Source organism: Mesorhizobium sp. M0522, from assembly GCF_040321085.1.
Classification (GTDB): domain Bacteria; phylum Pseudomonadota; class Alphaproteobacteria; order Rhizobiales; family Rhizobiaceae; genus Mesorhizobium.
The window spans coordinates 1-88,572 of record NZ_JAMYQW010000029.1 but is presented as its reverse complement, the minus strand read 5'-3'; the positions used below and the strand labels follow the sequence as shown (position 1 = coordinate 88,572).

At 61.4% G+C, this 88,572-nt stretch carries 88 protein-coding genes, 1 tRNA gene and 2 pseudogenes; 52 read left to right on the top strand and 39 right to left on the bottom strand.

Annotated elements, in window-relative coordinates:
* The 3 genes from NKI58_RS25870 to NKI58_RS25860 all read left to right on the top strand — a co-directional run.
* A partial coding sequence (locus NKI58_RS25870) for a DMT family transporter (protein ID WP_352853896.1) occupies positions 1-808 on the top strand: 808 nt, incomplete at its 5' end.
* Positions 809-810: 2 nt separating this feature from the next.
* Positions 811-1,602 (top strand): ATP12 family chaperone protein, encoded by a 792-nt coding sequence (locus NKI58_RS25865; protein ID WP_352825464.1) that lies wholly within the window; start codon positions 811-813, stop codon positions 1,600-1,602.
* 187 nt (positions 1,603-1,789) lie between these two features.
* Positions 1,790-3,679 carry an MFS transporter gene (locus tag NKI58_RS25860; RefSeq protein ID WP_352593862.1) on the top strand — a complete coding sequence of 630 codons (1,890 nt, stop codon included), beginning with the start codon at positions 1,790-1,792 and terminating at the stop codon, positions 3,677-3,679.
* Between the two features lie 75 nt (positions 3,680-3,754).
* On the opposite strand, the gene NKI58_RS25855 is transcribed toward NKI58_RS25860, so the two are convergent.
* A complete protein-coding gene (locus NKI58_RS25855; protein ID WP_292660390.1) occupies positions 3,755-3,949 on the bottom strand; it encodes a DUF2735 domain-containing protein in 195 nt (64 codons plus the stop codon).
* A 319-nt stretch (positions 3,950-4,268) separates the two neighbouring features.
* On the opposite strand from NKI58_RS25855, the gene NKI58_RS25850 reads away from it, so the two are divergent.
* Positions 4,269-5,309, top strand: a complete 1,041-nt coding sequence (locus NKI58_RS25850; RefSeq protein ID WP_352784981.1) for a glutamine synthetase beta-grasp domain-containing protein — start codon at positions 4,269-4,271, stop codon at positions 5,307-5,309.
* 115 nt (positions 5,310-5,424) lie between these two features.
* Here NKI58_RS25850 and glnA read toward each other — a convergent pair whose 3' ends face one another.
* On the bottom strand, positions 5,425-6,834 hold the full coding sequence (glnA, locus tag NKI58_RS25845) for a type I glutamate--ammonia ligase (protein ID WP_352784983.1): 1,410 nt from the start codon (positions 6,832-6,834) through the stop codon (positions 5,425-5,427).
* Positions 6,835-6,888: 54 nt separating this feature from the next.
* Positions 6,889-7,227, bottom strand: coding sequence for a P-II family nitrogen regulator (locus tag NKI58_RS25840; protein WP_019857988.1), 339 nt, complete (start codon positions 7,225-7,227; stop codon positions 6,889-6,891).
* A 363-nt stretch (positions 7,228-7,590) separates the two neighbouring features.
* Here NKI58_RS25840 and NKI58_RS25835 point away from each other — a divergent pair, with 363 nt between their 5' ends.
* The gene (locus NKI58_RS25835) at positions 7,591-9,129 is read left to right on the top strand and encodes an NAD(P)H-hydrate dehydratase (RefSeq protein ID WP_352825462.1); all 1,539 of its coding nucleotides are present in this window, start codon (positions 7,591-7,593) and stop codon (positions 9,127-9,129) included.
* Positions 9,126-11,132, top strand: coding sequence for a hypothetical protein (locus NKI58_RS25830; RefSeq protein ID WP_352784988.1), 2,007 nt, complete (start codon positions 9,126-9,128; stop codon positions 11,130-11,132). Before NKI58_RS25835 ends, NKI58_RS25830 begins: the two co-directional genes overlap by 4 nt.
* A 44-nt stretch (positions 11,133-11,176) precedes the next feature.
* Here the strand turns inward: NKI58_RS25830 and NKI58_RS25825 are convergent, their stop codons facing one another.
* Genes NKI58_RS25825 through NKI58_RS25815 form a run of 3 tightly spaced genes read right to left on the bottom strand, consistent with a single transcriptional unit; the run spans position 11,177 to position 13,288 of the window.
* Positions 11,177-11,551, bottom strand: a complete 375-nt coding sequence (locus tag NKI58_RS25825) for a hypothetical protein (protein WP_156937295.1) — start codon at positions 11,549-11,551, stop codon at positions 11,177-11,179.
* Positions 11,542-11,748, bottom strand: coding sequence for a hypothetical protein (locus NKI58_RS25820; RefSeq protein ID WP_156937294.1), 207 nt, complete (start codon positions 11,746-11,748; stop codon positions 11,542-11,544). Before NKI58_RS25820 ends, NKI58_RS25825 begins: the two co-directional genes overlap by 10 nt.
* A gap of 7 nt (positions 11,749-11,755) precedes the next feature.
* Complete coding sequence (locus tag NKI58_RS25815) at positions 11,756-13,288, bottom strand: acyl-CoA carboxylase subunit beta (RefSeq protein WP_352853894.1); 1,533 nt, start codon at positions 13,286-13,288, stop codon at positions 11,756-11,758.
* 387 nt (positions 13,289-13,675) lie between these two features.
* Here NKI58_RS25815 and NKI58_RS25810 point away from each other — a divergent pair, with 387 nt between their 5' ends.
* Positions 13,676-15,094, top strand: coding sequence for a DEAD/DEAH box helicase (locus NKI58_RS25810; RefSeq protein WP_023675109.1), 1,419 nt, complete (start codon positions 13,676-13,678; stop codon positions 15,092-15,094).
* Positions 15,095-15,196: 102 nt separating this feature from the next.
* Here the strand turns inward: NKI58_RS25810 and NKI58_RS25805 are convergent.
* Both NKI58_RS25805 and NKI58_RS25800 read right to left on the bottom strand, forming a co-directional pair.
* Positions 15,197-15,352: pseudogene (locus NKI58_RS25805) on the bottom strand (alpha/beta hydrolase); the annotation flags it as partial.
* A gap of 25 nt (positions 15,353-15,377) precedes the next feature.
* Positions 15,378-16,199, bottom strand: coding sequence for an SDR family NAD(P)-dependent oxidoreductase (locus NKI58_RS25800; protein WP_352853892.1), 822 nt, complete (start codon positions 16,197-16,199; stop codon positions 15,378-15,380).
* 215 nt (positions 16,200-16,414) lie between these two features.
* Between NKI58_RS25800 and NKI58_RS25795 the strand changes: the two genes are divergently transcribed.
* From NKI58_RS25795 to NKI58_RS25770, 6 genes are all read left to right on the top strand, one after another.
* Positions 16,415-17,449 (top strand): cysteine synthase A, encoded by a 1,035-nt coding sequence (locus NKI58_RS25795; RefSeq protein ID WP_023675106.1) that lies wholly within the window; start codon positions 16,415-16,417, stop codon positions 17,447-17,449.
* Positions 17,449-18,192: an alanyl-tRNA editing protein gene (locus NKI58_RS25790; RefSeq protein ID WP_023675105.1), complete on the top strand. Its 744-nt coding sequence runs from the start codon at positions 17,449-17,451 to the stop codon at positions 18,190-18,192. Before NKI58_RS25795 ends, NKI58_RS25790 begins: the two co-directional genes overlap by 1 nt.
* A 35-nt stretch (positions 18,193-18,227) precedes the next feature.
* On the top strand, positions 18,228-19,079 hold the full coding sequence (sseA, locus tag NKI58_RS25785; RefSeq protein ID WP_352784995.1) for a 3-mercaptopyruvate sulfurtransferase: 852 nt from the start codon (positions 18,228-18,230) through the stop codon (positions 19,077-19,079).
* A gap of 5 nt (positions 19,080-19,084) precedes the next feature.
* The gene (locus NKI58_RS25780; RefSeq protein ID WP_023675103.1) at positions 19,085-19,648 is read left to right on the top strand and encodes a GNAT family N-acetyltransferase; all 564 of its coding nucleotides are present in this window, start codon (positions 19,085-19,087) and stop codon (positions 19,646-19,648) included.
* A gap of 150 nt (positions 19,649-19,798) precedes the next feature.
* Complete coding sequence (gene dapB, locus NKI58_RS25775) at positions 19,799-20,605, top strand: 4-hydroxy-tetrahydrodipicolinate reductase (RefSeq protein ID WP_023675102.1); 807 nt, start codon at positions 19,799-19,801, stop codon at positions 20,603-20,605.
* A 77-nt stretch (positions 20,606-20,682) separates the two neighbouring features.
* Positions 20,683-21,150 (top strand): DUF1203 domain-containing protein, encoded by a 468-nt coding sequence (locus NKI58_RS25770; protein WP_023675101.1) that lies wholly within the window; start codon positions 20,683-20,685, stop codon positions 21,148-21,150.
* 248 nt (positions 21,151-21,398) lie between these two features.
* Here NKI58_RS25770 and ald read toward each other — a convergent pair whose 3' ends face one another.
* Positions 21,399-22,514, bottom strand: coding sequence for an alanine dehydrogenase (gene ald / locus NKI58_RS25765; RefSeq protein WP_023675100.1), 1,116 nt, complete (start codon positions 22,512-22,514; stop codon positions 21,399-21,401).
* A 157-nt stretch (positions 22,515-22,671) separates the two neighbouring features.
* On the opposite strand from ald, the gene NKI58_RS25760 reads away from it, so the two are divergent.
* Positions 22,672-23,145: an Lrp/AsnC family transcriptional regulator gene (locus NKI58_RS25760; RefSeq protein WP_023675099.1), complete on the top strand. Its 474-nt coding sequence runs from the start codon at positions 22,672-22,674 to the stop codon at positions 23,143-23,145.
* Positions 23,146-23,158: 13 nt separating this feature from the next.
* Here the strand turns inward: NKI58_RS25760 and NKI58_RS25755 are convergent, their stop codons facing one another.
* Complete coding sequence (locus NKI58_RS25755; protein ID WP_352785005.1) at positions 23,159-23,815, bottom strand: 5-formyltetrahydrofolate cyclo-ligase; 657 nt, start codon at positions 23,813-23,815, stop codon at positions 23,159-23,161.
* A gap of 180 nt (positions 23,816-23,995) precedes the next feature.
* On the opposite strand from NKI58_RS25755, the gene NKI58_RS25750 reads away from it, so the two are divergent.
* The 7 genes from NKI58_RS25750 (at position 23,996) to NKI58_RS25720 (ending at position 30,580) form a co-directional block, all read left to right on the top strand.
* On the top strand, positions 23,996-25,261 hold the full coding sequence (locus tag NKI58_RS25750; protein WP_352785008.1) for an NAD(P)/FAD-dependent oxidoreductase: 1,266 nt from the start codon (positions 23,996-23,998) through the stop codon (positions 25,259-25,261).
* A gap of 130 nt (positions 25,262-25,391) precedes the next feature.
* A complete protein-coding gene (locus NKI58_RS25745; protein WP_352825456.1) occupies positions 25,392-27,371 on the top strand; it encodes a bifunctional 2',3'-cyclic-nucleotide 2'-phosphodiesterase/3'-nucleotidase in 1,980 nt (659 codons plus the stop codon).
* Between the two features lie 367 nt (positions 27,372-27,738).
* Complete coding sequence (locus tag NKI58_RS25740; RefSeq protein WP_023675095.1) at positions 27,739-27,873, top strand: hypothetical protein; 135 nt, start codon at positions 27,739-27,741, stop codon at positions 27,871-27,873.
* A 102-nt stretch (positions 27,874-27,975) separates the two neighbouring features.
* Positions 27,976-28,263, top strand: a complete 288-nt coding sequence (locus NKI58_RS25735; protein WP_352785014.1) for a Dabb family protein — start codon at positions 27,976-27,978, stop codon at positions 28,261-28,263.
* Positions 28,264-28,359: 96 nt separating this feature from the next.
* Positions 28,360-29,244, top strand: a complete 885-nt coding sequence (locus NKI58_RS25730; RefSeq protein ID WP_352785016.1) for a VOC family protein — start codon at positions 28,360-28,362, stop codon at positions 29,242-29,244.
* A complete protein-coding gene (kdsA, locus tag NKI58_RS25725) occupies positions 29,241-30,092 on the top strand; it encodes a 3-deoxy-8-phosphooctulonate synthase (RefSeq protein ID WP_352785019.1) in 852 nt (283 codons plus the stop codon). Before NKI58_RS25730 ends, kdsA begins: the two co-directional genes overlap by 4 nt.
* 122 nt (positions 30,093-30,214) lie before the next feature.
* Entirely contained in the window at positions 30,215-30,580 is a 366-nt protein-coding gene (locus tag NKI58_RS25720; protein WP_023675091.1) for a PRC-barrel domain-containing protein, read from the top strand.
* Positions 30,581-30,657: 77 nt separating this feature from the next.
* On the opposite strand, the gene NKI58_RS25715 is transcribed toward NKI58_RS25720, so the two are convergent.
* A complete protein-coding gene (locus tag NKI58_RS25715; protein WP_352785021.1) occupies positions 30,658-30,780 on the bottom strand; it encodes a hypothetical protein in 123 nt (40 codons plus the stop codon).
* 203 nt (positions 30,781-30,983) lie between these two features.
* On the opposite strand from NKI58_RS25715, the gene eno reads away from it, so the two are divergent.
* From eno to NKI58_RS25660, 11 genes are all read left to right on the top strand, one after another.
* Complete coding sequence (gene eno, locus NKI58_RS25710) at positions 30,984-32,258, top strand: phosphopyruvate hydratase (protein WP_023675089.1); 1,275 nt, start codon at positions 30,984-30,986, stop codon at positions 32,256-32,258.
* A 134-nt stretch (positions 32,259-32,392) separates the two neighbouring features.
* Positions 32,393-32,713: an FtsB family cell division protein gene (locus NKI58_RS25705; RefSeq protein WP_352785024.1), complete on the top strand. Its 321-nt coding sequence runs from the start codon at positions 32,393-32,395 to the stop codon at positions 32,711-32,713.
* Positions 32,714-32,935: 222 nt separating this feature from the next.
* Positions 32,936-33,925, top strand: a complete 990-nt coding sequence (pdhA, locus tag NKI58_RS25700; protein WP_352785352.1) for a pyruvate dehydrogenase (acetyl-transferring) E1 component subunit alpha — start codon at positions 32,936-32,938, stop codon at positions 33,923-33,925.
* A gap of 15 nt (positions 33,926-33,940) precedes the next feature.
* Positions 33,941-35,344 carry a pyruvate dehydrogenase complex E1 component subunit beta gene (locus tag NKI58_RS25695; RefSeq protein WP_023675086.1) on the top strand — a complete coding sequence of 468 codons (1,404 nt, stop codon included), beginning with the start codon at positions 33,941-33,943 and terminating at the stop codon, positions 35,342-35,344.
* Between the two features lie 18 nt (positions 35,345-35,362).
* Positions 35,363-36,739 (top strand): pyruvate dehydrogenase complex dihydrolipoamide acetyltransferase, encoded by a 1,377-nt coding sequence (locus NKI58_RS25690; protein ID WP_352785027.1) that lies wholly within the window; start codon positions 35,363-35,365, stop codon positions 36,737-36,739.
* 18 nt (positions 36,740-36,757) lie between these two features.
* Positions 36,758-37,177, top strand: coding sequence for a hypothetical protein (locus NKI58_RS25685; protein ID WP_023675084.1), 420 nt, complete (start codon positions 36,758-36,760; stop codon positions 37,175-37,177).
* Entirely contained in the window at positions 37,174-37,812 is a 639-nt protein-coding gene (locus tag NKI58_RS25680) for an SGNH/GDSL hydrolase family protein (protein ID WP_352785032.1), read from the top strand. The genes NKI58_RS25685 and NKI58_RS25680 overlap by 4 nt, the downstream gene beginning before the upstream one ends.
* Positions 37,813-37,823: 11 nt before the next feature.
* Positions 37,824-39,269, top strand: a complete 1,446-nt coding sequence (gene lpdA, locus NKI58_RS25675) for a dihydrolipoyl dehydrogenase (RefSeq protein WP_023675082.1) — start codon at positions 37,824-37,826, stop codon at positions 39,267-39,269.
* Positions 39,270-39,367: 98 nt separating this feature from the next.
* Complete coding sequence (locus tag NKI58_RS25670) at positions 39,368-39,625, top strand: GlsB/YeaQ/YmgE family stress response membrane protein (protein ID WP_023675081.1); 258 nt, start codon at positions 39,368-39,370, stop codon at positions 39,623-39,625.
* 137 nt (positions 39,626-39,762) lie between these two features.
* Positions 39,763-40,728, top strand: a complete 966-nt coding sequence (gene lipA, locus NKI58_RS25665; protein WP_352457494.1) for a lipoyl synthase — start codon at positions 39,763-39,765, stop codon at positions 40,726-40,728.
* Positions 40,729-40,740: 12 nt separating this feature from the next.
* The gene (locus NKI58_RS25660; protein WP_352457493.1) at positions 40,741-41,202 is read left to right on the top strand and encodes a type II toxin-antitoxin system RatA family toxin; all 462 of its coding nucleotides are present in this window, start codon (positions 40,741-40,743) and stop codon (positions 41,200-41,202) included.
* On the opposite strand, the gene NKI58_RS25655 is transcribed toward NKI58_RS25660, so the two are convergent.
* A complete protein-coding gene (locus NKI58_RS25655) occupies positions 41,178-41,687 on the bottom strand; it encodes a CinA family protein (RefSeq protein ID WP_352593871.1) in 510 nt (169 codons plus the stop codon). The two genes, NKI58_RS25660 and NKI58_RS25655, sit on opposite strands and share 25 nt — an antisense overlap.
* Entirely contained in the window at positions 41,684-42,904 is a 1,221-nt protein-coding gene (locus NKI58_RS25650) for a bifunctional 2-C-methyl-D-erythritol 4-phosphate cytidylyltransferase/2-C-methyl-D-erythritol 2,4-cyclodiphosphate synthase (RefSeq protein ID WP_352593872.1), read from the bottom strand. Before NKI58_RS25650 ends, NKI58_RS25655 begins: the two co-directional genes overlap by 4 nt.
* 181 nt (positions 42,905-43,085) lie before the next feature.
* Here NKI58_RS25650 and dusB point away from each other — a divergent pair, with 181 nt between their 5' ends.
* From dusB to hflX, 8 genes are all read left to right on the top strand, one after another.
* Positions 43,086-44,111 carry a tRNA dihydrouridine synthase DusB gene (gene dusB, locus NKI58_RS25645; RefSeq protein ID WP_352785036.1) on the top strand — a complete coding sequence of 342 codons (1,026 nt, stop codon included), beginning with the start codon at positions 43,086-43,088 and terminating at the stop codon, positions 44,109-44,111.
* A complete protein-coding gene (locus tag NKI58_RS25640) occupies positions 44,108-45,250 on the top strand; it encodes a two-component system sensor histidine kinase NtrB (protein WP_023675075.1) in 1,143 nt (380 codons plus the stop codon). The genes dusB and NKI58_RS25640 overlap by 4 nt, the downstream gene beginning before the upstream one ends.
* Complete coding sequence (gene ntrC, locus NKI58_RS25635) at positions 45,247-46,707, top strand: nitrogen regulation protein NR(I) (protein WP_023675074.1); 1,461 nt, start codon at positions 45,247-45,249, stop codon at positions 46,705-46,707. Before NKI58_RS25640 ends, ntrC begins: the two co-directional genes overlap by 4 nt.
* A 128-nt stretch (positions 46,708-46,835) precedes the next feature.
* Positions 46,836-49,121: a sensor histidine kinase NtrY-like gene (locus NKI58_RS25630; protein WP_352785039.1), complete on the top strand. Its 2,286-nt coding sequence runs from the start codon at positions 46,836-46,838 to the stop codon at positions 49,119-49,121.
* Positions 49,111-50,472: a nitrogen assimilation response regulator NtrX gene (gene ntrX, locus NKI58_RS25625; RefSeq protein WP_023675072.1), complete on the top strand. Its 1,362-nt coding sequence runs from the start codon at positions 49,111-49,113 to the stop codon at positions 50,470-50,472. Before NKI58_RS25630 ends, ntrX begins: the two co-directional genes overlap by 11 nt.
* A gap of 88 nt (positions 50,473-50,560) precedes the next feature.
* Positions 50,561-51,424, top strand: coding sequence for a D-amino-acid transaminase (locus tag NKI58_RS25620; protein ID WP_352457488.1), 864 nt, complete (start codon positions 50,561-50,563; stop codon positions 51,422-51,424).
* Positions 51,425-51,569: 145 nt separating this feature from the next.
* Positions 51,570-51,815 carry an RNA chaperone Hfq gene (gene hfq / locus NKI58_RS25615; RefSeq protein WP_006202172.1) on the top strand — a complete coding sequence of 82 codons (246 nt, stop codon included), beginning with the start codon at positions 51,570-51,572 and terminating at the stop codon, positions 51,813-51,815.
* Complete coding sequence (gene hflX, locus NKI58_RS25610; RefSeq protein ID WP_352785042.1) at positions 51,816-53,207, top strand: GTPase HflX; 1,392 nt, start codon at positions 51,816-51,818, stop codon at positions 53,205-53,207.
* 6 nt (positions 53,208-53,213) lie between these two features.
* Here the strand turns inward: hflX and mazG are convergent, their stop codons facing one another.
* Complete coding sequence (gene mazG, locus NKI58_RS25605; protein ID WP_352785044.1) at positions 53,214-54,038, bottom strand: nucleoside triphosphate pyrophosphohydrolase; 825 nt, start codon at positions 54,036-54,038, stop codon at positions 53,214-53,216.
* A gap of 139 nt (positions 54,039-54,177) precedes the next feature.
* Positions 54,178-55,362, bottom strand: coding sequence for an amino acid aminotransferase (locus NKI58_RS25600; RefSeq protein WP_352785047.1), 1,185 nt, complete (start codon positions 55,360-55,362; stop codon positions 54,178-54,180).
* Between the two features lie 218 nt (positions 55,363-55,580).
* Here NKI58_RS25600 and NKI58_RS25595 point away from each other — a divergent pair, with 218 nt between their 5' ends.
* The 4 genes from NKI58_RS25595 to NKI58_RS25580 are packed head-to-tail and all read left to right on the top strand — an operon-like array spanning position 55,581 to position 58,203.
* Entirely contained in the window at positions 55,581-56,114 is a 534-nt protein-coding gene (locus NKI58_RS25595; RefSeq protein ID WP_023675067.1) for a sigma-70 family RNA polymerase sigma factor, read from the top strand.
* Positions 56,111-56,884, top strand: coding sequence for an anti-sigma factor family protein (locus NKI58_RS25590; RefSeq protein ID WP_023675066.1), 774 nt, complete (start codon positions 56,111-56,113; stop codon positions 56,882-56,884). Before NKI58_RS25595 ends, NKI58_RS25590 begins: the two co-directional genes overlap by 4 nt.
* 24 nt (positions 56,885-56,908) lie before the next feature.
* The gene (locus tag NKI58_RS25585) at positions 56,909-57,616 is read left to right on the top strand and encodes a Bax inhibitor-1/YccA family protein (protein ID WP_023675065.1); all 708 of its coding nucleotides are present in this window, start codon (positions 56,909-56,911) and stop codon (positions 57,614-57,616) included.
* Positions 57,617-57,639: 23 nt separating this feature from the next.
* Positions 57,640-58,203 (top strand): DUF2076 domain-containing protein, encoded by a 564-nt coding sequence (locus tag NKI58_RS25580; RefSeq protein WP_245274627.1) that lies wholly within the window; start codon positions 57,640-57,642, stop codon positions 58,201-58,203.
* A gap of 157 nt (positions 58,204-58,360) precedes the next feature.
* On the opposite strand, the gene NKI58_RS25575 is transcribed toward NKI58_RS25580, so the two are convergent.
* From NKI58_RS25575 to NKI58_RS25550, 6 genes are all read right to left on the bottom strand, one after another.
* Entirely contained in the window at positions 58,361-58,951 is a 591-nt protein-coding gene (locus NKI58_RS25575; RefSeq protein ID WP_352593878.1) for a hypothetical protein, read from the bottom strand.
* A 645-nt stretch (positions 58,952-59,596) separates the two neighbouring features.
* Positions 59,597-60,514 (bottom strand): rolling circle replication-associated protein, encoded by a 918-nt coding sequence (locus NKI58_RS25570; protein WP_352853889.1) that lies wholly within the window; start codon positions 60,512-60,514, stop codon positions 59,597-59,599.
* 468 nt (positions 60,515-60,982) lie between these two features.
* Positions 60,983-61,609 carry a M15 family metallopeptidase gene (locus tag NKI58_RS25565; protein WP_352853888.1) on the bottom strand — a complete coding sequence of 209 codons (627 nt, stop codon included), beginning with the start codon at positions 61,607-61,609 and terminating at the stop codon, positions 60,983-60,985.
* Between the two features lie 20 nt (positions 61,610-61,629).
* Positions 61,630-62,304 carry a hypothetical protein gene (locus NKI58_RS25560; RefSeq protein ID WP_352853886.1) on the bottom strand — a complete coding sequence of 225 codons (675 nt, stop codon included), beginning with the start codon at positions 62,302-62,304 and terminating at the stop codon, positions 61,630-61,632.
* Between the two features lie 170 nt (positions 62,305-62,474).
* Complete coding sequence (locus tag NKI58_RS25555; RefSeq protein WP_352853885.1) at positions 62,475-64,178, bottom strand: hypothetical protein; 1,704 nt, start codon at positions 64,176-64,178, stop codon at positions 62,475-62,477.
* Between the two features lie 105 nt (positions 64,179-64,283).
* Positions 64,284-64,970 (bottom strand): hypothetical protein, encoded by a 687-nt coding sequence (locus tag NKI58_RS25550; RefSeq protein ID WP_352853883.1) that lies wholly within the window; start codon positions 64,968-64,970, stop codon positions 64,284-64,286.
* 43 nt (positions 64,971-65,013) lie between these two features.
* Between NKI58_RS25550 and NKI58_RS25545 the strand changes: the two genes are divergently transcribed.
* A complete protein-coding gene (locus NKI58_RS25545; RefSeq protein WP_352853882.1) occupies positions 65,014-65,217 on the top strand; it encodes a hypothetical protein in 204 nt (67 codons plus the stop codon).
* A 178-nt stretch (positions 65,218-65,395) separates the two neighbouring features.
* Here the strand turns inward: NKI58_RS25545 and NKI58_RS25540 are convergent, their stop codons facing one another.
* From NKI58_RS25540 to NKI58_RS25505, 8 genes are all read right to left on the bottom strand, one after another.
* Positions 65,396-66,214 carry an MBL fold metallo-hydrolase gene (locus NKI58_RS25540; protein WP_352636703.1) on the bottom strand — a complete coding sequence of 273 codons (819 nt, stop codon included), beginning with the start codon at positions 66,212-66,214 and terminating at the stop codon, positions 65,396-65,398.
* 3 nt (positions 66,215-66,217) lie between these two features.
* Positions 66,218-67,012 (bottom strand): TatD family hydrolase, encoded by a 795-nt coding sequence (locus NKI58_RS25535; protein WP_352593880.1) that lies wholly within the window; start codon positions 67,010-67,012, stop codon positions 66,218-66,220.
* Positions 67,012-68,562, bottom strand: coding sequence for a methionine--tRNA ligase (gene metG / locus NKI58_RS25530; protein ID WP_352785054.1), 1,551 nt, complete (start codon positions 68,560-68,562; stop codon positions 67,012-67,014). The genes NKI58_RS25535 and metG overlap by 1 nt, the downstream gene beginning before the upstream one ends.
* 153 nt (positions 68,563-68,715) lie before the next feature.
* Positions 68,716-69,771, bottom strand: coding sequence for a DNA polymerase III subunit delta' (locus tag NKI58_RS25525; RefSeq protein WP_352593881.1), 1,056 nt, complete (start codon positions 69,769-69,771; stop codon positions 68,716-68,718).
* On the bottom strand, positions 69,768-70,442 hold the full coding sequence (gene tmk, locus NKI58_RS25520; protein ID WP_352448921.1) for a dTMP kinase: 675 nt from the start codon (positions 70,440-70,442) through the stop codon (positions 69,768-69,770). Before tmk ends, NKI58_RS25525 begins: the two co-directional genes overlap by 4 nt.
* Before the next feature lie 64 nt (positions 70,443-70,506).
* A complete protein-coding gene (locus NKI58_RS25515; RefSeq protein WP_352593887.1) occupies positions 70,507-71,637 on the bottom strand; it encodes a D-alanyl-D-alanine carboxypeptidase family protein in 1,131 nt (376 codons plus the stop codon).
* A gap of 131 nt (positions 71,638-71,768) precedes the next feature.
* Entirely contained in the window at positions 71,769-72,992 is a 1,224-nt protein-coding gene (locus tag NKI58_RS25510; protein ID WP_352785057.1) for a septal ring lytic transglycosylase RlpA family protein, read from the bottom strand.
* Between the two features lie 273 nt (positions 72,993-73,265).
* Positions 73,266-74,150 (bottom strand): GNAT family N-acetyltransferase, encoded by an 885-nt coding sequence (locus NKI58_RS25505; protein ID WP_352593883.1) that lies wholly within the window; start codon positions 74,148-74,150, stop codon positions 73,266-73,268.
* A gap of 307 nt (positions 74,151-74,457) precedes the next feature.
* Between NKI58_RS25505 and NKI58_RS25500 the strand changes: the two genes are divergently transcribed.
* The 4 genes from NKI58_RS25500 to rimO all read left to right on the top strand — a co-directional run bounded on the left by NKI58_RS25500 (position 74,458) and on the right by rimO (position 77,534).
* A tRNA-Ser gene (locus NKI58_RS25500) sits at positions 74,458-74,547 on the top strand.
* Between the two features lie 282 nt (positions 74,548-74,829).
* On the top strand, positions 74,830-75,237 hold the full coding sequence (locus tag NKI58_RS25495) for a DUF930 domain-containing protein (protein ID WP_352456770.1): 408 nt from the start codon (positions 74,830-74,832) through the stop codon (positions 75,235-75,237).
* Positions 75,238-75,408: 171 nt separating this feature from the next.
* Positions 75,409-76,068 (top strand): TerC family protein, encoded by a 660-nt coding sequence (locus tag NKI58_RS25490; RefSeq protein WP_023675054.1) that lies wholly within the window; start codon positions 75,409-75,411, stop codon positions 76,066-76,068.
* A gap of 152 nt (positions 76,069-76,220) precedes the next feature.
* Positions 76,221-77,534: a 30S ribosomal protein S12 methylthiotransferase RimO gene (gene rimO / locus NKI58_RS25485; protein ID WP_352698865.1), complete on the top strand. Its 1,314-nt coding sequence runs from the start codon at positions 76,221-76,223 to the stop codon at positions 77,532-77,534.
* 63 nt (positions 77,535-77,597) lie between these two features.
* Here the strand turns inward: rimO and NKI58_RS25480 are convergent, their stop codons facing one another.
* From NKI58_RS25480 to NKI58_RS25440, 9 genes are all read right to left on the bottom strand, one after another.
* A complete protein-coding gene (locus tag NKI58_RS25480) occupies positions 77,598-78,665 on the bottom strand; it encodes a BMP family ABC transporter substrate-binding protein (RefSeq protein ID WP_352568622.1) in 1,068 nt (355 codons plus the stop codon).
* 47 nt (positions 78,666-78,712) lie between these two features.
* A complete protein-coding gene (locus NKI58_RS25475) occupies positions 78,713-79,687 on the bottom strand; it encodes an ABC transporter permease (protein ID WP_352448916.1) in 975 nt (324 codons plus the stop codon).
* The gene (locus NKI58_RS25470) at positions 79,687-80,799 is read right to left on the bottom strand and encodes an ABC transporter permease (RefSeq protein ID WP_352785062.1); all 1,113 of its coding nucleotides are present in this window, start codon (positions 80,797-80,799) and stop codon (positions 79,687-79,689) included. The genes NKI58_RS25475 and NKI58_RS25470 overlap by 1 nt, the downstream gene beginning before the upstream one ends.
* Positions 80,796-82,388 (bottom strand): ABC transporter ATP-binding protein, encoded by a 1,593-nt coding sequence (locus NKI58_RS25465; protein ID WP_502893792.1) that lies wholly within the window; start codon positions 82,386-82,388, stop codon positions 80,796-80,798. Before NKI58_RS25465 ends, NKI58_RS25470 begins: the two co-directional genes overlap by 4 nt.
* Before the next feature lie 152 nt (positions 82,389-82,540).
* Complete coding sequence (locus tag NKI58_RS25460; protein ID WP_352785065.1) at positions 82,541-83,518, bottom strand: quinone oxidoreductase family protein; 978 nt, start codon at positions 83,516-83,518, stop codon at positions 82,541-82,543.
* 18 nt (positions 83,519-83,536) lie between these two features.
* Positions 83,537-84,313: a phosphatidylcholine synthase gene (gene pcsA / locus NKI58_RS25455; RefSeq protein WP_502894454.1), complete on the bottom strand. Its 777-nt coding sequence runs from the start codon at positions 84,311-84,313 to the stop codon at positions 83,537-83,539.
* Between the two features lie 35 nt (positions 84,314-84,348).
* Entirely contained in the window at positions 84,349-84,963 is a 615-nt protein-coding gene (locus NKI58_RS25450; RefSeq protein ID WP_352785067.1) for a DUF1326 domain-containing protein, read from the bottom strand.
* A 13-nt stretch (positions 84,964-84,976) separates the two neighbouring features.
* Positions 84,977-85,180: a copper chaperone gene (locus NKI58_RS25445; RefSeq protein ID WP_352785068.1), complete on the bottom strand. Its 204-nt coding sequence runs from the start codon at positions 85,178-85,180 to the stop codon at positions 84,977-84,979.
* Positions 85,138-85,533: a hypothetical protein gene (locus NKI58_RS25440; protein ID WP_352785071.1), complete on the bottom strand. Its 396-nt coding sequence runs from the start codon at positions 85,531-85,533 to the stop codon at positions 85,138-85,140. Before NKI58_RS25440 ends, NKI58_RS25445 begins: the two co-directional genes overlap by 43 nt.
* Before the next feature lie 103 nt (positions 85,534-85,636).
* On the opposite strand from NKI58_RS25440, the gene NKI58_RS25435 reads away from it, so the two are divergent.
* Both NKI58_RS25435 and hspQ read left to right on the top strand, forming a co-directional pair.
* On the top strand, positions 85,637-86,845 hold the full coding sequence (locus NKI58_RS25435; protein ID WP_352785074.1) for a UbiH/UbiF family hydroxylase: 1,209 nt from the start codon (positions 85,637-85,639) through the stop codon (positions 86,843-86,845).
* A 221-nt stretch (positions 86,846-87,066) separates the two neighbouring features.
* The gene (hspQ, locus tag NKI58_RS25430) at positions 87,067-87,390 is read left to right on the top strand and encodes a heat shock protein HspQ (protein WP_023675043.1); all 324 of its coding nucleotides are present in this window, start codon (positions 87,067-87,069) and stop codon (positions 87,388-87,390) included.
* Between the two features lie 122 nt (positions 87,391-87,512).
* On the opposite strand, the gene NKI58_RS25425 is transcribed toward hspQ, so the two are convergent.
* On the bottom strand, positions 87,513-88,142 hold the full coding sequence (locus NKI58_RS25425; RefSeq protein WP_352785077.1) for an invasion associated locus B family protein: 630 nt from the start codon (positions 88,140-88,142) through the stop codon (positions 87,513-87,515).
* 231 nt (positions 88,143-88,373) lie between these two features.
* Here NKI58_RS25425 and NKI58_RS25420 point away from each other — a divergent pair.
* Positions 88,374-88,572 (top strand): annotated as a pseudogene (locus NKI58_RS25420) (ABC transporter substrate-binding protein); the annotation flags it as partial.

Sequence of the window (88,572 nt, the reverse complement as noted above, 5' to 3'; positions counted from 1 at the left end):
CTCGTATGCCGGCTACGACCCTGTTTTCCTGTCCATCGCCCGCTCGGCGATCGGCGGCCTGTGTGTTTTCGGCTGGTGCCGCTGGCGCAGCATTGCGCTGTTCACGCCCGACAAAACCCTCGTCGCTGGCATTCTGGCGGGTGCGCTTTTTGGTCTCGAGTTCCTGTTTCTCTACGTCGGACTCGAGCACACGACGGTTGTGCGCAATACCTTGCTGGTCAACACCATGCCGTTCTGGATGCTGGTCGGCGGTCATTTCCTGCTGGGCGAAAGCATCACGGCACGCAAGCTCGTTGGTCTTCTGCTCGCTTTCGCCGGACTGATCGCGGTGTTTTCCGATAAACTGAGCGCCAGTGGCGGCGCGACGCTGAGCGGCGATTTGCTCAGTCTCGGTGCCGGCATTCTGTGGGCCGTGACCAATATCGTCATCAAGCGGTCGAAGCTGGTGACGGCCAGCGCCGAAAAGCTGCTGCTCTATCAACTGGCCGGGGCCGCCGTCGTCGGCATTTTGGTGATGCCTTTTGCCGGGCCGCCCGTCCGCAACTTTACCGTCTTGCCAACCTTGGCTCTGCTGTTCCAGGCCGTCTACGTTGTCGCGTTCACCTATGTGCTGTGGTTCTGGCTGCTGCGGCGCTACCCTGCATCTGGACTGTCGAGCTTCACCTTCCTGTCGCCGGTGTTTGGTGTGCTGTGCGGCGCCGTGTTCTTGAACGAGCCGCTGACCGTTCGTATCTTCCTGGCACTCGGCCTCATTGCCGCCGGACTCATCATCGTCAACCGGCCGGCCCGAAAACAAAGTCCCGGATGAGCATGCGCGATATATTGAACGACCTCGAAGCTGGAAAGCAGCTCTCTGATCCGGACCCGGTGCGTCGCGCCCAGATCCAGATGAAGACGCCGCTGCCGAAGCGCTTCTACAAGACCGTCGCGGTAGCACCGGTCGAAGACGGTTTTGCCGTCCATCTCGATGGCAAGCCCGTCCGCACGCCGGCCAAGGCGCTGCTGGCGCTGCCGACCGAAAAGGCGGCTGCTCTCGTCGCCGAGGAATTCGCCGCACAGGCGGAGACCATCAACCTGGTGACGATGCCGGTGATGCGTCTGGTCAATACGGCAATCGATGGCGTCGCCAGTGATCCCCAGGCCGTGCTGGAGGACATCCTGCGCTTTGCCTCGTCCGATCTGCTCTGCTACCGCGCCGATACGCCCCAAGGACTCGTCGACCGGCAGAACGAGCATTGGGATCCGGTCATCGACTGGGTGCGCAGCGCGCTCGGCGCCCGGTTCCATCTTGCCGAAGGCGTGATCCATGTCGAACAGCCGCGCGAGAGTATCGCGCTGCTTGGCCAGCATCTTGCCCAACGTGCCGATCCGCTGCGCCTTGCCGCCATCCACGTCATGACGTCGCTGACCGGATCGGCGCTGCTGGCGCTGGCTGTCGATTTCGGCGAGCTCGACGGCGAGGCGGCCTGGGCTGCCGGTCATGTCGACGAGGACTGGCAGGCCGAGCAATGGGGCAATGATGCCGAGGCCGTCGCGCACCGCGCGGCCCGCAAGCGCGACATGATGGCGGCAGTCAGCCTGCTCGAAGCTCTCAAAGGCTGACCGCACCGTCGTTTCTATTTCGCACTGCACATTAGACCAAAGTCATAATCCCAAAGACGGTCTGCCTCTGGACGGCGCTTTCTGTCATTTTTTGCACCGGTGGCTGCACTGAGTCTGCGCTGCGAGGAAACGCGGACGATGACGCGCAGCATCGAGGACTGACGGAATCACACGGGAGGATACACTCATGGCAATGGCATCGACCGCCGGCAAAACAAGCCGCGGCATGACGCGCGAGGAGAAGAAGGTCATCTTCGCTTCCTCGCTCGGCACCGTTTTTGAATGGTACGATTTTTATCTCTACGGCTCGCTGGCAGTATTCATTGGTTCGACTTTTTTCAGTCCAACCATTCCGGAAGCGACGCGCAATATTTTCGCGCTGCTGGCGTTTGCCGCTGGCTTCCTCGTGCGCCCGTTCGGCGCATTGCTGTTCGGCCGCATCGGCGACCTTGTCGGCCGTAAATACACTTTCCTTGTCACCATGACGATCATGGGCCTGTCGACCTTCCTGGTCGGCTTGCTGCCTGGCTATGCGACTTTGGGCATCGCCGCTCCCGTGATCCTGATCATCTTGCGCATGTTGCAGGGCCTGGCGCTCGGCGGCGAGTATGGCGGTGCCGCCACCTATGTCGCCGAGCATGCACCCGACGATCGCCGCGGCTACTACACGTCGTGGATACAGACGACGGCAACGCTCGGCCTGTTCCTGTCGCTGATCGTCATCCTGATCGTCCAGGGGTCGATGACCAAGGAAACCTACGCCGCCTGGGGCTGGCGCATTCCGTTCATCGTTTCCTTCCTCCTCCTCGGCATTTCGATCTGGATCCGGCTGTCGCTTTCTGAATCGCCGACCTTCCAGCGCATGAAGGACGAAGGCAAAGGCTCCAAGGCGCCGCTGTCAGAAGCCTTCGGTCAGTGGAAGAACGCCAAGATCGCGCTGCTGGCGCTGCTCGGCCTCACAGCCGGTCAGGCCGTAGTTTGGTACAATGGCCAGTTCTACGCGCTGTTCTTCTTGCAGAACGTGCTCAAGGTCGATCCGCAATCGGTCAACATCATGATCGCGATTGCTCTGGCTGTTGGCTCGATCTTCTTCGTCGTGTTCGGCTGGCTCTCCGACAAGATCGGCCGCAAGCCGATTATCATGGCCGGCCTTGCACTGGCGATCGTCTGCACCTTCCCGTTGTTCAAGGCGCTGACCTGGGCAGCCAACCCGGCGCTCGCCACCGCGCAGCAGAACACCCGTGCGACGGTGACCGCGGCACCGGGAGACTGCAAGTTCCAGTTCAACCCGGTGGGCACGGCGAAGTTCACCACGTCCTGCGATATCGCCACCTCGTTTCTGACCAAGAACTCGGTGCCTTATGACGTAGTGGCCACGGCAGCGCCCGGCACTGCTGCGTCGGTCAAAATCGGCAACGAGACGGTTGAGTCGTATGACGCCACCGCAGCCGGCGATCAAGCCAAGGCCAAGGACGCTGTTTTCGCCAAGGCGGTAAACACGGCGCTTCAGGACGGCGGCTATCCGCTGAAACGGGCAGCGGCGAAGGTGCCGGATCAGAAGCTCGAAGCCTTCATCGCGGCCAATCCCGAACTGAAGCTCGATGCGGCCGCGATCCGCGCCGGCGAGAAGGCCATGGTTCCGGCCGACCAGGCGATCAAGGACAAGCTGCTGACTGCCGATGAGGCTGCGGGAGCTCCCGAGGTCACCGTCTACACCGTACCAGGCGGCGGTCCCTTTGCCATGTTCGCCGACCCGGCGGCGGTCAACTGGCCGATGACGATCGGCATCCTGCTCATCCTCGTGATCTTCGTCACGATGGTCTACGGGCCGATTGCCGCGATCCTGGTCGAGATGTTCCCGACCCGCATCCGCTACACCGGCATGTCGCTGCCCTACCATATCGGCAACGGCTGGTTCGGCGGGCTGCTGCCGGCGACGGTGTTCGCGCTCAGCGCCTACAAGGGCGATATCTACTACGGACTCTGGTACCCAGTGGTGATCGCGGCGATGTCGCTGATCATCGGCATGATCTTTGTCAGGGATACGCTCGGAACGGACCTGCACACCAAACAGTAGCCGGCCTGTCCGGTTCAAAGCAAAGCCCGGCGCGAGCGATCGCGCCGGGCTTTTTCAATTTATCGAGTGCAGGGCTTAGCTCTTCCGATCCTGTTTCGCTTCCTCGATCGCTGCCTCATGATACCAGGCACTTCCGAAATCCGTTCGGTTGCGTAAAGAAGCAAGTTCTGCCGCGAACTTAGCCTTTCCGCTTAAATTTGAGGCAGAAGCGCGCGCTGCCACCGGGAACATCAGGATTTTGGCCGACTGACGAGTGGAAGTGATTTCCATTGTCGGTTTCCTTTCTTCGACAGAACCTTGCCGATTCAACCTTTCCCCAACATAGGTTCAGCAACCGAAATAGGCAACATGATTACGAAAAGATCAGTACTTGCACATTATTTGTGCACAATGTGCTTGTGGATGATCCGAACGCAGCATGACGGCGGACCAGCGATTTTGGGCGGATACAACCTCACTTTTGCCGCATCCATCGCCGGCGAGAATGGCACACGAATTGCATTTTAGTAATCCGGCAGGTCGGCTGCTGGATAGGCCGGCTCGCCCCGGCGCCATCCAGGGTTCGGTGATCAAGCAACGAGAGGCTAGAATGACGAAATACAAGCTCGAGTACATTTGGCTCGATGGATACACCCCGGTTCCCAATCTTCGCGGAAAGACGCAGGTCAAGGACTATGCCGAGTTTCCGACGCTCGACCAGCTTCCGCTGTGGGGCTTCGACGGTTCTTCGACCATGCAGGCCGAGGGCCACAGCTCCGATTGCGTTCTGAAGCCGGTCGCCGTCTACCCGGATCCGGCCCGCACCAATGGCGCGCTCGTTATGTGCGAGGTCATGATGCCCGATGGCGTGACGCCGCATGCCTCCAATAAGCGCGCCACCATCCTCGACGACGAGGGCGCCTGGTTCGGCTTCGAGCAGGAGTATTTCTTCTACAAGGACGGCCGCCCGCTCGGCTTCCCCGAGAGCGGCTATCCGGCGCCGCAAGGCCCGTACTATACCGGCGTCGGCTACAGCAATGTCGGCTCAGTCGCCAGGGAGATCGTCGAGGAGCATCTCGACCTTTGCCTTGCCGCCGGCATCAACCATGAAGGCATCAACGCCGAAGTGGCCAAGGGCCAGTGGGAATTCCAGATCTTCGGCAAGGGCTCCAAGAAGGCCGCCGACCAGATGTGGATGGCACGCTATTTGATGCAGCGCCTGACCGAGAAATACGGCATCGACATCGAATATCACTGCAAGCCGCTCGGCGACACCGACTGGAACGGCTCCGGCATGCATGCCAACTTCTCGACAGCCTATATGCGCGAAGTCGGCGGCAAGGCGTATTTCGAAGCGCTGATGGCGGCCTTCGACAAAAACCTGATGGATCACATCGCCGTCTATGGGCCGGACAACGACAAGCGTTTGACCGGCAAGCACGAGACGGCGCCGTGGAACAGGTTCAGCTACGGCATCGCCGACCGCGGCGCCTCGATCCGCGTGCCGCATTCTTTTATCAATAACGGCTACAAGGGCTATCTCGAGGATCGCCGGCCGAACTCGCAGGGCGACCCCTACCAGATCGCCTCGCAGATATTGAAGACGATCGCCTCCGTCCCTACCAGCGCCGAAGTTTCGGCCGCGGCTTGAGCATTCGTCCCGGCGTAGACCTCAGGTCTGCGCCGTGACTTTCTCTCCGATCGCATCGCAATAAAAAACCCCGGCGTCTCCTCCGGGGTTTTTTTGTTGGCTGCAACGATCTGGATCAGACCGAATAGTACATATCGTATTCGACCGGATGCGGCGTCATTTCGAAGCGCATCACCTCGGCCATCTTAAGCTCGATGTAGCTGTCGATCTGGTCGTCGTCGAAGACGCCGCCGGCCTTAAGGAAGCCGCGGTCCTTGTCGAGGCTCTGCAAAGCCTCGCGCAGCGAGCCGCAGACGGTCGGGATTTTCTTCAATTCCTTCGGCGGCAGGTCGTAGAGATCCTTGTCCATCGGCTGTCCCGGGTGGATCTTGTTCTTGATGCCGTCGAGGCCGGCCATCAGCATGGCGGCGAAGGCGAGATAGGGGTTCGCGCCCGGATCGGGGAAGCGGACCTCGACGCGCTTGGCCTTCGGCGACGAGCCGAACGGAATGCGGCACGAGGCCGAGCGGTTGCGTGCCGAATAGGCGAGCAGCACCGGCGCTTCATAGCCCGGCACCAGGCGCTTGTAGGAATTGGTCAGCGGGTTGGTAAAGGCGTTGATCGCCTTGGCATGCTTGATGATACCACCGATGTAGAACAGGCAGCTCTCGGACAGGCCGGCATATTCGTTGCCGGCGAAGGTCGGCTTGCCTTCCTTCCAGATCGACTGGTGGACATGCATGCCCGAGCCATTGTCGCCGAACACCGGCTTCGGCATGAAGGTGGCCGTCTTGCCGTAGGCGTTAGCGACCTGGTGCACGACATATTTGTAGATCAGCATCTTGTCGGCGTTGCGGACCAGCGTGTCGAACTTGATGCCGAGCTCGTGCTGGGCGGCGGCCACTTCGTGATGGTGCTTTTCAACGCGCACGCCCATTTCTGCGAGCACGGTGAGCATTTCCGAGCGCATGTCCTGTGCCGAATCGATCGGCGGCACCGGGAAATAGCCGCCCTTGATGCGCGGCCGGTGACCGAGATTGCCGGTCTCGTAGTCGGTGTCGTCATTGGACGGCAGTTCGGTGGAATCCAGCCTGAAGCCGGTGTTGTAGGGATCGGCCTTGTACTTGACGTCGTCGAACACAAAGAACTCGGCCTCCGGGCCGACGAAGATCTGGTCGCCGATGCCTTCGGCCTTCATGTAGGCCTCGGCCTTCTTGGCGGTACCGCGCGGGTCGCGGTTGTAGGATTCCCCGGAGATCGGATCGAGGATGTCGCACAGGATGACCATGGTCGACTGCGCGAAGAACGGGTCCATATGCACAGTATCGGAATCCGGCATCAGCACCATGTCGGACTCGTTGATCGCCTTCCAGCCAGCGATCGAGGAACCATCGAACATGACGCCATCGGCAAACATGTCTTCCTCGACCTCGACGACATCCATCGTAACGTGCTGCAGTTTGCCCTTCGGATCGGTGAAGCGCAGATCGACGAACTTAACGTCGTTGTCCTTGATCTGCTTCATGATGTCTTTGGCTGTCGTCATGTCCCTGCTTCCCTATGTGATGACGTTTTGAACATGGCCTTTTAACGGGAAAATTCAGACGGCGTCCATGCCGGTTTCGCCGGTGCGAATGCGCACCACTTCCTCGATGTTGGAGACGAAGATCTTGCCGTCGCCGATGCGGCCGGTCTGGGCCGCCTTGCGGATGGCTTCGATCGCGGCTTCGACCGCATCGTCGCCGAGCACGACTTCGATTTTTACCTTCGGCAGGAAGTCGACGACATATTCGGCGCCGCGATAAAGCTCGGTATGGCCCTTCTGGCGGCCAAACCCTTTGGCCTCGGTAACGGTGATACCTTGCAGGCCGGCCTCCTGAAGCGCTTCCTTCACTTCGTCTAGCTTGAACGGCTTGATGATCGCTTCGATCTTTTTCATGTAAAAAGTGGCCTCCACTGCCAAAAAAGACGGGTTGTGAGCCCCGCTTGCGCCTCAATCAAGCACGAACTGTGCCAATTGATGGGGGGCCGAGCGGCCTCACATGATTTGGATACCATGCCACGCGGGAATGTACATTCGCGTCATTCGCAGCGTTGGATGCGCCATGAATGCCGCGAGCCTACACACCGCCGGTCCTGCCGTCCGCACAAAAATTGGGCAGATCGGGTATTTCATGGGCAGCTGCGCGCCGTCGTCCCGAACGATGTACGCCGCCAAATTGCTTGGCGACCTTCGTTGTTTGCGTCGGATCAAAAACTGGACAATGCTTGGGGAAATGATGTGCATGTCGCCTGATATTCCATGAGCAATGAACTTCTGTCTCCGTCCGAAATGGCCGAGGCCGACCGGCTGGCGATTGCCGCTGGTCCATTCGACGGCATCGGCCTGATGCGCAATGCCGGTGCTGCGGTTGCTGCCGTGGTACTCAAGCGCTACCCGAACGCAACGCGCGTCCACGTGCTTTGCGGCCCCGGCAACAATGGCGGCGACGGCTATGTCGTGGCGCGGTTGTTGGCAGAGGCCGGGATGAAGGTCGCCGTTTGGGCCGAAGGCAAGCAGAAAGCGGGGAGCGATGCTGCGCGGGCTTCTGAGGCCTGCAATCTGCCGGTGGACCATATTGCCCATTGTCACCCGACCCAAGGTGAAGTCGTCGTGGATGCGCTCTACGGTGCAGGTCTGTCGAAGGATATTTCCCTACATGCGTCAGCCGTCTCGGGCCTCAGCGCAGCGGAGAAAGTGCCAGTCGTCTCAATCGACCTGCCATCCGGCGTGTCGGGCGAGAGCGGATTGACCAATGCCTATTTCGACGCTGCGGTGACTGTGACCTTCGTGCGGAAAAAGCCAGGCCATCTACTGATGCCAGGACGCAGTATGTGCGGCGAAATCATTGTCGCTGATATCGGGATTCCGGATGGGATCGTCGACCAACTCAAGATCAAGACGTTCGAGAACACGCCGGACCTCTGGCTACGATGGGAGTTTCCGAGAACGTCTGCCGATACGCACAAATACAAACGCGGCCAAGTCGGCGTTTTTTCGGGCGGGCCGAATGCGACTGGTGCGGCAAGATTGTCAGCGATGGCCGCGGCCAGAAGCGGAGCAGGGGCAGTGACCGTGCTTTCGCCTAGCGATGCCATGCAGGTGAACGCCGCGCATCTGACCTCGATCATGCTGCGTGCGGTAGATACGGTGGCGGACGCAGGCGAGTTCATCAACGAAAGGCAGCATACTGCGTTCGTTCTCGGCCCCGGATTCGGAGTCGGCGAAAAAGCCCGCGACTTCGCCTTGCGGTTGCTCGAGCAGGACGAGGTCTATGATTTCAAACGCATGGGCCTGTTTGGAGGCATTGTGCTTGATGCCGATGGCCTGACTTCGTTTCGCGACGCTCCAGATGTTCTCTTTGAAGCAGCACATCGAACCTTCGCACCAAGTCTGGTGCTGACGCCGCATGAAGGCGAATTCGCCAGGCTTTTTCCCGACATTGCCAAATCGAAGAAGCAGTCAAAGCTCGCCAAGGCCCGCGCCGCCGCAGCGCGTGCCAATGCAGTCATTGTCTACAAGGGCGCCGACTCGGTGATCGCGGCGCCGGACGGCCGGGCGGCGATCAACGCCAACGGCGCGCCCTGGCTGGCAACAGCCGGGTCAGGCGATGTTCTGGCGGGCATCGTTGCCGCGCTGCTGGCGCAGGGGATGCGGGCTTTCCAGGCCGCCTGCGCCGCGGTCTGGATCCATGCCGAGGCCGGCAGGCGCCTCGGTCCAGGGTTGATCGCTGAGGATTTGCCGCTGGCTCTGGTGCCGGTGTTGCGCGAATTGGTCGAGAGCCAACCGGACCTTCTATGAGACGCCTTGCTCTCCTTCTCACCACGCTTGTCATGGCCGCTTTGACGACACTGTCGGCGAATGCCGCTGAGCAGCCGGTGACCATCGTCGATGATCCAGCGGTGCTTGCTGCTCTCGATGCCAAGGGCTTTGGCCTCGCCGGCATTTTCGGCGTCGATGGCAAGGGCGATTTGAAGACGCTTTACGACAAGGCGCCGGCCTATCACGCGATCATCGAAACGATTGCAAGCGACGTCGCAGCATTGCGGGCCGAGATGAAGGCCGGCGGTCGGCCGCTCTACGAGGTGACCGACGGCAATGTTGGCCGTGTCATGGACATGCGCTGGCTGAGGACCGATGCCGCGCGCTTTCGCCTCGTCGGCATCGTCAACCGGCTCGACCGGCGCGACTTCGCCGCGCTGCAAGGCGATACGAGTTGCGGCGAAGTGCGCTTCGTCTATCGCTTATCCTATAGTTTCAAGAAAAACGGCAAGGTTCTGGCCTCGCGCCTGCCGTTCAATTTCAGTGCCGTCTACAATGCCGCGCCGGATGCCGACGGCGGCTGTGTCGGCGTCGCCGGACGCTGGGCACCACAGCTCGACGAGAACGTCGATGCCGGCTGGCTGATCGGTGGGCCGCTGGACAGGGCGGCGCTCACCCTCAAGCAGCTTGAGCTCAATGCGCAAGTGGTGCGCTTCCCCTCCGGCCAAGAGACCGAATTCGGCGGGCAGGCTGCCTATCTCATGCGTATCTTCGGCATCGATGGCGCGGCTGCCAGCGAAAAGCCGTTGGAAAACACGCCCGATGCGGCACGCCTTGCCGAAGACGTCGCGCTGAAAGCAAGACTTGCGGACTATGTCCGCACCAGTGTCGCGGCGGTCGATCTCGGCGTCTACCAAATCCCCGATGAATTCTTGGCAAGGAAGGTCATTTCATGGTCGACCTTCGGCAGTGCGAGGCAGGCCAACCACCTGTTCACGCCACTGTTCCAGTCCGCAGATTTCGCTGGTGTCGATTTCTCTGCGCTGAAGCTGGTGCGCACGCCGGAGGCACTGGTCGAGCGGCTGGACAACGGCGCCTGCCAGGGCTGCCATCAGGCGGGCTCGACCGCCGGCTTCCATTTCATCGGCCTGGACGACAAGACGACCTCGCCGCTCAACCGCATCGAGGTCGGCATCTCCCCGCATCTCCACGCCGACATCCCGCGCCGCGTCGCCTGGCTGCGCGCGACTGCCGACGGCAAGGAACCGAACCGCTTTCGCCCGTTATCGTTCGCGCCGCCGGCGACATGGAACGATGCCGGCGAAATCGCCTATTCGCCGGCCGAGATGGCGATGCCTTGCCTGATGCCACAGGATGCGGCCCGCTTCGGCGCGACATGGCAATGCGGTGCCGGCACCGTCTGCACGCCGTTGACCACCGCGTCCGGCGTGCGCACCAAGCTGGCGCAATGCCTGTTGCCCAAGGACAGCGAAGACATGTTTTCCGGCCACCCTTGTTTAACGGGATCCATCGCCAGCAACCCGGCACAGCCTTTCAATGACCGGTATACCATCACCGGTCAGTTCGCGGCGTTCGCGCCAGGCATTTCGCGCGTCGCCTACACCTGCCGACCGCCGAAGATCGGTGTGCCGGCGGGTATCGCCTATCGCGGCTGCGACGACCGGGATCGCAGCTTTGCCGCCTTCAAGACGGGCAAGCCGATGCCGAACGAGATTTGCGGGCTGGTTGGCGGCAAGAAATTCGACACCTGCGTGGCGACCAATAATTTCGACCAGTGCCTGGGCGGCGCCGTCAATCGCGGCAATCGTCCTGCCTGCTCGGCCGACCATTTCTGCCGCGAGGATTACATGTGCCAGTCGCTGCCGCCCGACATTCCCGGTATCGGCAAGGTGAAAGGCATCGGCTTCTGCTCGCCGACTTATTTTATCTTCCAGATGCGCATCGACAATCACGCCACGCCATGGTCGGGCGCTGTCCGCGCGACGAGGGGGGCCGGGTTCGGAGCGGCGGAAGCGGAATAGCCTGCGCCGACTGGGCATTAGCCGCTATAGTTTCAGGTGGATAGCTATCGATCGAGATAGTCGGCGATCTTCGATGTCCATTCGCCGTCGAAATGGCGGACATGTTCGGCGACGATCTCATCGCTCAGCAGGCTCGACAAGGCGGAAACCAGAACTGGTTCTATCTCTGGAGCCGAGCTAAATCCAAGAGCAGTCAAACGTTCGGACCAGGGCGGATGATCCGCGCTTTCGTTATCTGGCGCGTCCCAGGCCTTTTGCGCATATTCTTGCAGGATGGGAAGCCTCGACAGGTGACTGGCGGCCGCCAGAACTCTTTCAAGTGGTGGACGAGGCGGTACCATGGTGCCAAGCAGTTCACGTTTAAGCGGAATATACACTTGGTCATCGAAGAACGCACTGGCAGCACCGATCAGCAGCATGGCGCGCGCCGTTTCATATGCATCGCCGGACATCGCTGCATGACGATCTGCGTAAATTTCCGCCCGCCGCGAACAGCGAGCGGATAGCAATCGAGGAACCAGAACCACAGGAGTATTGGGCAAAACAGCGGCATGGCGAAGAGCAGGATGGCAAACCTGCCGAAACGCGCTCCTACATAGAGGACCAGGCGCGACATCAACCCCTCACAGCGGAATGTTGTCGTGCTTCTTCCAGGGGTTTTGCATATCCTTGTTGCGCAGCATCCTGAGCGCGCGGGCGATGCGGCGGCGGGTCGAATGCGGCATGATCACCTCGTCGACATAGCCACGCTCGGCGGCAACGAAGGGGGACAGGAAGCGATCCTCGTAAGCTTTTGTATGTGCCGCGATCTTTTCCGCGTCGCCGATGTCCTTGCGGTAGATGATCTCGACCGCGCCCCTGGCGCCCATCACCGCGATCTGCGCCGTCGGCCAGGCATAGTTCATGTCGCCGCGCAGATGCTTCGAGGCCATCACATCATAGGCGCCGCCATAGGCCTTTCTGGTGATGACGGTGATCTTTGGCACGGTCGCTTCGGCATAGGCGAACAGAAGCTTGGCGCCGTGCTTGATCAACCCACCATATCCCTGCGCGGGGCCGGCCCGTAACCCGGGCACGTCGACGAAGGTGACGATCGGGATCGAGAAGCAGTCGCAGAATCGCACGAAACGAGCCGCCTTGCGGCTGGCATCCGAATCGAGCACGCCGGCCAGCACCATCGGCTGGTTGGCGACGAAGCCGACGGTGCGGCCCTCGATACGGCCGAAGCCGGTGACGATGTTTTTCGCAAAATTCTGCTGGATCTCGAAGAAGTCACCCTCGTCGGCAACTTTAAGGATCAACTCTTTGATGTCGTAGGGTTTGTTGGCATTGTCGGGGATCAGCCTGTCGAGCGACAGATCGTGTTCGGTGACCGACTGGTAGCATTCGATCTCGGGAATTTCCGCCGTGTTGGAAGCCGGCAGCAGATCGACCAGCCGGCGCATCTGCAGCAGCGCCTCGACGTCATTGTCGTAGGCTCCGTCGGCGATCGAGGACTTCGTCGTGTGGATAGAAGCGCCGCCGAGGCTTTCGGCGGTGACCGTCTCGTTGGTGACGGTCTTCACCACATCCGGCCCGGTGACGAACATGTAGGAGGTTTCGCGAACCATGAAGATGAAGTCAGTCATCGCCGGCGAATAGACATCGCCGCCGGCGCAGGGGCCCATGATCAGTGAAATCTGCGGGATGACGCCAGAGGCCAGTACATTGCGCTGGAAGATCTCGGCATAGCCGCCGAGGGCTGCCACGCCTTCCTGGATGCGGGCGCCGCCGGCGTCGTAGAGGCCGATGATCGGCGCGCGGTTGCGCAGCGCCATCTCCTGCACCTTGACCACCTTTTCGGCATGCGCCTCGGACAGCGAGCCGCCGAACACGGTGAAATCCTTGACGAAAAGATAGACCGGGCGACCGTTGACGGTGCCCCAGCCGGTAACGACGCCGTCGCCGGCGATCTTGGTTTTCTCCATGCCGAAATCGGTCGAGCGGTGCTCGACATACATGTCGAACTCCTCGAACGAGCCCTCGTCGAGAAAGACGTCTATGCGTTCGCGGGCGGTCAGCTTGCCCTTCTTGTGCTGGGCGTCGATGCGGGCCTGGCCGCCGCCCATGCGGGCGATCTCGCGGCGGCGCTCGAGTTCCTTCAGCACGTCCTTCATGACCGGTCCCCGAAACAGAAAGCTGGATTGTGGTAATCATGCCTGGGGGAGAGCGCAAGCGCCGCTTCCTCATGGCTTTTGTTGCGCTGCAACATCGGACCCCTTGCATTCCGAAGCGAACTGGGCCATATGCGGCCGTATAGGCGCTTGGGCCGGGATAATCCGGCCTTCTCGACGAATGAGACTGGTTGCGTCTGTTTTCCCTCTTCCCGACAGATCGGCAAGGTGGCGAAAAAGCCCCGTGGCATGAAGCCTGCGGGCACGACAGCGCAGCCGTGTGGACGATGACGTCCGCCCGCCTTGTCGTTTCATGACAATTTTCGACGGCAGGTTGCGCCCTGCCGCCATCGATGTTTGCGGCCAGAAGCCGCATGAAAGAAGAATATTTTGACCAATGAGAACATTTTGATCGGTAAGGACACTGGGGAACTGAACGGTTTCGCCGCACTTGGAATTACCGGCGCACTGCTCAAGGCCACCAATGCCGCCGGCTTTACCGATCCGAAGCCGATCCAGGCCCAGGCGATCCCGCCGCAGCTCGAAGGCCGCGACATTTTCGGCATCGCCCAGACCGGCTCGGGCAAGACGGCGGCGTTCGCGCTGCCGATCCTGTCGAAGATCATCGCACTTGGCACCAAGCGCCGGCCGAAGACGGCCCGCGCGCTGATCCTGGCGCCGACACGTGAACTCGCGGTGCAGATCGAGGAGATGATCAAGCTGCTCGCCAAGGGCGCGCATGTATCGACCGCGCTCGTGCTGGGCGGCGTCTCGCGCTTCAGCCAGGTGAAGAAGGTTGCGCCCGGCGTCGACATCCTGATCGCAACGCCCGGTCGGCTGACCGACCTTGTGCGTGAAGGCGACCTGATGCTTGCCGACACCAAATGGTTGGTGCTCGACGAAGGCGACCGCATGCTCGACATGGGCTTCATCAACGACGTGAAGCGCATCGCCAAGGCGACGGCGCCGGACCGTCAGACGGTGCTGTTCTCGGCGACTATGCCGGCCGAGATCGCCGAACTGGCGAAAGGCCTGCTGAAGAACCCGATCCGCGTCGAAGTCGCTCCTCACAGCACCGCGGCAGCCGAGATCGTGCAGGGTGTCGTCTTTGCCCGCACCAAGCAGAAGCGCCAGGTGCTGGCCAACATGCTTGCCGATGAGGCGATGAAGTCCGTCATCATCTTCTCGCGCACCAAGCATGGCGCCGACAGGGTGACCAAGGATCTCGAGCGCGACGGCTTCAAGGCCGCCGTCATCCACGGCAACAAGTCGCAGAATGCCCGTCAGAAGGCACTCAACGATTTCCGTGAGGGTTCGGTGCGCATTCTCGTGGCGACCGACATTGCGGCACGCGGCATCGACGTGCCCGGCATCAGCCATGTGGTGAATTTCGACCTGCCGGACGAGGCGGAGAGCTATGTCCACCGCATCGGCCGCACCGGCCGCAACGGCATGGACGGCATCGCCATCACACTCTGCGACCCGTCTGAAAACAGCAAGCTGCGTCAGGTCGAGCGCATCATCCGCACCAAGCTGCCGATCGTTGCCGACCATCTCGGCAGCCCCGATCCGCAGCGCAATCCCGCCGAGAAGAACGAGCGCAGCTTCGAACCGGCCAATGATCGCAACGACCGCAATGGCCGTCGCGACGGCAGGCGGCCCGGCGGCGCAAACAATGGCTTCGGCAAGAAGCGGTTCGGCGACAAGCCGGCCTTTGCGGGCGAGCGCAAGCCGGAAGGCGCCAAGCCCTTCAAGGGCAATAACAAGCGCCGCTTCGGCGGCAAGCGGCCAGCAGCGCGGGCCGCATAATCTGACCGTGTTGCGGTCGGCCAAGCCTGGCTTGGTCACACACGATTGAAGAGGGCGACCGGAGCGATGCTTCGGTCGCCCTCTTGCTTGGGGGCCTTTGGTTCACTTTACCACCGCCTCGATCCACACGACGATCCGCTGCGCGAGGAAAGCCGTGGTCGATGGCGACAGCGCGTCGCCGGCAATGACGTGGTTGTCCGGGTCGCCGGTATCGTCGGCCGGCATCAATTCATGTGCGGCGCCCCAGCGACCCGCAAGTACGATCGCTCGCCCATCACCGATCCTACTCGACTGGCGGCTTGCGGTCGAAATTCAGCGGCCGCGCATTCCAGCGGGTGACCGTGCTGATCACCCATCGGCAGAACGGCCTCGGCAGCATCCTGAGCAGCTTCAGCGTCCAACTCAGGTGGCGTGGGAAAGTGACTTCGAAGCCGCCGTATTCGATGCCTTGCGCGATGCGGCGCGAGGCCAGATTGACCGGCATCAAGCCCGGCATCGGCAGGAAGTTCTTTTCGGTCAGCCGCGTGTCGACAAAGCCCGGATTAATCACCTGGATGCGGACGTTCATCTTGTCGAAATCGTATTTCAGCGACTCGGCCAGGATATTGACCGCCGCCTTGGTGCCGCCATAGGCGGCGGTGGTGGGCCAGCCGAAATAGGCGGTAACCGAACCGATCAGCACGACATGGCCGCGCGAGCGCACGCGCATGCGCTCGATGACTGGCAGCAGGCCGTTGATGATGCCGAAATAATTGACTTCGAAAGACCGACGGAAATTGCGCGCCACAAGATCCTCGCCCGGCGTTGCGATATAGCTTCCAGCGTTGAACACTGCCAACACGATCGGACCGAGATCTTTCTCGATCGCTGCAACCGTCTTCGCCATGCGTTTTTCGTCGGTCACGTCGCAAGGATAGGCTGCGACACGGCCCGCCATCTGCGCCGTTTCGACGATGAGCGTATCGATCGGATGGTCATCTGGCGCAGTCACCGCGACGACATAGCCCCGAGCGGCAAGATCCTTGGCCAGCGAACGGCCGATACCGCTGCTGCCGCCCGTAATCCAGGCGACGCCATGCTTCGGATTGGCCCGATAGAGTGTCATGTTGCGCCCCGCCGGCTCTTCTTAGCCTGTGCTCTACCGGTGAAGAAATCGAATGAAAAGAGTGCTTTTCGGTACATGGTTGAAATGAATACCGGTCGGGCGCTCCTGGCTGCAGGAATTGCAGTGTGCGAAATGCGACTGGACCAGGCAAATTCTTGCCTTGAAACCGAAGCTTCGGGTTTCTAGGGTTTCGCCGCACCCACAAAGGAATCTCCATGCCCCGTTCTGTGATCGACGTGATCGGCAACACGCCCCTGATCCGCCTCAACAAGGCCTCGGAAGCAACCGGCTGCGAGATCCTGGGCAAGGCCGAATTCATGAATCCCGGGCAGTCGGTAAAGGACCGCGCCGGCCTGTTTATCATCCGCGATGCGGAGCAGCGCGGGCTGCTGCGGCCCGGCGGCGTCATCGTCGAGGGGACGGCCGGAAATACCGGCATCGGATTGACACTGGTTGCCAAGGCGCTCGGCTACCGCACGGTGATCGTCATTCCCGACACCCAGAGCCAGGAGAAGAAGGATACAATCAAACTGCTCGGCGCCGAGCTGATCGAAGTGCCCGCCGTGCCTTACAAGAACCCGAACAACTACGTGAAGCTGTCGGGCCGGCTGGCCGAGCAGATGGCGAAGAGTGAGCCGAACGGCGCGATCTGGGCCAACCAGTTCGACAATGTCGCCAACCGTGACGGCCATATCCGCACCACGGCCGAAGAAATCTGGAACCAGACCGACGGCAAGGTGGATGGTTTCGTGTCGGCGGTCGGTTCCGGCGGCACTCTGGCAGGCGTCGGTTTCGGGCTGAAGGCCAAAAACAACCAGGTCAAGATCGCGCTGGCCGATCCGCTGGGGGCAGCGCTCTATTCCTTCTACACCAGCGGCGAGCTGAAATCCGAGGGCAGTTCGATCACCGAAGGCATCGGGCAGGGGCGGATCACCGCCAACCTCCAAGGCTTTACACCCGATTTTGCCTTCCAGATCCCCGACGAGGACGCGCTGCCGATCGTATTCGACCTGATCCAGGAGGAGGGGCTTTGCGTTGGCGGTTCGACGGGCATCAACATTGCCGGCGCCATTCGCCTGGCGCGCGAGCTAGGCCCCGGCCACACCATCGTGACCATGCTTTGCGACTACGGCACGCGCTACCAGTCGAAGCTGTTCAATCCTGAATTCCTGCGCGAAAAGAAGCTGCCGGTGCCGGGATGGATGGAGCAACAGAGCACGATTTCGGTACCGTTCGAAAGGGTTGCGTGATGGCGCACAAGACCGAAGCGCTGTTTCGTGACGACGCCTATCTGGGGACGGCCGACGCCACCGTCGTCGCAGTCAATGATCGCGGCGGCATCATTCTGGACCGGACGGTGTTTTACGCCACATCGGGCGGGCAGCCGGGCGACACCGGCAGCCTCGAACGCGCCGACGGCACCGGTATAGCGATTGCCGCTACGATCACCGGCGAAACCAAGGACGAGATCATCCATGTGCCGGCGCCGGAGCAGGCAGTTCCAAAGGTGGGCGAGCGCATGAGGCTCGCCATCGACTGGCCGCGGCGGCAGTTGCTGATGCGCATGCATTCTGCCTGCCACCTGCTTACCGTCGTCTGTCCGTTCCCGATCACCGGCGCCGCGGTTTCCGAGGACGACAGCCGTATCGATTTCGACATCCCGGACGCCGGCTTTACCAAGGAAGACGTGACAGCCAGACTGATGGAGCTGGTGCGAGCCGACCACCCGATCTTCACCCGGCTCATTTCCGACGAGGAACTGGCATCCAATCCGGGCTTGGTGAAATCCAAGAATGTGCGGCCCCCGGCCGGCACGGGAAGGATCCGATTGGTCTGCATCGGCGAGAACGCTTCGATCGACAGCCAGCCTTGCGGCGGCACCCATGTAAAGAGCACCAGCGAAATCGGCGAGATCCATATCGGCAAGATCGAGAAGAAGGGCCGCGAGAACCGGCGCTTCCGCATTCGCTTTGGTCCTATGCCGCCAGCCTGATATAGGACTGCGACGGGCGGGACAGGAGAGAAAAGATGGCCGACGACAGTCCTTTCACCATCGATGCCGATTGGTTACAGAAGCGGCTCGGCGAACCCGGCCTGACGATTGTCGACGCGTCCTGGTACCTGCCGGCGCAAAAGCGTGACGCGCGCGCCGAGTACGACGTAGCGCATATTCCAGGCGCCCGCTTCCTCGACCAGGATGCGGTTTCGGACCCCGACGCGGCTCTGCCGCACACGCTGCCGTCGCCGCAGCATTTCGCGCAATATGTCGGCGCGATGGGTATTTCGGCCGATGACACGATTGTTGTCTATGACGGGCCAGGGTTCTTTTCTGCACCGCGCGCCTGGTGGTTGTTTCGCGTCATGGGCGTGTTCCAGGTCTATATACTCGACGGCGGCTTCGATCGTTGGAAAGCCGCCGGACGGCCGGTGACGGCGGAGCCGACGAAGATCGCGCCTTGCGTGTTTTATGCCAACTTCGATGCCGCCCGCGTCGCCAGCCTTGCCGACATGCGCCGGATCGTCGAGACGGGGGAGAGCCAGATCGCCGACGCGCGCTCGCCTGGCCGTTTTGCCGGCACCGAGCCGGAGCCGCGCCCCGGCATCCGCTCCGGCCATATGCCGGGCGCGCGCAACGTGCCGTTTTCGGCGCTTTCGGAAAACGGCGAATTGTTGCCGAAGGACAGGCTGCGCAAAGTGATCGAAGGAGCCGGCATCGACCTGTCGAAGCCGGTCGTCACCTCCTGCGGGTCGGGCGTCACCGCGGCAGCCGTCACGCTAGCTTTGGAGACGCTTGGCCATGCCGACAACAGGCTTTATGACGGTTCATGGACCGAATGGGGCGGGCTTTCCGACACGCCTGTCGTGACGGGCAAGGACTGACGGTGATGGAAGACGGATCGCTGGAAGACATCGATGTCACCGTGACGTTTCTCGAAATGCATGTGCCGCCTGCCTATTCGCCGCCGCTGCCGTACAACCGCCAGATCGCGCTGCTCAAGACCAAAGACATTCCCCTGCATTTCTACCGCTATTTGATGGATCGGGTCGGCCGCAAATGGCACTGGGTCAATGTGTTGAGGCTGAGCGACGAGGAGCTTGCGGCGGGCATCCACCGCGAGGACCGCGACATCAGGGTGCTTTATCTGGATGGTGCGCCGGCGGGCTTCTTCGACCTCAAGCCGCATTTGCCGGAGGAAGTGGAACTCGCTTATTTCGGAATGATGGAGCACGCGACCGGGCAAGGCATCGGCCGCTGGTTCCTCGGTGCGGCAATCGCCGCGGCATGGTCGCACGGGCCAAGGCGGATAACCGTGCAGACCTGCACCCTCGATCACCCAGCAGCACTGCCGCTCTATCAAAAACTCGGCTTTACGCCAGTGGCGCAAAAAAAGGAGGTCGTACATCCGATGTCTTTTGCCGAGCGCGCGGCCAGCGTCATGCGGCCCTGATTTTCAGGCCCGTTCATCCGAGCTTCAGCTTGTCTTTGCAACGTCCCAGAGTCTCTGGATCAACACTCAAAGGTGAGCCCGACTTGAATGAGCTTGGCTCTTTCCATATCGCTATCGTCTAAAAACCGATGGGTGATGGAGGATCGCACGATGGCAATACGCGTGGTAATGGCCGGCGCGACCGGCTGGGTCGGCAAAGCGCTGGTTCCGGCGATCGGGGCGCAAGGCGACATGGCGCTGGCCGGGGCTGTATCACGCAGCGGCGCGGGGCAGGATTCCGGTCTGCTGGTTGGTATGCCGGCTAATGGTATTGCCGTTTCGGCCTCGCTGGCCGAGGCGCTGGAGGCGCCGTCGGACGTGCTGGTCGACTTCACCAAGCCGCATGTCGTGAAAGACCATGTGCTGCTCGCCATCGACAACGGGCGGCACACGGTGATCGGCACGTCGGGACTGGGAGCTGCCGACTATGCCGAGATCGACGCCGCGGCGCGCGCCAATGGCGTCGGCGTTGTTGCCGCTGGTAACTTTTCCATCACCGCCACGCTGATGAAGCGGTTTGCACTTATGGCGGCAAAATACGTGCCGGACGTCGAGGTCATCGATTATGCTAGTGCAAAGAAGCCCGACGCGCCCTCCGGAACCGCACGAGAGCTTGCTGAAGCGCTGGCCGACATCCGCAAGGCCTCAACGGCAAAGCCGGTCTCCGAGGTCTCCGGCGTGCCGGCCACACGCGGTGGTGCGGTCGGCGCAGGCGAGGGGGTGCAAGTGCACGCGCTTCGCCTGCCGTCCTACATCCTGTCCTGCGAGGCGCTGTTCGGTCTGCCAGACGAGCGGCTGACCATACGCCACGACGCCGGCTCGTCCGCGGCGCCTTACGTGGCGGGCACGCTGCTCGCCATCAGACGGGTACAGCAGATCAAAGGTCTGGTTCGTGGTCTCGAGGCGCTGATGGATTGATCCATTTCGGCAGGAATCGGGTGGGAAGCTCTGCCTTGCGAGCATAATTTCCGGTCGACGACACCGGAGATTTTGCCATGACGCTAAAATTCAAAGCCTTGCCAACCAATGCTGTCCGGGCACTTCAGCGCGGCGGGCCGGATGCTTATGGCTTGAAGCCAGAGCGGCAACTTTCGGATGGCGACGGCGTGCCTTGCCGTCATTGCTTGAAAAATATTGCTGTGGGAGAAGCCTATCTTGTTTTGGCCTATCGGCCTTTTCCGGAGCTGCAGCCTTATGCCGAAACGGGGCCGATCTTTCTGCATGCGAAAGAATGCGAACGCGCCGCCGAGGGGAAAATGCTTCCCGAAATGCTCGAAAGCAGCGATTACATTGTGCGCGGTTATGGCAAGGACGACCGCATCGTTTACGGCAGCGGCGGCGTCATTCCGACCGACGCAATTGCCGCACGGGCAGAGACGTTGTTCGAACGCGACGACATCGCTTACGTCCACATCCGCTCGGCGCGCAACAATTGCTATCAGTGCCGGATCGACCGCGCGTAACCGGACAGGCTGCACCGGCTTGGGGCTGTCGTACTCCCGTCGCATACAAGCGGTAGAAACACACTGTCGATCGATTTGCCGACGGCGGATGAACCGGCGGGAATTTTCGACAACCGAGGAAGCGGGGCTTTGGCTCCGCTTTTTTGTTGTCCGGTTATTCCGCGCGCCCGACACTTTTCAGTTTTTCGACATAAGAAAAAACCCGTCGGACGAATCCGACGGGCACTGGAGAGGCAGATTCGGACAGCTCAGGCGGCGAGAACGGCCTTCGGCTCGACCAGGTCGTAACCGAGCGCTTCGGCCACTGCGCGATTCGTGATCTTGCCCTTGTGGACGTTCAGCCCGTTGCGCAGATGGTGGTCGTCTACCAGCGCCTTGAGGCCCTTGTCGGCGAGCTGCAGGCCATAATGCAGCGTCGCATTATTGAGCGCGTGGGCCGAGGTGACCGGCACCGCACCCGGCATGTTGGCGACGCAATAGTGGATGACGCCATCGACCTCATAGGTCGGCTCGGCATGGGTGGTGGCGTGCGAGGTCTCGAAGCAGCCGCCCTGGTCGATGGCGACGTCGACCAGCACGGCGCCTTTCTTCATGCCCGACAGCATTTCGCGCGTCACCAGCTTGGGCGCTGCTGCCCCCGGGATCAGCACGGCGCCGACGACGATGTCAGCCGAAAAACATTCTTCCTCCAGCGCCTCGACGGTCGAGTAGCGGGTGTGGACGCGGCCGCCAAAGATGTCGTCGAGCTGACGCAGGCGCGGGATCGAGCGGTCAATGATGGTGACGTCGGCGCCAAGGCCGGCGGCCATCCGTGCAGCATGCAGGCCGACGACGCCGCCGCCGAGCACGGTTACCTTGCCGGGGAGCACGCCGGGCACGCCGCCAAGCAGCACGCCGCGGCCGCCATTGGCCTTTTGCAGCGCCGTTGCGCCCGCCTGGATCGACAGGCGGCCGGCAACTTCCGACATCGGTGCTAGCAGCGGCAGACCGCCGCGCTCGTCGGTGACGGTCTCGTAAGCTATTGCGGTCACGCCGGAGGCCAGCAGACCCTTGGTCTGCTCCGGATCCGGAGCAAGATGCAGATAGGTATAGAGGATCTGGCCGTCGCGGAGCTGAACCCATTCGTTGGGCTGCGGCTCCTTGACCTTCACGATCATGTCAGACTTGGCAAAAACGTCGGCGGCCGTTTTGGCAATCGTGGCGCCGGCGGCGCGATACGCGTTGTCATCGGCGCCGATGCCGGCGCCGGCGCCGGTCTCGATCAGCACTTCATGGCCATGCGCGACATATTCACGGACCGAACCCGGTGTCAGGCCGACGCGGTATTCATGGTTCTTGATTTCCCGGGGGCAACCGACGCGCATCTTTTACTCCTGATCCGGCCCTTTTAGGACCTGTTCCCTGTCTAGAGATAGTGAACCACGAATCGTTCGGTAAGTGTTTGCGAATGCGCTTGCCAGAGAGGCCACCGTTCGATAATCGTTGCGCAAAACATTAGAATTCTCGCAGGAACCCGCAAAAATGCCGCTCGACAGGATTGATATCGCCATTCTCGAGACGCTGCAGAAAGACGGGCGGATACCCAACGCAGCGCTCGCCGAGAAGGTTGGCCTGTCGCAGTCGGCCTGTTCGCGGCGGCTGGACAATCTGGAGAAATCCGGAACCATCCGCGGCTATCACGCACGGCTGTCCAACGCTGCACTTGGGCACCAGATGACGGCGATCGTGCATATATCGCTGTCCGGGCAATTCGAGAAGACGTTGTCGGATTTCGAGGCAGCGATAAAGCGCTGCCCGAACGTCCTGTCCTGCCATTTGATGTCGGGCGAATATGACTACATCCTGCGCATCGCGGCAAAGGATCTCGTCGACTACGAACGCATCCACAAGGAGTGGCTGTCGGCAATGCCGCATGTGACGAAGATCAATTCGTCTTTTGCCTTGCGCGAAATCGTCGATCGCACGGCCGTGGGAATGAAACCTGAACTCGCCTAGGCCCCGAACTCGCCTAGGTGTTGACTGCCTCGGTCACCACACGGTCCATCGGAATGTCGTGCGGCTGCGGGTAGATGGTGACGATGCGCTGCAGTTCGTAGCCGACGCCGACGACCAGCGGTTTGAAGGGCATCGCGGCAAGCGTGCGATCGAAGAAGCCGCCGCCATAACCCAGGCGAAACTGCCCGGGATCGATGCCGACGATCGGCGAAATGACGATGTCGGGCAACACCGGATCACCCTCGGCCGGTATCGGGATATTCCAGACGCCCTTCTCCAGCCGGTCTCCGTGGGTATAGGCGCGAAAGACAAGCGGCCGGTCTTTCTCGACAACGACGGGCAACGCCGTGCGCCCGCCCCGCGCGTTAACGGTTTCCATCCACGGGCGCAGGTCCGGCTCGCCGCGAAACGGCCAGTAGAGGCTGACCATGCGGCCGGCGATGTCGCCGATCACCGCGTCGAGCCCTTCGGCAATGCGCTGCGACATGGCTGCGCGCGTGTCGGCCGAAACGGCAAGGCGGGATACGATCAACCGCTCGCGCTCGGCCTTGCGCCAGCGCCTTACGTCGGTCCAGTCGGATAGCGGCGCTTGGAACTCCGGATCAAGCTCGTGCATAAAACAAGGCGGCGAGGCGTACTGCGCTGGGTCTTCATCTTCATTCCTAGCCATGCTTCACCTGCAATATACTGTTCCAACCAAGTCGTATCCGGGACGTAAGCTATATCCGGGAATGAGTCTGCAGCATGCGTATTCACGACATCAAGAGACGAGTCCCAGGCAGTTGCAGCGCGGGCATTGCTGCACTGCACAACGATACTTACATCAGCCTTGGCGAGAGGGATGAGTGAGATGAACATAGCCAACCATCACGTCGTCGTCGTAGGCGCCGGATTCGGCGGCCTCGAATTCACCCGCGCACTTACCGGCGCGCCGGTGCGCATCACCATGATCGATAGGCGCAATCATCACGTCTTTCAGCCGCTGCTCTACCAGGTGGCGACGACGGCGCTGGCAACCTCCGAAGTCGCCTGGCCGATCCGCCATCTCCTGCGCAAACGCAAGGACGTGACGACGCTGCTTGCCACCGTGACTGGCATCGACCGCACCGGCAAGCGCGTGCTGCTGCAGGATGGCGGCACGGTCGCCTACGACACGTTGCTGTTGGCCACCGGTGCGCGGCACGCCTATTTCGGCCATGACGAATGGGAGCCGTTCGCGCCGGGCCTGAAGACACTGGAGGACGCCACCACCATTCGACGGCGTATCCTTTTGGCTTTCGAGCAGGCCGAGCGGGAAACCGATCCCGCCCAGCGCCAGGCATTGCTGACGCTGGCGATCGTCGGCGGCGGGCCGACTGGCGTGGAATTGGCCGGCACCATTGCCGAACTGGCGCACGACACGCTGCGCGGCGAGTTCCGCAACATCGACACGCGGCAGACGCGTGTGGTGCTGATTGAGGCCGGCGACCGCGTTCTTGCCAATTTCGCGCCGGAACTCTCCGATTATGCAATGAAGGCGCTCGAACGGCTCGGCGTGACCGTCGAACTCGGCCGAGCGGTTACGCGCTGCGATGCTGAGGGTGTCGTCTTCGGCGACACACATTTGCCGGCCAGGACAATCCTGTGGGCGGCGGGCGTCGCCGCTTCGCCGGCCGCCGAATGGCTCGGCGCGGCAGCGGACCGCGCGGGCAGGGTGCTTGTCGAGCCCGACCTCACTGTACCGGGAAACCCGGAGATTTTCGTCATCGGTGACGCAGCGCACGTCCTGCGGCCGGATGGCCGGTTGGTGCCGGGCGTCGCGCCCGCAGCCAAGCAGCAGGGACGGCACGTCGCCGCGACGATCCAGGCCAGGCTCGCCGGCGACACAACGGTACGTCCGTTCCGCTACAGGCATGACGGCGATCTGGCGACGATCGGCAAGCGCGCCGCGGCCATCGATTTCGGCTGGATCAAGCTTACCGGCCGGCTTGCCTGGTGGCTATGGGGCTTGGCGCATATCTACTTCCTGATCGGCTTCCGTAACCGGCTTGCGGTTTCCCTGAGCTGGCTATGGATCTACTTCACCGGTCAGCGCAGCGCGCGGTTGATCACCCAAGGCGACGACGACAAGGGCTGATTGTTGCTGCCGGACATTTATCAGCGCGTCACCTCCTCTTGATGGAATCGGCTTCTGGACTCGGCTGGATTTCGGCGCGAAGCTTTGCTTCGGGCAAGACTTGTCACGTCGTGGAAGAAAGAGAAAACGAATGTCCCAATTGCGCCACCTCGTCTCACGCCGCGATTTCCTCGCCGGCGTTGCCGCCAGCGGAGCGCTGATCATGCTGCACCCGTTCTCCGCCCGGGCTCAAGCCAATCAGGCGCATCTGAGGATTATGGAGACGACCGACATCCACGTGAATGTGCTGCCTTACGACTACTACGCCGACAAAGCTAACGACACGATGGGGCTGTCGCGAACGGCATCGTTGATTGAAGCCGTGCGCAAGGAAGCTACCAACGCGATGCTGATCGATAATGGCGACCTTCTGCAAGGCAACCCGATGGGCGACTACATCGCCTACGAGAGGGGGATGAAGGATGGCGATCTGCATCCGGTCATGAAGGGCATGAACCTGCTCGGCTACGAATGCTCGACGCTCGGCAACCACGAGTTCAACTACGGCCTGTCGTTCATGGACAAGGTGCTGGCCGGTGCCAATTTCCCGTTTGTCTGCGCGAATTTGATCCGCGGCACGGAGCCCGCCGCGAACCCGCGCGACGACAAGCTTTATCTCAAGCCTTACGTCATCCTCGACAGGAAGATCAAAGACGGGTCGGGCGCCGAGCAGCCGATCAGGATCGGCATCATCGGCTTCGTGCCGCCGCAGATCATGGTCTGGGACCTGAAAAATCTCGAGGGCAGCGTCAAGACGCGCGACATCGTCGAGGCGGCCAAAGCGTGGGTGCCGCAAATGAAGGAAGAAGGCGCCGACATCGTCATTGCGCTCTCCCATTCCGGCATCGACGTGAAGCAAAGCGACATGATGGAGAATGCCTCCTTCTTCGTTGCCGGTGTCGAAGGTATCGATGCGGTGTTCATCGGCCACCAGCATCTGGTCTTCCCCGGCAAGAAGGACTTTCAGTCGCTGGACGCCGTCGATACGGCGAAAGGCACGTTGCAAGGCAAGCCCGCCGTCATGGCCGGCTTCTGGGGCTCGCACATGGGGCTGATCGATCTTTTGCTGGAGCGCGACGGATCGACGTGGAAAATCGTCTCGGCGACCTCTGAGGCCAGGCCGATCTTTGAGCGGGTCGACAAAACGAACAAGCCGACCGTCGCGGACGACCAGCGCATCATCGACGCGCTCAAACCGGACCACGAGGCGACGCTTGCCTATGTGCGCCGGCCGGTCGGCAAAACCTCGGCGCCGCTCTATTCCTATTTTGCGCTGGTCGCCGACGATCCATCGGTGCAGATCGTCAGCCAGGCGCAGACCTGGTACTTGAAGGACATCCTGAAGAACACAGAGTGGAAGGATATGCCGCTGTTGTCGGCGGCGGCACCGTTCAAGGCCGGCGGGCGCAACGGCGCCGACTATTACACCGACGTGGCGGTGGGCGATATCGCCATAAAGAACGTCGCCGACCTCTACCTCTATCCAAACACGGTGCGCGCCGTCGAAATCACCGGGGCAGAGGTGAAGGAATGGCTGGAAATGTCGGCCGGCATCTTCAACCGGATCGAACCGGGCAAAGCCGACCAGGCGCTCATCAACACCGACTTCCCATCCTATAATTTCGACGTGATCGACGGCGTCACCTACCGGATCGATCTGTCGCAGCCACCGAAATACGATCCGAAGGGCGGGCTGGTGAACGCCGGCTCGAACCGCATCATTGACTTGATGTTCGACGGCAAACCAATTGATCCCATGCGGAAATTCATCGTCGCAACCAACAACTACCGGGCCGGCGGCGGGGGCAATTTCCCGGAGATCAATGCCTCGAAGATCATCTACGAAGCGCCCGACACCAACCGCGACGTGATCGTGCGCTATATCGTCAGCAAAGGCACCATCAACCCGTCGGCGGACGCCAACTGGTCGTTTGCGCCACTACCGGGAACCAGCGTCGTATTCGAGACCGGCGCCAAGGCGAAGGAGTTTATTGCGCAAGTGAAGTCGCTGAAGATCGAGCCGGCGGGCGAGGGCGAAGCGGGCTTTGCAAAATACCGCATCACGCTTTGAGGCAAGGATTTGAGCGTCGGCTCGAAACTGTCTCAGCGTTAAGATACTGTCCCGATACGGCCAATCCGTTTGAGACAGGGGCCTCTTCAAGCAGGTGGTGCGAAACGCCGCTTGACGGCGGCATGACCAGATCCAGCGCGTCCGTCGAAATCCCACCGGAATAATCGTGTGGCAGTTGGTCGATCGAGGCGGGAAGCGGTCGTCGAAGCCGAGCGGGGTTATCTTTCCAAGGCGCCCTGCAGCGGTAGCGCCATTCTGGCCAGCAAGCATCGCAGCGGACAGACCAAAGGCCGTTAAAATTCGGGGAGGGTCCCAGCAGGGCCGGAATCACTATGGTTGCAAGCATCCATATACGCTAGTTTCAGCCATGCGTTATGTCATCATCATCACAACCGTCACCTTTTTCCTGATCTGGGACGGCATTTACAACCAAGGCCGCTACCTCGACAGGACCATCAGGGAGGTGACCCGCGTCGTGCACTATGTAACCAGTATGGTGTAGTTTCTCTTTTTCGCCACGGTTCGCCGACGCGACATCCTGCCGATTGACGGCACGCTCCCGCTGACACAAAAGAACGCCGGTCCAACGGTCCAGGAGGCTGGGTTGATCCGGCATATCGTTTTCTTCAGCGCGCGGCGTAAAGCGGACGTCGAGGCAGTGCGTACGGGTCTGCTGGCGCTCGGCGAGATACCCCACTCGCGCCATTTCGAGGTGATGCTCAACACCAAGGTCGACCCGCTCTCGCATGAAATCGATGTGGTCGTCTATGCCGAGTTCGAGGACGAGGCAGCGCTCGCCGCCTACAAGGCGCATCCGCTCTATGCAGAGACCACCAGCCGGGTAAAACCGCTGCGCGAATTGCGTTATTCGGCCGATATCGTGGCAAGTTGACGAGCCGCCGTCTCCTACGCGCTGATGTGGTCTTTCCGCTGAGGCGTCGGCCAAGCCCTTGAACGATTTTAAGGAATGAGGCACACCGCGCGGGACATGACCGAGAACACCTCCGCAAGCCCTCATCCGCTCGATCACCTGGTGTTGCCGACCGCGAGCCTCGATGTTGCGCGGGCGCGCTTGACCTTGCTCGGCTTTACCGTTGCGCCGACCGGTATCCATCCCTTCGGAACCGAAAACTGCTGTGTCTTTCTCCCCGACGGCACCTATCTCGAGCCGCTCGCGGTCGCTGACCGGCAGGCCGTGGCAACGGCGATCGCGAGCCGCAACGTCTTTGTCGCGCGGGATCACACCTATCGCGAAGAAAACGGCGATGAAGGATTTTCTGCCGTGGCGCTGGGCACCGAAAGCGCCGCCGCGGACCACGCGCGCTACATGGAAGCCGGTCTGTCGGCGGGAGACGCGCTAAGCTTTTCGCGCGCCTTCACCGATGCGACGGGAAAGAGCGACACCGCATCGTTCAAACTGGCCTTCGCGGCTACAGGCAAGGCAACGGACGCTTTTCTCTTCGCCTGCGAGCGGATCAATGCGCCGAACGTCGACCGCACTGCGTTGCAGGCCCACGCTAATGGCGCAACCGGCATTGTCGAAGTCGTGACAGTCACTGGCGAACCCTTCGAACAAAGCCATTTGATTTCGATCGCGGCTGGAATCGAGGCACAGGGCGGCACTGTCTATGAGCTGCCGAATGCCGTCGTGACCATTCTGGATCCTGCAGCCTATTCGGCACGCTTCGGCATTCCTGCCGGCGCGCCATCTGAACTCCGCTTTGCTGGGATCGTCTTTTCGATTAGGCACGGCGACGCCGTCGCCAAGTTGCTTGCAGCCAGTTCCGTCGAACACCACATGCGCGGCGGTGATATCATCGTGCCGCCGGCGCCAGGGCAGGGCGCAGCCTTCATCTTCCGGGAGATCGCATGAACAAGCTCAATCCACTGATGCCAAACTCCTCCGTTGCGGTCGGCAAGGTCATTTTCGGCAACAGCACGCCCCTGTCGCTGATCGCCGGTCCATGCCAGCTGGAATCGCGGCAGCACGCTTTCGACATGGCTGGTGCGCTAAAGGAATTGACTGAAAGGCTCGGCATCGGGCTCGTCTACAAGACCAGCTACGACAAGGCCAATCGCACATCGCTTGGCGGCACGCGCGGTGCGGGACTTGAAGCGGCAATGCCGATCTTCGACGATTTGCGCAAGAATTTTTCGCTGCCGATCCTGACCGACGTCCACACTGAGGAACAATGCGCGATCGTCGCTCTGCATGCCGATATCCTGCAGATTCCTGCCTTCCTCAGCCGCCAGACCGATTTGCTGATTGCTGCGGCAAGAACCGGCAAGGTGGTCAATGTGAAGAAGGGGCAATTCCTCGCGCCGTGGGACATGAAGAACGTCGTCGCCAAAATCATCGGCTCCGGCAACGCCAATGTCTTGGTCACCGAGCGCGGCGCATCCTTTGGTTACAACACCCTGGTGTCCGACATGCGGGCGCTGCCGATCATGGCCGAGATCGGCGCGCCGGTGATTTTCGATGCCACCCATTCCGTGCAGCAGCCGGGTGGGCAGGGCGGTTCGTCTGGAGGCGACCGGCGCTTTGTCGAGACGCTGGCGCGCGCGGCCGTCGCGGTTGGCGTCGCCGGCGTCTTCATCGAGACGCACCAGGACCCCGACAACGCGCCTTCCGACGGTCCCAACATGGTGCCGCTAAAGGATCTTCCCGCATTGCTTGAACGGCTGATGGCGTTCGATCGCATTGCCAAAAGCGTGGGTTGAACCAGCAGTTGCGCCACAGCAGCGCCGCCAAGAAAACTTTGAAGAATTTCGAACCCGCCTGGAACCTTAGCCCGCGGCCCTCATTGTCAAAATCTAATGTCAACGACGACGAGGAGCACACCATGACGACCCAGACGGGACACACCGAAGCCATCGCCGCTTCGCGGGTTATCGGCACATCGGTCTACAATACGGAAGGCACTCATATCGGCGACATCGAGGACGTCATGCTCGACAAACTGTCGAACGGAATCATGTTTGCCGTGATCGGTTTTGGCGGATTTCTCGGCATCGGCGAGAAATACCACGCCATTCCGTGGGCGAGCCTTGACTACGATGAGAACAAGGGCGGCTATGTCGTGCCGTTCACCAAAGACCAGCTGATGGCCGCTCCTTCCTATTCGATCAACGAGCTGACCGGCGCCGACGGCGAGGCCGCGCGTGACGCCTCATACAACTACTACAAGGTCGAGCCTTACTGGCACTGACCTTGCTGGCACTGACTAAGTCTCCTGGAATCAAAAAGGCCCCCGGGAAATCGGGGGCCTTTCGATGTGGCGGGATGCTACTGCGCAATCTGCATGGCCTGCAAAGGCGACGATCCCTGCGGGGGTTGCTGATTGTCGCACGACGTCAGGAACGCAGCCGCGATCAGGAACAAACTCACAATACCGCTCAACTGGGACATGGCGAAACTCCTCCTGTTTCGCCCCGCGCGACAACAGCCATAAACCAGAAACCGGCATGCCGCGTATGACAAATGATGACAGCGCTTCGTGCTTCGTGAATCCCGTAGCGCGCGGGCAATATTTGCAAGTGCCCCGATTGCGTTTTGCGGCGCTTTGGCTAAGAGGTGCGCGACGCTTCAATCGATCAATCGGGGACATCGCAATGACGGCCATCATCGACATTGTCGGGCGTGAAATCCTAGACAGCCGCGGAAATCCGACCGTCGAGGTCGACGTCGTGCTTGAAGACGGTTCGATGGGTCGCGCCGCGGTGCCGTCCGGTGCCTCTACCGGCGCGCATGAGGCGGTCGAACTGCGCGACGGCGGCCCCCGCTATCTCGGCAAGGGCGTGCTCACGGCGGTCGAGGCGGTGAACGGCGAGCTGTTCGAGGCGATCGGCGGCATGGAGGCAGAGAATCAGATCCATATCGACCAGACCATGATCGAGCTCGATGGTACGCCCAACAAGAGCCGGCTCGGCGCCAATGCCATCCTCGGCGTGTCGCTGGCTGTGGCCAAGGCCGCGGCCGAAGCGGCCGACCTGCCGCTCTATCGTTATGTCGGCGGCACCAAGGCCCATGTGCTGCCGGTGCCTATGATGAACATCATCAATGGCGGCGCGCATGCCGACAACCCGATCGATTTCCAGGAATTCATGATCCTGCCGATCGGCGCGCCGACGCTGCGCGACGGCGTGCGCTGGGGCTCGGAGATCTTTCATACGCTGCGAAAGAAGCTGAAGGACGCCGGCCATAACACCAATGTCGGCGACGAGGGCGGCTTTGCCCCCAACCTGAAGAGCGCGCCGGCCGCGCTCGACTTCATCATGGAATCGATCGAGCAGGCTGGCTTCAAGCCCGGCGAGGAGGTTGCGCTAGGCCTCGACTGCGCGGCGACCGAATTCTTCAAGGATGGCAACTACGTCTATGAAGGCGAGAGGAAAACCCGCGACCCGAAGGCGCAGGCCAAATATCTAGCCAAACTCGCTGCCGACTACCCGATCATCACCATTGAGGACGGCCTGGCCGAGGATGACTGGGACGGTTGGAAAATACTGACTGATCTCATCGGCAAGCAAACACAGCTGGTTGGCGACGATCTGTTCGTCACCAACACGGCGCGGCTGCGCGACGGCATCCGCATGGGTGTCGCCAATTCGATCCTGGTCAAGGTCAACCAGATCGGCTCGCTTACCGAAACGCTCGACGCCGTCGAGACCGCGCACAAGGCCGGCTATACCGCGGTGATGTCGCACCGCTCGGGCGAGACCGAGGATTCGACCATCGCCGACCTCGCCGTTGCCACCAATTGCGGGCAGATCAAGACGGGCTCGCTGTCGCGCTCGGATCGCATGGCCAAGTACAACCAGCTCATCCGCATTGAGGAGGAGCTCGGCAAGCAGGCGCGATATGCCGGCAAGTCGATCGTGAAAAGCTGATTTCGAGAGAAAATCCGTGGCGACGAGGGCGGGGACATTCCCGCCCTTTTTTGCTTCCAGGCTCTGAATCCAACAGGCTGTAACCGTCCATTAAGCACAATCGGGCGACAAAGGCGGCGTAGAGGATTCGGACCATGTGGACACGCCAGCACAAGCAAAGAAACACCGGCCGGCTGATCATCCCCTCGCTCTGCGTGGTGTTCCTGACTTATTTCGGTTTCCATGCCTATCATGGCGAGTTCGGCATCTATTCCAAGTATCAGCTCGAAGCTGAGACTGCCGAATTGCAGGGCAGGCTCGATGCCGTCAGGGCGCGCCGGATCGATCTCGAGCGCCGCGTTCAGCTGATGCATGAGGGCACGCTGGAGAAGGACATGCTGGACGAGCAGGCGCGCAAGGCGCTTAATCTGTCCCACGCCGACGAGATCACCATCATGCGGCCGGTCGCAAGATAACCTGATCTCAGTTAATCAGCGATATTTGCAATGATTTTAATTGCTTAGATGCATGACAGCCATGCGTTTTCGGCATGGCGAAAGCCTTCCCTGCATGTTAGCCTGCCTCAAATCGGTGGGAGAACTGATCTCCCTCGCTGTCCGCCAAGAGACGCCAACAGGGAGTGATGCATGGCCACCGCCACCAGAAAAGCGCCTGCCAAATCCAAATCAGACGGCAAGATGCCGGGCCTTTCCACCCCGAAGCCTGTTGAATTCACCAAAGACCAGGAGCTTGCCGCCTACCGGCACATGCTGCTCATCCGCCGCTTCGAGGAAAAGGCCGGCCAGCTTTACGGCATGGGCCTCATTGGCGGTTTCTGCCACCTCTACATCGGCCAGGAAGCGGTCGTTACCGGCATGAAGATGGCGCTGATCGACGGCGACCAGATGATCACCGCCTATCGCGACCATGGTCATATGCTGGCCATGGAGTTGTCACCGCGCGGCGTCATGGCCGAACTGACCGGGCGCCGTAGCGGCCTGTCGAGAGGCAAAGGCGGCTCCATGCACATGTTCTCCAAGGAGAAGCATTTTTACGGCGGCCACGGCATCGTCGGCGCGCAAGTGTCGCTCGGCACCGGCATTGCCTTCGCCAACCGCTATCGCGGCAACAACAATGTGACGCTGACCTATTTCGGCGATGGCGCGGCGAACCAGGGCCAGGTCTACGAAAGCTTCAACATGGCCTCGCTGTGGAAGCTTCCGGTGATCTACATCATCGAGAACAACCGCTACGCCATGGGTACCTCGGTCTCGCGCTCGTCGGCCGAGACGGATTTCTCGCACCGCGGCGCGTCCTTCAAGATTCCAGGCATCCAGGTCGACGGCATGGATGTGCGCGCTGTAAAGGCAGCCGGCGACCTCGCCGCCGAATGGTGCCGCGCCGGCAACGGGCCGCTCATTCTCGAAATGCAGACCTATCGTTACCGCGGCCATTCGATGTCGGATCCGGCAAAATACCGCTCCAAGGAAGAAGTGCAGAAAATGCGCTCCGAACGTGACCCGATCGAGCAGGTCAAAGCGCGGCTGCTCGACAAGAAATGGGCAAGCGAGGACGAGCTCAAGGTCATCGACAAGGAAGTCCGCGACGTTGTCGCCGACGCCGCAGAATTTGCCCAGAACGACGCGGAGCCGGATCCGTCCGAGCTCTGGACCGACATCGTACTTTAACGAGAGGGCAAGGACATGCCGATCGAAATTCTCATGCCCGCCCTCTCGCCGACCATGGAAGAGGGTAATGTTTCCAAGTGGTTGAAGAAAGAGGGCGACAAGGTCGCGGCGGGTGACGCCATTGCCGAGATTGAGACCGACAAGGCAACGATGGAAGTCGAAGCCGTGGACGACGGCACGCTTGCCAAGATCGTGGTTCCTGCCGGCACTGAAGGTGTCAAGGTCAACACGCTGATCGCTGTGCTGGCCGTCGATGGCGAAGACATCGACGAGGCAGGCGAAGGTATCGGCGAGGAGGCTGTTGAGGCGCAAGCAGCAGCGCCCGCTGCCGCTCCGGCCCCCGCGGCTGCTGCGGCCAAGAGCGAAGCGGCAGCACCTGTTGCCGCTGCGCCCAGGTTGGAAATTGCCGCCGATCCGGACATCCCGGCCGGCACCGAAATGGTCTCGACCACAGTGCGTGAAGCCTTGCGCGACGCAATGGCGGAGGAAATGCGCCGCGACGGCGACGTCTTTGTCATGGGCGAGGAAGTCGCCGAGTACCAGGGCGCCTACAAGATCACACAGGGCCTGTTGCAGGAATTCGGTCCGAGACGCGTGGTCGACACGCCGATCACCGAGCACGGCTTTGCCGGCGTTGGTGTTGGCGCGGCGATGGCCGGCCTGAAGCCGATCGTCGAATTCATGACCTTCAACTTCGCCATGCAGGCGATCGACCAGATCATCAATTCAGCCGCCAAGACGCTCTACATGTCCGGCGGCCAGATGGGCGCCCCGATCGTCTTTCGCGGCCCGAACGGCGCTGCTGCCCGCGTCGCCGCGCAGCATTCGCAGTGCTATGCCGCCTGGTACAGCCATATTCCTGGATTGAAGGTGGTGATGCCTTATACCGCCGCCGACGCCAAGGGTCTGCTCAAGGCGGCGATCCGCGACCCGAACCCGGTCATCTTCCTCGAGAACGAAATCCTTTACGGCCACTCCTTCGACGTGCCGAAGATGGACGATTTCGTGCTGCCGATCGGCAAGGCGCGCATTCACAAATCCGGCAAGGACGTGACCATCGTCTCGTTCGGCATCGGCATGACCTACGCGCTCAAGGCGGAGGCGGAGTTGCGCGGCATGGGCATCGATGCCGAGATCATCGACTTGCGCACCATCCGCCCGCTCGACTTCGACACCATCGTCGCCTCGGTCAAAAAGACCAATCGCCTCGTGGTGGTCGAGGAAGGCTTTCCGCAGAACTCGGTCGGCGACCATATCGCCAATCAGGTCTCGCAGCGCGCCTTCGATTTCCTCGATGCACCGGTCATTACAATTGCCGGCAAGGACGTGCCGATGCCCTATGCGGCGAACCTCGAAAAGCTGGCGCTGCCCAATGTCGGCGAGGTCGTCGAGGCGGTCAAAGCCGTCACGTATCGCTGAGCAGGGCGGGAGGACAAAATGCCGATCAACATCACCATGCCGGCGCTGTCGCCCACAATGGAAGAGGGCAATCTTTCCAAGTGGCTGGTCAAGGAAGGCGATAAAGTTTCGCCCGGCGACGTGATTGCCGAGATCGAGACCGACAAGGCGACGATGGAAGTCGAAGCCGTCGACGAGGGCACGGTCGCCAAGCTGGTGGTTCCGGCCGGCACAGAAGGCGTCAAGGTCAATGCGCTGATCGCGGTGCTGGCTGCCGAGGGCGAGGATGCTGCTTCTGCCGCCAAAAGCGGTGATGGCGCTGCGCCGGCCAAGGCTGAGGCTCCGAAAGCGGAAGCCCCCAAAGCTGAAACATCAAAGCCCGAAGCGTCGAAGCAGGGGCCTGCCGCACCTGCGCCTAAGGCGGAAGCGGTGCCGGTCGCCAACGGCCACGCAAGCGGTGAGCGCATCTTCGCCTCGCCGCTGGCCCGGCGCATTGCCAGGGAAGCCGGCGTCGATGTCGCGGCGCTGACAGGCTCCGGCCCCCGCGGCCGCGTAGTAAAGGCCGATGTCGATGCCGCAATTTCCAGTGGCGGCGCCAAGGCGGCACCAGCAGCAAAAGCGGCGCCCGCCGGCGCTCCGGCACCTGCGGCCGCAGCACCCAAGGCGATGTCGGACGAGCAGGTGCTCAAACTGTTTGCCGAAGGCTCCTACGAGCTGATCCCGCACGACAATATGCGCAAGACCATTGCGAGGCGGCTGGTCGAAGCCAAGACCACCATCCCGCATTTCTATCTGACGCTCGACTGCGAGCTCGACGCACTTCTGGCCCTGCGCACGCAGATCAATGCGGCCGCGCCGGTGAAGAAGACCGAGAAGGGCGAAACGCCGGCCTACAAGCTGTCGGTCAACGACATGGTCATCAAGGCTCTTGCCATGGCGCTGATGGCGGTTCCGGATGCCAATGCGTCGTGGACAGAAAACGCCATGATCAAACACAAGCACGCCGATGTCGGCGTTGCCGTATCGATCCCCGGCGGCCTGATCACCCCGATCATCCGGCGTGCTGACGAAAAGACGATGTCCGTCATCTCCAACGAGATGAAGGATCTTGCCGGCCGCGCCCGCAGCCGCAAGCTGAAGCCGGAAGAATATCAGGGCGGCACCACGGCGGTGTCCAATCTCGGCATGTTCGGCATCAAGGATTTTTCTGCCGTCATCAACCCGCCGCATGCGACGATCCTTGCGGTCGGCGCCGGCGAGCAACGCGCAGTGGTCAAGAACGGCGAGATCAAGATCGCCACAATCATGTCGGTGACGCTGTCGACCGATCACCGCGCCGTCGACGGTGCGCTCGGCGCCGAGCTGCTCGTCGCCTTCAAGCGTATGATCGAAAATCCAATGGGCATGCTGGTTTAAGAGAAGGGAAACAGGGCGGTGCGGAAATTCTTCACCAGCCTTTTTGCCTTCTTTCTTTCCGGTTTGGCCGGCGGATTGGTGGTGCAGTGGCTCGCCGTCGCCACCAAGGCCGACGTGGAGTACATCCTTGTATTCATGATCTCGGCTCTCGTCACCATCTTCGCGACGCTCGCATTCTTCATCGCACAATTCATGTCGGACCCACGACGGGCAACAAAACTGACCGCGACCATAGGGGTAGCATCTTTTGTGCTCGTTGGAGTTTCCCTGATCGGCTGGACTTTCTCCCAGCCGCCGGGCAAGCGCGAGTGGTCGGGCGATCTTCCTATCGTCGCCGGTCTCGTCCTGCCAGGCATCGCTACGGTGCTGGTCCAGTGGCTTTTCGTGCGCTGGCGATTGGCGCGCTCGCAACCAGGTTTCGGCGGGGCAGGCACATGAAGACGGTCCTCTGCTACGGCGATTCGCTTACCTGGGGCTATGACGCGGCAAACCTCGGCCGGCATCCGCTGGAAGATCGCTGGCCGAGCGTGCTGCAGGCGGCATTGGGCAGCGGCGTCGAGGTCATCGCCGAAGGCCTGAATGGCCGAACCACCGCCTTTGACGATCACTTGGCCGGAGCGGACCGCAATGGCGCAAGGCTGTTGCCAACAATCCTGACGACGCATGCGCCGATCGACTTGATCGTCATCATGCTCGGCGCCAACGATATGAAGCCGTGGATTCACGGTAATCCGGTCGCGGCCAAACAAGGTATGCAACGCCTGATCGATATCGTGCGCGGTCATGATTACCCGTTCGATTGGCCGGCGCCGCAGATCCTGATCGTCGCGCCGCCCGTAGTCAGCCGCACGGAAAACGCCGAGTTCAAGGAAATGTTCGCCGGCGGCGATGACGCGTCAAAGCGGCTGGCGCCGCAATATTCCGCCCTTGCCGACGAGGCCGGCTGCGGCTTCTTCGATGCCGGCACGGTGGCCAAAACCACGCCGCTCGACGGCGTCCACCTGGACGCGGAAAACACGCGGAACGTCGGGCAAGCGCTGGCGCCGCTCGCGCGCCTCATGTTGGAATTGTGAAGGAGAAAGCCGTGGCTGAGAACTACGACGTCATCATCATCGGCTCCGGCCCCGGCGGCTATGTCACTGCAGTGCGTTCGGCCCAGCTTGGCTTCAAGACGGCGATCGTCGAGCGCGAGCACTTGGGCGGCATCTGCCTCAACTGGGGCTGCATTCCGACCAAAGCGCTGCTGCGCTCCGCCGAGATCATGCACTATTCGGATCATCTGAAGGACTACGGCCTGAAGATCGATGGCAAGGTCGGCGTCGACACAGCCGCCGTCGTCGATCGCTCGCGAAAGGTCTCGCTGCGGCTCAACGGCGGCGTCGGCTTCCTGATGAAGAAGAACAAGGTCGACGTCATCTGGGGCGAAGCCAAGCTGACCAAACCTGGCGAGATCGTCGTGTCGAAATCGTCGAAGAAGCCGATGGAGCCGCAGCCGCCGGCGCCCAAGGGCGTCAAGGGCGAGGGCACCTATAGCGCCAAGCACATCATCCTGGCGACCGGCGCCAGGCCGCGCGCGCTGCCCGGCATCGAGCCTGACGGCAAGTTGATCTGGACCTATTTCGAGGCGATGGTGCCGAAAGAGATGCCGAAATCGCTGCTGGTGATGGGCTCGGGCGCCATCGGCATCGAGTTCGCCTCGTTCTACCGCACCATGGGCGCCGAGGTGACGGTGGTCGAACTGCTGCCGGCTGTGATGCCGGTCGAGGACGCCGAGGTCTCGAAATTCGCGCAGAAGCAGTTCGAGAAGCAGGGCATGAAGATCATCTTAGAAGCCAAGGTGACCAAGGTCGAGAAGGGCACTAACTCGGTCACCGCGCATGTCGAGATGAAGGACGGCAAGGTCGAGAAGATCACCGCCGACCGCATGATCTCGGCCGTCGGCGTACAGGGCAACATCGAGAATCTCGGCCTCGAGGCGCTCGGCGTGAAGACCGAACGCGGCTGCGTCGTCGTCGACGGCTACGGCAAGACCAACGTGCCCGGCATCTATGCCATCGGCGATGTCGCCGGACCGCCGATGCTCGCCCACAAGGCCGAGCATGAGGGCGTGGTGTGCGTGGAAAAGATCGCCAATTTCCCCGGCGTGCATGCCATTGACAAGCTGAAGATCCCGGGCTGCACCTATTGCAATCCGCAAGTCGCCTCGGTCGGACTGACGGAAGCCAAAGCGAACGCCGATGGCAAGGACATCCGCGTCGGCCGCTTCCAGTTCGCCGCAAACGGCAAGGCGATTGCGCTCGGCGAGGACCAAGGCTTCGTCAAGACCATTTTCGACAAGAAGACCGGCCAGTTGCTGGGTGCCCACATGGTCGGCGCAGAAGTAACCGAACTGATCCAGGGCTTCGTCGTGGCGATGAATCTGGAGACCACCGAGGAAGAGCTGATGCACACGATCTTCCCGCACCCGACGCTGTCGGAGATGATGAAGGAGAGTGTACTCGACGCCTATGGCCGCGCACTGAATGCATGATAAATTAGTTGGGCGAGTCTCACACGGAAGACACAAAGGAACTCGACGGCAGAGCAATTCGTTTCGCAGGCATCATCCATCATACAAGGAGAGGGCATATGGAAATGAACGGCGTGGGCTGGGTTGCAGCCATCATCATCGGCGGCCTGGCGGGATGGCTCGCCGAGATGGTCATGAAGAGCAATACCGGCATCCTCATGAACATCGTTCTCGGCATTGTCGGCGCAATCGTGTTGAATGCCATCTTGCAGGCCCTGAACATCGGCATCTTCGGCGTCGGCTGGATAGCCTATCTGATCACCGGCTTCATCGGTGCCTGCATTCTGATTGCGGTCGGACGACTGGTGCGCCGCTAACCTCTGTCGGCACTTGCTATGCGAAAAAGGCCACCGCGGCATGCGTGATCGCGGCCTTTTTCTTTTCGCCGAAAAGTCCTAGATGACGTGGGTAGAGCGAGCGCTGGACAAGCGCTTGCCAATGAGCCGGGTTTCACATGGTCACCGTCCTCGACACGATTGCCAATGCGCCGCGCCTGCGGCATCCCGAAAAGGCGCACAAGCCGGATCAGGACGTACTGCGCAAGCCTGACTGGATCCGCGTCAAGGCGCCGATGTCGAAAGGCTATGCCGAGACGCGCGAAATCGTGAAGTCTCACAAACTGGTGACGGTTTGCGAAGAGGCGGGCTGCCCCAATATCGGCGAGTGCTGGGAGAAGAAGCACGCCACCTTCATGATCATGGGCGAGATCTGCACGCGGGCCTGCGCCTTTTGCAATGTCGCCACCGGCATCCCGACCGCACTCGATCCCGACGAGCCGGCGCGTGTCGCGCATGCGGTCAAGCAAATGGGCTTGAGCCATGTCGTCATCACCTCCGTCGATCGCGACGATCTCGCCGATGGCGGGGCCCAGCATTTTGCCGATGTCATCCGTGCGATCAGGGCAGCAACCCCGTCGACGACGATCGAAATCCTGACGCCCGATTTCCTGCGCAAGGACGGTGCGCTGGAGATCGTCGTGGCGGCCAAGCCGGATGTTTTCAACCATAATCTCGAGACCGTGCCGTCTAACTATCTGACGGTTCGGCCGGGCGCGCGCTATTTCCACTCCATCAGGCTCTTGCAGCGGGTCAAGGAACTCGACCCCTCGATCTTCACCAAGTCCGGCATCATGGTCGGCCTTGGCGAGGAGCGGAACGAAATCCTGCAGCTGATGGACGATTTGCGTTCGGCCAATGTCGACTTCATGACCATCGGCCAATATCTGCAGCCGTCGAAGAAGCACCATCCGGTGATCCGCTTCGTCACGCCGGAGGAATTCAAGTCCTTTGAGACGATCGGCAGGACCAAGGGCTTCCTGCTGGTGGCGTCGAGCCCGCTGACGCGCTCGTCGCACCACGCCGGGGACGACTTTGCCAGGTTGCGCGCGGCGCGCGAAGCGTTTCTCAGGAAGTCCGCCTAACCCACTGGTTTCATGCCACAATTCGAAGCCCATCGCCGCGTTGCGCATACGCCGGAACAGATGTTCGCTCTGGTTGCCGATATCGAATCCTATCCGCAATTCCTGCCGCTTTGCGAGGCACTTACGGTTCGTTCGCGCAAGGAACGCAACGGACGCACCCTGCTCATCGCGGACATGAGCATCGGCTACAAGGCGATCCGCGAGACTTTCACCACGCAGGTGCTGCTGAAGCCTGACGAGAACGCCATCGACGTCAAATATATCGACGGCCCGTTCAAATATCTCAGCAATGTCTGGCGCTTCGACCCGGCGGACGGCGGCGGTTGCAACGTCTGTTTCTTTATCGACTATGAGTTCAAGAGCCGCATTCTGGGTGCGCTCATGGGAACCATGTTCGACCGCGCCTTCCGCATGTTCTCCGAGGCGTTCGAGAAACGTGCCGAAATCATCTACGGCGCGCCATCGGCAGCCTGATCCGCGGCGAGCGCGCGTAGACCCAGTTCAAGCGCATGTCGGACCGTCTCCCGGCGGATGAAATCACGGCCCTTGTCGGCGAACAGCTGGCATTCGCTGACTACCGGCCGGCCAGCCACGGCAACGCCGAACCAGACCAGGCCGACAGGTTTTTCCGCAGAGCCGCCGTCCGGACCGGCGATGCCGGTCACCGCCAGGGCGAGCCCGGCCGGCGAATGCGTCAAGGCTCCGGCCGCCATCTCCACCGCAGTCTCGCGCGAGACCGCGCCGTGCGCCTCGAGCGTAGCGGCCGAGACGCCGAGCATCTCGGTCTTGGCCCGGTTGGAATAGGTGATGAAGCCGCGATCGACCACCGCGGAAGAGCCGGCGATGTCGGTCAGCGCGGCGATGATCATGCCGCCGGTGCAGCTCTCCGCCGTCGCCAGCATCATGCCGCGCTGCTGGCAGGCCTTAAGCAGGACATCTGCGAGACCGCTATTGCTCATTCAGGGACATCCCCTGGAAACACAACGCTGGCAGTCGCGATGGCCGCTATGCCTTCCTCACGGCCGACGAAGCCGAGCTTCTCATTGGTTGTCGCCTTGATCGAGATGCGATCGCGCGAAATTCGCAGCATTGCCGAAAGCGCTTCGGTCATGGCCTCGCGATGTGGGCCGACGCGCGGCGCCTCGCAGATCAGGGTGATGTCGGCGTTGGCAATGCGCCCGCCGCCCTCGCGCACCAGCTTCACCGCGTGTTCGACGAAGATGCGTGAAGCGGCCCCTTTCCACTGCGGGTCGGAGGGCGGGAAATGCGTGCCGATGTCACCGGCGCCGCAGGTGGCCAGCAGGGCGTCGGTCAAGGCGTGGAGACCGACATCGGCATCCGAATGGCCGGACAATTTCTTGCCGTGCGGAATAGCTACACCGCACAGGGTGACATGGTCGCCGGGCTCGAAGGCATGGACGTCATAGCCATTGCCGGTTCGGATGTCCGGAAAACGTGCCCCCCCGGAAAGCCGCTGATCCGCCATCGCAATATCCCTTGCCCAGGTCAGTTTGACATTGTCCGGCGAGCCGGGAACGATCTTCACCGGAATATGCGCCCATTCGGCGATTGCCGCATCGTCCGTGAAATCCGCTTTGCCCAGATGATGAGCCTTTTCGTGCGCAGCCAGGATCGGCCAGAACGGAAAGCCTTGCGGTGTCTGTGCGGCATGAAGCCCGGCCCTGGACACGGTTTCGCCGATCATGCCTTCGGCCGTTTCGCGCTTGAGCGTATCGGCAACGGGCAAGGCAGGCAGTGCTCCCTGGCGCTCGCCAATGGCGGCGATCGTGCGGTCTATCAGTTCCGCGTCGACAAACGGCCGAGCCGCATCATGGATCAGCACCCGGCCCGGCGCATGGCTTCTTAACGCCAGCAGTCCAAGCCGGACGGACTCCTGCCGTGACGTACCGCCGGTCACCGCGACGACACGGTCGGCGTTCGCACCCGCCGCACGGCGAAAAAGCGCGCCGTCGTCGGCATGGATAGCAACGACGACAGGTCCAATCTTCGGATGCATCAGAAAGGCGCCGAGCGTGCGTGCGATAACGGCGCCGCCGCCAATTTGCTGGTACTGCTTCGGCCCCTTGGCCTGTCCGGCGCGCGCGCCGCGGCCGGCGGCAACGATGACCACCGCGACCTTGTCGTCCGCAGCTTGCTTTTCGCTCACATCTCTCATGCCGAGACGCTTAGCGCATGATCCCGAAAAGTGGTATCGCTTTTGGAAGACCCAGGATTGATGCGGTGCGGCGATCCGTATTTTTCCCAAATGCGCCTTAATATCACGACATTGCGCGTTGCACATTGCCGTCGTTCTGGCTAGAGAATGTGCAGCAACCGAAGGTGCTTGGTTTTTGTGCATGCCTGATGTGACCAAATTGGCTTCGCCGCTGGATGTGGGTGGCGTGAGAATCCACAACCGCGTGTTTCTCGCGCCGATGTCGGGCATCACCGACGAACCGTTCCGGCAGCGCGCCCATGCGCATGGCGCCGGGCTGGTTGTTTCGGAAATGGTGGCGAGCGGGGAGCTTGCAAAGGGCAGGGCTGGCTCGGGCCTGCGCATCCGTCATTCCGGGCTGCCTGTCCACATGGTCCAGCTTGCCGGCCGTGAGGCGGTGCACATGGCCGAGGGCGCGCGAATCGCAGCCGGCGAAGGCGCCGACATCATCGACATCAATATGGGCTGTCCGGCCAAGAAGGTGACGGGCGGCTATGCCGGTTCGGCACTGATGCGAGACCTCGACCACGCGCTGTCGCTGATCGAAGCGGTACTCGGCGCGGTCGACGTGCCGGTCACGGTCAAGATGCGGCTCGGCTGGGACGAAGGCGCGCTCAACGCGCCGATGCTGGCGCGACGCGCTGAGCAGGCCGGGGTGATGATGGTGACGGTGCACGGCCGCACGCGTTGCCAGTTCTATCAGGGCACGGCCGACTGGCGTGCCATTGCACGCGTCAAGCAGGCCGTCTCGATCCCTGTGGTTGCCAATGGCGATGTCGGCTCGCTGGCAGAGGCTGCGTCGATCCTTGACCAGTCCGGCGCCGACGCGGTGATGATCGGCCGTGCGCACTATGGCGCGCCGTGGACCGCCGGCAGCATTGTAGCGGCCGCGCTGGCCGAGCCAGTATCCGGCATGCCGGAAAGCCCGCAAACGCTGTCCGACTACGTCATTGCCCATTACGAAGACATGCTGACGCTCTATGGCGTGGAAAGCGGATTGCGCCAGGCGCGCAAGCATCTCGGCTGGTATCTCGACCGCCACGCCGCCACAAGCGACGACCGGCGCAAGGCCATACTCACGTCTTTCGAGCCTGGGCGCGTCATTTCCTTGCTGCGCGACGTATTTTCAAGCGCTCCCGAAGCGGCGAACCTGCGGAGTGCGGCATGAACGCCACCGTCACACAGAGCACGGATATGGCGGACGCCGCGCATATTGTGCTCAACACCATTCGCCGGCCGGTGATCATGGTCGATCCGCAAGGCTTCATCACCTTCGCCAATGCCGATGCCGAGGATTTTTTCCGTTCGAGCGCCACGATGCTCGCGCGCAATACGCTGCACAAGCTCATTCCTTTCGGCAGTCCGCTGCTGACGCTTGTCGACCAGGTGCGCGAGCGCCGGGCGCCAGTCAACGAATACCGGGTGGACGTGTCGTCGCCGCGGCTCGGCATCGAGAAGGTGGTCGATCTCTACGTCGCGCCTGTGACGGAATTTCCAGGCTCCGTCGTGGTAATGTTCCAGGAACGCTCAATGGCCGATAAGATCGACCGGCAGATGACGCATCGCGGTGCGGCGCGCTCGGTCACCGGCCTTGCCGCGATGCTTGCCCATGAGATCAAGAACCCGCTGTCCGGCATTCGTGGAGCCGCGCAGCTGCTTGAGCTGTCGGCGTCCGACGAGGATCGCGCACTGACCAGGCTGATCACCGACGAGACCGACCGCATTGTCTCGCTGGTCGACCGCATGGAGGTGTTTTCCGACGAGCGGCCGATCGACCGCTACCCCGTCAACATCCATGTCGTGCTCGACCATGTCAAAGCAATCGCCAAGAACGGTTTTGCCAAGAGGATCAAGATATTAGAGGATTATGATCCATCATTGCCTCCGGTCTTTGCCAATCGCGACCAGCTCATCCAAGTGTTCCTCAATCTGGTAAAAAATGCCGCCGAGGCGATCGGCAGCGATCCGCAGGGCGAGATCATGCTGTCGACCGCCTTCCGCCCGGGCATCCGTGTTTCCGTGCCCGGAACGCAGGACCGCGTGTCGCTGCCATTGGAATTCTGCGTGCGCGACAACGGTTCGGGTGTCTCCGAGGATATCCTGCCGATCCTGTTCGATCCTTTCATCACCACCAAGCCGAACGGCTCCGGTCTCGGTCTGGCGCTGGTCGCAAAGATCGTCGGCGAGCATGGCGGCATCATTGAATGCGAATCGACGCCGCGCGGCACCACCTTCCGTATTCTGATGCCGGCGTGGAAAGAAACTCAGTTTGGCACCGACGACGACGGTGAAGGAGACCGCAAATGACCGTTCGCGGCAATATTCTCGTCGCTGACGACGATGCGGCCATCCGCACAGTCCTCAACCAGGCGCTTTCGCGCGTCGGCCACGACGTGCGTGTCACCTCCAATGCTTCGACGCTGTGGCGCTGGGTTGCGGCGGGCGAGGGCGATCTGGTTATCACCGACGTTGTCATGCCTGACGAGAACGCCTTCGACATGCTGCCGCGCATCAAGAAGGCGCGACCGGAACTGCCGGTCATCGTCATGAGTGCGCAGAACACGTTCATGACTGCGATCCGGGCCTCCGAAACCGGAGCCTATGAATATCTGCCGAAACCGTTCGACCTGACGGAGCTGCTCAACATCGTCAACCGCGCGCTTTCCGAGCCGCGGCGGCCCAAGATCGATACGCGTGCCGACGAGCCGCCTGAAACCATGCCGCTGGTCGGCCGCTCGGCGGCCATGCAGGACATCTACCGCATGCTGGCGCGCATGATGCAGACCGACCTGACGGTGATGATCTCGGGCGAATCGGGTACCGGCAAGGAACTGGTGGCGCGCGCGCTGCATGAATATGGCCGTCGTCGTGGTGGCCCCTTCGTCGCCATCAACATGGCGGCGATCCCACGCGACCTGATCGAATCGGAACTATTCGGGCACGAGAAGGGCGCCTTTACCGGCGCACAGAACCGCTCCACTGGCCGTTTCGAGCAGGCCGAAGGCGGCACGCTGTTCCTCGACGAGATCGGCGACATGCCGATGGAAGCGCAGACGCGGCTGCTGCGTGTGCTGCAGCAGGGCGAATACACCACGGTCGGCGGCCGCACGCCGATCAAGACTGACGTGCGCATCGTCGCTGCCACCAACAAGGACCTGCGCACGCTGATCAATCAGGGGCTTTTCCGCGAGGACCTGTTCTACCGCTTGAACGTTGTGCCGCTCAGGCTGCCGGCGCTGCGCGAGCGATCGGAGGACATTCCGGACCTCGTCCGGCACTTCTTCAAGCTCGGCGCCAGTGAAGGCCTGCAGACCAAGCGCATTTCCACCGGCGGCATCGAGCTGATGAAGCGCTACCCATGGCCGGGCAACGTGCGCGAACTCGAAAACCTCATCCGCAGGCTGGCTGCACTGTATTCGCAGGACGAGATTTCTGCCGAGATCATCGAGGCGGAGTTGAAGACCGGCGAAAGGCCTGTCGTTCCAGGTGGCGGCAACCTCATTCCCGACGACCTTTCCATCGGCCAGGCGGTGGAGCATTTCCTGCAACGCTATTTTGCCTCGTTTGCCGGCGACTTGCCCCCGGCCGGGCTCTATCAGCGAATCCTCTCCGAGGTCGAATACCCGCTGGTCCTCGCCTCGATGACCGCAACGCGCGGTAACCAGATCAAGGCTGCGGAATTGCTGGGGCTCAACCGCAACACGCTGCGCAAAAAGATTCGCGAACTCGGCGTCAACGTCTACAAATCGTCCAGGCAGGTCTAGACGAATCCCTTTACGAGCGCTTTCCAGGGGATCGATTGCCGAAAGATTTCCGTCTCGGCCACACTTGTTGCATAATCGCCACAATGCGTTGCATACATCCGACGCAATCACTGGCTCTAGACGGCGACATGGCCCTGCAGGCACCGACACTGAGCAAATCGCTTTTCAGCAATACGGGCGCGCGAGACGGTCGCCGGCTGCTTGCGCTGCCGGGCGTGATCGCCGTTGCCGGTGCGCTGGTGACGGCGGCGATCTCCTTCGCCATTCTGGTCGGCGCGACGCCGATCACGCCCGACGCGAGGACGACGCTGGCGCTGATTGCGCTTAATGCGGCGTTCGTCCTGTTTCTGATCTTGCTGGTCGGCCGCGAGGTGCATCGCATCCTGATGGCACGACGGCATGGCAAGGCTGCGTCGCGCCTGCATGTGCGCATAGTGGCGATGTTTGCGCTGGTCGCCGCCATCCCCGCGATCATGGTGGCGATCATCGCGTCGATCACGCTCGACATCGGCCTCGACCGCTGGTTCGAGATCCGCACCAAAACGATCGTCAATTCGTCGTTGTCGATCGCTGACGCCTATGTGCAGGAAAACGCGCGAAATCTTCAGGGCACGACGTTGTCGATGGCTTACGACCTCGACGCTTCGCGCACGCTTTACGGCCTCGATCGTACCGGTTTTCTCGACCTCATGAACAAGGAGGCGGTGGGACGCTCGCTGGCGCACGCAGCACTCATCAAGCCCGATGGTTCCTTCGTTATGAGCGCCAAGACCGACGCGGACTTTGCCATGCCGGAGCCGCCTGAGGGCGCCGTGGCAAGCGCTGCCGACGGCAAGCCGGTGCTGATAGAACCGCGCACCCGCAACATCATGGGTGCCATCGTCAAGCTGCGCGAGATCGACGGCCTCTATCTCTACACCATCCGCCTCGTCGATCCCGAGGTGATCAAGGCGCGGCAGATCGTCAAATCCAACACCGCCGAATATCGCGGTCTCGAAGACAATCGCCGCACCTCGCAAGTGGCTTTCGCGCTTCCCTATCTGTCGCTGACGCTGATCATCATCCTGTCCGCCATCTGGACCGGCATTGCGGTGGCCGACCGCCTGGTGCGGCCGATTCGTCAGCTCATCGGCGCGGCCGATGAGGTCGCTACCGGCAATCTCGACGTAGCCGTGCCTGTCCGCCCCTCCGACGGTGACGTCGCCTCGCTCGGCGACACCTTCAACAAGATGCTGATGGAGCTGAAATCGCAGCGCAACGAGATCCTGTCGGCCAAGGATTTGATCGACGAGCGGCGGCGCTTTTCGGAGGCGGTGCTTGCCGGCGTCACCGCCGGGGTCATCGGCGTCGATCCATATGGCATCGTCACCATCGTCAACCGTTCGGCCGAAACGATGCTGGCCATATCCGCCACGGCAGCGCTTGGGCAGAACCTTTCCGCCGTGCTGCCGCATGTCGGCCGCGTCTTCGAGATCGGCCGCAAATCGGGCAAGCCGGTCTATCGCGAACAGGTCACCTTCTATCGTGCCGGCACCGAACGGACCTTCAACGTGCAGATCACGATTGAAGCCGGCGACGACGGTTCGGAGGATAAATCCTACGTCGTTACAGTCGATGACATTACCGATCTGGTCCAGGCACAGCGTTCCTCCGCATGGGCCGACGTGGCGCGGCGCATCGCCCACGAGATCAAGAATCCACTGACGCCGATCCAGCTTTCGGCCGAGCGTATCAAGCGCCGTTACGGCAAGGTCATCACCGAGGACCGTGAGGTTTTCGATCAATGCACCGACACCATCATCCGGCAAGTGGAGGACATCGGCCGCATGGTCGACGAGTTCTCGGCGTTCGCCCGCATGCCGAAACCGGAAATGAAGGCCATCGATCTGCGCGATTCGTTGCGCGAGGCCTCGTTCCTGGTCGAAGTGAGCCGCGCCGACATCACCTTCGAGCGCGTCTTTGGCAATGAGCCGCTCAAAGGCACGTTCGACAGCCGCCTGATGGCGCAGGCGTTCGGCAACGTCATCAAGAATGCTGCCGAAGCCATCGACGGACTTGATGCAGAGGATCGTCCGCACGGCATAATCCGGATTCAAGCCGGGCGTCAGAATGGCGCGATTCGAATCGACGTCATCGACAACGGCAGGGGCTTGCCGCGCGAAAACCGGCAGCGCTTGCTCGAGCCTTACATGACGACACGCGAGAAAGGCACCGGGCTTGGCCTCGCTATCGTCAAGAAGATCGTGGAGGACCATGGCGGGCGACTCGAATTGCACGATGCACCAGCGGACTTCCACGATGGGCGGGGTGCAATGATCAGCATCATCCTGCCGGTTGCCGCCACCGTTCCGGTACGCGGCGAGGGCAAGACGGAACACGAAAAAGAAACTGAAAAGGTCGGAAATGGCGTCTGATATTCTCATCGTCGATGACGAGGAAGACATCCGCGAACTCGTCGCCGGTATCCTGAGCGACGAAGGTCACGAAACACGCACGGCGTTTGACGCCGACAGCGCGCTTGCGGCGGTTGCCGACCGGGCACCCAGGCTGGTCTTCCTCGACATCTGGCTGCAGGGCTCGCGGCTCGATGGCCTGGCCTTGCTGGACGAGATCAAGACGATGCACCCGAACCTGCCGGTGGTGATGATCTCGGGCCACGGCAATATCGAAACGGCAGTCTCGGCCATCCGCCGCGGCGCCTATGATTTCATCGAAAAGCCATTCAAGGCCGACAGGCTGATCCTCATTGCCGAACGGGCGCTCGAAACCTCCAAATTGAGACGCGAGGTTTCGGATCTCAAGCTGCGCAGCGGCGAGACTTTCGACCTCATCGGCATGTCGTCGGCAATGAGCCAATTGCGCCAGACCATCGAGCGCGTCGCGCCGACCAACAGCCGCGTCATGATCATTGGCCCCTCCGGCTCGGGCAAAGAACTGGCGGCGCGCGCCATCCACGCACTGTCGGCGCGCAAGAGTGCACCGTTTGTGACGCTGAGCGCCGCCAACATCACGCCTGAGCGTATGGAGATCGAGTTGTTCGGCACCGAATCGAACGGCGTCGAACGCAAGGTCGGCGCGCTGGAGGAAGCCCATCGCGGCATTCTCTACATCGATGAAGTGGCCGACATGCCGCGCGAGACGCAAAACAAGATCCTGCGCGTGCTGGTCGAACAGCAGTTCGAGCGGGTAGGGGGCACCAAGCGGGTCAAGGTCGACGTGCGCATCGTCTCGTCGACCTCGCAGAACCTGGAAGCCATGATCGCCGACGGCCGTTTCCGTGAGGACCTTTATCATCGCCTGGCCGTGGTTCCGGTCATGGTGCCGGGACTGGCCGAGCGTCGCGAGGACATTCCTTATCTGGTCGACAATTTCATGAAGCAGATCGCTCGCCAGGCCGGCATCAAGCCGCGCCGCATCGGCGACGACGCGCTGGCGGTGCTGCAGGCGCATAACTGGCCGGGCAACGTTCGCCAGTTGCGCAACAATGTCGAGCGGCTGATGATCCTGGCGCGCGGCGACGATGTCGATGCGCCGATCACCGCCGATCTCCTGCCTGCCGAGATCGGCGACGTCATGCCGCGCACTCCAAACAAATCCGATCAGCACATAATGGCGCTGCCGCTGCGGGAAGCGCGCGAACAATTCGAGAAGGACTATCTGATCGCCCAGATCAACCGTTTTGGCGGCAATATCTCGAAGACGGCAGAGTTTATCGGCATGGAACGCTCTGCATTGCACCGCAAGCTGAAGTCGCTGGGCGTCTGACAGCCAAACCAGTCGTGGGCCACCCAATTATCGGTTACGGCGGTCTTGGAATCGCATAAGAAAGCTGGACTTCTTTCAGGGATTAGCCATGCCGCGCATTGCGTATGTGAACGGGCGCTACGTCGCTCACGCCGAAGCTTCCGTGCATATCGAGGACCGTGGCTATCAATTCGCCGACGGCGTCTACGAGGTCTGCGAGGTGGCACGAGGCTTCATCGTCGACATGCCGCGCCATCTCGCCCGATTGAACCGCTCACTTGCCGAACTCTCGATCGATTGGCCGATCACGCGCGGCGTGCTGCCGCTCGTCATGCGCGAGGTGGTGCGCCGCAACCATGTCGTCGACGGCCTGGTCTATGTCCAGGTGACACGCGGCGTCGCCAGCCGCGAGTTTTTCTTCCCGCCGGCGGACACGAAGCCGTCGCTGGTGGTGACTGCCAAAAAAGCCGATCCTGCAGCTGCCGCGAAGCGGGCCGAGAGCGGGATCCGGGTTATCACGGTGCCGGAGAACCGGTGGGATCGGGTCGATATCAAGTCGGTCGGCCTGCTGCCGAACGTGCTGGCCAAGCAGAAAGCCAAGGAAGCCGGCGCTCAGGAGGCCTGGTTCGTCGATGTCGACGGCACCGTCAAGGAAGGTGGATCGTCGAACGCCTGGATCATCACCGGGGATGGCGTGCTGGTGACGCGGCCGGCCGAGCACGGCATCCTGCGCGGCATCACCCGTACGACGCTGTTCGACGTGGCCGCCAAGCTCGGCCTGAAGATCGAGGAGCGCGGTTTTTCCGTGGCCGAAGCCAAGGCCGCGCGCGAGGTTTTCATCAGCTCCGCGACCACGATTGCCATGCCGGTGGTGGCGATCGATGGCGCTCCCGTCGCCAACGGCCACCCGGGCTCGCTAACAGTTTCATTACGGCAGGCCTTTTTTGACGTTGCGGAAAAAAGTCCAGCCTGATAACCGCACAGATGGAATGAACATCAATATATCTCGTTCTGCTTGTCGTTACTGACGGCAACATGGTGTTTGCGTGCTTGACATGTGCCGGCTAATTTGGCGCATTGGCCTGCAAACCGAAGGGGATCGGCGAAAGACAAGAACAATGGCGGAACGATCGCAAAATCTTCAGGACCTGTTCCTGAATTCAGTTCGCAAGAGCAAAAATCCACTCACCATCTTTCTCATCAATGGCGTGAAGCTGACCGGCGTGGTCACTTCGTTCGACAATTTCTGCGTTCTGCTGCGTCGCGACGGCCATTCCCAGCTTGTCTACAAGCACGCTATTTCCACGATCATGCCGAGCCAGCCGGTTCAGATGTTCGATGGTGAGGAAAGCCAGGGCGCCTGATTGGCACGTGAGAAAGACGCGGACCGCAGCGTTCGCGGAAAACCAGCACATCAGACCGGGACAGAGGCCAACGGCCCGACCCGGGCGGTGGTTATCGTGCCGGTGCTTACCCGGCAGCCTCGTGGCGACGACGACACCAACCGCCCCCGCCTGACCCGTTCCGCCGAGGCTCGTCGCGACGAGGCCGTCGGCCTCGCCAGCGCAATCGACCTCGACCTGGTCCACACGGCGGTGGTGACCGTCAACGATCCACGCCCGGCGACCTTGCTCGGCAGCGGCAAGGTGGCGGAGTTCGCTAAGATCGTCAAAGAGGGCCACGCGGAAGTGGTCATTGTCGATCATCCGCTGACCCCGGTACAGCAGCGCAACCTCGAAAAAGAGTTGAACGCCAAGGTGCTCGACCGCACCGGGCTGATCCTGGAGATTTTCGGCGAGCGCGCCCGCACCAAGGAAGGCACGCTGCAGGTCGATCTTGCCCATCTCAACTACCAGAAAGGCCGCCTTGTGCGGAGCTGGACCCACCTCGAGCGCCAGCGTGGCGGCGCCGGCTTTCTCGGCGGCCCTGGCGAGACCCAGATCGAGTCGGATCGGCGTGTGCTGCAGGACAAGATCACCAAGCTGAAGCACGAGCTCGAAACTGTGCGCCGCACCCGCGACCTGCACCGCGCCAAGCGCAAGAAGGTGCCATTTCCGGTGGTAGCGATCGTCGGCTACACCAATGCCGGCAAGTCGACTCTGTTCAACCGGATGACCGGAGCAGGGGTGCTGGCCGAAGACATGCTGTTTGCCACGCTCGACCCGACGCTGCGCCGCGTGCGCCTGCCGCACGGCACGCCGATCATCCTTTCCGATACGGTCGGCTTCATTTCCGACCTGCCAACGCATCTGGTCGCGGCCTTCAGGGCGACGCTGGAGGAAGTGGTCGAGGCAGACCTCGTCATTCATCTGCGCGACATCTCCGATCCCGATACGGCCGCGCAGGCCGAAGATGTCGAGCGCATCCTTGCCGATCTCGGCGTCGATGCCCGCGATAGCAAGCGCGTCATTGAAGTATGGAACAAGATCGACCGGCTCGACGAGGGCAACCGGGCGCGGCTGCTTGCCGATGGTGCTGACGGCAAGAAGGCACCGCCGATCGCCATATCGGCGGTAACCGGCGAGGGCATCGATGCGCTGAAGACGATCATCGAGACGATGATGTCGGGCGAACTGGAGACGTTCACCGTCACACTCAAGCCCGACCAACTCGGCGTCGTCGACTGGCTTTACCGCAACGGCGACATCGTCTCGCGCGACGACAATGAGGATGGCAGCGTGACCGTCGCGCTCAAGGCTACACACAGCGCTCGGCAGGAGATCGAAAGCCGATTGCGCCGTCAAAACAACGGGTAGAGGCGTTTACTTCGCGCTTTTTGCCTGATGCCAGAGCGCTTCCATCTCGTCCAGCGTCGCCTCTTCGAGGCTGTTTCCCGACGCTTGCAGCGTCCGCTCGACATAGTGGAAGCGCGACCGGAATTTTTCGTTGGTGCCGCTGAGTGCCGCTTCGGAATCAATTTTGAGGTGCCGGCCGAGATTGACGACTGCAAACAGCATGTCGCCGAACTCGTCCTTGATCGGCGCAGTGTCGCCTTTGGCCAGCGCCTCGCGTAGTTCGCCGATCTCCTCCTCGATCTTGTCGAGGATCGGTGCCGCCTCGCTCCAGTCGAAGCCGACGCGGGCGGCCTTTTCCTGCAGCTTGAGCGCCCGGGTCAGCGCGGGCAGGGCGACCGGCACACTGTCGAGAAAGCCCTTGCCATGGTCTTCCGGGTCGAGCCCACGGGCGAGGCGCGCACTGCGCTTCTCCGCCTTTTCCTCTGCCTTGATCTTTTCCCACATGCCCTTGGCCATGCCGGCGCTGCGCGCCTTGTCGTCGCCGAAGACATGGGGGTGGCGGCGGATCATTTTTGTGGTGATGGCCAGGACCACATCGCCGAATGAAAATTCGCCGGCCTCCTCGGCCATTTGCGCGTGGTAGACCACTTGCAGCAGGAGATCGCCGAGTTCATCCCGCAGATCGTCGAGGTCGCCGCGCGCAATGGCGTCCGCCACTTCGTAGGCTTCCTCGATCGTGTACGGCGCGATTGTCGAAAAGTCCTGCTCGATATCCCACGGGCAGCCGGTTTCCGGCGCCCGCAGCGCGGCCATGATCTCGATCAGCCGGGAAATGTCTTTCGAGGGTTTCATCAGGCGAACGCTATCCTGTACCTGGCCGCGCGGCCAACGGCTTCAGCCGGCGAGGGCGTCTTGTCCACAGATGGGCGGCCAGACCATGATCCGAAAGTGGAAGCCGGTTTCCGGAAAAGATCCTAACTAGCAAAAAGTATCAGTCGAGCACGGAGACTATCGCCTTGGCGAGCGCATCCATGCCGTCCTCGGGCAGGCCGGCAACGTTGATGCGGCTGTCGCCGACCATGTAGATGGCATGCTCGGCGCGCAGCCGCCCGACTTGCGCTTCCGACAGGCCAAGCCGGGAAAACATGCCGCGATGGCTGGCGACGAAATCGAAACGGTCGGAGTTGGACTGCCGCCGCAGCGCCTCGGCGAACTGGACGCGCAGCCGCAGCATGCGCAGCCGCATCTCTTCAAGCTCTGCCTCCCAGTCGGAACGCAATGCGGGGTCTTCAAGCACGATGCGCACCGCCGCCGCGCCGTGGTCCGGCGGCATCGAATACATGGCGCGCGCCGCCGACAGCATCTGGCCCATCGCCAAATCCGCCTGCGCGCCACCTTTCGCCATGATCAGCGCTGCACCGACTCGGTCGCGATAGACGGCAAAGTTCTTCGAGCAGCTCGAGGCAACGACCATTTCCGGAACTTTTGCCGCCAGAAGGCGCAAGCCGGCGGCATCCGCATCAAGTCCCTCGCCAAAGCCCTGATAGGCGATGTCGACAAAGGGCAGCAGGCCGCGCTCAACGACAAGATCGGCAATGGCAGCCCATTGCGAGATGTCTAGATTGGCGCCTGTCGGGTTATGGCAACAGCCATGCAACAATACGACGTCGCCAGGATTCGCGGTTCTCAATGCATTCAGCATATCGTCGAAGCGAACCGCACCAGAAGCAGCGTCGAAATAGGGATATTCGCGTGTCTGCAGGCCAGCGGCGCGCATCACCGGCATGTGGTTCGGCCATGTCGGATCCGACAGCCAGACCATCGCGTCGGTGCGGGTCCTTTTCAGCAGCTCTGCTACCAGCCGCAGCGCGCCGGAGCCGCCTGGCGCCTGCGCCGCACGAATGCGCGTCATGTCGGCGGCTGGGCCGAACACCAACCTGGCCATCGCCGCGTTGAAGGCAGTATCGCCGGCAAGGCCGAGATAGGTCTTGGTATCCTGGCCCTGCAGCAGCCGCTTTTCGGCTTCGCGCACCGCGCGCATCACCGGCGTCTTGCCGTCGCGATCCCTATAAACGCCGACCCCAAGATCGACCTTGTCGGGACGCGGGTCGGCGCGATAGAGACCGATCAAGGCCAGGATCTTGTCGGCAGGCGCGGGCTGGAGATTTTCGAACATCGATAAGGTTCCGTTGGCGGCGGAGTGATACGCAAACCGGCCGTACTTTGCCAGCAGTTTCATATGCGCCAACTCGGCGCCGGTTTGCCTCGAGGGCGGCCAATACTATCTGGCGGGCGAGAGCGGGCCCGATATCTCCCAGGACGAGAACGCGGCGAGCCGTAAGAAAATTTCGGGGAGAGCGGGATTAACATCCCGACCTGCTCCGTAAACAGGACATGAAACGGCCGATGCCACGCTTCGATATTCTGGGACAGCTCGGTTCGCTGCGCCGCTATGCACGCTCGCTGACGCGCGACAGCGCCGATGCAGAGGATCTGCTGCATGATGCGCTGGTGCGTGCCTATGAGCGACGCGGCAGCTTCCGCTCCGGCGGAAATCTTCGCGTATGGCTGCTGTCGATCGTCCATAATGCATTCATCGACGGTCTGCGGTCCCGCAAATCCGAAGCAATGCGCATCGAACAGGCCGGCTATCTCGCCGAGGCGAATGTCCAGGCTCCGCAGGAACATTCGGTCCGTCTGGCGCAGGTGCGCGAAGCGTTTTTCGAATTGCCGGAGGAGCAGCGTTCGGCGTTGCATCTCGTCGCCATCGAGGGGCTTAGCTACAGCCAGGCCGCTGAGGTGAGTGGCGTGCCGCTTGGCACGCTGATGTCGCGCATCGGCAGGGCGCGTGCGGCCCTGCGCGAGATGGAGGACGCGGTGCCGGCACGCGCGAAAGGCCATCTGAAGATCGTCGGAGGTGGATCATGAACCAACTGCGCGATCCCGTAACCGGCGCCGATCTCGACGCCTATGTCGACGATCAGCTGGACGTGGCTCGTCGCATCGAGGTCGAGGCGTTCCTTTCGGCCCGCCCGGACGCGGCCGCGCGGGTGATGTCCGACTTACGGATGCGTGACGAATTGCGCGTGGCGCTTGCCGGATCGAAAGGCATGGCGCGGCCCGCGACGGCCGATGCTGCACGACGGCTGGAGCGGGGATTGGCGCGCGGCCGCGTCCTTGGTGCTTTGCAGCGAGTTGCGGCAGTCGCTGTCTTCGTCGCTGCCGGCTGGCTTGCGAACGGGCTCATCGGACCGATATCGGTGACGGAAGTCGTCGCTTCGACCCATCCGCCGGCCTATGTGGAGGACGCGGTCCGGGCGCACCGCACGACGCTCGTGCGCGAGGCGATGTCGTCGCAACCCGAAGCACCCGGCTACAATGCCGACGAAATCCGCGCCGCGACGGCGATCGTGATGCCATCGCTGCCAGCGGACTGGACGGTCCGTGACGTGCAGATCTATCCATCGCAATTCGGACCGAGCGTCGAGATGGCTGTCGAGACGAAAGAGATGGGGCTGGTCTCGTTGTTCGCGATCAGGCCCGGAACATTCGACGTCGTCAAGCCGACCGTCGTTCCCTCGGGCGAAGTTTCCTCGGCTTATTTCCAGATCGGCGAGGTCGCCTACGCGGTCGTCGGACGCAGCGATGTCGGCGGTCTCGATCGCACGGCCGAAGCCCTCGCCAAAACGCTTTACTGATCGACCTGCAAGAAGGAGAACCACATGAACAATCTCGGATATATCGGGGCCGGAGCCCGAGCCGGAGCCGTCTACGATGAAGGCCTGCGCCGGCACATGCTGCGCGTCTATAACTATATGGGCCTTGGCCTCGTCGTTACGGGCGTGATCGCGTTCGTGGTGGCTTCCACGCCCGCTCTTTACGTGCCGATCTTCTCCACACCGCTGAAATGGGTGGTGATGCTGGCCCCGCTGGCCTTTGTGCTCTTGTTCTCGTTTCGGATGCAGGCGATGTCGGCAGGCGGCGCCCAGGCGATGTTCTGGGCATTCTGCGCGGTCATGGGCCTGTCGCTGGCTTCCGTGTTCCTGGTCTTTACCGGCACCAGCATCGCACGCACCTTCTTCATCGCCGCCACCATGTTCGGCGCGACCAGCCTTTACGGGTACACGACCAAACGCGACCTGACGCAGTTTTCGTCGTTCCTGATCATGGGCCTGATCGGCGTGGTGATCGCCAGCATCGTCAATATCTTCCTGGGCTCGACCGCGCTCCAATTCGCGATCTCTGTGATCGGCATCGCCGTCTTCATCGGCCTCACCGCCTGGGATACCCAGACGATCAAGGAGCAGTATGCGGAAAACTTCGGCGCGGAATCACAGCAGAAACTCGCTGTCTTCGGGGCATTCTCGCTCTATCTGAACTTCATCAACATCTTCCAACTGCTGTTGAACTTCACCGGCGAGCGCGAATAGCCGGCGTTGAACCAAGACCGGAGTTGGACATCCTGGACAGAAACGATCAGCAAGCGATCGGACAGCTCTTCGAGAAGTTGGCAAGCGCCGAGCGCCAGGCGCCGCCGCGCGATGCCGAAGCAGAGCGCTTCATCCAGGACCAGATCACCCAGCAGCCTGGGGCGCCATATTACATGGCCCAGACGATCGTGGTGCAGGAGCAGGCCCTGAACGCAGCTCAGGCGCGCATAGAAGAACTGGAGGAGCAGGCGCGGCAGCCGGCCGGCGGTGGACCGCTCAGCGGCTTCTTCGGCCGCAGCGGCGGCAGGCGCTCAGGCTCGGTTCCGCGGGTAGGGCGCACCGCCTCCGTTGCAACTGAAGGGCCGCAGGACACGCCACAACGGGCAGGCGGCGGTTTTCTTGCCGACGCCGCGCAGACCGCGATGGGCGTGGCGGGCGGCGTGCTGCTCGGCAACGCGATCGCCGGCGTGCTTGGCGGCAGCGAAGCGAAGGCAGCTGAACAGCCGACGCCGCAGCCGGACGAAGCCGATCAGGCAGGCGATTCCAGCTCCGATAATGGCGGTGACTTCGGTGATATGGAGTTCTGACGAGCGACCCAGCCTGTGCCTGTGCTGGCGCTGGTGACGATTGCGGGTCAGCATCGGCGAGGTGGCGAGGGCAACATCCGGGAAGCGAGCCCTCGCCGGCGGCTAATAGCCCAGGCGCTTCAGTTCAGCCTTGACCGCCGCGATCGTCCGCCGGCGGCTAATAGCCCAGGCGCTTCAGTTCAGCCTTGACCGCCGCGATCGTCTTGAAGCGGAAGTGCTTCGTTGCGCCGTCGCGCCAATGGCAGTCGCATGTGGTATCGAACTTCCGGCTCGCTTTCAATTGAGTCAGCGCCTTCTGGCCTGGCTTGGGGCCATCGAAGATGCGAACTTCGTAGAGCGTCCCTTCGACATCGTAGTGCATCTGAGCCCAGGAAAGTATCACGATCAGTTCCTTTGCCGGGTCGTGGTCGGCGTTGGCGAGGCCGAGCGCTATGTCCGGTGTGTCGCCCTCTTGTTCACCGATCGTGACCTGGATTGCGCGATATCTGTTGTCAGCTAGCCGTTGTAGCGCGACGAGTGGGCGTTCCGGATATTCCTCAGTAGTCTGGTAATCGACGAAGAGTGTCTGGAGGCCGTTCCAGCTCACGGCTGTGGTGTGCGGATCAGCATTGTCGGCGAACCCAACAACACGTTTGGCGAAAGCCAGGTCGTTCTCGCCTGGCGCACGATCAAAGTCCTGCGCTCGCGCGCCAGTGAGCGCGCAGGCGAGGGTGAGGGCAAGACTTGCAAGTAGCGGGAGTGTGTTCATGATTCCCAACCCTAGCATGCCCGTTGCCCCACAGCGCTGTTGCGAATGTCTAAGAGTGACCGGCCTGATCTCGCCGCCAACGGATGCTATAGGCGTAGTCGCATGCACTTTCGCACCGAATATAAGCGAAGCATATATTAGGACAGTGACTTCTTCAATACTGAAGAAGATCACAACCCCCGGTAGGGTGATTTGCCCTCCGTGGTCAAGAGCACCACGGGATAAATTTTCGCTGGCCCATACTATTTCCCCTTGGCCTATTGTCGCGCGGGCGCGACTTGCAGACGGCAGTAACGTTGCGCGCACTAGGGTGACGGTCTGAGACCGGCGCAGAGGCCGCTGCGGGGGGGGCCTTGCCCCCCTGTACCCCCGCTAAGGCAAGAGGGGTATTTGGGATTTTTAGCTCGCCTTTTTTGTACTCTCTCCTTGCGGAATGATCAGGCCGAGGGGCCGAGGGCGAGATTTTGAGCCGCGAGACATTGCGCTTGCCACTTTCGTTCAGCGCTAAGAACCCAGCCGCTACGCGACTGTCGTGCTGCGCACGCAACCTCTCAACGCGAGCACTACGTGCGGTTGAAGCCGCGTCCGGCATGGGCCGGGGGTTAAGCGGCTTGGGAGGGAAGAATTCAGGCCCGAGGCCGAGTTTCATTTGGTTTCGCCGCGCTCCGAACGCAACGCGTCGTGAGAGCGGGCGGGGTAGGGAGCGTCTGGCAGTGTCCCGCCTGGGCGGGGTATCTGCCCGTTGATGACGGCGCTCCCGTTTTTTCCGATTTTCGTATGCCATACCAAGTCCCCTTGTGGGTTGAGATAATACCATAAGCGACCGCTTATGGTTTCACTGTAGTAACAGTTGTGACTCTCCGAGAACAGGGGCTTAGAGCCGCCTGGAGGAGGGGACGCCGGTTTATTTGGACCCCGGCGGATAGGCTTGAGTTGGAGGGGTTCAGGAAGGACCGTGTTACGATCCAACCACCAGTCCACCAGATCGGAATGCGGCCAACGGTCATTGCCGTGGACCTTGAGCCAAGCTTCAACGAAGCTCGACAGGAACACCGCACCGGCAGCGCTGATTTTGGACAGGTAGAACTGTTCCGGCTTTCCGGTTTTGGAGTTCAGCACGTCAGGGAACCAATAGAACGAGTCTCTTGGCGATACACCCTGTAGTGCATAATCCATTGCAAGCTTGCGGAAGTAGGGCACCCCTATAGCGGGGTTTTTTGACAGTACAAACTTGGCTTGCTTACTTTCGTCAGCGCCTGCGTCTTTATACAGATACTTCACACAATATCGCATGGATGCATTGGAGGCTATTTCCCACTGGGAAAAGCCGTGCGGCCAATGCTTCTCATCTATACGAGCGTCCATTTCCATTTCAGGAGGCTCGGATTGATAGAATAAGATCAGATGCCAGTGAGCACGGCCCTTTTTAGAGCCGTATTCCCCTACTGCGAAATATCTAAATTTGTGTCCGCTCTTGCGGAGACGCTTTAAGTATTTCTGCACATCTGAATAAGTCAGCACTTCCGAGCGGGCGGTTAGGCCACCGCCATACGTCAAGGTCACGAAGCGATTCGCGACGGAAGTACGACTTTCAGCAATGCAGCGGCCTACCCAATCCTGGGCACGGACCGACATGCATTGCATACATTTACGACACCCAACGACTGTTCCGCTTGGCAGGTTCCTCGGGGAACTACACATAGAGGCGGCCATCGTTAGAGGTGTCAGTAATTGCACTATACGACAAGAGGGTGTGCGTGTGGCCGGGTGCGCGCGAGTAGATCGCGGCACACCGGCAGTCAAGAGGCTTGACTAGACAAATGTTCTTCATTGGAAGCTCCATTTTAACAGACGTGCAGAGGCCGACCCGAAAACTATGTTTCGGGCCGACAGTCTGTATTTGAGATTTATTGGTTTATTTGTTTCGACGCCCACGGGCGGCGATTTCGGCCAAAGAGCCGATGACGACGACTATGCAAAACAGGACGAAGCCTGCGCAGAGCATCGCGAAGACGAAGCCTTCCATTTAGATTACCCTCCCTTTGGTGGCGACGAGACGATAGACCGCCAGCGGCGGATTTCCCAGTGGGCAGGGTCCCAGAATTGCCAGTCACCGCCCCAGTCGATTTTCATCTGATTGCGGGCGGCAACGTCTTTGCCGATATGGCCGATGACGGCCCATTCTCGCTTAGTGAGCGACCACGCCTTGCGGGAATGCACGACATCGACCGCACAACCGAAGTTGTGCGGGCTTTCGCCGGCCTGCGCCTTGCTATGGCCGGTGGCGAACGCCTCGTCCTGGGCGTGGCTGTCGCGCACGAAGGTGTGCGCGAACATGGGGACGCCGAGCGCGCGTAGCTGGCGCTGGAAGGCGTCATAGAACGCGATTATCTCAGGCCGAGAGCCTTCGGTTGACGCTCGCATTTGTTGCGAGGCGTAGCGTTCCGACATCAAGAAGGCGCGATCGCGTAGACCTTGAAGCACAGTTTGATGTTCGGGCGAAGCCTCCCGAGCCGGAAGCATGCCGGTTTCCCCGGCGAGGATTTTGAGAGCCATTGGAGGTTCCTTCCCGCGTTTGCGGTATTGGGAGAGGGAGACGAGAGCGGCCCGGGCACGAATGCCCGAGCCGCCAGTTTCAGAAGTTGCCGTAGCTGTCACTGCCGCCTCGACCGCGCGAGTTAAGCCGCGCCGTGGTCTGCAGCGCCGTCAGGCGCTGGCGGAGCAGTGCCGGCCCCGTCGTCGTCGGGCTGGGGCTGGACGCCCCCAGGAAGCCCGACAGGAGCGGGCGAGGGGACCCCGCCCCCTGGCGCTTTTTGTAGTTTCTCACGTTGCGCAGCCGGTCGCTGATGAAGACCTGCTTCCCCGCCAGTGTTCTCGCCATTGCTGAGTCCTTTCGTTATGCCGGCCAACCGGCGCTCCATTTCTTCTTCCATGACCGCCATCCGGGCTTCCATGTTCTGGTTCATCATGAAGTGCATATATTCCACCTCAGGATTGCGAGCGCGCCGGTGCGCGATCTTGGTGAAGCTTTCCGGATCGCCCTCGACATGAACAAAGTCGAATTCGGGCGACGAGAAGAGCATGTGGCCTTCCTTGGGGAAGAGCGGCACCAGCCGCATTTCATCGGCCACGAGCAGTTCAACAGTGCAGTTGCCGGCTGGCGTGAGGCAGAGGAATTCCCCTGCTACCACGCCGTCTTCATCGACCCGCTCGACATGCCATTCGGCAATGTCGGATGCGCGGAGATCGATACGGACGGTGCGCACCTTGCGCCCGTCCAGATTGATGGTCTGACCGGACTTGACCGGCGACCAACGGTTGAGATCGCCCATGCGAAGGATAGTTGCAGACATTGTTTTCTCCTTTGGATTTTCAACCAGGGGCTCCCTGGCTGGGAAAAGTTGGAACAAAACGTGAATGTTTCACGGAATGTTTCACGTGAAACAAAACGTGAACGTTGCCGGAGCCGATCCACCTGACCCGTTAAGACGGAACCAGCACGATAAGCCCCGGCAACGAACCCTCAGACGCCGGTAAGGCGGGTTTGATCCACCTTGGCGAGCACCTTGGCGTAGTCGTCGTTCGCTTCGATCAGAGGCGTTCCGAAGACGGTGTTTCCTTCAATCAGGAAATCGCCCTGGGTCATGCATTCGAACGGGTCTTGGTTGGTGACCACGAACACCTTGGTGTTCATGTTGGTACACAGATAGAAATCCACCCCAAGCGTAGGGTTGACAGTTTCGACCGCCCACAGACGCTGACGATCCTCGTCGAACGGCGCAGCCGGATCGGGATTGTAGAACTTGCCGCCAATGCGCGGTTGCTGGACGTTCCAGCGATAGTTCAGCGGCGCATAGCCGAAGGTACCGGCAGGCGTGGCGTGGGCAGTGTCGATATAGCGGTTTGGCACCGCCTCGACCTTTTCCGGATCAAGCGTGTCCTTCAAGTAGTGAGGGAAGTTCGCGCCGGTGTGGGCATTTGCGCCCGACACGATGGGGTAGTGGTACATCGGGTCAGCCTGACGCTCGAACAACTGTTCGGGCGTGATTTCGGCAACCACCATGATGATGCCGCCGACAGGGACGCGAGGCGTCTGAATGGCCATGTCAACCATCGTTGCGCCGTTGACGACGCTTTCAGTGAGGTTCGCGGCGTCCGAGGCGTAGCGCTTGCTCATGCCGAACACCGTGGTGCTTTCGCCCAGGAGCATCGGCTGGCGCATGGCCTGCTCAGGGATGGTCAGACCGTCCATGAGCATATTGATCAGGTAGTTGTCGTCCAACTCGCTGTACTGCGTCCGCAGCTGCGCAAAGGCAGCGGTTTTCTTCGCCATTTCGATGTTCGACAGCGAGACGGTAATACCGTTGGCGCTCAGTTCAGCGAAAATCGCCGGCAAGACGGTCGCAGAGACCGCACCCGCAAGCTTGGTGCCGAGCAGAGCTTCTTGAGCGACGACGCCACCAGCGCCGCCCGTCCAGCTTGCGCCGGTACTATCGCGGAAGGTGGCGACAGAGGCAGTCGGCGTTCCCTTGATGCCGAGGCCCGAGACGGGCAGTTTCGTATTGACGACATTCAACGGCACTTGGCCGTCAATAATCGCCTGATCGAAGTCAGGGACGATGTGTTTGAATTGCTCATGCCGCCAGAAGGCAGGAGCCAGCGATTTGTCGGTCAGGAGACGCGTAGCGAGGTCCGGCGAGCGGTTCTTTGCGCGGAAATTCCAGATTTCGTTATACGCCTCATGATAGGCGGTAGTGACAGTATCGCCGGTCTTAGCATGCAGGCCGAGGTAGACCTTGATATCGTCCGAGGTCACGGCGTTGAAGACCTCGCGCTGGACGAACGGTTGCACCGGGCCGGCAGCATATTGCTCCGTGCCGTCATAGGCGCGATTCACTGCGTCGACAGAGTCGAAGCGAGTGAACGCAGACCAGGGGACGAGATAGGCTTTCACCGAGACATAGACAGCATTCATAAGGATTTCCGCTGTTTCCATCATTTCGAAGGTGAAGCGGAGCCGACCGGATTTTACCGCGTCCTCACGAAGGAGAGGAACCGCGGCGATGGGAACCATCTTACCGGCGGGCAGGGAGGTGATACCGCGAGCGGTGTGAACCCGCATGGAGCGGTTGACCATAATTGGTGTGGTCAAGGTGCGGTTCATCCGCAGGAGATCGCCCGAGCCAGGGGCGAGTTCAGCGGACGATTGATTGCGACGAGTAGCCATTTTTACGACCTTTCAGAGAGCGCATAACGCGCGTTGATTTTTTGGAGATTGCTCGGAGCGTCCGAGCGACGGCCTTGCGCCGCCGAGCACAAGCGGCGCAGGGCATCACCAGCCACCCGATACGCCGGATGACAGGGGCGGGAGGACATAAGCCTGTCCGCCCGGTTGATTGCCGGAGGCCGGTGGAAGCATCCACGGATTGCCCGTCGGCAGATGCGAGCGGATGTACCGACGACCGTCTGCGAAGACGGTATCTGCCCCCGGCCAGTAGCGCCGGATATTAGCGTCCATATCAGCGCCAACATTCACGAGGGCGCCGACCCACCCGCCCGGGTCAGAGTAACGGGCTTCCCATGCATCAGCGTCCGCAAAGGTCGGATCGATGACGGCACGGCCGGGAAGTGGGTTAGTTGCCGAGACCTTGCCGGCAGGAAGCGCGGCAGGAGAGCCGGAAATACCGGCAGTTCCCGGCCTACGAAGGACCGGGCCGGAAGGCGTTGCAGCAGTGCGCTGGTAGCTTCCGGTTTCGGCATTGAGGTTGCCGATTTGCGCTTCCACGAGACGGGAAGCTTGATCGCGGGCCGCGTCGGCGTATGGGTCAAAGTTTGTGAGCCATGAGCCTGCGGCAGAGAGCCCAGCAGCCAGAGGGTTGCCGGGAGTAGTTGTCCTGGTGAAGCCAGCCGCGCCGCCATTGCGAATGGCGGTAAGAGGGTTGAAGCCGGCCTTTTCAGCCGACCTAACCATTGCTTCGTAATCAACGGTGGAGGTGGTGGTCTGGTCGCCACCACCCATGATAGCGCCTGCAATAGAGGCGATACCGCCCAAGAGCGCCCCGATGAATTTAGGACGCCTCCCGATTGTCGATCCCGACGAGGGAGAGGGCTTTCCCGGTGATTACATCACAACCAACCAGAACGACAGCCAGCACACCATTTGCGAACTGGTCTGCCAGAGTACCGTCGAGGCCTTTTGCCACGAGATACGCCGCCAAAGCGGTCCCGGCACGCGAGGCGAGCGGGACGACGAGGCTGCGGAGTAGGACATTTTTCAAAGCTCCATCCTTTCGATTTTGGTTCGGAGGAGCTTCGCTTATTTTCGAGTACTCAAGATAGTCGCATAAGATAGATTATGGAACTGGCATGGCCGATTGGATGTGACGTGAAGATAGCACCTCGCGAGATCCAACTCGGGAACCCAGGCCGTAAAAACTTAGTCTTTCACGCTGATTCGTAAGGGATTTCGATCGTCATGCCGTCATAAGCAGGCTCGACGTTGGCCGGCGTCTCGGCCATTACCGTAGCGTAGTCGAGTGGCACATGCATATGCGTCAGCACCGCGTTCTTCGGCGCCAGTCTTTCGATCCAGCCAAGCGCCTGGCCAAGCGACAGATGGCTCGGATGGACGGTGTATTGCAGCGCGTCGATGACCAGCATGTCCAGCCCGCGCAAACGCTTGGCGGTCGCCTCCGGAAAGTCGCTGACGTCAGGGCAATAGGCCAGCCCGCCGATGCGGAAACCCAGCGAGGTGATGTCGCCATGGAGCTGCAGCAGCGGTTCGAGGGTGAGGGCGCCGCCCTCGCCTGCGATCACCACCGGCCTGTGGTGGTCGATGATATGGGCGTTGACGATCGGCGGATACGAACTGCCTTTCGGTGTTTCGAAACAGTAGCGGAACGCCTCGCGTAGGCGCAGCATGGTAGCCTGATCCGCATGGATGTCGATCCGGTGGCGCTGCTCGAGCACGAAGCCGCGCAAATCGTCGATGCCGTGGATATGGTCGGCATGCGGATGTGTATAGACCACCGCATCGATGCGCTTGACCGATGCCAGCAGCATCTGCTCGCGGAAATCCGGGCCGGTGTCGATGACGACCGTGGTCCGGGCGCCACTCGCCGCGATCCGCTCGACGAGCGCTGCGGTGCGCGTGCGCCGGTTCCGGGGGTCCGCGGGATCGCAATTGCCCCAGTCGCCGGTGATGCGTGGCGTGCCCGGCGATGAGCCGCAGCCGAGGACGGTAAGACGTAACCGGTCGCTCATGCGTCAGGCGCCCGGCGCGCTCGGGCGCGGCATTTTCCTAAACAGCCGGAAGAAATTATCCGTGGTGATATTAGCGATCTCGGCCTCGCTGAAGCCGATCGTCTCGGCCAGCACCTTGGCTGTATGCGCGACATAGGCGGGCTCATTACGCTTACCGCGAAACGGGATTGGCGCAAGGTATGGCGCGTCGGTTTCGAGCAGCAGACGGTCGCGCGGCACATCGGCGGCGACGGCGCGCAGCTCGGCGGAGTTCTTGAAGGTCAGGATGCCGGAAAACGAGACGTAGCCGCCGAGCGCCACGCCGATCTCGGCCAGCCGGCGCCCCGACGAAAAACAGTGCAGGATGAAGGGGAAGGCGCCCTTCCCCGTTTCTTCTTCGAGGATATCAGCCATGTCGTCGTCGGCGTCGCGCGAATGGATGACCAGCGGCAGACCGGTCACGCGCGCCGCGGCGATGTGGGTGCGAAAGCCCTGCGCCTGTGCGTCGCGCGGCGCATGATCGTAGAAATAGTCGAGTCCGGCCTCGCCAATCGCCACCACTTTGCGATGAGCAGAGAGCCGCACCAGATCATCGACAGTGACATCAAGCTCTTCGGCCGCATTATGCGGATGGGTGCCGACCGAGCAATAGACCTCATCGAAAGTCTCTGCAATCTCAAGCACTTGGTTAAATCGCTTCACCCTCGTCGAGATCGTCACCATTCGGCCGATGCCGGCCGCTAGGGCGCGGGCGACAATGGCCGTCCGCTCTTCGGCGAAATCCGGAAAGTCGAGGTGGCAGTGACTGTCGACCAGCATCAGGCGTTCGCGTCCTGCTTTTCGTAACGCGGAAAGACCGCCTCCGGCGCGGGCAATGCCGTGCCGGGCACCAGCGCATAGTCGGCGTGGACATGCGCAAAGTCACGGTTGTCTGCCGGCACCGCCAGCAGGTCGAGCAGCTTAGCAGCCGACCCCGGAACAAAGGGCTGGCAGAGCAGCGTCACGCGCCGGACGACTTCGATCGTCGTCCACAGAACTGTCTTCATACGCTCTGGATCGCTTTTGCTTAGCGCCCAGGGTTGCTGAGAGGCGAAATAGCGGTCAGCTTCGGCCACCACTCCGAAGATCGCCGCCAGCGCCAAATGGATGCCCTGATCCGCCATCGCCTTTCGCGCGACGGCGAGTGCCCCCACCGCTTGGTCGAGGATGGCGCTGTCGGCTTCGGTCAGTTCGCCGCGCTTTGGCACCGCGCCGCTGCAGTTCTTGGCGACCATCTTCAGCGAGCGCTGCGCCAGGTTGCCGAGGCCATTGGCAAGGTCGGCATTGGTGCGGTTGACGATCGCATCATGGCTGTAGCTGCCGTCCTGGCCGAACGGCACTTCGCGCAGCAAGAAATAGCGCACCTGGTCGAGGCCGTAGTGCTCGATCATCGCGAACGGGTCGATGACGTTGCCGACCGACTTCGACATTTTCTCGCCGCGGTTGAACAAAAAACCATGCGCGAACACGCGCTTCGGCAATTCGATGCCAGCCGACATCAGGAAAGCCGGCCAGTAGACCGCGTGGAAGCGGACGATGTCCTTGCCGATGACGTGCGCGTTTGCCGGCCAGAACGACCATCTCTCATTGGCCAGATCCGGATAGCCGGCGGCGGTGATGTAGTTGGTCAAGGCGTCGACCCAGACATACATCACATGCTTCTCGTCGCCCGGCACCGGGATGCCCCAGTCGAACGTGGTGCGCGAGATCGATAGGTCCTTCAGGCCGGACCTGACGAAGCTCATCACCTCATTGCGCCTCTCGGCAGGACCGACGAAATCGGGCTGGTTTTCGTAAAGTGCAAGGAGCCTGTCCTGATAAGCCGACAGCCGGAAGAAGTAGCTCTCTTCCTCGACCCATTCGACCGGCGTCCCCTGCGGCCCATAGCGGACATTGTCGGCACGCACCTCGGTCTCTTCTTCGCCGTAATAGGCTTCGTCACGCACCGAGTACCAGCCGGCATAGCCGCCCTTATAGACGTCGCCATTGGCGGCCATCGCCTTCCAGATCGCCTGCGAGGCCTTGTAGTGCCGCTTTTCCGTGGTGCGGATGAAATCGTCGTTGGAGGCATCGAGCGCGACGGCCATGCGCTCGAAATCGGCCGAGTTGCGGTCTGCCAGCTCGCGCGCTGAAATACCTTCTCTCTTCGCCGTCTGCAGCATCTTTATGCCGTGCTCGTCGGTGCCGGTGAGAAAGAGCACGTCCTTACCGTCGAGCCGCTGGAAGCGGGCCAGCGCGTCGGTGGCAATCAACTCGTAGGCATGGCCGATATGCGGTTTGCCGTTCGGATAGGAAATAGCCGTCGTGACGTAGTATTTTTCGCGTGCCATGGATGAGCCGTCATGAATGTCTGAATGAAAGATGTCGCGGTGAGATATCGCATCGAAACGGCAATTGCCATCCGACGCCAATGTGGTGGCTTCGAAGTTCCTGCGATTGATTGGGATCAATACTCAGGGGCTTCAAAGCCACGCCAGCGGCCGTCACATTCGCATTGCAGAATTCAGGCGGTCGATCATGGTCAGGGCGTGCTGCTTTTTGTCGAGATTGTAGGTCTCGGTTTCAGATATAGCGTTCAAAGCCTCGTGCCAAGTATCCGACAGCGTTTTGGCCCGCGCGAGATCGCCGGCGAGCGCGGCCTGGCTGGCGCCGGCCGACAGCAGATCAAGCGCGCGGCGATTGAATATCTCGAACGGGATTGCCTGGTCGCGGCCGGCGACCGCCTCGGCAAGACGGTAGGCGCCTGCGACATCTATCTTCTTGGACATGACCAGGGCGTCGAGGGTGGCGGCGATTTCGAGCCCTCCATACTGCGTCAACAGGATCGCATTGCGCGCGCTGCCCCCTGCCCGCTCCGCCAGCGCCGCGCGCGCCCCAGGATCCTCCGGTGGCGGCGGCTCGATGCCTTCCAGAACCGTCATCAAGTTCTCGGCATCGAGCGGCGCCAACCGCACCATCTGGCAGCGCGACCGGATCGTCGGCAGCAGACTGCCCGGCGCATGGACGATGAGGATGAACAAGGTGCGCGCGGGTGGCTCTTCAAGATTCTTCAGCAAGGCATTGGCAGCATTGGTGTTCATGTCGTCGGCGGGATCGACGATAACCACCCGGTAGCTGCCGTCGTGCGAGGTCAGCGACAGAAAACGGCTGACCTTGCGGATTTCGTCGACCGTGACCACTGTCTTGAAGCTCTTGGTCTTGTCGTTCGCCGGGCGTGTAAGATGCAGCACCGAAGGATGCGCGCCGGTGGCGATCTGTCGAAACAGCGACGAAGCCGGATCTGGAACGGCAAGGCTTTCCGGCGCCTGCTCGAAGGCCGGGTGCTTCAACAGATGATGCGCCAGGTGAAAGGCCAGCGTCGCCTTGCCGATGCCAACCGGTCCGGCAAAGATCAGTGCGTGCGGCAGCTTTCCCGAGCGGTAAGCGGTGGCGAGCATGTTGGCCGCCTGCAGGTGACCGACAAGACGCGGCGTCTCGGATGGCTCGGGCACCCCGTCCAGCGTATCGTGCTGTTCGGGCGCGATGCGTTCGAAAATCATGCTGGCGCCGCCTGCCTTCTTTGTGCCGGCATCATCCTCTCGAGAGCCGCGAACACCGCGGCGGTAACGACATCCTCCACCGCATCTAGGTCGGCTGAGGCATCGACGACAACGCAGCGTTCGGGTTCAGCTGAGGCGATCGCGAGAAACGCCTCGCGCCGGCGTTGGTGGATGGCCAATGTTTCTTTCTCGAAGCGGTCCGGTCCGTCACTGCTGCCCCGCCGGGCGGTAGCGCGCCTCAGGCCCTCGGCGGGGTCGATGTCGAAGATCAGTGTCATGTCCGGCACCATGCCGTTGATGGCGACCTTCTCCAATGCGTCCATGAATGCCGGGTCGAGGCCGCCGGTCACGCCCTGGTAGACGCGCGAGGAATCCATGAAACGATCGCAAAGCACGACCGAACCGCGCTCGACTGCCGGCCGGATGACCTGTTCGACATGGTCGGAACGCGCAGCGGCGAAAAGCAGCGCTTCCATCTTGGGGCCGAACGGCTCGGCTGCGCCTGAAAGCAGGACATGCCTGACCGCCTCCGCGCCCGGCGAGCCACCCGGCTCACGTGTCACCAGCACATCGTATTTCTTGGCGCGCATCTTCTTTGCCAGCCGCTCGATCTGCGTCGACTTGCCTGCTCCTTCGCCGCCTTCAAAAGTGATGAAAAATCCGCGCGCCAAAGCCTTTGTCCATACTTCGGGGACCGTATAGTCCCGGCGGGAAAAAAGGTCCACCGCGACGGTGCTAACGCAGCCAGCCGACGGCCAGTTCCTTGGCGGCGTCGAGCGCGCGCTGCGGCAGCGAACCGACACCGATCGACTCGGCGGCAAACAGCGGCGTCTCCTGGCTCAGCGTATCGCCGATCCAGACGCGCAGCGTACCCACCGGCTGCCCCTCCTCCACCGGCGCTGCCACCGGTCCGTCATAGACGATCCTGGCGGTGAGCTTGTCGCGGTTGGTGATCGGCAGGAAGATCTGCACCGGTCCTTTTGCCTTTAACGCGACACCGGACTTGGCGCCGCCAAAGACCTGGGCTTCGCCAACCACTTCGTCCTTGGCGAATACTTCAGTCTTCTCGAAGGAGCGAACGCCCCAGTCGAGCAGCTTTCGCGCTTCCTCAGCACGCTCACGGTCGTTTGCCAGGCCGCTCATCGCCGCGATCACCCTTGTGCCGTTGTGGCTGACCGAGCCGACAATGCCGAACCCGGATTGCTCGCTGGCACCGACCGCGAGCCCGTCGGCGCCTATGTCCATGGCCAGTAGCGGATTGCGGTTCCTCTGGGAAATCTTGTTCCAGGTAAAATCCTTCTGGCCGTAATAGCGGTAGAGATCCGGGTAGTTGCGCCAGATATGCAGCGCCAGAAGCGCAAGTTCGCGAACGCTCGTTTGCTGCTCATCGGCCGGCAGACCGGTGGAATTGACGAAAGTCGATTTCTGCAAGCCGATCTGGCGGGCACGCCCGGTCATCTGCGCTGCGAAGTTTGCTTCGGACCCGGCCATCCCTTCAGCAATGACGATACAGCCGTCATTGGCCGCCTGCACGGTCACGCCCTGGATCAGGTCTTCCAGCCGGATCGTCGACTTGAGCTTGGCGAACATGGTCGATGTCCCCGAAGGAGCGCCGCCTTTGCGCCAGGCGTTCTCGCTCACCACGAAGGTATCATCGAGCGTCATGCGCCCTGATTTGATGGCGTCGAAAACCACTTCCATCGTCATCAGCTTGGCCAGCGAGGCCGGCGGAATCAACCTGTCGGCGTCCTTGGAAAACAGCACGGTTCCGGTTTCGGCATCGATCATGAAGGCCTGCGCGGCCTTGGTCTCGAAAAGCTGTGCTGAGGCCGGCGCAAGCGAGAGCAGCAGCAGGCCGAGCGCCATAAGCCCGGTGAAAGGGTGAAAAGATTTCATCAGGTTCGACCAGTGAGCCGGCGCTTTTGCAAGTTGGCAGAAGCTATCAGGCTTTTGCCTGGCGGATCAATCGCGCGCGAAAAAACCAGGCAGCCCCGAGCTCAGTTGCGTACAGCAAGCGCATCCGGCGCACCATGCGACCACGCTGCCTGCAGCATCTCGTCCAGGCTGCCACGACCGTCGGCAAAGAGGTTGACCGAGTACCAGTCCTTGCCTTCAAGTTCCGAGCGCTGGATCTCGGTCTTGCCGAAGCTGGAAAGCTGGGCCGCCACACGCTCCGCTTCGGCGGCATTCTCGAACGAACCCGCCGCGACATAGTCCGTGGGCGACCCGGTTGGAGGAGCTTGCCGCTTCCACGATTGAAGAATTTCGGCGGGCGACATGCCGGCGCCATCCAGCTCGGCAAACGCGTTGGAGGCGCGTTGCACGCGCTCGTCCGCGTAAGACAGCGACGCCACGGTGAACGGCGATTGCGCCGGCAGGTTGATCTCCGGGCGCTCCGGCACGATCGGGCCGAAATCGGGCAGTACAATGTCTCCCAAAGCAGATGCTTGCACTGCCATGACAGGCCCTGCATCGGATCCCTGCCCGGAATTCGTCAGCTGACCGGGGAACGGCACGGCAGCAGCGCTCACCGGCAGGCTTGGCGACGGCCCATTCATCGCGACCATGACACCGCTGGGCAGGCCGTCCGACGGATCCGGCGCCCTGTTGCCTGGACGATACGAAGCCACAAGATACTGCCCGTCATTGCCTTCGAGCGGCGCACGGCCGACATATTCGACCTTCACCTCGGCCGTACCGATGTTGGCATAATCGAGCATTTCAGCAGCGCGCTTCGACACATCGATGATGCGTCCATCATGATAGGGTCCGCGGTCGTTGACGCGCACGATCACCGAGCTGCCGGTCTTCATGTTGGTGACCCGCGCATAGCTCGGCAGCGGCATGGTCGGATGCGCCGCCGTCAGATCTGCCATGTCGTAGACTTCGCCGTTGGCGGTCAACCGGCCGTGGAAGGCCTCACCGTACCAGGATGCGAGGCCAACCTTGGCGTAACGTTTGTCTTCCTTCGGATAATACCACTTGCCGCGCACCTGATAGGGCTTGCCGAGCTGGTCGCGTCCGCGAGACGTCTTGAACATGACGCGCGGGCTGGCTTTCACGCCGTATTCGGCTTCGGAAAAATATTCCTTGGAGCGAGGTTTCTTGTTGACCATCGCCTTTTGCTGCGGCCCGGCACATGCTGCAAGAAAGGCTGCCGACAAGGCAAACAGCGCGAAAGCGGAAGCGCGACGAAGACGCGGGCGCGCCGTGGTCTGCATATTTTGATTATCCCCTATAGCATCGACGAAGGCACCGCAGCATGAACGTCAGCGATGCCAAAGCACCCACTCCAGAAACGCCGGCGACGCCCTACCCCAATCCTTTTTGTGCGCAGGAATTGTTTATCACCGTATTAACCGATTGTGGTCGGAACCGGGCGAGATTGTGGCACGGACCGCCTCGCTGATCGGCATGAAAATCATCGCTTATCGATCAGAAACGCCGTTCGTGGCGCACTTTGCCCCTGGCTTGGCGTGTCTGCGAGCGCAGATTCAGGGACCGAATATCACAAGTTCGGTGAACGTCAGATCTCCAGGTGCGGGTGGTCTGGGACCTTTGAAGTATTTCAGCCCCTTGTTGGGCCGGTACCATCCCACCAAACCTGGAATCGGCTCCTTGGCGTCGACAAAGCAAACCAGGATTCCGCTTCGCAAGAGAAAGCGCCCCATCGCACCGGCGCAGCGGCTCAAATCCGCAAGCGAGCGGCAATAGATGACCTGATGGCACTGGATAACACCGTGCAACATTCGGCGCGGCATCAATACCAGGGGGAACGCTGCTCCGTCGCAAATGCAGATCAACGACAGGCAGCCCAGCGCGGCGTGTTCCGAGAGTATGTACCTCTCACTCTCGGGCAGCATCGCCAATTCCGGGAGATCGGGACGCACTTCGACTACGCGACATGACCGCTGCGTCAAACTTAAAGCCGGCAAGAAGGTAAATTGTCCGCTGGAGAAGAGCCGAAAGCCTAGCGCCCGGTTGGCTTTCAATGTCGCTTGTGCCGGCGAAATGTTCGTGTAGGTCACGTCCTTCCGCTTGAGAACCGCCACAACCAACATGGCGCCATAAGGACGGAATTCTGCATCGACTGACCAGCTTGAAAGATTGCAGCGGATTTCGTCGCCCTCTGGCCCCTGGTAGCGAGCATAAAGGGTGAGCACAACGCCGACGATCCGACCGGCATGCTCCAAAACAAAGCCATATCGTGGGAACTCGGCAACCGCAGGACGCTGCGACAAACGGGTCAGAGCGTGTATCCAGTAACTCCGGTTACGCGCCGGAAAGCCCCTGCACAGGCAATCAACCACTCCCTCCCAGTCGGTTTCGCGGATTGGTCTACAGCGAAGACCGGGCGGGAGAGCGCCAAGTACGGCCAAAATCAACTCCAGAATACGATTTACTTACATGTGCCTAATGCGCTCCACATATCAGCGCTCAACGATTAATAGTCCGTGCGGGTTTTAAAAACGATTTTCCACACTCAGCACAAACACAGCTCGCCATGACGCTGCTCACCGTCCTGGATCGCGCCGAAAGGTGCGGCCGCCACGGTTGACTTGGCGTTGAATGCGGCTTTACAGGAATGGAGCGCGAACCGGTCGGGGAACGTCCTGGTGCCAATCCGGTACCGACAGCTCGAACCCGCTCCTCTCGCGATATCCTAAGTGATGGAAAAATCACCTTGGAGGGATGGCCGAGCGGTTTAAGGCACCGGTCTTGAAAACCGGCGTGGGTGCAAGCCCACCGTGGGTTCGAATCCCACTCCCTCCGCCATATCCGGCCAATTTCTTCAATCCTGCAGGCATGACGTCGAGTTTTCCGCTCGTCGGATTCTCGACTGCCTGGGTCTAACAGGCCGGTCCGCTTCGGGGAGAACCGCCGCTCTGCCCCATGCAGCGCACCACCTCTCGCGTCGCTGAAATGCGACAGGTGCTGATCGTGGCAACGATACCAAAGTACCGGTGATACTATTGCGTAATCAACAACCTGCCACAAAGCGAAGACTGTCACCCGCCGCGCAGCCGCGCTTCGTCGGGTTGATTTCTCCGCCCGAATATGGTGCTTCTCCCGCCCATGAATAAACTATTTTCTGCGGTCCTCGCATGGACGATAGTGGCTTGGCCGGCCAGCGCAATGGACAGCGCATTGCGCGCCGGCCTGCTGAAACTCGATCCGCAAACCCGGCTGGAGCAGCGATGCGACGCCGAAATTCTCGACCGGATTACCCGCGACGACCACAAATACAAAGCCGATCGTGTCGTCGCCTACGCTTTTGCGACGCCCGAAATGGGCGCCGATGCGATCAAGAGCCCGGGTGCTGCGTTTCGCAGCAAGGGACAGTGGTACCGGCTGAAATTCAAATGCGAAACAGCGCCGGACCATATGGAAGTCCTGCAGCTCCGCTATCGGATCGGTGATGAAATTCCGGAAAGCGACTGGCCCAAATACAATCTCTATAACTAGGCATTCGCGACCTGTGGCCGCATTTTGCCGGTGTTTCGGGCCGATCGTCGCAAACTCTGTATATTGCCGGCCTTGTTCCAACCAGTCCCTTGACGCGCGGGAACCATACACGTTAGGCCCTCCAGGCATTCGACGCGAACGGTCGGCCAACCAGCAAGGGACTTCCAGTCGATGGAAATTTTCACTGCCGCGGGCTTCTCTGCCCTGCTCCAGGTCATCGCCATCGACCTCGTGCTTGCAGGCGATAACGCCATCGTCATCGGCTTGGCCGCGGCGGGCTTGCCGGTCGAGCAGCGCAAGAGAGCGATTCTCATCGGCGTGGTGGCGGCGACGGTGCTGCGTATCGGTTTTGCTGCGATCACCGTCACCCTGTTACAGATTGTCGGCCTGCTGCTGGCCGGCGGCATCTTGCTGCTGTGGGTGTGCTGGAAGATGTATCGCGAGCTGCGCACGTCGTATGCCGACGAGGTGGAGGCGACCGAAGCGCTGTCCAATTCCGATATCAACAGCGATGATATGGTGGCCGGCAAGGCGCGCAAGAAGACCTTGGGTCAGGCGGCATTGCAGATCGTCATCGCCGACGTGTCGATGTCGCTCGACAACGTACTGGCGGTCGCCGGCGCGGCGCGCGATCACTTCCAGGTGCTGGTGATAGGCCTCGTCCTGTCGATCGCGCTGATGGGCCTTGCCGCGAGCTTCATCGCCAAGCTGCTGCACCGCCATCGCTGGATCGCCTATATCGGCCTTTTGATCATCTTCTATGTCGCACTCGATATGATCTACCGGGGCGCGGTGGAAGTCTTGCCGCATGTCAGCAGTGCGGTGAGCTGACACGCCGACTCGAATTCTCATCGGTCGGCCTTTCAGCTTCGGCGAGCCTTCGGCGACGCTGGCGGTTGCGTTTCGCCGCAGCCGCTGCCCATACCAATGCCGCGACAAGTGTGATACTGCGCCGCCAATCCTGAAAATCCGGAAAAGCTTAGATGTCCGCCCCTCGAGTCAGTTTCGTCAGCCTTGGATGCCCGAAAGCCCTTGTGGATTCGGAGCGCATTATCACCCGCCTGCGCGCCGAAGGCTACGAGATCGCCCGCAAGCACGACGGCGCCGACCTGGTCGTCGTCAACACCTGTGGCTTCCTCGATTCGGCTCGCGACGAATCGCTCAACGCCATCGGCTCCGCACTTTCGGAGAATGGCAAAGTTATCGTCACCGGCTGCCTCGGCGCCGAGCCGGACGTCATCCGTGAAAGACATCCGAACGTCCTCGCCATCACCGGACCACAAGCTTATGAAAGCGTGATGGCGGCGGTGCATGAGGCTGCCCCCCCGAGCCATGATCCCCACATCGACCTTTTGCCGCCGCAAGGGGTCAAGCTCACGCCGCGCCACTATGCGTATCTCAAGATTTCGGAAGGCTGCAACAACCGCTGCACCTTCTGCATCATCCCGGCGCTGCGTGGCGACCTCGTATCGCGGCCGGCGGCCGACGTGTTGCGCGAAGCCGAGAAGCTGGCCAAGGCCGGGGTCAAGGAGATCCTCGTCATCTCGCAGGATACCAGCGCCTACGGCATCGATATCAAATACCAGACCAGCATGTTCGGCGATCGCGAAGTGCGGGCGAAATTCCTCGATCTATCGGAAGAACTGGGCAAGCTCGGTGTCTGGGTGCGCATGCACTATGTCTATCCCTACCCGCATGTCGCAGACGTCATCCCACTGATGGCCGAAGGCAAGATCGTTCCCTATCTCGACATTCCGTTCCAGCACGCCTCGCCGCAGGTGCTGAAGAACATGCGCCGGCCCGCTCATGGCGAAAAGACGCTCGAGCGTATTCGCGGCTGGCGCGACATCTGCCCGGACCTTGCCATCCGCTCCACCTTCATCGTCGGCTTCCCCGGCGAGACGGATGACGATTTCGAGATGCTGCTCGACTGGCTGGACGAGGCCAAGATCGACCGCGCCGGCTGTTTCAAATACGAGCCGGTCAGAGGCGCCCGCTCCAACGAGCTCGGCCTCGAGCAAGTGCCGCAGGAGATCAAGGAAGCCCGCTGGCACCGCTTCATGCAGCGCCAGCAGAAGATTTCGGCAACGCAGCTAACCAAGAAAATTGGCAAGCGCCTGCCGGTCCTGATCGACGAGGCGCATGGCAATTCGGCCAAGGGCCGGACGAAATACGACGCGCCCGAAATCGACGGTTCGGTCCATATCCAGTCGCGGCGGCCAATGCGCGCCGGCGACATCGTCACGGTCAAGATCGAGCGCGCCGACGCTTACGACCTTTACGGCTCAGCAGTCTGATATTCCGTCCAAAATGAAAAGGGCGCCGCGCGGCGCCCTTTTGTTCGATATGTTTCCGACCACCTACTGCGGCAGCTTGTCGTCGACGCCCTTCACGTAGAAATTCATGCCGAGCAACGTGGCGTCGTCGGCGACCTCGCCCTCTTTCAGCCAAGGTGTGCCGTCCTGCTTGGCGATCGGCCCGGTGAAGGGGTTCCAGCCGTCGGCGATCTTCTTGGTGGTGGCTTCGGCCATCGCCTTGACGTCGTCGGGCATGTTGGTGAACGGCGCCAGCTTGACGGCGCCGTCCTTAATACCAAGCCAGACATTGTCGGGCTTCCAGGTGCCATCGAGCGCCGCCTGGACCCGGCTGATGTAGTAGGGACCCCACTCGTCGGTCAGCGAGGTCAGCTGCGCGTGCGGCGCGAACTTGATCATGTCTGAGGACTGGCCGAAGCCGTGCAGCTTGCGCTCCTCCGCCACCTGCAAGGCAGCGGTCGAGTCGGTGTGCTGGACGATGATATCGGCGCCCTGGTCGAACAATGCCTTGGCAGCATCGGCCTCCTTGCCCGGATCGAACCAGGAGTTCACCCACACGATCTTCGCCTTGAAGTTCGGGTTGATCGACTGTGCGCCGAGCATAAAGGAATTTATGCCCATCACCACTTCCGGGATCGGGAAGGAAACGATGTAGCCGGCGACGCCCGACTTCGATTGCTTGGCGGCGATCTGGCCAAGCACGTAGCGGCCTTCATAGAAACGCGCATTGTAGATGCCGAGATTTTCGGCCGTCTTGTAGCCGGTGGCGTGCTCGAACATCACCTTGGGGAATTTCTTGGCGATCTTCACTTCCGGGTCCATGAAGCCGAAGGACGTGCCGAAAATGATCTTGCATCCCTCGCGCGCCAGGCGCTCGAAGGCGCGGTCGGCATCGGGGCCTTCGGAGACGTTTTCGAGATAGGCGGTCTCGACCTTGTCGCCGAGTGCCTTTTCCACCTCGAGGCGGCCTTGGTCGTGCTGGTAGGAGTAGCCGAAATCGCCGATCGGGCCGGTGTAGACCCAGCACGCCTTCAGCTTGTCCGCCGCCTGGGCTGATGCCGCCAGCGACAATGCGGCCGTCGTCGCCATCAGGGCAATAAGCAGTTTTTTCATTGTGTTACCTCTCTGAGTTAAGCCTTGGAGCTTCCGTCTTTTTGTTGTCAACGATCCGGAACGAATGGCTGGCCCAAGGAGGCCGGCGTGTTCATCATCGTCAAACGCTTGTTGCGCGAGATTAGAACGAGAACCACGACGGTTGCCAGATAGGGCAGCGAAGAAAGCAGTTGCGAGGGAAACGATTTTAAGAACGCAATTAACTTGTAGAGCAACCAGGGCGCGTCGACGAAGTCCTGCAGATTTATGGCTTGGACGTGAAGCTGGCCAACCCAGATCGCGCCGAAAATATAGGCGCCGGCCAGCACCCGCCATGGCCGCCAGGAGGCGAAGACGACCAGAGCCAGCGCGATCCAGCCGCGGCCGGCGGTCATGTTCTCCACCCATTGCGGTGTGTAGACCAGCGATAGGTGACCGCCGGCGAGGCCGGCACAAGCGCCGCCGAAAATCACTGAGAGATAGCGGTAGCGGATGACGTGGATGCCAAGCGCATGGGCGGATGCGTGGCTGTCGCCGATCGAGCGCAGCGTGAGCCCGGTGCGGGTCTTGAACAGGAACCACATGACGGCGGCGGTCAGCGCGATCGAGATGTAGAAGATTGGATCCTGGCCGAACAGCAGCCTGCCAACGACCGGGATTGCGGTCAGGCCGGGAATATCGAGGTTTGGCAGCCTTTCGCCGGGCTGGCCGACAAAATTCGTTCCCATCATGCCGGAAAGGCCGAGGCCGAGCAGTGTCAGCGACAGGCCGGTGGCCACCTGATTGGTGGCCAGCGAGAGCGTCATGACGGCGAACAGCAGCGAGAACACTGCCCCCATGGTGATTGCCGCCAACAGCCCTATCCAAGGCGAGCCGGTGAGATAGCCGGCGCCGAAACCGCCGACGGCACCCATGATCATCATTCCTTCGACGCCGAGATTGAGCACACCCGAACGTTCGACCACCAGTTCGCCGATCGCCGCGATCAGCAGCGGCGTCGCCGCCGTCGCGATGGTCAAGAGGATGTTGACGGTGATGTCCATCAGCGGGCTTCCTCCAGCTTCGGCGCTGCCTTGAGCTTCGGCGCGGAAAAGCCGGTCAGGCGAATGCGGTAATGGATGAGCGTGTCGCAGCCGAGCACGAAGAACAAAAGCATGCCCTGGAACACGCGCGCCACCTTGTCGGAGATGCCGAGCGCGCTTTGCACTGCCTCGCCGCCCAGATAGGTCAGCGCCAGCACAAGGCCTGCGGCGACGATGCCGAGCGGATTGAGCCGGCCGAGAAATGCCACGATGATAGCGGTAAATCCGTAGCCGGGCGAGATCACCGGCTGCAATTGTCCGATGGCTCCCGAGACCTCCGAAATCCCTGCAAGTCCGGCCAGTGCGCCCGACAGCAGGAAGGCAAAGAAGACCATGCGGTTAAGGCCAAACCCGGCGAAGCGCCCTGCCCTCGGACTTGAGCCGAGCACGCGGACCTCGAAGCCTTTCAGCATACGGCTCATCAGGATCCAGATCAGTATCGCCGCGATCAGCGCGAAGACAAATCCCCAGTTTGCCCGGCCGGATTCCAGGAGGAGTTCCGGCAGTATGGCCGAGTCGTTGAACTGGATGGTCTGCGGGAAACCGTGGCCCTGCGGATCGCGCCACGGCCCGCGTACGAGCCAATCGAGGAAGAGCTGGGCGACATAGACCAGCATCAGGCTGGTCAGGATCTCGTTGGTGTTGAAGCGCGTCTTCAGCAGTGCCGGGATTGCAGCATAGGCGGCCCCACCGACCATGCCGAGCAGAAGCATCAGCGGCAGCACCAATGGGCCTTCGAACTGCGGAAACAGCACGGGGATGATCGAGCCGACAATGCCGCCCAGGATGAACTGGCCTTCGGCGCCGATGTTCCAGATGTTGGCCTTGTAGCAGACCGACAGTCCGACCGCGATCAGGATCAGGGGGGCGGCCTTGATCGCCAGCTCATGCAGCTGCCACACCTGGCTGATCGGTTCGATGAAGTAGATGCGGAACGCAGTCAACGGGTTGACGCCGAGCAGCGCGAACATGATGGCACCGGCAATGATCGTCAAAACGAAAGCGATGAAAGGCGAGAGTGCCGAAAACAGCATCGAGCGCTGCGGGCGTTTTACAAGTTCGAGGCGCATCAAGCCGTCTCCAGCGTATGTTCGGCATGACCGGGTTCGGCGCCGCCCATCAGCAGCCCGATTTTCTCGAATGTCGCTTCAGCTATCGGCAGCGGCTTCGACAGTTCGCCATTGTGCATGACCGTGATCGCATCGGAAATCTCGAACAGCTCGTCGAGGTCCTGGCTGATCACCAGCACCGCCGAGCCGCTGCGCGCCAGTTCGATCAGCGCCTGGCGGATGTGGGCCGCCGCACCCGCGTCGACCCCCCAGGTCGGCTGATTGACCACCAAGACGCTCGGCCGGCGGTCGAGTTCGCGGCCAACGATGAATTTCTGCAGATTGCCGCCCGAAAGAGCCGCAGCCTCCGGATCCGGCGCGCTCTTGCGCACGTCCATTGCCTTTATGATGCGCTGGGCAGCGGTATGGATCGCATCGCCCTTGACCATTCCACCGGCGCCGACAAACATCTTGCCATCGGTGGCGTGGCGCGACAGAAGCAGGTTCTCCGAAAGCTTCATGCGCGGTGCTGCGCCATGGCCGAGCCGCTCTTCCGGGACGAAGGCAGCGCCCATCAGGCGCCTGCCGGTGATGGTGAGGCCGCCGGCATCCTTGCCGCGGATGCGGACCGAGCCGGCATCCTGCTGCAGCACCTCGCCGGAAACGGATTCGAAGAATTCGCCCTGGCCGTTGCCGGCCACACCGGCAATGCCGATCACCTCGCCGGCGCGGACCTCGAGATTGATGTTCCTGAGCGGGATCGAGAACGGGGTCGCCGGCTTGCGGGTGAGTTCGCGGATTTGAAGCAGCACCGGCGCGGTCTCGATACCCTCGGCCGGCGCCCGCACCACGGCCAGCACCTCGTTGCCGACCATCATCCGCGCCAACGAAGACGCGGTTTCCTGGCGCGGATTGCAATGGCCGACCACCTTGCCGTGACGCAGCACGGTGGCGCGGTCGCAGATCCGTTTGACCTCTTCCAGCCGGTGCGAAATGTAGAGGATGGACTTTCCTTCCGAACGCAGCCGTTCGAGCGTCTCGAACAACTTATCGGCCTCCTGCGGCGTCAGCACCGAAGTTGGTTCGTCGAGGATGATGAGTTGCGGCGTCTGCAGCAGGCAGCGGATGATTTCGATACGCTGACGCTCGCCGACCGACAGATCACCGACCAGCGATAGCGGATCGAGAGGCAGGCCGTAACTGTAGGAGAGCGCCCTCGCCTTGGCCGCGATCGTGCTGATCGGCGAGCCGTCATCCAGCGACAGCGCGATGTTCTCCGCCGCCGTCAGCGCTTCGAACAGGGAAAAATGCTGGAAAACCATGCCGATGCCGAGCTTTTTTGCGGTGCCGGGGCTGGTGATCCTGACCGCCTGGCCATTCCAGAAAATCTCGCCGGAATTCGGTTCCAGCGATCCAAACAGCATTTTCACCAGGGTCGACTTGCCGGCGCCGTTCTCGCCAAGCAACGCATGGATCTCGCCCTTGGCGATGTTGAGATCGACATGGTCGCACGCCGTCAACGTGCCGAATATCTTTGTGAGGCCGCGAACCTCAAGTAGGTTTGCGCCGTCCTGATCTGCACTCACGGTGCCTCCATCTGGTTTGCCAGACATGTTCTGTGTTCCCGCAACCATCGTATGCGCGGGCTGCTCTCTACGGTAAGCGCCTCACGACTTGAAAGAGCTTCAAGAATTTCAGCGGAAACTCAAGCGGTAAAGAGCAGTTCGCAAGAACGGCGGCATCGGCGGCCCGAAACTGCGGGCGCCTAAGGGATAAGTATTGTTGTCCCGGTGGTCCGGCGCCCTTCGAGATCGGAATGCGCTTTGCCGGCCTCGCTGAGCGCGTAACGCTGGTTGATCTTGATCTTGACGGCGCCGCTGAGCACCACACCGAACAAGGCGGCGGCGGAAGCCTCGAGGTCTTCGCGCCTGGCATTATAGACGAACAGCGTCGGCCGCGTTGCGAACAGCGAGCCCTTCTGCGCCAGCAACGAGATGCTGAAGGGCGGGATCGGCCCAGACGATTGACCGAAGCTGACGAAAGTGCCGAGCGGCCGCAGGCAATCGAGCGAGGCTGGAAATGTGTCGTTGCCGACTGAATCGTAGACAACGTCGCATTTCTTGCCACCGGTGATAGCGGCAACGCCGGCCACGAAATCCTGTTCGCGATAGTTGATCACGTGGTCGAAGCCATGCGCCTTGGCGAGCTCGATCTTGTCGGTGGAACTCGCCGTGCCGATCACTGTCGCGCCGAGATGCTTGGCCCATTGGCCGAGGATCAGCCCGACACCGCCGGCCGCCGCATGAAACAGGATCGTGTCGCCGGCTTTCACCTTGAATGTACGACGCAACAGATATTCGGCGGTCATGCCCTTTAGCATCATGGCTGCGGCCTGTTCGTCGCTGATGCCGTCCGGCACCTTCACCACGCGGTCGGCGGCGATCACGCGCTGCCCGGCATAGGCGCCGGTCGTCACGGCGTAGGCGATGCGATCGCCGGGTTTGAGCCAGTCGACATCCGAGCCGACATCCAAGACCACGCCGGCCGCCTCGCCGCCAGGGACCAGCGGAAATCCGCCCTGCGGCGGATAAAGGCCAGAGCGATAATAGACGTCGATGAAATTGAGACCGATCGCGGTATGCTTGACCAGGATCTGTCCCGAGCCCGGCTGCCCGGGATCGGCATCCTCATAGGTCAGGACCTCCGGGCCGCCATGGGCATGGATGCGGATCGCTTTGGACATTTTCTGGCTCTCTTGGGATCAGGCTTTCTTATCCGACTTGGCGCCGAGATTTGGGAAGAACTGCATGATAGCGCCGATGCAGGCGAGGTAAAGCCCGGTGAACGTAATCCCGAACTTGATGAAATCGCTGACCTGCTCGCCCAGCACGCCGATCTGGTCGTAGAAGGAGGCAAGTGCGGCCTGCGCCAGCGCCAGCGCGCCGAAAGCGCACCAAAGCAGCGTCATGCCGAGATTGATCGGCCGCAGCCGCTTCACCCGCACCGGATGGATGAAATTGATCGGCACGAAGGTGAGAATGGCGGCCACCACGACCACCGCGAAAGAAACCCATTGTCCGGGCTCGATGACGAACAGCGTGAACACCACCATGTTCCAGACGACCGGAAAGCCCTTGAAGAAATTCTCCTTCGTCTTCATGCCGGTATCGGCATAGTAGATTGCGCTCGACACCACGATGATCGCCGCCGACAGGAACGACAGGCGCTCGCCCATGAAGCCGCGCTGATAGAGCGCGAAGGCCGGAATCAACACGTAGGTCACGTAGTCGATGATGTTGTCGAGCAGTTCGCCCGACCAAGTCGGCAGGATTTCCTTGACATCGAGCTTCCTGGCGATCGGCCCGTCGATGCCGTCGACGAAAAGCGCCAGCCCCAGCCACCAGAACATCGCCGTCCAGCGCTGCTCGCTTGCTGCCACTAGCGACAGAAACGCCAGGAATGAGCCCGACGCGGTCAAGAGATGGACCGAGAACGCCCGCGCCTGAGGCCATGTGACTTTCTTCTTCGGCCGCGGAATCCGGTCGGCGATTTTCCTGGCCGTCGTCTTCTTGCTCACGGGCCCCGCCAGTCCAGCTTGCAGATTTCGGCCGAACGGCCAGCAAAGTTCCAGTTGCGGCCAAAGGCCCGCATTTTGCTCTTGTCGGATTTGGCGACGATGATTTCCGGCGCAATCCAGTATTCCGAATTGCTGATGACCGCATCCTTGTCGCGATCCTTGCCGGTGATTGGCGTCACCGCACCATCGATGATCTTCGGTATCTGAAAGATGCGTGTTTTCGCACGCGTCTCGTAGGTGATCGGCACCTGCTCGGCGCCGAGGAACTGTCCGACCAGGATGGAGAGCAGCGATGTGGTTCCACCGGCCTTGCCGGTGAATATCTTCGTCAGTCCCTTCACAGCGTAAACCGAGGCGCGCTTGTCGATGAACAGGCCCGCCGTCCAGTTGCCGCGGCTCATATAACCGGGGATTTCCATGACCAGCCCAAGATTGAGGCCGGACAGGTCGACCTCGCCGAAATGGCCGGCATCGATCCGGAACCCCGCCCAGGTTTGGCAATAGCCTTCCGTAGGCGGATGATTGCCGAGCGACAGAACGCAAGGGCAAAAAACCGTGCAATTGCAGGAAAGGATGAGCTCTCCCTTCATTGCCCAGTTTTGATCTGTCATCGAATTCTCCCCCTCATGCCGAGACTACTAGTAGCGCGGCTGCCCAGACAAGCAGTATCGCACCGCCCAACCGCGTCGGCAGATTGCCTGCCGTCTGTTTTTCGACCAGGCTGAACAAGCCGATCAGTGCCATCCAGAACACGTTCATCACACCGACGGCAAACATTACCAGCATCAGCGCCCAGCAGCATCCAAGGCACCACAGGCCCTGCTCCATACAGAGCCGGAAAATGCGATGGCCATCAACAGCCACATCGCGGTGAGTGCCCCGCCTTGCGCGCCTACGCTTGCGCGAAGCGGCGCCGGCGGCAGGCAAAGGGCGAAGAAACGCGCAAGGAAATCCGGCAGCGGCAGTTGCGGCAGGTATTCCAGCACGGCGTCGCCGGGTACATCGGCGCCCGGGAGCCGGCTCACCGCCCCCCGAACTGCCATTGCGCCGAGAAGGAGCCAGGCAAGGGCGATGCCCATGCCGGCAACGACGCTCACCGTCAGTCGAGGGCTGCGCGCAACGCTCGCCATCGCGCGGCCGGTGCCGTCGAGGTGGCTGAAATCGTCTTGTTGGCCGGTCATGGCAACCGAATGGGCCGAATCGCCGCGTTGATCAAGCCGCATCACCTGACCTATATGGACCAGCAGGTCGGACGGGCCTCACCTCGCAATCCGGAAGCCGAATTTGAACCATCGGGAAACAGCACGGATACTGGTCGCCGGCAGCGGCCCTGCGGGGCTGATCGCGGCGCTTGGCTTTGCCGAGGCGGGCTTTCCCGTGACGCTCGTCGGACCCGATGCAGCCGGCCCCGACGGCCGGACGACAGCCTTGATGAACCCTGCCCTGAAGATGTTCGAACGGCTAGGGATCTTCGACGGAATCAGGCCGCACGCAGCGCCGCTCAAGGTGATGCGTATCGTTGACGCAACCAACCGGCTGATCCGCAGCCCGACAGTGACCTTTCGCGCCAGCGAGATCAACGAAGAGCAATTCGGGCTGAACTTGCCCAACAGCGTTCTCAACCGCACGCTAGCCGAGGCTGTCGCGCATTCGGGCATCGAATGGCGAAAGTCGATGGTGGAGGCATGGCGCCTCGATGCCGACCATGCCCATGCCGTTCTCGCCGACGGCAGCGAGGTTGAGGCATCGTTGGCAGTTGCCGCCGATGGCCGTCAGTCGCCGGCCCGCGAGGCAGCCGGCATCCGGACCTCGATCCGATCCTATCCGCAGGCGGCGTTGGTGCTCAATTTCGGTCACCGCAGCGACCATGCCTTCACCTCGACCGAATTCCACACCGAGACCGGTCCGTTCACACAGGTTCCCCTGCCCGGCAACCGGTCCAGCCTTGTCTGGGTGCTCGAACCCGATATCGCCAAGGACCTTGCAGCACTCGACGACGCCGAGCTTTCGACGCGGGTCGAACAGCGGATGCAATCGATGTTGGGCCGCGTGTCGGTTGAGCCCGGCCGACAGGTCTACCCCCTTTCAGCGGTGAGCCCGTGGCGGTTTGCGCAGCGCCGCGTAGCCCTAGTCGGCGAAGCCGCCCACGTGTTTCCCCCAATCGGCGCGCAAGGCCTCAATCTCGGCATCCGGGACATCGACGACCTGATTGGTGCCGCAAGCAGGAACCGCTCGGACCCGGGCGTCGCCAAGGCGCTTGCAGCCTATGATTTCAAGCGGCGGCCGGACATTCTGGCGCGCAGCAGCGCGGTCAACCTGCTGAACATGTCGTTGCTTTCCGACATGCTGCCGGCCCAGCTGGCGCGCAGCGCTGGCCTGGGCGCGCTTGAGGGGCTTGCGCCGTTGCGGGCGTTTTTCATGCGCGAGGGTCTTCGACCCGGCAGCGGTTTTGCGGCGTTTTTTGGCGGATTGCGAAAATCGGCTGAGCGATAGCGATCTTGGCCACCGCCCTTGATCCGCATCTCGCGATGCTCAACCCGGCATCAAGGGGATCGGGATTGAATTGACGCGGCGTCTGCGCCAAATAATGACGATGTCGACCTTTAGGTCTGGGCCAGTCTTTGCCGGACCGGTGCGTAAGAATCTAAAGTCCTGGAGCGTTCCTTGCGTGTTCCAGGATGCGTGGCGTTCAAGAAGTTCAAGTGGTGAGTGCGATGAAGACAGCCAAATTCTCGATCGGACAGGTGGTTCGGCACCGGCTGTTTCCGTTCCGCGGCGTCATTTTCGACGTCGATCCGCAATTCGCCAATACGGACGAATGGTACGAGGCGATACCCGCTGACGTGCGGCCGCGCAAGGACCAGCCTTTCTATCATCTGCTCGCCGAGAATTCCGAAACGGAATACATTGCCTATGTGTCCGAACAGAATTTGCTCGAGGACCGGTCGGGCGAACCGGTCCGGCATCCGCAGATTGGTGAAATGTTCGACAAGAAGCCGGACGGGCGCTACGAGCCGAAGCACCAATTGAGACATTGACTTAGTCGGAATCTGGCTGGACTGGGACAGGCCTGAGACATGGCTGGACCCGACAAACAGCCGGTCCAAACGAAAAAAGCGGGGCATGAACCCCGCTTTTTTATTGGTCCGAAACCCGTCGATCAGTTGGCGGCCTTCGCCTTTTCCTGCTCTTCCTTGAGCTTCTTGGCAAAGTCCTGATTGTTCTTGGCGACGAACTCCTGGAGCTTTTTCTGCCGGTCCTCGATATCCGACTGCTGCAGCGGCGGGCCGTCGAAGGCGCCGCTGAAGCCGGTCAGCGCAATCTTGATCGGGTTCGGCTGGTTCTGGAAATTGACCGAGGTGAGCGTCAGCGCCGATCCCTTCTTGAAGGATGCGACAAGCTGATCGCTCAGCGGCACTTCCGCCACGCAGCGATCCGGAAAACAGATCACATAGTCGAGCTTCTGCGGCTTGCCGCCGTCGATCTGGAGGCCGATGCCGGGAGGAACGAGACGGCCGGTCGGAACCGTCACCTGGAACACCTTGCGGTTCACCTTGCCCTTCAATTCGATCAGGCTGACGCCGGTGATGAGCTGGCCATTGCCGGCGGTGGTGATGTTCTGGACATTGCAGATGTCGACGTCTTCCTGCTTGGTGCAGGCCTTGAACCAGCCTTGCGGAATCTGCTGTTGCTGCTGCGCGGAAGCAGCGGGAATCCCGGCGCCCAGAATGCCGACCACGCCAGCGGCCATGACCGACAGGCGGTACGCGTTGCTGTTCAGGCTCGTCATGTCGTGCATTCCTCTCAAATGATCCCGGAACCGGCTTTTTTCATGCCGTGTGGTCCAGCTACCTGTTGCCGAAATGAGGCAACAGAATGACTTCGGACGGCGTGTTACACTGCAAGCGGTGCCGAATCCAGCCCGGGTCTCGCGAATCTTGGCCAAGGGATAGGCTCAAGGGGTTGGCCGGTGCACGACCGGCTCATGTATGCTGCGCATCGAATCGGGAAGGAGACGGTCATGGGCCGCGTTGTCGTTTGGCTGATCGCCGCAATCTTGTTTGTCGGCCTTTCCCTGCAGCCGGCCCTGTCGGAACCGGTGCACGCGCTTGCCATGCAGGGCGAGCCGGCGCTGCCATCCGACTACGAGCATTTCAACTACGTCAATCCCGACGCGCCGAAAGGCGGCAGCATTACCTATTGCGTAAAGCCGGCTCTGC

Excerpts from the sequence above, each read along its gene's own strand:
- NKI58_RS25860 (WP_352593862.1), top strand. The coding sequence starts at position 1,790 with ATGGCAATGGCATCGACCGCCGGCAAAACAAGCCGCGGCATGACGCGC.
- NKI58_RS25595 (WP_023675067.1), top strand. The coding sequence starts at position 55,581 with ATGAAACGGCCGATGCCACGCTTCGATATTCTGGGACAGCTCGGTTCG.
- NKI58_RS25755 (WP_352785005.1), bottom strand. The coding sequence starts at position 23,815 with ATGGCTAGGAATGAAGATGAAGACCCAGCGCAGTACGCCTCGCCGCCT.
- dapB (WP_023675102.1), top strand. The coding sequence starts at position 19,799 with ATGGCAATACGCGTGGTAATGGCCGGCGCGACCGGCTGGGTCGGCAAA.
- NKI58_RS25640 (WP_023675075.1), top strand. The coding sequence starts at position 44,108 with ATGAACGCCACCGTCACACAGAGCACGGATATGGCGGACGCCGCGCAT.
- NKI58_RS25855 (WP_292660390.1), bottom strand. The coding sequence starts at position 3,949 with ATGGAAATCACTTCCACTCGTCAGTCGGCCAAAATCCTGATGTTCCCG.
- NKI58_RS25690 (WP_352785027.1), top strand. The coding sequence starts at position 35,363 with ATGCCGATCAACATCACCATGCCGGCGCTGTCGCCCACAATGGAAGAG.
- NKI58_RS25495 (WP_352456770.1), top strand. The coding sequence starts at position 74,830 with ATGGTGCTTCTCCCGCCCATGAATAAACTATTTTCTGCGGTCCTCGCA.
- NKI58_RS25475 (WP_352448916.1), bottom strand. The coding sequence starts at position 79,687 with ATGGACATCACCGTCAACATCCTCTTGACCATCGCGACGGCGGCGACG.
- NKI58_RS25620 (WP_352457488.1), top strand. The coding sequence starts at position 50,561 with ATGCCGCGCATTGCGTATGTGAACGGGCGCTACGTCGCTCACGCCGAA.
- NKI58_RS25630 (WP_352785039.1), top strand. The coding sequence starts at position 46,836 with ATGGCCCTGCAGGCACCGACACTGAGCAAATCGCTTTTCAGCAATACG.
- NKI58_RS25555 (WP_352853885.1), bottom strand. The coding sequence starts at position 64,178 with ATGGCTACTCGTCGCAATCAATCGTCCGCTGAACTCGCCCCTGGCTCG.
- NKI58_RS25695 (WP_023675086.1), top strand. The coding sequence starts at position 33,941 with ATGCCGATCGAAATTCTCATGCCCGCCCTCTCGCCGACCATGGAAGAG.
- NKI58_RS25440 (WP_352785071.1), bottom strand. The coding sequence starts at position 85,533 with ATGACCGGCCAACAAGACGATTTCAGCCACCTCGACGGCACCGGCCGC.
- NKI58_RS25680 (WP_352785032.1), top strand. The coding sequence starts at position 37,174 with ATGAAGACGGTCCTCTGCTACGGCGATTCGCTTACCTGGGGCTATGAC.
- NKI58_RS25660 (WP_352457493.1), top strand. The coding sequence starts at position 40,741 with ATGCCACAATTCGAAGCCCATCGCCGCGTTGCGCATACGCCGGAACAG.
- NKI58_RS25780 (WP_023675103.1), top strand. The coding sequence starts at position 19,085 with ATGGAAGACGGATCGCTGGAAGACATCGATGTCACCGTGACGTTTCTC.
- ald (WP_023675100.1), bottom strand. The coding sequence starts at position 22,514 with ATGCGCGTCGGTTGCCCCCGGGAAATCAAGAACCATGAATACCGCGTC.
- NKI58_RS25450 (WP_352785067.1), bottom strand. The coding sequence starts at position 84,963 with ATGACAGATCAAAACTGGGCAATGAAGGGAGAGCTCATCCTTTCCTGC.
- NKI58_RS25800 (WP_352853892.1), bottom strand. The coding sequence starts at position 16,199 with ATGACACTCTATCGGGCCAATCCGAAGCATGGCGTCGCCTGGATTACG.
- sseA (WP_352784995.1), top strand. The coding sequence starts at position 18,228 with ATGGCCGACGACAGTCCTTTCACCATCGATGCCGATTGGTTACAGAAG.
- metG (WP_352785054.1), bottom strand. The coding sequence starts at position 68,562 with ATGGCACGCGAAAAATACTACGTCACGACGGCTATTTCCTATCCGAAC.
- lipA (WP_352457494.1), top strand. The coding sequence starts at position 39,763 with ATGGTCACCGTCCTCGACACGATTGCCAATGCGCCGCGCCTGCGGCAT.
- NKI58_RS25820 (WP_156937294.1), bottom strand. The coding sequence starts at position 11,748 with ATGTCGCGCCTGGTCCTCTATGTAGGAGCGCGTTTCGGCAGGTTTGCC.
- NKI58_RS25720 (WP_023675091.1), top strand. The coding sequence starts at position 30,215 with ATGACGACCCAGACGGGACACACCGAAGCCATCGCCGCTTCGCGGGTT.
- NKI58_RS25835 (WP_352825462.1), top strand. The coding sequence starts at position 7,591 with ATGAGCAATGAACTTCTGTCTCCGTCCGAAATGGCCGAGGCCGACCGG.
- NKI58_RS25850 (WP_352784981.1), top strand. The coding sequence starts at position 4,269 with ATGACGAAATACAAGCTCGAGTACATTTGGCTCGATGGATACACCCCG.
- NKI58_RS25515 (WP_352593887.1), bottom strand. The coding sequence starts at position 71,637 with ATGGCGCTCGGCCTGCTGCTGCTCTCGCTTGCGCCGGCCTCAGCACAG.
- ntrX (WP_023675072.1), top strand. The coding sequence starts at position 49,111 with ATGGCGTCTGATATTCTCATCGTCGATGACGAGGAAGACATCCGCGAA.
- kdsA (WP_352785019.1), top strand. The coding sequence starts at position 29,241 with ATGAACAAGCTCAATCCACTGATGCCAAACTCCTCCGTTGCGGTCGGC.
- NKI58_RS25525 (WP_352593881.1), bottom strand. The coding sequence starts at position 69,771 with ATGATTTTCGAACGCATCGCGCCCGAACAGCACGATACGCTGGACGGG.
- NKI58_RS25740 (WP_023675095.1), top strand. The coding sequence starts at position 27,739 with ATGCGTTATGTCATCATCATCACAACCGTCACCTTTTTCCTGATCTGG.
- ntrC (WP_023675074.1), top strand. The coding sequence starts at position 45,247 with ATGACCGTTCGCGGCAATATTCTCGTCGCTGACGACGATGCGGCCATC.
- NKI58_RS25550 (WP_352853883.1), bottom strand. The coding sequence starts at position 64,970 with ATGGGTGGTGGCGACCAGACCACCACCTCCACCGTTGATTACGAAGCA.
- hfq (WP_006202172.1), top strand. The coding sequence starts at position 51,570 with ATGGCGGAACGATCGCAAAATCTTCAGGACCTGTTCCTGAATTCAGTT.
- dusB (WP_352785036.1), top strand. The coding sequence starts at position 43,086 with ATGCCTGATGTGACCAAATTGGCTTCGCCGCTGGATGTGGGTGGCGTG.
- glnA (WP_352784983.1), bottom strand. The coding sequence starts at position 6,834 with ATGACGACAGCCAAAGACATCATGAAGCAGATCAAGGACAACGACGTT.
- NKI58_RS25545 (WP_352853882.1), top strand. The coding sequence starts at position 65,014 with ATGAATTTAGGACGCCTCCCGATTGTCGATCCCGACGAGGGAGAGGGC.
- rimO (WP_352698865.1), top strand. The coding sequence starts at position 76,221 with ATGTCCGCCCCTCGAGTCAGTTTCGTCAGCCTTGGATGCCCGAAAGCC.
- NKI58_RS25655 (WP_352593871.1), bottom strand. The coding sequence starts at position 41,687 with ATGAGCAATAGCGGTCTCGCAGATGTCCTGCTTAAGGCCTGCCAGCAG.
- NKI58_RS25535 (WP_352593880.1), bottom strand. The coding sequence starts at position 67,012 with ATGCTGGTCGACAGTCACTGCCACCTCGACTTTCCGGATTTCGCCGAA.
- NKI58_RS25445 (WP_352785068.1), bottom strand. The coding sequence starts at position 85,180 with ATGGAGCAGGGCCTGTGGTGCCTTGGATGCTGCTGGGCGCTGATGCTG.
- NKI58_RS25590 (WP_023675066.1), top strand. The coding sequence starts at position 56,111 with ATGAACCAACTGCGCGATCCCGTAACCGGCGCCGATCTCGACGCCTAT.
- NKI58_RS25670 (WP_023675081.1), top strand. The coding sequence starts at position 39,368 with ATGGAAATGAACGGCGTGGGCTGGGTTGCAGCCATCATCATCGGCGGC.
- NKI58_RS25745 (WP_352825456.1), top strand. The coding sequence starts at position 25,392 with ATGTCCCAATTGCGCCACCTCGTCTCACGCCGCGATTTCCTCGCCGGC.
- NKI58_RS25730 (WP_352785016.1), top strand. The coding sequence starts at position 28,360 with ATGACCGAGAACACCTCCGCAAGCCCTCATCCGCTCGATCACCTGGTG.
- NKI58_RS25760 (WP_023675099.1), top strand. The coding sequence starts at position 22,672 with ATGCCGCTCGACAGGATTGATATCGCCATTCTCGAGACGCTGCAGAAA.
- NKI58_RS25815 (WP_352853894.1), bottom strand. The coding sequence starts at position 13,288 with ATGAAGGACGTGCTGAAGGAACTCGAGCGCCGCCGCGAGATCGCCCGC.
- NKI58_RS25575 (WP_352593878.1), bottom strand. The coding sequence starts at position 58,951 with ATGAACACACTCCCGCTACTTGCAAGTCTTGCCCTCACCCTCGCCTGC.
- hspQ (WP_023675043.1), top strand. The coding sequence starts at position 87,067 with ATGAAGACAGCCAAATTCTCGATCGGACAGGTGGTTCGGCACCGGCTG.
- NKI58_RS25865 (WP_352825464.1), top strand. The coding sequence starts at position 811 with ATGCGCGATATATTGAACGACCTCGAAGCTGGAAAGCAGCTCTCTGAT.
- NKI58_RS25560 (WP_352853886.1), bottom strand. The coding sequence starts at position 62,304 with ATGTCTGCAACTATCCTTCGCATGGGCGATCTCAACCGTTGGTCGCCG.
- NKI58_RS25825 (WP_156937295.1), bottom strand. The coding sequence starts at position 11,551 with ATGCTGCTGATCGGTGCTGCCAGTGCGTTCTTCGATGACCAAGTGTAT.
- NKI58_RS25650 (WP_352593872.1), bottom strand. The coding sequence starts at position 42,904 with ATGAGAGATGTGAGCGAAAAGCAAGCTGCGGACGACAAGGTCGCGGTG.
- NKI58_RS25480 (WP_352568622.1), bottom strand. The coding sequence starts at position 78,665 with ATGAAAAAACTGCTTATTGCCCTGATGGCGACGACGGCCGCATTGTCG.
- NKI58_RS25840 (WP_019857988.1), bottom strand. The coding sequence starts at position 7,227 with ATGAAAAAGATCGAAGCGATCATCAAGCCGTTCAAGCTAGACGAAGTG.
- NKI58_RS25510 (WP_352785057.1), bottom strand. The coding sequence starts at position 72,992 with ATGCAGACCACGGCGCGCCCGCGTCTTCGTCGCGCTTCCGCTTTCGCG.
- NKI58_RS25460 (WP_352785065.1), bottom strand. The coding sequence starts at position 83,518 with ATGTCCAAAGCGATCCGCATCCATGCCCATGGCGGCCCGGAGGTCCTG.
- NKI58_RS25465 (WP_502893792.1), bottom strand. The coding sequence starts at position 82,388 with ATGTCTGGCAAACCAGATGGAGGCACCGTGAGTGCAGATCAGGACGGC.
- NKI58_RS25750 (WP_352785008.1), top strand. The coding sequence starts at position 23,996 with ATGAACATAGCCAACCATCACGTCGTCGTCGTAGGCGCCGGATTCGGC.
- mazG (WP_352785044.1), bottom strand. The coding sequence starts at position 54,038 with ATGAAACCCTCGAAAGACATTTCCCGGCTGATCGAGATCATGGCCGCG.
- NKI58_RS25540 (WP_352636703.1), bottom strand. The coding sequence starts at position 66,214 with ATGAGCGACCGGTTACGTCTTACCGTCCTCGGCTGCGGCTCATCGCCG.
- NKI58_RS25830 (WP_352784988.1), top strand. The coding sequence starts at position 9,126 with ATGAGACGCCTTGCTCTCCTTCTCACCACGCTTGTCATGGCCGCTTTG.
- NKI58_RS25585 (WP_023675065.1), top strand. The coding sequence starts at position 56,909 with ATGAACAATCTCGGATATATCGGGGCCGGAGCCCGAGCCGGAGCCGTC.
- NKI58_RS25790 (WP_023675105.1), top strand. The coding sequence starts at position 17,449 with ATGGCGCACAAGACCGAAGCGCTGTTTCGTGACGACGCCTATCTGGGG.
- eno (WP_023675089.1), top strand. The coding sequence starts at position 30,984 with ATGACGGCCATCATCGACATTGTCGGGCGTGAAATCCTAGACAGCCGC.
- NKI58_RS25425 (WP_352785077.1), bottom strand. The coding sequence starts at position 88,142 with ATGACGAGCCTGAACAGCAACGCGTACCGCCTGTCGGTCATGGCCGCT.
- NKI58_RS25795 (WP_023675106.1), top strand. The coding sequence starts at position 16,415 with ATGCCCCGTTCTGTGATCGACGTGATCGGCAACACGCCCCTGATCCGC.
- NKI58_RS25490 (WP_023675054.1), top strand. The coding sequence starts at position 75,409 with ATGGAAATTTTCACTGCCGCGGGCTTCTCTGCCCTGCTCCAGGTCATC.
- NKI58_RS25715 (WP_352785021.1), bottom strand. The coding sequence starts at position 30,780 with ATGTCCCAGTTGAGCGGTATTGTGAGTTTGTTCCTGATCGCGGCTGCG.
- NKI58_RS25705 (WP_352785024.1), top strand. The coding sequence starts at position 32,393 with ATGTGGACACGCCAGCACAAGCAAAGAAACACCGGCCGGCTGATCATC.
- NKI58_RS25770 (WP_023675101.1), top strand. The coding sequence starts at position 20,683 with ATGACGCTAAAATTCAAAGCCTTGCCAACCAATGCTGTCCGGGCACTT.
- pdhA (WP_352785352.1), top strand. The coding sequence starts at position 32,936 with ATGCCGGGCCTTTCCACCCCGAAGCCTGTTGAATTCACCAAAGACCAG.
- NKI58_RS25600 (WP_352785047.1), bottom strand. The coding sequence starts at position 55,362 with ATGTTCGAAAATCTCCAGCCCGCGCCTGCCGACAAGATCCTGGCCTTG.